This window comes from Gemmobacter lutimaris (assembly GCF_003570715.1).
Taxonomy (GTDB): domain Bacteria; phylum Pseudomonadota; class Alphaproteobacteria; order Rhodobacterales; family Rhodobacteraceae; genus Gemmobacter; species Gemmobacter lutimaris.
Genome location: NZ_QXXQ01000003.1, coordinates 169296 through 279332, shown reverse-complemented (window position 1 = coordinate 279332; position 110037 = coordinate 169296). Strand labels below are relative to the sequence as shown.

General features: G+C 64.4%; 117 protein-coding genes, 2 tRNA genes, 1 pseudogene and 1 riboswitch (2 of these 121 running past the window's edge). Of the genes and pseudogenes, 63 read left to right on the top strand and 57 right to left on the bottom strand.

Going from position 1 to position 110037, the window contains the following annotated elements; all coding sequences use genetic code 11:
* The 4 genes from D2N39_RS07905 to D2N39_RS07890 form a co-directional block, all read left to right on the top strand.
* Positions 1-467: the 3' end of an oxidoreductase gene (locus D2N39_RS07905; RefSeq protein ID WP_119134223.1), read on the top strand. It extends 1510 nt beyond the left edge of the window; the window shows 467 of its 1977 coding nt (coding positions 1511-1977); its start codon lies off the left edge, out of view; the stop codon is at positions 465-467.
* A gap of 75 nt (positions 468-542) precedes the next feature.
* On the top strand, positions 543-2492 hold the full coding sequence (locus tag D2N39_RS07900) for an AI-2E family transporter (protein ID WP_119134222.1): 1950 nt from the start codon (positions 543-545) through the stop codon (positions 2490-2492).
* Between the two features lie 25 nt (positions 2493-2517).
* Positions 2518-2910, top strand: a complete 393-nt coding sequence (locus tag D2N39_RS07895; protein WP_119134221.1) for a glycine zipper domain-containing protein — start codon at positions 2518-2520, stop codon at positions 2908-2910.
* Positions 2910-3326, top strand: coding sequence for a hypothetical protein (locus D2N39_RS07890; RefSeq protein WP_119134220.1), 417 nt, complete (start codon positions 2910-2912; stop codon positions 3324-3326). The genes D2N39_RS07895 and D2N39_RS07890 overlap by 1 nt, the downstream gene beginning before the upstream one ends.
* On the opposite strand, the gene D2N39_RS07885 is transcribed toward D2N39_RS07890, so the two are convergent.
* From D2N39_RS07885 to D2N39_RS07870, 4 genes are all read right to left on the bottom strand, one after another.
* On the bottom strand, positions 3323-3973 hold the full coding sequence (locus tag D2N39_RS07885) for an RluA family pseudouridine synthase (RefSeq protein WP_119134219.1): 651 nt from the start codon (positions 3971-3973) through the stop codon (positions 3323-3325). The two genes, D2N39_RS07890 and D2N39_RS07885, sit on opposite strands and share 4 nt — an antisense overlap.
* Positions 3973-4869 (bottom strand): homocysteine S-methyltransferase family protein, encoded by an 897-nt coding sequence (locus D2N39_RS07880; protein WP_119134218.1) that lies wholly within the window; start codon positions 4867-4869, stop codon positions 3973-3975. The genes D2N39_RS07885 and D2N39_RS07880 overlap by 1 nt, the downstream gene beginning before the upstream one ends.
* A gap of 3 nt (positions 4870-4872) precedes the next feature.
* Positions 4873-5496, bottom strand: coding sequence for a LysE family translocator (locus D2N39_RS07875; protein WP_119134217.1), 624 nt, complete (start codon positions 5494-5496; stop codon positions 4873-4875).
* 62 nt (positions 5497-5558) lie between these two features.
* Positions 5559-6269, bottom strand: coding sequence for a hypothetical protein (locus D2N39_RS07870; protein ID WP_119134216.1), 711 nt, complete (start codon positions 6267-6269; stop codon positions 5559-5561).
* A gap of 176 nt (positions 6270-6445) precedes the next feature.
* On the opposite strand from D2N39_RS07870, the gene D2N39_RS07865 reads away from it, so the two are divergent.
* Complete coding sequence (locus tag D2N39_RS07865; protein WP_119134215.1) at positions 6446-6883, top strand: glyoxalase; 438 nt, start codon at positions 6446-6448, stop codon at positions 6881-6883.
* Here D2N39_RS07865 and D2N39_RS07860 read toward each other — a convergent pair.
* From D2N39_RS07860 to D2N39_RS07845, 3 genes are read right to left on the bottom strand one after another with little or no spacing between them, the layout of a single operon-like run.
* Complete coding sequence (locus D2N39_RS07860; protein ID WP_119134348.1) at positions 6868-7641, bottom strand: DeoR/GlpR family DNA-binding transcription regulator; 774 nt, start codon at positions 7639-7641, stop codon at positions 6868-6870. The two genes, D2N39_RS07865 and D2N39_RS07860, sit on opposite strands and share 16 nt — an antisense overlap.
* A gap of 55 nt (positions 7642-7696) precedes the next feature.
* Positions 7697-8476 carry a GFA family protein gene (locus D2N39_RS23315; RefSeq protein WP_233557084.1) on the bottom strand — a complete coding sequence of 260 codons (780 nt, stop codon included), beginning with the start codon at positions 8474-8476 and terminating at the stop codon, positions 7697-7699.
* The gene (locus D2N39_RS07845) at positions 8466-8924 is read right to left on the bottom strand and encodes a GAF domain-containing protein (RefSeq protein ID WP_119134214.1); all 459 of its coding nucleotides are present in this window, start codon (positions 8922-8924) and stop codon (positions 8466-8468) included. The genes D2N39_RS23315 and D2N39_RS07845 overlap by 11 nt, the downstream gene beginning before the upstream one ends.
* Positions 8925-9010: 86 nt before the next feature.
* Between D2N39_RS07845 and D2N39_RS07840 the strand changes: the two genes are divergently transcribed.
* From D2N39_RS07840 to D2N39_RS07830, 3 genes are all read left to right on the top strand, one after another.
* Positions 9011-9346, top strand: coding sequence for an STAS domain-containing protein (locus D2N39_RS07840; protein WP_119134213.1), 336 nt, complete (start codon positions 9011-9013; stop codon positions 9344-9346).
* A 19-nt stretch (positions 9347-9365) separates the two neighbouring features.
* Positions 9366-9788 carry an ATP-binding protein gene (locus D2N39_RS07835; RefSeq protein WP_119134212.1) on the top strand — a complete coding sequence of 141 codons (423 nt, stop codon included), beginning with the start codon at positions 9366-9368 and terminating at the stop codon, positions 9786-9788.
* A 214-nt stretch (positions 9789-10002) separates the two neighbouring features.
* Entirely contained in the window at positions 10003-11580 is a 1578-nt protein-coding gene (locus D2N39_RS07830) for a gamma-glutamyltransferase family protein (RefSeq protein ID WP_119134211.1), read from the top strand.
* A 67-nt stretch (positions 11581-11647) separates the two neighbouring features.
* On the opposite strand, the gene hspQ is transcribed toward D2N39_RS07830, so the two are convergent.
* Positions 11648-11974, bottom strand: coding sequence for a heat shock protein HspQ (hspQ, locus tag D2N39_RS07825; protein ID WP_119134210.1), 327 nt, complete (start codon positions 11972-11974; stop codon positions 11648-11650).
* 211 nt (positions 11975-12185) lie between these two features.
* On the opposite strand from hspQ, the gene D2N39_RS07820 reads away from it, so the two are divergent.
* Positions 12186-12770, top strand: coding sequence for a transglycosylase SLT domain-containing protein (locus D2N39_RS07820; protein ID WP_119134209.1), 585 nt, complete (start codon positions 12186-12188; stop codon positions 12768-12770).
* Positions 12771-12779: 9 nt separating this feature from the next.
* Here D2N39_RS07820 and D2N39_RS07815 read toward each other — a convergent pair whose 3' ends face one another.
* The 5 genes from D2N39_RS07815 to D2N39_RS07795 form a co-directional block, all read right to left on the bottom strand.
* Entirely contained in the window at positions 12780-13379 is a 600-nt protein-coding gene (locus D2N39_RS07815; RefSeq protein WP_119134208.1) for a LolA family protein, read from the bottom strand.
* A gap of 197 nt (positions 13380-13576) precedes the next feature.
* Positions 13577-14212, bottom strand: coding sequence for a ParA family partition ATPase (parA, locus tag D2N39_RS07810; RefSeq protein ID WP_119134207.1), 636 nt, complete (start codon positions 14210-14212; stop codon positions 13577-13579).
* Positions 14213-14268: 56 nt separating this feature from the next.
* Positions 14269-14682 carry a universal stress protein gene (locus D2N39_RS07805; RefSeq protein WP_119134206.1) on the bottom strand — a complete coding sequence of 138 codons (414 nt, stop codon included), beginning with the start codon at positions 14680-14682 and terminating at the stop codon, positions 14269-14271.
* Positions 14683-14785: 103 nt separating this feature from the next.
* Positions 14786-14989 carry a YgaP family membrane protein gene (locus D2N39_RS07800; protein WP_119134346.1) on the bottom strand — a complete coding sequence of 68 codons (204 nt, stop codon included), beginning with the start codon at positions 14987-14989 and terminating at the stop codon, positions 14786-14788.
* A gap of 73 nt (positions 14990-15062) precedes the next feature.
* Positions 15063-16409: a 1-acyl-sn-glycerol-3-phosphate acyltransferase gene (locus tag D2N39_RS07795; protein WP_119134205.1), complete on the bottom strand. Its 1347-nt coding sequence runs from the start codon at positions 16407-16409 to the stop codon at positions 15063-15065.
* 134 nt (positions 16410-16543) lie between these two features.
* Here D2N39_RS07795 and D2N39_RS07790 point away from each other — a divergent pair, with 134 nt between their 5' ends.
* A complete protein-coding gene (locus D2N39_RS07790; RefSeq protein WP_119134204.1) occupies positions 16544-18511 on the top strand; it encodes a protein meaA in 1968 nt (655 codons plus the stop codon).
* Between the two features lie 123 nt (positions 18512-18634).
* Here D2N39_RS07790 and lpdA read toward each other — a convergent pair whose 3' ends face one another.
* The 10 genes from lpdA to D2N39_RS07740 form a co-directional block, all read right to left on the bottom strand.
* A complete protein-coding gene (lpdA, locus tag D2N39_RS07785) occupies positions 18635-20023 on the bottom strand; it encodes a dihydrolipoyl dehydrogenase (RefSeq protein ID WP_119134203.1) in 1389 nt (462 codons plus the stop codon).
* Between the two features lie 76 nt (positions 20024-20099).
* Entirely contained in the window at positions 20100-20495 is a 396-nt protein-coding gene (locus D2N39_RS07780) for an MAPEG family protein (RefSeq protein ID WP_119134202.1), read from the bottom strand.
* Positions 20492-20923 (bottom strand): hypothetical protein, encoded by a 432-nt coding sequence (locus D2N39_RS07775; RefSeq protein ID WP_119134201.1) that lies wholly within the window; start codon positions 20921-20923, stop codon positions 20492-20494. Before D2N39_RS07775 ends, D2N39_RS07780 begins: the two co-directional genes overlap by 4 nt.
* 113 nt (positions 20924-21036) lie before the next feature.
* Positions 21037-22257 (bottom strand): 2-oxoglutarate dehydrogenase complex dihydrolipoyllysine-residue succinyltransferase, encoded by a 1221-nt coding sequence (gene odhB, locus D2N39_RS07770; protein ID WP_233557083.1) that lies wholly within the window; start codon positions 22255-22257, stop codon positions 21037-21039.
* 4 nt (positions 22258-22261) lie between these two features.
* On the bottom strand, positions 22262-25225 hold the full coding sequence (locus D2N39_RS07765) for a 2-oxoglutarate dehydrogenase E1 component (RefSeq protein WP_119134200.1): 2964 nt from the start codon (positions 25223-25225) through the stop codon (positions 22262-22264).
* Between the two features lie 38 nt (positions 25226-25263).
* Positions 25264-25614, bottom strand: coding sequence for a hypothetical protein (locus D2N39_RS07760; protein ID WP_119134199.1), 351 nt, complete (start codon positions 25612-25614; stop codon positions 25264-25266).
* 52 nt (positions 25615-25666) lie between these two features.
* On the bottom strand, positions 25667-26551 hold the full coding sequence (sucD, locus tag D2N39_RS07755) for a succinate--CoA ligase subunit alpha (RefSeq protein ID WP_119134198.1): 885 nt from the start codon (positions 26549-26551) through the stop codon (positions 25667-25669).
* Positions 26552-26653: 102 nt separating this feature from the next.
* Positions 26654-27136: a hypothetical protein gene (locus D2N39_RS07750; RefSeq protein ID WP_119134197.1), complete on the bottom strand. Its 483-nt coding sequence runs from the start codon at positions 27134-27136 to the stop codon at positions 26654-26656.
* The gene (sucC, locus tag D2N39_RS07745) at positions 27133-28326 is read right to left on the bottom strand and encodes an ADP-forming succinate--CoA ligase subunit beta (RefSeq protein WP_119134196.1); all 1194 of its coding nucleotides are present in this window, start codon (positions 28324-28326) and stop codon (positions 27133-27135) included. The genes D2N39_RS07750 and sucC overlap by 4 nt, the downstream gene beginning before the upstream one ends.
* A gap of 178 nt (positions 28327-28504) precedes the next feature.
* Entirely contained in the window at positions 28505-29185 is a 681-nt protein-coding gene (locus D2N39_RS07740; RefSeq protein WP_119134195.1) for a class I SAM-dependent methyltransferase, read from the bottom strand.
* 142 nt (positions 29186-29327) lie between these two features.
* Between D2N39_RS07740 and D2N39_RS07735 the strand changes: the two genes are divergently transcribed.
* Positions 29328-29867 (top strand): phosphatase PAP2 family protein, encoded by a 540-nt coding sequence (locus tag D2N39_RS07735; RefSeq protein WP_233557082.1) that lies wholly within the window; start codon positions 29328-29330, stop codon positions 29865-29867.
* A gap of 72 nt (positions 29868-29939) precedes the next feature.
* On the opposite strand, the gene mdh is transcribed toward D2N39_RS07735, so the two are convergent.
* Positions 29940-30902 carry a malate dehydrogenase gene (gene mdh / locus D2N39_RS07730; RefSeq protein ID WP_108128446.1) on the bottom strand — a complete coding sequence of 321 codons (963 nt, stop codon included), beginning with the start codon at positions 30900-30902 and terminating at the stop codon, positions 29940-29942.
* 200 nt (positions 30903-31102) lie between these two features.
* On the opposite strand from mdh, the gene D2N39_RS07725 reads away from it, so the two are divergent.
* The 15 genes from D2N39_RS07725 to D2N39_RS07655 all read left to right on the top strand — a co-directional run bounded on the left by D2N39_RS07725 (position 31103) and on the right by D2N39_RS07655 (position 41718).
* Positions 31103-31849 (top strand): sulfite exporter TauE/SafE family protein, encoded by a 747-nt coding sequence (locus D2N39_RS07725; protein WP_119134194.1) that lies wholly within the window; start codon positions 31103-31105, stop codon positions 31847-31849.
* Positions 31850-31961: 112 nt separating this feature from the next.
* On the top strand, positions 31962-32825 hold the full coding sequence (locus tag D2N39_RS07720) for an HpcH/HpaI aldolase/citrate lyase family protein (protein WP_119134344.1): 864 nt from the start codon (positions 31962-31964) through the stop codon (positions 32823-32825).
* A 39-nt stretch (positions 32826-32864) separates the two neighbouring features.
* Complete coding sequence (locus D2N39_RS07715; protein ID WP_119134193.1) at positions 32865-33407, top strand: NnrU family protein; 543 nt, start codon at positions 32865-32867, stop codon at positions 33405-33407.
* A 4-nt stretch (positions 33408-33411) separates the two neighbouring features.
* Positions 33412-33615: a DUF1737 domain-containing protein gene (locus D2N39_RS07710; protein ID WP_054304065.1), complete on the top strand. Its 204-nt coding sequence runs from the start codon at positions 33412-33414 to the stop codon at positions 33613-33615.
* Positions 33616-33652: 37 nt separating this feature from the next.
* On the top strand, positions 33653-34684 hold the full coding sequence (locus tag D2N39_RS07705; protein WP_119134192.1) for a MaoC family dehydratase: 1032 nt from the start codon (positions 33653-33655) through the stop codon (positions 34682-34684).
* 284 nt (positions 34685-34968) lie between these two features.
* Positions 34969-35352, top strand: coding sequence for a succinate dehydrogenase, cytochrome b556 subunit (gene sdhC / locus D2N39_RS07700; protein ID WP_119134191.1), 384 nt, complete (start codon positions 34969-34971; stop codon positions 35350-35352).
* Positions 35353-35362: 10 nt separating this feature from the next.
* Complete coding sequence (gene sdhD, locus D2N39_RS07695; RefSeq protein WP_054304068.1) at positions 35363-35734, top strand: succinate dehydrogenase, hydrophobic membrane anchor protein; 372 nt, start codon at positions 35363-35365, stop codon at positions 35732-35734.
* A 10-nt stretch (positions 35735-35744) separates the two neighbouring features.
* The gene (sdhA, locus tag D2N39_RS07690) at positions 35745-37547 is read left to right on the top strand and encodes a succinate dehydrogenase flavoprotein subunit (protein WP_119134190.1); all 1803 of its coding nucleotides are present in this window, start codon (positions 35745-35747) and stop codon (positions 37545-37547) included.
* Between the two features lie 134 nt (positions 37548-37681).
* Entirely contained in the window at positions 37682-37996 is a 315-nt protein-coding gene (locus D2N39_RS07685; protein WP_119134189.1) for a hypothetical protein, read from the top strand.
* A gap of 5 nt (positions 37997-38001) precedes the next feature.
* Complete coding sequence (locus D2N39_RS07680) at positions 38002-38289, top strand: hypothetical protein (protein WP_119134343.1); 288 nt, start codon at positions 38002-38004, stop codon at positions 38287-38289.
* 3 nt (positions 38290-38292) lie between these two features.
* On the top strand, positions 38293-39069 hold the full coding sequence (locus D2N39_RS07675; protein ID WP_119134188.1) for a succinate dehydrogenase iron-sulfur subunit: 777 nt from the start codon (positions 38293-38295) through the stop codon (positions 39067-39069).
* Positions 39066-39380 (top strand): hypothetical protein, encoded by a 315-nt coding sequence (locus D2N39_RS07670; RefSeq protein WP_119134187.1) that lies wholly within the window; start codon positions 39066-39068, stop codon positions 39378-39380. Before D2N39_RS07675 ends, D2N39_RS07670 begins: the two co-directional genes overlap by 4 nt.
* A gap of 1 nt (position 39381) precedes the next feature.
* Positions 39382-40572, top strand: coding sequence for an APC family permease (locus D2N39_RS07665; RefSeq protein WP_119134186.1), 1191 nt, complete (start codon positions 39382-39384; stop codon positions 40570-40572).
* A 3-nt stretch (positions 40573-40575) separates the two neighbouring features.
* Positions 40576-40770, top strand: coding sequence for a hypothetical protein (locus D2N39_RS07660; RefSeq protein WP_119134185.1), 195 nt, complete (start codon positions 40576-40578; stop codon positions 40768-40770).
* 84 nt (positions 40771-40854) lie between these two features.
* The gene (locus D2N39_RS07655) at positions 40855-41718 is read left to right on the top strand and encodes an urea carboxylase-associated family protein (protein ID WP_119134184.1); all 864 of its coding nucleotides are present in this window, start codon (positions 40855-40857) and stop codon (positions 41716-41718) included.
* Positions 41719-41799: 81 nt separating this feature from the next.
* On the opposite strand, the gene D2N39_RS07650 is transcribed toward D2N39_RS07655, so the two are convergent.
* On the bottom strand, positions 41800-42774 hold the full coding sequence (locus D2N39_RS07650; RefSeq protein WP_119134183.1) for an aldo/keto reductase: 975 nt from the start codon (positions 42772-42774) through the stop codon (positions 41800-41802).
* A 53-nt stretch (positions 42775-42827) separates the two neighbouring features.
* Positions 42828-44147: a serine hydroxymethyltransferase gene (locus tag D2N39_RS07645; RefSeq protein WP_119134342.1), complete on the bottom strand. Its 1320-nt coding sequence runs from the start codon at positions 44145-44147 to the stop codon at positions 42828-42830.
* A 92-nt stretch (positions 44148-44239) separates the two neighbouring features.
* Here D2N39_RS07645 and D2N39_RS07640 point away from each other — a divergent pair, with 92 nt between their 5' ends.
* Positions 44240-45106 carry a LysR family transcriptional regulator gene (locus tag D2N39_RS07640; protein ID WP_119134182.1) on the top strand — a complete coding sequence of 289 codons (867 nt, stop codon included), beginning with the start codon at positions 44240-44242 and terminating at the stop codon, positions 45104-45106.
* A 71-nt stretch (positions 45107-45177) separates the two neighbouring features.
* Here the strand turns inward: D2N39_RS07640 and deoD are convergent, their stop codons facing one another.
* From deoD to D2N39_RS07620, 4 genes are all read right to left on the bottom strand, one after another.
* Positions 45178-45882: a purine-nucleoside phosphorylase gene (deoD, locus tag D2N39_RS07635; protein ID WP_119134181.1), complete on the bottom strand. Its 705-nt coding sequence runs from the start codon at positions 45880-45882 to the stop codon at positions 45178-45180.
* Between the two features lie 76 nt (positions 45883-45958).
* Entirely contained in the window at positions 45959-46330 is a 372-nt protein-coding gene (locus D2N39_RS07630; RefSeq protein WP_158589792.1) for a DUF1127 domain-containing protein, read from the bottom strand.
* 83 nt (positions 46331-46413) lie between these two features.
* Entirely contained in the window at positions 46414-47058 is a 645-nt protein-coding gene (locus tag D2N39_RS07625; protein WP_119134179.1) for a GntR family transcriptional regulator, read from the bottom strand.
* 47 nt (positions 47059-47105) lie between these two features.
* Positions 47106-47798 (bottom strand): M48 family metallopeptidase, encoded by a 693-nt coding sequence (locus D2N39_RS07620; protein ID WP_119134178.1) that lies wholly within the window; start codon positions 47796-47798, stop codon positions 47106-47108.
* A 151-nt stretch (positions 47799-47949) separates the two neighbouring features.
* Here D2N39_RS07620 and D2N39_RS07615 point away from each other — a divergent pair, with 151 nt between their 5' ends.
* Together D2N39_RS07615 and D2N39_RS07610 are read left to right on the top strand one after the other, a co-directional pair.
* On the top strand, positions 47950-48285 hold the full coding sequence (locus D2N39_RS07615; protein WP_119134341.1) for a TIGR02300 family protein: 336 nt from the start codon (positions 47950-47952) through the stop codon (positions 48283-48285).
* 117 nt (positions 48286-48402) lie between these two features.
* Positions 48403-48478, top strand: a tRNA-Ala gene (locus D2N39_RS07610).
* Between the two features lie 253 nt (positions 48479-48731).
* Here D2N39_RS07610 and D2N39_RS07605 read toward each other — a convergent pair.
* The 5 genes from D2N39_RS07605 to D2N39_RS07585 all read right to left on the bottom strand — a co-directional run bounded on the left by D2N39_RS07605 (position 48732) and on the right by D2N39_RS07585 (position 53982).
* Positions 48732-49718, bottom strand: coding sequence for an exonuclease/endonuclease/phosphatase family protein (locus tag D2N39_RS07605; protein WP_119134177.1), 987 nt, complete (start codon positions 49716-49718; stop codon positions 48732-48734).
* Complete coding sequence (locus D2N39_RS07600; RefSeq protein WP_119134176.1) at positions 49715-50800, bottom strand: sn-glycerol-3-phosphate import ATP-binding protein UgpC; 1086 nt, start codon at positions 50798-50800, stop codon at positions 49715-49717. Before D2N39_RS07600 ends, D2N39_RS07605 begins: the two co-directional genes overlap by 4 nt.
* Entirely contained in the window at positions 50800-51642 is an 843-nt protein-coding gene (locus D2N39_RS07595) for an ABC transporter permease subunit (protein ID WP_108129671.1), read from the bottom strand. The genes D2N39_RS07600 and D2N39_RS07595 overlap by 1 nt, the downstream gene beginning before the upstream one ends.
* Positions 51643-51646: 4 nt before the next feature.
* On the bottom strand, positions 51647-52609 hold the full coding sequence (locus D2N39_RS07590; protein WP_119134175.1) for a carbohydrate ABC transporter permease: 963 nt from the start codon (positions 52607-52609) through the stop codon (positions 51647-51649).
* A gap of 74 nt (positions 52610-52683) precedes the next feature.
* A complete protein-coding gene (locus D2N39_RS07585; protein ID WP_119134174.1) occupies positions 52684-53982 on the bottom strand; it encodes an extracellular solute-binding protein in 1299 nt (432 codons plus the stop codon).
* Positions 53983-54133: 151 nt separating this feature from the next.
* On the opposite strand from D2N39_RS07585, the gene D2N39_RS07580 reads away from it, so the two are divergent.
* A complete protein-coding gene (locus D2N39_RS07580; protein ID WP_119134173.1) occupies positions 54134-54886 on the top strand; it encodes an endonuclease/exonuclease/phosphatase family protein in 753 nt (250 codons plus the stop codon).
* Here D2N39_RS07580 and D2N39_RS07575 read toward each other — a convergent pair.
* Positions 54831-56363: a phospholipase D-like domain-containing protein gene (locus D2N39_RS07575; protein ID WP_158589791.1), complete on the bottom strand. Its 1533-nt coding sequence runs from the start codon at positions 56361-56363 to the stop codon at positions 54831-54833. The two genes, D2N39_RS07580 and D2N39_RS07575, sit on opposite strands and share 56 nt — an antisense overlap.
* A gap of 226 nt (positions 56364-56589) precedes the next feature.
* Here D2N39_RS07575 and D2N39_RS22840 point away from each other — a divergent pair, with 226 nt between their 5' ends.
* From D2N39_RS22840 to D2N39_RS07560, 3 genes are all read left to right on the top strand, one after another.
* Positions 56590-57054, top strand: a complete 465-nt coding sequence (locus tag D2N39_RS22840; RefSeq protein ID WP_233557081.1) for an oxidoreductase — start codon at positions 56590-56592, stop codon at positions 57052-57054.
* On the top strand, positions 57018-59633 hold the full coding sequence (locus D2N39_RS07565) for a hybrid sensor histidine kinase/response regulator (protein WP_119134170.1): 2616 nt from the start codon (positions 57018-57020) through the stop codon (positions 59631-59633). The genes D2N39_RS22840 and D2N39_RS07565 overlap by 37 nt, the downstream gene beginning before the upstream one ends.
* Before the next feature lie 61 nt (positions 59634-59694).
* Positions 59695-60315, top strand: coding sequence for a response regulator (locus tag D2N39_RS07560; protein WP_119134169.1), 621 nt, complete (start codon positions 59695-59697; stop codon positions 60313-60315).
* Here the strand turns inward: D2N39_RS07560 and modC are convergent.
* The 4 genes from modC to D2N39_RS07540 are packed head-to-tail and all read right to left on the bottom strand — an operon-like array spanning position 60284 to position 63313.
* A complete protein-coding gene (gene modC, locus D2N39_RS07555; RefSeq protein ID WP_119134168.1) occupies positions 60284-61417 on the bottom strand; it encodes a molybdenum ABC transporter ATP-binding protein in 1134 nt (377 codons plus the stop codon). The genes D2N39_RS07560 and modC overlap by 32 nt on opposite strands.
* A complete protein-coding gene (gene modB / locus D2N39_RS07550; RefSeq protein ID WP_119134167.1) occupies positions 61414-62112 on the bottom strand; it encodes a molybdate ABC transporter permease subunit in 699 nt (232 codons plus the stop codon). The genes modC and modB overlap by 4 nt, the downstream gene beginning before the upstream one ends.
* A gap of 19 nt (positions 62113-62131) precedes the next feature.
* A complete protein-coding gene (modA, locus tag D2N39_RS07545) occupies positions 62132-62887 on the bottom strand; it encodes a molybdate ABC transporter substrate-binding protein (RefSeq protein WP_119134166.1) in 756 nt (251 codons plus the stop codon).
* Between the two features lie 60 nt (positions 62888-62947).
* Positions 62948-63313, bottom strand: a complete 366-nt coding sequence (locus tag D2N39_RS07540; protein WP_325048510.1) for a winged helix-turn-helix domain-containing protein — start codon at positions 63311-63313, stop codon at positions 62948-62950.
* Between the two features lie 104 nt (positions 63314-63417).
* Positions 63418-63632: riboswitch (cobalamin riboswitch) on the top strand.
* 33 nt (positions 63633-63665) lie between these two features.
* Here D2N39_RS07540 and D2N39_RS07535 point away from each other — a divergent pair.
* From D2N39_RS07535 to D2N39_RS07520, 4 genes are read left to right on the top strand one after another with little or no spacing between them, the layout of a single operon-like run.
* On the top strand, positions 63666-64034 hold the full coding sequence (locus D2N39_RS07535) for a DUF1636 family protein (protein WP_119134164.1): 369 nt from the start codon (positions 63666-63668) through the stop codon (positions 64032-64034).
* Complete coding sequence (locus D2N39_RS07530; RefSeq protein ID WP_119134163.1) at positions 64031-64807, top strand: ABC transporter ATP-binding protein; 777 nt, start codon at positions 64031-64033, stop codon at positions 64805-64807. Before D2N39_RS07535 ends, D2N39_RS07530 begins: the two co-directional genes overlap by 4 nt.
* Positions 64808-64825: 18 nt before the next feature.
* Positions 64826-65758 carry an ABC transporter substrate-binding protein gene (locus D2N39_RS07525; protein WP_119134162.1) on the top strand — a complete coding sequence of 311 codons (933 nt, stop codon included), beginning with the start codon at positions 64826-64828 and terminating at the stop codon, positions 65756-65758.
* Positions 65759-65760: 2 nt separating this feature from the next.
* The gene (locus D2N39_RS07520; RefSeq protein ID WP_119134161.1) at positions 65761-66795 is read left to right on the top strand and encodes a FecCD family ABC transporter permease; all 1035 of its coding nucleotides are present in this window, start codon (positions 65761-65763) and stop codon (positions 66793-66795) included.
* Here D2N39_RS07520 and D2N39_RS07515 read toward each other — a convergent pair.
* The gene (locus tag D2N39_RS07515) at positions 66792-67559 is read right to left on the bottom strand and encodes an ABC transporter permease (protein WP_119134160.1); all 768 of its coding nucleotides are present in this window, start codon (positions 67557-67559) and stop codon (positions 66792-66794) included. The two genes, D2N39_RS07520 and D2N39_RS07515, sit on opposite strands and share 4 nt — an antisense overlap.
* 122 nt (positions 67560-67681) lie before the next feature.
* On the opposite strand from D2N39_RS07515, the gene D2N39_RS07510 reads away from it, so the two are divergent.
* A complete protein-coding gene (locus D2N39_RS07510; protein ID WP_233557080.1) occupies positions 67682-69724 on the top strand; it encodes a 4Fe-4S binding protein in 2043 nt (680 codons plus the stop codon).
* A gap of 13 nt (positions 69725-69737) precedes the next feature.
* On the top strand, positions 69738-70607 hold the full coding sequence (locus D2N39_RS07505; protein WP_119134158.1) for an FAD:protein FMN transferase: 870 nt from the start codon (positions 69738-69740) through the stop codon (positions 70605-70607).
* Positions 70608-70634: 27 nt separating this feature from the next.
* Here the strand turns inward: D2N39_RS07505 and D2N39_RS07500 are convergent, their stop codons facing one another.
* Both D2N39_RS07500 and D2N39_RS07495 read right to left on the bottom strand, forming a co-directional pair.
* Positions 70635-71411 (bottom strand): enoyl-CoA hydratase-related protein, encoded by a 777-nt coding sequence (locus D2N39_RS07500; RefSeq protein ID WP_119134157.1) that lies wholly within the window; start codon positions 71409-71411, stop codon positions 70635-70637.
* A gap of 7 nt (positions 71412-71418) precedes the next feature.
* Positions 71419-72441 (bottom strand): zinc-binding dehydrogenase, encoded by a 1023-nt coding sequence (locus D2N39_RS07495; RefSeq protein WP_119134156.1) that lies wholly within the window; start codon positions 72439-72441, stop codon positions 71419-71421.
* Between the two features lie 165 nt (positions 72442-72606).
* Between D2N39_RS07495 and D2N39_RS07490 the strand changes: the two genes are divergently transcribed.
* Positions 72607-73773, top strand: a complete 1167-nt coding sequence (locus tag D2N39_RS07490; RefSeq protein WP_119134155.1) for an acyl-CoA dehydrogenase family protein — start codon at positions 72607-72609, stop codon at positions 73771-73773.
* An 18-nt stretch (positions 73774-73791) separates the two neighbouring features.
* On the opposite strand, the gene D2N39_RS07485 is transcribed toward D2N39_RS07490, so the two are convergent.
* A complete protein-coding gene (locus tag D2N39_RS07485; RefSeq protein WP_119134154.1) occupies positions 73792-74301 on the bottom strand; it encodes a MarR family winged helix-turn-helix transcriptional regulator in 510 nt (169 codons plus the stop codon).
* Between the two features lie 210 nt (positions 74302-74511).
* Here D2N39_RS07485 and D2N39_RS07480 point away from each other — a divergent pair, with 210 nt between their 5' ends.
* The 13 genes and pseudogenes from D2N39_RS07480 (at position 74512) to pcaF (ending at position 87550) form a co-directional block, all read left to right on the top strand.
* Complete coding sequence (locus D2N39_RS07480) at positions 74512-75282, top strand: SDR family NAD(P)-dependent oxidoreductase (protein ID WP_199725221.1); 771 nt, start codon at positions 74512-74514, stop codon at positions 75280-75282.
* Between the two features lie 10 nt (positions 75283-75292).
* A complete protein-coding gene (gene badI, locus D2N39_RS07475; protein WP_119134153.1) occupies positions 75293-76069 on the top strand; it encodes a 2-ketocyclohexanecarboxyl-CoA hydrolase in 777 nt (258 codons plus the stop codon).
* A gap of 36 nt (positions 76070-76105) precedes the next feature.
* Positions 76106-77338: pseudogene (locus D2N39_RS07470) on the top strand (ABC transporter substrate-binding protein).
* A gap of 57 nt (positions 77339-77395) precedes the next feature.
* Positions 77396-77869 (top strand): branched-chain amino acid ABC transporter permease, encoded by a 474-nt coding sequence (locus D2N39_RS23550; RefSeq protein ID WP_119134150.1) that lies wholly within the window; start codon positions 77396-77398, stop codon positions 77867-77869.
* Positions 77866-78255 carry an ABC transporter permease subunit gene (locus D2N39_RS23545; protein WP_267899569.1) on the top strand — a complete coding sequence of 130 codons (390 nt, stop codon included), beginning with the start codon at positions 77866-77868 and terminating at the stop codon, positions 78253-78255. Before D2N39_RS23550 ends, D2N39_RS23545 begins: the two co-directional genes overlap by 4 nt.
* Positions 78252-79217, top strand: a complete 966-nt coding sequence (locus tag D2N39_RS07450; RefSeq protein ID WP_119134148.1) for a branched-chain amino acid ABC transporter permease — start codon at positions 78252-78254, stop codon at positions 79215-79217. The genes D2N39_RS23545 and D2N39_RS07450 overlap by 4 nt, the downstream gene beginning before the upstream one ends.
* Entirely contained in the window at positions 79217-79963 is a 747-nt protein-coding gene (locus tag D2N39_RS07445) for an ABC transporter ATP-binding protein (RefSeq protein WP_158589788.1), read from the top strand. Before D2N39_RS07450 ends, D2N39_RS07445 begins: the two co-directional genes overlap by 1 nt.
* The gene (locus D2N39_RS07440) at positions 79963-80670 is read left to right on the top strand and encodes an ABC transporter ATP-binding protein (RefSeq protein ID WP_119134147.1); all 708 of its coding nucleotides are present in this window, start codon (positions 79963-79965) and stop codon (positions 80668-80670) included. Before D2N39_RS07445 ends, D2N39_RS07440 begins: the two co-directional genes overlap by 1 nt.
* 7 nt (positions 80671-80677) lie before the next feature.
* A complete protein-coding gene (gene aliB, locus D2N39_RS07435) occupies positions 80678-81838 on the top strand; it encodes a cyclohexanecarboxyl-CoA dehydrogenase (RefSeq protein WP_119134146.1) in 1161 nt (386 codons plus the stop codon).
* A 22-nt stretch (positions 81839-81860) separates the two neighbouring features.
* On the top strand, positions 81861-83516 hold the full coding sequence (gene aliA / locus D2N39_RS07430) for a cyclohexanecarboxylate-CoA ligase (RefSeq protein WP_119134145.1): 1656 nt from the start codon (positions 81861-81863) through the stop codon (positions 83514-83516).
* Positions 83513-84283 (top strand): SDR family NAD(P)-dependent oxidoreductase, encoded by a 771-nt coding sequence (locus D2N39_RS07425; protein ID WP_119134144.1) that lies wholly within the window; start codon positions 83513-83515, stop codon positions 84281-84283. Before aliA ends, D2N39_RS07425 begins: the two co-directional genes overlap by 4 nt.
* A gap of 7 nt (positions 84284-84290) precedes the next feature.
* Positions 84291-86351, top strand: coding sequence for an FAD-dependent oxidoreductase (locus D2N39_RS07420; RefSeq protein ID WP_119134143.1), 2061 nt, complete (start codon positions 84291-84293; stop codon positions 86349-86351).
* On the top strand, positions 86348-87550 hold the full coding sequence (gene pcaF, locus D2N39_RS07415; protein WP_119134142.1) for a 3-oxoadipyl-CoA thiolase: 1203 nt from the start codon (positions 86348-86350) through the stop codon (positions 87548-87550). The genes D2N39_RS07420 and pcaF overlap by 4 nt, the downstream gene beginning before the upstream one ends.
* 110 nt (positions 87551-87660) lie before the next feature.
* Here pcaF and D2N39_RS07410 read toward each other — a convergent pair whose 3' ends face one another.
* A complete protein-coding gene (locus tag D2N39_RS07410; RefSeq protein WP_119134141.1) occupies positions 87661-89169 on the bottom strand; it encodes an aldehyde dehydrogenase (NADP(+)) in 1509 nt (502 codons plus the stop codon).
* 247 nt (positions 89170-89416) lie between these two features.
* On the opposite strand from D2N39_RS07410, the gene D2N39_RS07405 reads away from it, so the two are divergent.
* The 4 genes from D2N39_RS07405 to D2N39_RS07390 all read left to right on the top strand — a co-directional run bounded on the left by D2N39_RS07405 (position 89417) and on the right by D2N39_RS07390 (position 92344).
* Positions 89417-90223 carry an ABC transporter substrate-binding protein gene (locus D2N39_RS07405; protein WP_119134140.1) on the top strand — a complete coding sequence of 269 codons (807 nt, stop codon included), beginning with the start codon at positions 89417-89419 and terminating at the stop codon, positions 90221-90223.
* 75 nt (positions 90224-90298) lie between these two features.
* Entirely contained in the window at positions 90299-90964 is a 666-nt protein-coding gene (locus D2N39_RS07400) for an amino acid ABC transporter permease (protein ID WP_119134139.1), read from the top strand.
* Positions 90965-90975: 11 nt separating this feature from the next.
* Positions 90976-91629 carry an amino acid ABC transporter permease gene (locus tag D2N39_RS07395; protein WP_119134138.1) on the top strand — a complete coding sequence of 218 codons (654 nt, stop codon included), beginning with the start codon at positions 90976-90978 and terminating at the stop codon, positions 91627-91629.
* Entirely contained in the window at positions 91622-92344 is a 723-nt protein-coding gene (locus D2N39_RS07390; RefSeq protein WP_119134137.1) for an amino acid ABC transporter ATP-binding protein, read from the top strand. The genes D2N39_RS07395 and D2N39_RS07390 overlap by 8 nt, the downstream gene beginning before the upstream one ends.
* A gap of 70 nt (positions 92345-92414) precedes the next feature.
* Here D2N39_RS07390 and D2N39_RS07385 read toward each other — a convergent pair whose 3' ends face one another.
* Both D2N39_RS07385 and D2N39_RS07380 read right to left on the bottom strand, forming a co-directional pair.
* Positions 92415-93452, bottom strand: coding sequence for an Ldh family oxidoreductase (locus D2N39_RS07385; RefSeq protein ID WP_119134136.1), 1038 nt, complete (start codon positions 93450-93452; stop codon positions 92415-92417).
* Between the two features lie 55 nt (positions 93453-93507).
* A complete protein-coding gene (locus D2N39_RS07380; RefSeq protein WP_119134135.1) occupies positions 93508-94155 on the bottom strand; it encodes a helix-turn-helix domain-containing protein in 648 nt (215 codons plus the stop codon).
* Positions 94156-94319: 164 nt separating this feature from the next.
* Between D2N39_RS07380 and lhpI the strand changes: the two genes are divergently transcribed.
* From lhpI to D2N39_RS07360, 4 genes are read left to right on the top strand one after another with little or no spacing between them, the layout of a single operon-like run.
* Positions 94320-96008, top strand: coding sequence for a cis-3-hydroxy-L-proline dehydratase (gene lhpI / locus D2N39_RS07375; RefSeq protein ID WP_119134134.1), 1689 nt, complete (start codon positions 94320-94322; stop codon positions 96006-96008).
* A 45-nt stretch (positions 96009-96053) separates the two neighbouring features.
* Positions 96054-97013 carry a dihydrodipicolinate synthase family protein gene (locus D2N39_RS07370; protein WP_054302961.1) on the top strand — a complete coding sequence of 320 codons (960 nt, stop codon included), beginning with the start codon at positions 96054-96056 and terminating at the stop codon, positions 97011-97013.
* Positions 97004-97936, top strand: coding sequence for a 4-hydroxyproline epimerase (locus D2N39_RS07365; protein WP_119134133.1), 933 nt, complete (start codon positions 97004-97006; stop codon positions 97934-97936). Before D2N39_RS07370 ends, D2N39_RS07365 begins: the two co-directional genes overlap by 10 nt.
* 55 nt (positions 97937-97991) lie before the next feature.
* Complete coding sequence (locus tag D2N39_RS07360) at positions 97992-99242, top strand: NAD(P)/FAD-dependent oxidoreductase (protein ID WP_119134132.1); 1251 nt, start codon at positions 97992-97994, stop codon at positions 99240-99242.
* A gap of 14 nt (positions 99243-99256) precedes the next feature.
* On the opposite strand, the gene D2N39_RS07355 is transcribed toward D2N39_RS07360, so the two are convergent.
* On the bottom strand, positions 99257-100291 hold the full coding sequence (locus tag D2N39_RS07355) for a trans-3-hydroxy-L-proline dehydratase (RefSeq protein WP_119134131.1): 1035 nt from the start codon (positions 100289-100291) through the stop codon (positions 99257-99259).
* Positions 100292-100401: 110 nt separating this feature from the next.
* Here D2N39_RS07355 and D2N39_RS07350 point away from each other — a divergent pair, with 110 nt between their 5' ends.
* Positions 100402-101058, top strand: coding sequence for a GntR family transcriptional regulator (locus tag D2N39_RS07350; protein WP_119134130.1), 657 nt, complete (start codon positions 100402-100404; stop codon positions 101056-101058).
* 223 nt (positions 101059-101281) lie between these two features.
* On the opposite strand, the gene D2N39_RS07345 is transcribed toward D2N39_RS07350, so the two are convergent.
* The 9 genes from D2N39_RS07345 to D2N39_RS07305 form a co-directional block, all read right to left on the bottom strand.
* Positions 101282-101358 (bottom strand) — tRNA-Pro (locus tag D2N39_RS07345).
* Between the two features lie 66 nt (positions 101359-101424).
* Entirely contained in the window at positions 101425-102390 is a 966-nt protein-coding gene (locus tag D2N39_RS07340) for a DMT family transporter (RefSeq protein WP_119134129.1), read from the bottom strand.
* 162 nt (positions 102391-102552) lie between these two features.
* Positions 102553-103659 (bottom strand): 3-isopropylmalate dehydrogenase, encoded by a 1107-nt coding sequence (leuB, locus tag D2N39_RS07335; RefSeq protein WP_119134128.1) that lies wholly within the window; start codon positions 103657-103659, stop codon positions 102553-102555.
* Positions 103660-103761: 102 nt separating this feature from the next.
* A complete protein-coding gene (locus D2N39_RS07330) occupies positions 103762-104802 on the bottom strand; it encodes an endonuclease/exonuclease/phosphatase family protein (RefSeq protein WP_267899571.1) in 1041 nt (346 codons plus the stop codon).
* On the bottom strand, positions 104799-105635 hold the full coding sequence (locus D2N39_RS07325) for a hypothetical protein (protein ID WP_233557079.1): 837 nt from the start codon (positions 105633-105635) through the stop codon (positions 104799-104801). The genes D2N39_RS07330 and D2N39_RS07325 overlap by 4 nt, the downstream gene beginning before the upstream one ends.
* 265 nt (positions 105636-105900) lie before the next feature.
* Positions 105901-106506 (bottom strand): 3-isopropylmalate dehydratase small subunit, encoded by a 606-nt coding sequence (leuD, locus tag D2N39_RS07320; RefSeq protein ID WP_119134126.1) that lies wholly within the window; start codon positions 106504-106506, stop codon positions 105901-105903.
* Between the two features lie 124 nt (positions 106507-106630).
* Complete coding sequence (locus D2N39_RS07315) at positions 106631-107377, bottom strand: DUF3800 domain-containing protein (protein ID WP_119134125.1); 747 nt, start codon at positions 107375-107377, stop codon at positions 106631-106633.
* Complete coding sequence (gene leuC / locus D2N39_RS07310; protein ID WP_119134124.1) at positions 107377-108795, bottom strand: 3-isopropylmalate dehydratase large subunit; 1419 nt, start codon at positions 108793-108795, stop codon at positions 107377-107379. The genes D2N39_RS07315 and leuC overlap by 1 nt, the downstream gene beginning before the upstream one ends.
* 74 nt (positions 108796-108869) lie before the next feature.
* Entirely contained in the window at positions 108870-109070 is a 201-nt protein-coding gene (locus D2N39_RS07305) for a hypothetical protein (RefSeq protein ID WP_119134123.1), read from the bottom strand.
* A 47-nt stretch (positions 109071-109117) separates the two neighbouring features.
* Between D2N39_RS07305 and D2N39_RS07300 the strand changes: the two genes are divergently transcribed.
* On the top strand, positions 109118-110037 hold the 5' portion of the coding sequence (locus tag D2N39_RS07300; protein WP_119134122.1) for a mechanosensitive ion channel family protein. It continues 442 nt past the right edge of the window; the window shows 920 of its 1362 coding nt (coding positions 1-920); it begins with the start codon at positions 109118-109120; its stop codon lies off the right edge, out of view.

Genomic DNA, 110037 nt, shown 5'->3' with positions numbered 1-110037 from the left:
TCTGGTCGCCGGAAGAGGTGATGCGGCGCGAGGCGCGGCTGGGCGATACGGTGATGCTGTATGACGAGGGGGGCAACTGGCGCGGGGTCGGTACGGCGCTGGCGCTGGCGGAACAGGGGAAGAAGGTAATCCTTGTCACCCCCGATGCCTATGTCGGGAAAGAGGTCACCCGCACCTCCGCCGATGGTCCGGCGCGAGCCCGGCTGGCACGAGCGGGGGCAGAATTCCATACCGAACACGTCATTGCCCGCTGGCACGGCAATGGCGCGACGATCCGCAGCTTGCTGACCGGGGCCGAAGTCACTCTGCCCACCTCGGCGCTCGTGATGGCGACGACCAATATCGCCTTCGATCCCTTCCCCGAAACGCTGCCGGGGAAACGCCTGCACCGGATTGGCGATTGTGCCGCGCCACGACTGGCGGCCTATGCCTTCCACGAAGGGCGCAAGGTGGCGCTGACGCTCTGACAGAGCTTGACGAACGGGAACCGCAGCGCCAGCCTTGGCGTTGTATCCGGTAGTCCGCTACCCGTCAGGTGCCCCATGCCGAATTCCGCGCTGCGCCTTGCCGCAGCCACGCCCCGGACAGATGCGGAGGAGGTGCCGCAGGCACGGCGCATCACCCTGCCGGGCCTTGCCACGATCACCGCTGTCGCGGCAGTGCTTTATGTCGGGCAGGCGGTATTTCTGCCGCTGGCCATTGCCATGCTGTTAACCTTCGCGCTGTCGCCGCTGGTCAATCGCATCCGGCGGCGAGGGGTTCCGCTGACCGCCTCGGTTCTGGTGGTGGTGTTTCTGGCCTTCACCCTCATCGGGGCGTTTTCACTGGTGGTGGCGGGGCAGCTTTCGACACTGGCCCGCAACTTGCCGGAATTTCAGGCCAATATCATCACAAAACTGGAAGGATTGCAGGAACAGGGCGACCGGCACGGCATCATCGCACGGGTGACCGGCATGGTTACCGCGATCAATGACGAGATCAGCACCGCCCTGCCGGGTGACGAGGGCGCGGAAGCCGCCGACCCAACCCCTCTCAAGGTTCAGGTGGTTGAGCCGCAAAGCCCGGTCGCCATGTTGCAGGATCTGGTGCTGCCGTTGGTCAGCCCCATCGCCACCACCGGCCTTGTCATCGTGGTCGTGGTCTTCATGCTGCTGGAACGCGAGGAATTGCGCGACCGATTCATTCGGCTGATCGGCTCGAACGATCTGCACCGCACAACGCAGGTGCTGGAGGATGCCGGATCGCGCGTCGCCAGCTATCTGCTGATCCAGTTGCTTGTGAACATCATTTACGCCCTGCCCATCGGGATCGGGCTGTGGCTGATCGGGGTGCCCAATGCGCTGCTTTGGGGGTTGCTGACGCTGGTTCTGCGCTTCGTGCCCTATATCGGTTCGGTCCTGTCGGCGGCCTTCCCGCTGTTTCTGGCTTTCGCGGTCAGCCCCGAATGGTCTGCACTGCTGTGGACCGCGGCGCTGTTCATTGCAGTGGAACTGATTACCTCGAATGTGATCGAGCCATGGCTTTACGGCTCGCGGACAGGTGTTTCGCCACTGGCCATCATTGTCAGCGCGATCTTCTGGACATGGATCTGGGGGCCGCTTGGCCTTGTGCTGTCAACGCCGCTGACCGTGTGCCTTGTCGTGCTGGGTCGTCATATCCCACAGTTCGAGCTGTTCGACATCCTGTTCGGAGACGAGCCCGTTCTGGCCCCCCATGCCCGGCTTTACCAACGCTGGCTGGCGGGGGACGCGATCGAGGCTACCTTCCGCGCCGAAGAGGCGCTGGAGCATGACTGGCTCTCCGATTACTACCGTGATGTCGGGCTCCCTGCGCTGATGATGGCGCAGGCGGACTGGTCGCGCGGGGTGCTGTCGGGCGAACAGGAAGCACGACTGGCCCGCGTGGCGATGACCATGATCGGGGATCTTCAGGTGGTCATCGAAGAGGAGCTGGATGAGGCGCGCGCCGAGAGCGATGCCGAACCGCTTCTGGCCGAGGGGCGCCGTATCCTGTGCATTGGTGGCCGATCGGCACTTGATGACGTCTCTGCCGCGATGCTGGCGCAGGCTTTGGCCGCGGAGGGAGCCGAGGCCGCGCATCACCCGCATACCGATCTGTCGCCCTCGCGCCTGAAGGCGCTGGACCCCGGCGCGCAGGATTGCGTTGCACTGTGCTTTCTTGATCCGTCTCCCTCGCGCGCTTCGCTTCTGCATGTGCGCAGGCTGAAACGGGCGCATCCCGGCCTGCGGGTGGGGGTGGTGCTGTGGCAGATGCCCGAAGGCTTGCCGCCCGATGCCGGATGGCGCCTGATCGGCAAGGCCGACCCCGAGAAACTGGCCGAGGCCGAGGAAATCGGCGCCGATTTCGTGGCCACCGCGATGGAACCGGCGATGCTTGGAAGCGTTTCCAAGGTAGAAGCCCGCATCCTGCCAGAGACCGCACGGGCAAAACCGCGACCGCGCAGCCGCAAGGTTGCGGCATCGACGACATGAAATTTCAGGAGAAGAGGAAGATTCCATGGCCCGCAACACCGCTCAAGCCGCCGCCAATGCCGTGAACGAGGCCGCCAGCGCCGCCGAGGATGCGCTCGCCGGGTCCGAAGGTGCACGTCTGGAAGGCCAGATCGCAGATCTGCGCGCCGATCTGGCGCGTATCGCACAGACGCTCGCCGATTTCGGGGCCGCACAAGGGGCCGCTGTCGGCGAGACGGTGAAGGAAGAGGCCGAAAAACTGCGCGCCAAGGGCGAGGCTACGGCGGCGAAGCTCGCCGATCAGGGCCGCGCAGCCAAGGCGCAGGCCGAACAGGGCCTCGCCGATCTGGAAGATGAAATCCGCGCCCATCCCCTGAAGGCTGCGGGCATCGCAGCGCTGGCGGGGCTGTTCCTTGGCCTGCTGCTGGGCCGGCGCTGATGCTTGGCCTGTTGCGGCTGGCGGCCGGGGCTGCTTCTGCCAATGCGGCGGCGCAGGCAGGACAGGCCCTGCGCCGGGCGCTGCTGATGTTGGTGGCCGCATTGCTGGCGCTGATCGCGCTCGGGTTTCTGACCGCCGCCGCATGGGTCGCGCTGGATCGCTGGCAAGGGCCGGTCGTGGCCTCGCTGATAATGGCGGGAGGGTTCCTGATCCTTGCGCTGATTGCCGCACTTACGGTAACGCTGGGCGGTAAGCGGCATCGCCACCGCAAGGTTGAGGCTGAACTGGCCGCGCGCCAGGCCGAAATGGCCGCGCTGCTGGGCACCGGGGCCGAGGCCCTTGGCAAGGCCCCCATGGTCACCATGGGTGGCGCTTTCCTTGCCGGGTTGCTGTTGGCGCTGAGGATCAGGCGCTAGAACGGCACCGGGGCGCTGAAGGTCTGACTTTTGCCGGTTTCCGGGTGACGGAGACGCAGACTTTCGGCGTGCAGCATCATGCGCGGATAATCCAGCGCCTCGCCTGTGGCATAGATCGGGTCGCCCAGAATGGGGTGGCCAAGCTCCAGCATATGCACCCGCAACTGGTGGCTGCGCCCGGTCTGCGGCATCAGCCGCACGCGCGTCGTCTTGCCGTCATGGCGCTGCACCCGCCAGTCCGTGATTGCGGGCTTGCCCTGTTCGTGGTTCACATGCTGCCGCGGGCGGTTGGGCCAGTCCACACAGAGCGGCAGGTCCACCGTGCCCTCTTTCGGTTTCAGATGACCCCAGAGCCGCGCCATGTAGACTTTCTTCGTCTGCCGCTTTTCAAACTGCTGGCCCAGATTGCCCTGCGCCGCCTTGTTCAGCGCAAAGACCATCACCCCAGACGTATCGCAATCCAGCCGGTGCACCAGCAGCACCTCGGGGAAGGCCCCCCGCAGGCGTTCGATCAGGCAATCTTCCTTGCCGGGGTCTTTTCCCGGCACCGACAGCAGACCGGCAGGTTTGTCCACGATCAGAATGGCGCTGTCGTGATGCAGGATCGACAGCGGCACATCGGGCGGATTGTATTCATAGGGCGGCATCAGACGATCTCGTGACCCTCGGCCCGCAGGCGACGGGCCAGTTCCGCGATATGCGCCGGGCCGACATCGCAGCAGCCCCCGACGATGCTGGCGCCCTGCGCAACCCATCCCATTGCAAAATCCGCATATTTTTGCGGCGTCAAATCGTGGCGATGGGTCAGTTCGGCCACGGTCGGCGCGTCTTCCAGAAACCCGTCCGAAATGTGGGTGAACCCATTTGCATAGGCTCCGAACGGCGGGCCGAAGCTGCCCAGCACGGAAAGCGCATCGCCCATCGCCTCGGGGACGGAACAATTCGCCAGAACGGCGGCAGGGCGATACTGCGCCACCAACGGCGCCAGATCGGTCAGCGGCTCGCCCGAGCGCAGGCGATCGCCCTGCCGGTCATGGACCGAGACCGACAGCCACACCGGCTTGCCCGCCTGCACCGCCCCTTTCAGCGCGCCTTCGGCCTGCGCGACGGTGGAGAGTGTCTCCAGAAGGATGAAATCCACCTTCGGGGCCAGAAGGCGCGCGACCTCGGCCACTTTCGGCGCGGCCTCGTCCACCGGCAGGACCACATCGTCGCGGTAGGTGGCGACCAGCGGGCCGATGGACCCGGCGATGCGCCCCGATCCATGCGCGGCGCGGGCGGCCTCTGCCGCCTCCAGCGCCGCCATGTGCAGCGCGGCGAATTGCCCATCCAGCCCGAAGCGTTCCAGCCGGTCGTGATGAATGGCATAGGTATTGGTGGTGGCGATGGTGGCCCCTGCGGCGAAGTAATCGTCGTGGATGGCCCGCACCAGTCCCGGATGATCCAGCATCACCCGCGTCGCCCACAGCGGCGTCGGATCGTCGCCCGACCGCGCCACCAGTTCCTGCCCCATGCCGCCGTCAAGCAGCGCGATCTGTGCCATGGTTCACTCCCACACCAGCCGGGCGGCAAGTCCGCCGAACATCACGGCCGCCACCTTGTTCAAGACGCCCATCCGGCGGCCCAGCGCCTGACCGGCCCAGCCCGCCAGCGCGCCATAGCTGCATGTAATCAAGGTGCCGGTGAATGTGAACAGCACGCCCAGCACAAGGATTTGCTGCCAGACCGGGCCGCGCGCCGGATCGGTGAACTGTGGCAGGAAGGCGATGACGAACAGCGCCACCTTCGGGTTGAAGGCATTGGTCAGAAACCCGCGCCATAGTGCGCGCAGGGGGCTGGCGATGCCACGCCCCGCCTCGGTGGCTGGTCCGGCAGTCCAGCTTTTCCACGCCAGCCACAGAAGATAGGCCGCGCCCAGCCATTTCAGCGCCACCAGCGCGCCGGGATGCGCCGCGACCAAGGCGCTGACCCCGGCCGCCGCCAGGCCGACATGCCAAAGCCCGCCCAACCCGACGCCCAGCCCTGCCACTGCCCCCGCGCGCGGCCCGCCTGCCATGCCCGAGGCGGTGGCGAAGATCACATCCGCGCCGGGCGTCAGGTTCAGCACGATCCCGGCGGCCAGAAAAGCCGCAAGTTCGGGCGCGGGGATCAGGGCAAGCAGGTCGAACATCCGGGCCTCCTCTGGGCGCTGTTACCGCCACAGTCGGGCTGTGTCAGGCGGAAGGCAAGGCCCTACTGCTGTTGGCGAAGCTGGTCGATGACGTTCCTCCGCGCGACCCGGTTCGGGAAGGTGACCACGCCATCGGCTTCAAGAATGCGGATCATGTAGGAGGCGTTCAGCTGGATGGGGATTCGGTCCACCTGTGCAAGGCTGGCCTGCAGAAGAAACACCAGTTCGATACCTGCCACCGGGGACCGCAAGGCTTCGGCCGCCGGACTTGCCATGAACGTGCGGCAACTTTCGGTTTCCTGCTCGGTCAGGACTCCGAGATCCTCAAGGCATCCCTCCGGCAGTATCCTTGGTATGGTGATACCATCCGCACGAGCGGCGACGGCCTGCTGCCGTTCCACCACGACGGCGTGCAACATAGTGCCGGTATCGCTGCGCAGGAAGGCGGCAATGGCGGTCAAATGCTCATCCGGGACCGCCCGGCGATAGCCGACAGCAAGCGCCTTGTGCAGATGGCCGACCGCCGGATCGGACACGCTTTCGGGCAGCATCGCGGCAAGACGTTCCGGGTCAACCACCCGCCCGCCAAGTTTGGCCAGCGGCCGTTCCAATCGTGCGGCGAAACGCGTGGCGGCAGCGGCGCGCAAAGTCAGCACGAAAGCATCGGAAATCTGCTGGGCGGCTATATATTCCGCATCGTCGAGCCGCGAGGCATACGCCCCCTGCATGGGTAACAGAACAAGGAAAAGTGCAAGAACAGGAAGGCGTTTCATTCAGCCGACACTTCATACAACCAAAGAGGCTTCTCGCACGAAAATGCACGCGCATATGGCGACGATATGGCCAGAGTGTGCGGCAGAAAGCACTTTGCTGTCCCATCCTGTCGCATTTTGCATTCCCTGAAGCTTTTTCCGGCCCAGAATGAAGCCGTGTTCACGTTGAGGATGCCATGGATTACGAAACCGTTCCCGCCCCCGCCTTCGGCCACAGCCTGCGTGGCATGGGGCTGAACCTCTTGTGCCGCGACGTGCTGCGCGAGGCGGCGTTTCTGCAAGTGGTGTTCGGGATGGGTGTGCACCGGCTCAGCAAGGATTTCGCCATCATGGTCTATGCGGGCCAGCCATTCCAATTGCATTCCGACGGCACTTTCGCCGCGCATCCTCTGTTTGCCTTGCTGCCGGAAAGCGGGCCGCGCGGTGCGGGTGCAGAGATCCGGCTTTATGATACCGACCCGGATGTCGCAGCCGGAAGGGCCGCCGCCGAGGGGGAGGCGGTGATCCTGCAACCGCCGACCGACAAGCCGGGCCATGCGCTGCGTGAAACAGTGATCCTTTGCCCCGAAGGCTATGCCTGGGTGCCCAGCCGGCCCATTCACCCGGCGGGCTGAACCGCCACATGCACCTCGGTGCCCCAGTCGCGGCAGCGCTGCATCAGTGGCTCCGGCAGCGGGCGGTCGATGAAGATGGCGTCGATGTCGGCAAGGCTTGCCAGCCGCGCGGGGGCCGAGCGTTCCAGCTTTGACGCATCGGTGACCAGATAGACCCGGCGAGACTGGCGGATGATCGCCTTCGACACCCTTACCTCGTTCACGTCATAATCCAGAAGGTCACCATCCGGGTCCAGCGCGGAAATCCCGATGATGCCGTAATCGACCTTGAACTGCTCCATGAATTGCGAGGTCAGATCGCCCACCAGCCCACCATCGGACCGGCGCAGCGTGCCGCCCGCCACCATGATCTCGCAGGACGGGTTAGTGACAAGGATATTGGCTACGTTCATGTTGTTGGTGACCACGGTGATTTCGCGGTGGTGCAGCAACTCCCGCGCCACCGCCTCGGTCGTGGTGCCGAGGTTGAGGATCATCGAACAATTGTCGGGGATCGCCTGCGCGCAGGCGCGGCCGATGGCAGCCTTGGCATTGCCGTGCATGCCACGCCGTTCCTCGTAACCGATATTGCTGACGCCGGCCCGGATCACGGCGCCACCATGCACACGATCCAGATGCCCCGCTTCGGCCAGATCGGTCAGGTCGCGGCGGATGGTTTGCAGCGTCACGCCAAAGCGTTCCGCCAGGGTTTCGACCACCACGCGGCCCTCGCTGCGCGCGATGGCGAGGATTTCGGTCTGCCGGAAACTCAGCGCCACGGGCACCCTCTCGGTTGGCTGTTGTTCCGCACTGTCGGCGGTGGCGGACGTGGCGTCAAGGCTCGGCCCCGGCGAACTGCGGCAGACCGTCATCAAGGCTGTAATAGTCGCCACCATCTGCTGTGAAGATATGCGCGGCCAGATGCCCGCCCGTCGGGCCGTCGATCCCGCCGGCCTCGACTGAAAACGCACCATCGGCCGCGCGAAACCACAGGCTTGATCCGCAGTCCCGGCAGAACCCCCGTGTGCCGCCACCCGGAGTGGTAAATTCTGCCAGCGCCCCGCGGCTCTCCCAGACCAGTGCCGTCTCTGGCACATCGAAACTTGCGCTGAAATGGCCGGAAAGCTTGCGGCATTGTGTGCAATGGCAGGCGGTGATCGGCCCTGCCGGGGCGGGCAGATTGAAAGCACAGGCGCCGCACAGGCAAGAAGACCGCAAGCGTGCACCCGGTGCCGTTCGGGGCGCGGTGCTTTCCGGGTAATAGTCGCCACCATCTTCGGTGAAGATGTGTTCGGCCGTCTGCACCCCGGTCACCCCCTCCAGCGCACCGGGCGAAAAGGAAATCCGCGCCTCGCCCTCGGGCTGCCAGAACAGGGTGGCGCCGCAATGGCCACAATGACCGCGTTGCGCCGTCGGGGAAGACCGATACCACACCAGACCCGCATCGCGCACCAGCCGGAACCGTTCATGTGCCGCGGAAGTCGCCGCCCAGTAGTGGCCCGAGGTCTTGCGGCATTGCGTGCAATGACAGGCGATCACGTCGCGCAGCGGCCCCTCGACCTCGAACACGACTTCGCCACAGAGGCACGATCCGCGATGAATGTCATTCGGCATGCCGGAACACCTCGTCCAGAATTGCGGTCAGATGGCGCACGTCCTCTTCGGTGAAGGCGGCTTCGGAATTGCTGTCCAGATCCAGCACGCCCAGCAGTTTGCCTGCACCATTGCGGACGGGAATCACCAGTTCGGACCGGGTGGTCGAGGAACAGGCGATGTGACCCTCGAAAGCCTCCACATCGGGGACGAGCTGCACCTCGCCCGTGCGCGCCGCTGCACCACAGACCCCGCGCGCGAAGGGAATCACCAGACAGCCATGACCGCCCTGATAGGGACCGATCTTCAGCGTTTCAGGCGCGGTGACCCGATAGAACCCGGTCCAGTCTGACAGGGGGTGACCGTGATGCAGCTCGCACACCACCGTCGCCATCAGCGCCACAGTATCGGTTTCACCCTCGCAAAGGGCCGCAATACTGCGGCTGAGTTCAGCATAGTCGGGGGTCATCGGATCTCCTGCAATCGCATCTGGCGCTTACCGGATGCTAACGAACGCACCGTAACCTGCAAGCGGATGACGAGAAGGAGCGGCAGATGAACCTGCATGCAAAAACGCTGGCGGATACCCTGCTGGTGGAGGTGGAGGAAGACAGAATCGACGCCGCCTGTGCGATCCAGTTCAAGGACAGGATGCGTGAACTGGTGGCCAAGGCCGAAGGGCGTGTGCTGATCGACATGGCACGCGTCAGGTTTCTGGACAGCTCGGGCCTCGGCGCCGTGGTGGCGGTGATGAAGCTGCTGGGGCCAGAGCGGCGATTGGAACTGGCGGGACTGACGCCCGCCGTGGACAAGGTGTTCCGTCTGACCCGGATGGACAGCGTTTTTCGCATTCATCCTGATTTGCCCGCCGCGCTGCGGGAAGCCGGCTGACCGACGGCGTCCCCCAGACATGACCGACACGACGGAAATCTGCCTGCGGCTTGGGGGAACATCCGCAGAAGTGCGCGCCGCCCTGTCCCGGTTGATGGCACAGCCGCGCCTCGCCGGTGACGCCGATTTCCGGCAACGGCTGGAAATCGTTCTGGCCGAAGTGCTGAACAATATCGTCGAACATGCCTATCCGACCGTTCCGGGCCGGATCGACCTGCAGCTTGCCGCTTGCGCTGCCGGAATGACCTGCCGCATTGCAGATCAGGGCTTGCCGATGCCCGGACTTGAGGCGCCCTTGGGGCTTTCACCTTCCCTTGGCGGCGCAAATCTGCCCGAGGGTGGCTTTGGCTGGTTTCTGATTCGAAGCCTCTGCACCGAATTGCAGTATCGCCGCGACGCAGAAGGGAATGAACTGACATTGATCGTGCCTTGGCGTCAATGAGGCGCCGCACCCCGCATTGGCGCCAATCCGGACGCCATGACAGATTCATGCCACATTTCCCCCTCAATAGCGCCGCCCTGTTTTGCAACATTCTCCGGGTAGCTGCACAAGGCTTCCCTCGGTGCCGTGAGAAAGCCCCCACCCAGATCGCGGCGCCGAGGCTCTTCCCCTTCCCTTCCGCGCATCCTAACCTCACCGCAAGATGGAGGGGCATATGCGTGATTTCCAGAAACCCGGTCGGTCGGCAGTGCTTGCCAGCAATGGCCTGTGCGCCACCTCACACCCGCTTGCGGCCAAGGTCGCGCTGGATGTGTTGCAAGCCGGCGGCAATGCGGCGGATGCCGCGATTGCGGGCGCGGTGCTCTTGGGGATTTGCGAGCCGCAGATGACCGGGATCGGCGGCGATTGCTTCGTGCTTCTGAAACCCGCGGGCGAAGAAAGGGTCATCGCCCTGAACGGATCAGGCCCCGCCCCTGCGGGCCTGTCGGCAGATGCCCTGCGCGCCAGGGGTCTGACAGCCATGCCGATCCACGGCATTGATGCCGTCACGCTGCCTGGCGCCATGGACGCCTTCTGTCGGCTGAGCGCAGACTGGGGACGGATCGGGCTGGCCGAAACCCTCGCCCCTGCCATCCGCTACGCAGAGGAAGGCGTGCCCGTCGCCCCGCGTGTCGCCTTTGACTGGGGCACCGATGCGGCAGTCTTGCAGGGTGAGGCCCGACGGCATTTCCTGCTGAATGGCAAGGTGCCGGAAGTGGGGCAGATCTTCCGCGCACCGGGCCAGGCCGAGGTGTTGCGCCGCGTTGCATGCGAGGGGCGTGCAGGCTTTTACGAAGGCGAAGTGGCCGAGGACATGATCGCATCGCTGAACGCACTGGGTGGGCCGCATACGATGGACGATCTGGCCGGGGTGCGAAGCTTCTATACCGATCCGGTCGCCGCCCCCTACAAAGGCGCCGAGGTGATCGAACATCCGCCGAATGGTCAGGGCGCGACCGCACTTCTGTTGCTGAACATCCTGTCGCATTTCGATCTGCCCGCCATGGCCCCCTTCGGGGCTACCCGCGCCCATATCGAGGCTGAGGCCGCGAAACTGGCCTATGATGCCCGCAACCGCTTCCTTGCCGACCCCGACCATACGGCACGGCTGGCTCATATGCTCGCCCCCGAGACGGCTGCACGGCTCGCAGCACTGATCAACCCGCGCCGCGCCAGCGCCAATCCTGCCGCACTGACCGAAGCGGTGCACAAGGATACCGTCTATATCACTGTGGTAGATCGGGACCGCATGGCGGTCTCTCTGATTTATTCGATCTTCTGGGGCTTCGGCGCGGGGCTTGCCTCAACCAAATTCGGCATCAATTTCCAGAACCGAGGCGCGGGCTTCAGCCTGACACAGGGTCACCCGAACGAGGCCGCGGGCGGCAAGCGCCCGATGCACACAATCATCCCCGGCATGCTGGCCGAAGGCGGCCATGTCACCATGCCCTTCGGCGTCATGGGGGGTGCCTATCAGCCCTGCGGCCACGCCCGGTTGGTAACCAACCTGCGTGACTACGGGATGGAGCTACAGGAAGCCATCGACGCCCCGCGCGGCTTTACCACACCCGAAGGATTCACGCTGGAACGCGGCTATGCCCCGTCCGTTGCGGCCGAGCTCGCGGACATGGGTCATACCGTGCGCGAGGCGGAAGAACCGATTGGCGGCGCTCAGGCCATTGTCATCCATCCCTCTGGCGTTCTGGAAGGTGGGTCTGACCCGCGCAAGGACGGTTGCGCATTGGGCTACTAGCGCGATCCGGGTCAAACCCGCCTCTGAAACCGGCTGACGCAGCGACCGGGTTAATGGCCGAGCAGCCTCAATTCAGGTTGAAATGCAGCGGGTAACGCCCGTCTTCAAAATCGCCGAACAGGTCATGCAGGTCCGGGTGATCCACCGGCTCACCCGTTTCGTCCGGGATCAGGTTCTGTTCCGACACATAGGCGACGTAATAGCTTTGGTCGTTTTCGGCCAAGAGATGATAAAAGGGCTGGTCGCGCTCGGGGCGGCTGTCCTCCGGGATGGCGGCATACCATTCCTCGGTATTGGAAAACATCGCATCCACGTCGAAAACCACCCCGCGGAACGGGTGTTTCCGATGCCGCAGCACCTGGCCGAGATGATATTTCGCCTGCGCTTTGAGCATTCGTTACGGACCCCCTATTGGAAATTCCTAATCCTTTGAGGATCGCAGGTCCACAGTGCCGAGGTGATTCGGAAGGAAACAGTCTGTAAGGCATCGCCTCACAGTTTGGCGTATGGCTCGCGGAATACTGATGCGAAATGCTGTCGCGGGCCATTTCCCCTTCCTCCGAAATCGCATATCCTGCGACAAAACAACGACACGCGAGGGGCAGATGAGCAGACTTCTCCGTGCGTCGATCCTTCTTCTTCTCCTCGCCTCTTGCGGCGGGGGCAGCAGATTTGCGGCGCCGCGCAATCTCGAGGATGCCTGTGCGATCCTGAGGGAGCGCCCTGAGTATTATCGGGCCATGAAGGCCACCGAACGCCGCTGGGGCGTGCCTGTGCATGTGCAGATGGCAACCATCCATCAGGAAAGCAAATTCATCGGCAATGCCCGCACCCCGCATCGTTTTGCGCTGGGCATCATTCCGATGGGGCGGCAAAGCACGGCCTATGGCTACAGTCAGGCGCTGGATGGCACTTGGGAGGAATACCAGAAGGAAACGCGCAACGGTCGCGCAAAACGCGACCGGATCGACGACGCGACCGATTTCATGGGCTGGTATATGGATGGCACCGAGAAACGTCTGGGCGTTTCAAAATGGGATGCCCGCAGCCAATATCTTGCCTATCACGAAGGTCGCACCGGCTTTGCCAATGGCAGCTACAATGCGAAAACCTGGCTGGTGGATGTGGCGAACCGGGTGCAGCAGCGCGCCGACAATTATGCGGCGCAACTGTCAGGCTGTGGGCGGTAAGGCGGCGCCTCAGTTGCGCCGTTCCATTTCCAGCGGAATGTCGAAGAAGCCGGACTTGAAACTGCGGCCCTTGGCCATCTCGCCCAGAATAACCGTCGTCTTGCTGCCCGCGTCATCGGTGATGATCCACTGACGCAGCTCTACCGGATTGGCGGTAAACACCATTTCGATGCTGCCATATTCCGGGTGCTTTGGGTCTTGCGCCAAGACACGCGTGGTGTTGCCGTCCTCACGGTGCCCGATCACCATTTTCGCCTGCGCCAGATCGACGTTCTTGGCAAGGATCAGGTTCAGCGGTGTCTTTGCCAGCGGATATTGTTCCGGCGGCTGGTTCGACTTGCGATCAAAGATCGCCACATTGCCCGAGCTTGCCAGCACCAGCGATTTGTCGGGTGGAGCATATTCAAAGCGCACCCGGCCGGGACGCGAGATATAGATGGTGCCGGTGCCGATACTGCCATCGCTGTTTACTTGCGTGAACTGCGATTCAACGGTGGTCAGCCCGTTGAGGTATTTCGACAGGGCGGACAGCGAAATCTTCTCGGCCTGCGCGGGCAGGGCGAAAACAAGCGCGGCGAGCGGGGCCAGAAGGGCGGAACGAAGCATCATGGTCGCAATATAATCGCGCCCGCGTCGCCGAACATCCCCCTTGCGCGAAAGCGTGATACGGCGTGCGCATGGAACCGCCAGAGCCCGCCTGCGTTGCTTTTTCAGAAACTGACGGAGGAAGACATGAAGGGCATTCTGGCTTGGCTGATCGGAATACCGATCCCGCTCATCATCCTGCTTTACCTGTTCGACGTGTTCTAGGCGTCCGCCTCAAGATCGAGTTCGGCAAGAACTTCGGCCATAAGCGCGCGCGCCTCACTCGCCGCGGCGCCGCGCCCTTCTGCAACGCCCAAACCCTGCCCCAGCGTTTCGGCAAAAGCCACGCGGGCGGCAAGGCGCGATTTCGCAACGCGGGCCACACCTTCTGCTGCCTTGGCCACATCCTCGGCCAGACGGGTTCCGGTATTCATCCGGTTCAGCACGATCAATGCCCGCCCGCTTTCCCGCGCCACCAGATCCAGCACACCATCAGTGGCCCAAAGATCCACATGGCTGGCGGCAACCGGCACCAGCACAAGATCGGCCTCGCGCAGCGCGGGGCGCAGATCGCTATCCACCTTTGGCGGAGTATCCACGATCACGACGTCATGGTGGGCACGCAATTTCTTGCATTCATAGCCCACGCCCCATGCCGAGGCGGTGGAAAAATCCATATCCGGCTCGCCCAGACGGTCGAGCCGGGTCATGAACCAGCGTCCAAGGCTGCCCTGCGGATCGCTGTCCACCAACGCCACATCCAGCCCCTGCCGCACCAGACAGACAGCAAGGTTCGCGGCAAGCGTAGTCTTGCCCGCCCCGCCCTTCTGCTGTGCGACCGTGATGACCTTGCCCATCCGATTCCCCCATTTCTGCAATGCAGCATAGCGAAAACAAGACGGGGCAAACAGCGTCACCGTGCCACAGTCACCGTGCAATGCGCGCGCGCCATGACATCGGCGGCAACCGAACCCAACATCAGCCGCGAAATTCCGCGCTTGTCGCCGGTGCCAACCACGATGTGATCATAGCCGTTCTGTTCGGCATAATGCACAACACCAGCCGCCGCCTCGCGGCTGACAATATCGACGCGCTTCACTTCCTTTGCGCCACGCTCGCCGGCCAGAGCGACTGCCGCATCCAGGATCGCCACAACCTCGGCATCGGTCCAGTGATGAATCAGAGGGCCTTTCGCGCCACCGTGGGCCACGTTCACAACGCAGATCGACAGCGGTGCGCCAGTTTGCGCCGCGAGTTCGGCGGCATAGGCAACTGCGATATTCGAATGGTCGGTGCCATCGGTGGGGCACAGGATCTTGTGGGTCATTCAATCCTCCTCGTGTTGCTCGCGCATTATACTACAATGCAACAAATTTTCACACGAGGATTTTGCGCCCGCCATGATCTGCGTCAAGCGGGCGCGGATTTCCTTACTGGAAAGCGCAACCGGCTTTCACACCCAGCGCGCGGAACACCATGGCGGCCGGGCAGAAGCCGGTGAATGACGACTGGATCAGGTTCACACCGATGAAAACGGTGAACCAGACGAAATAGGGCGATACCCAGACAGTCAGCGCGACGCTGAGCAGCACCATAACACCAGCGAAAAGGAAGATCGTGCGATCGAGGGTCATGTGAAGCTCCATTTCCATGAGCGCGGAATACGCCCTTGCGACTCGGATAGCACATCGCATATACAAATTCAACTTATTGAATTTGTAATCCCTGCTCGGCGGGTGCCGCCTGAAAGGCCAGAAGCGGCATCTGCCCCTCTGGCACCTGCCCCGCCGCATCCATCAGGCCCCGCAGGCGCAGAACCTCGAAAGCAGCGGCCAAAGCCTCCTCCCGCCGCTCCCCCAGATCCGTCACCAGCCCCCGCGCCTCCAGTTCCTGCGCCAACCGCATGGCTCGCCCGACCAGTTCGGGCACCGGCGCCGCCCCCATGCGCAACGCGGCAGCAGCCAGCTGCACCGGCAGAACGGGCACAGCCTCAGCCACGCGCGCCATCAGGGTCGTTCCCAAGGCTCCGGCATCGGCCGGATGCGTGGCCAGCCAGTCGCGCAGGGACAGCGGTGCCCCGAAAGCAACTCCGGCATGGCCAAAGCCGGAATAGGTGCCCTTCCACTTGCGCCGCGCCATGCGCCAAAGGAACCCCAGAACTCCCAGCGGCCCGGCACGGAACTTGCGTTCGCCCTTCGCCGCCGCCTCGACCAGCAGCCGATCCTCCAGCACCCGATCATATCCGATGCCGACGGGCACAAACACCACATCGCGGTGATCTGGCCCGAAGTCCTGCAAGATGTAGGAAAGCAACCCCATCCGCGCTGCCCCGACCCGGCCATCGAGGCTCAGCCCCCCTTCGGGGAAGATCGCCTGCGTCACCCCTTCGGCGGTGATGATCTGCACATAGCGCGCCAGCACCCGGCGATAGAGCGGATCGCGCGAGCCGCGCCGGATGAAATAGGCACCCATTGCCCGGATCATCGCCGACAGCGGCCAGACCCGCGCCCATTCCCCCACCGCATAGCTTAGCGCCGAACGGTTGGCGACCAGCCATGTGACCAGCACATAATCCATATTGCTGCGGTGGTTCATCACGAAAACCACCGTCGCCTCACGGTCGATCCCGGCCAGCGCCGCATCCACCGGCCGCACCCGCACCGTGTAAAGCGCCCGGCTAAGCCAGCGCGCCAATCGCGTCGCCACACCAAAATAGACCAGCGCCGAAAAGCCCGGCACGATTTCGCGCGCGGCCTTGCGGGCGGCCTCGAAGGCGACCGGCTCCGGCATGCCAGTGTCCTGCGCATGGTCCATCGCGGCCTGCACCACTTTCGGATCATAGGTCAGTTGCACGATACGATCCGCCCGCGCCATCAGGCGGAACGGCCGGATCGGCCGCGCCAGATGGGTGTTCAGCCGCGCCACCAGCCGCTCTGCCCGTCGCCGCAAAAACCAACGCGCCGAAGGCATCAGCACCCGCTCCAGCGCACCAATCGCCGCCAGCGCAAGGGCCAGCACCACCAGCCAGAGGGGAAGCTCCACCGTTTCTGTCATTGTCCGAGCCTAGGCCATCGCCGCATCTGCGTAAATCCGGCCATGCTGCGACGCGGCGAATTGACATTGCCATAATCTTTCCCGCATATCATCTTCCAAGCAATAAAATTGCCAACCCGATTCACGAGGCCGCCATGACCGAAGCCAAGAAAGATGCCCCCTGGCTGTTCCGCACCTATGCGGGCCACTCCACGGCGAAGGCGTCGAATGCGCTTTACCGCACCAACCTCGCCAAGGGGCAGACCGGACTTTCCGTCGCCTTCGACCTGCCTACCCAGACCGGCTATGACAGCGATCACGAATTGTCCCGCGGTGAGGTGGGCAAGGTCGGCGTGCCGGTGAATCATCTGGGCGACATGCGGGCACTGTTCGACCAGATCCCGCTGGAACAGATGAACACCTCGATGACGATCAACGCCACCGCCCCCTGGCTGCTGGCGCTTTACATCGCGGTGGCAGAGGAACAGGGCGCCGATGTGTCGAAACTGCAAGGCACCGTGCAGAACGACATCATCAAGGAATATCTGTCGCGCGGCACCTATATCTGCCCACCGAAGCCCAGCCTGCGCATGATCACCGATGTCGCGGCCTATACGCAAAAGCACCTGCCGAAATGGAACCCGATGAACGTGTGTTCCTACCACCTGCAAGAGGCGGGCGCGACACCCGAGCAGGAGCTTGCCTTCGCCCTCGCCACCGCCTGTGCGGTGCTGGATGACCTCAAGGGCAAGGTCGCGCCCGAGGATTTCCCGAACATGGTCGGCCGCATCTCGTTCTTCGTGAACGCCGGCATCCGCTTCGTCACCGAAATGTGCAAGATGCGCGCCTTCGTGGACCTGTGGGATGAAATCCTGCTCGACCGCTATGGCATCACCGATGCGAAGTATCGCCGTTTCCGCTATGGTGTGCAGGTCAACTCGCTCGGCCTGACCGAACAGCAGCCGGAAAACAACGTCTACCGCATCCTGATCGAGATGCTGGCAGTGACGCTATCGAAAAAGGCCCGCGCCCGCGCGGTGCAACTGCCCGCCTGGAACGAGGCGCTCGGCCTGCCGCGCCCTTGGGATCAGCAATGGTCGCTGCGCATGCAGCAAATCCTCGCCTATGAAACCGACCTGCTGGAGTATGGCGATCTGTTCGACGGCAACCCGGCGGTGGACGCGAAGGTCGCGGCCCTGAAACAGGGCGCGCGCGAGGAACTGGCGCAGATCGACGCCATGGGCGGTGCCGTCGCCTCCATCGAATACATGAAGGGCCGGCTGGTCGAGGCCAATGCTGAACGCATCGCCCGGATCGAAGGCAATGAAACCGTGGTCGTCGGCGTGAACCGCTGGACCGAGGCCGCCCCCTCGCCGCTGACCGCCGGCGACGGCGCCATCATGGTGGTGGATGAAGCCGCCGAACGCGACCAGATCGAACGCCTGACCCAATGGCGCGCAACCCGGGACGAGGCCGCAGTGAAGGCCGCACTCACCACCCTGCGCGAAGCCTGCGCCGATGGCCGCAACGTCATGCCCGCTTCCATCGCAGCCGCGAAGGCCGGTGCCACCACCGGCGAATGGGGTGCCACCGTGCGCGCCGCCTTCGGCCAGTATCGCGGCCCGACCGGCGTGTCCAAGAACCGCTCCAACCGCACCGAGGGGCTGGACCCGATCCGCGAGGCGGTCTCGGCCGTGTCGTCGCGCCTTGGCCGGCAACTCAAGTTTCTCGTCGGCAAACCGGGGCTCGACGGCCATTCCAATGGCGCTGAACAGATCGCCGCCCGCGCCCGCGATTGTGGCATGGACATCCACTACGATGGTATCCGCCTGACGCCCGCCGAAATCGTCGCCGCCGCCGCGGAACAAGAGGCGCATGTCGTCGGCCTCTCGATCCTCTCGGGCAGCCACCTGCCGCTGATCGCAGAAACGATGGAGCGCATGAAGGCCGCAGGCCTCGGCGACATCCCGGTGGTCGTCGGCGGCATCATCCCCGAGGATGACGCCGCGAAACTGCGCGCCATGGGCGTCGCTGCCATCTATACGCCGAAGGATTTCGAACTGAACCGCATCATGCTCGACATCGTGGCGCTGGTCGACCCGACCCCGGTGGCGGCCGAATAACCCGAAGCGCCTTTGCTTCTTGCCCAAATACTCATCTTCCATGGCCCGCATCGCGGGCCATGATACGGAAAACAGCAACGCCCCGGCCATCAGGCCGGGGCGTTTCCGCTTGATAAGCGTCCCTCAGGCGTGGATCGCGCCGTCACCACAGGCCAGCGCCGCCTCTCGCACCGCTTCCGAATAGGTCGGGTGGGCATGGCAGGTCAGCGCGATGTCCTGGGCCGAGGCACCGAATTCCATCGCCACGCAGACTTCGTGGATCAGATCACCCGCGCCCGGCCCGATGATGTGGCAACCCAGAACCCGGTCGGTCTCCTTGTCGGCCAGCATCTTGACGAAGCCATCGGCCTGGAAGATCGCCTTGGCGCGCGCATTGCCCATGAAGGGGAACTTGCCCACCTTGTAGGCGCGGCCTTCGGCCTTCAGTTGCTCTTCCGTCTTGCCGACCGAAGCCACCTCGGGCGCGGTGTAGATCACGCCGGGGATGACATCGTAGTTCACATGACCATGCTTGCCGGCCAGAACCTCGGCCACCGCCATGCCCTCATCCTCGGCCTTGTGGGCCAGCATCGGGCCGACCACGGCGTCACCGATGGCATAGATGCCCTTCACGCTGGTCTGGAAATGGCTGTCGATGGTGACCTGCCCGCGCGGCTCCATCGCCACGCCCACGGCTTCCAGCCCCAGACCGGTGGTATAGGGTTTGCGGCCGGTGGCGACCAGCACGGCATCGGCCTCGATCTCATGCGCGCTTTCGTCCTTGCGCAGCTTGTAGGACACTTTCGCGCCCTTCTTGGTGCGCTCAGTGCCCTGCACCGCCGCGCCCAGCACGAATTTGATGCCCTGCTTGGCCAGCAGCTTCTGGAAGCTCTTGGCCACTTCGGCATCCATGCCGGGGGTGATGGCATCCAGATATTCGACCACAGTCACCTCGGCGCCCAGACGGGCATAGACCGAGCCCATCTCCAGCCCGATCACACCCGCACCGATCACCACCAGCGATTTCGGCACCGATTTCAGCGACAGCGCGCCGGTGGAGGTGACAACCACCTCTTCATCCACGGTCACGCCCGGCAGGCTCGCGGGTTCCGAGCCGGTGGCGATAACGATGCTCTTCGCGCTGTGAACCTCGTCGCCGACCTTGACCTGACCGGCGGCAGGGATCGAGCCCCAGCCCTTCAGCCAGGTCACCTTGTTCTTCTTGAACAGGAATTCAATGCCCTTGGTGTTGCCGTTCACCACATCCTGCTTGTAGGCCTGCATCTTGTCCCAATCGACTTTGACCTTGGCGCCCATCAGGCCCATCTTTTCAAAGTTTTCATGGACTTCATGCAGGTTATGCGTCGCGTGCAGCAGCGCCTTGGACGGGATGCAGCCGACGTTCAGGCAGGTGCCGCCCAGCGTCTCGCGCCCTTCGACCACGGCGGTCTTGAGGCCCAGTTGCGCGCAGCGGATGGCGCAGACATAGCCGCCGGGGCCGCCGCCGATCACGATCACATCGAATTCTGCCATTTCGGTCTCCTTTGGTGTCGAGCGCCGGGGGCTGTCTGCCCCCGGACCCCCGAGGATATTTATACCAAGATAAAGGTCAGGTCAGACTGGCCACGATCATGGTGAGGGTTGCGAGGAAGCCCAGCCCCCAGATGGCCGAGCGCCAGGGGCGCCAGCCAAGGGCATAGGCCGGAACGTAGAGGATGCGGGCACCGAGGTAGACCCAGCCGCAGGCCGCGGTCAGGCCCGATGCCTTGCCGCCCAGCGTGACCACCACAACCGCGAGGGTGAACAAGATCAGCCCTTCGAAATGGTTGTTCAATGCGCGTTGCAACCGGGCGGTGGTCTGCGAAAGCTGCCGCGACGGCGGCCGGTCCCGCGCCGAGGAAGTATACCCCGTCCCCAGCTCCCGGTTCGCCGGGATGGCAAAGAGCAGGTATTGGGCTGCTTGCAGCAGGCCCGCGAGGGCGAGGGCGGTGAGTTCGGGGGTCATGGCACAGTCACCGGCTTCAGTATCTTTTCAACTTCGGCTCCGATCGGCAGCATATCGACTTTGAAAGAGTGTTCGACCCAATCCTTCCGTCTGGAACAATAGGCGATCACTTTGGCAAAGGGCGTGTCCAGCGGCAGACGCATCGCGTCAGGTTCGGACCTGGACTGCCATCGCGCAAGATCATCTTTGGGCCAATTTGCACCAGCCATCGCCTCTAGCGCCCTTTTTCTTGTCTTGGACCAGGCGTTTCGGATGAACTCATCCGAGTCGGCATTGGTCGCACCGCAGGTGAAAAGCGGTCCCCAATCGTCAATCGCGATCAGCCAAAGTGCATTGACCTTGGCAGTTTGGCTCTGGCTCGGCTGCGCATTCAGGGGAAAAGCCACAGCCAAGGCGGCGAGCGTAAGGGCAGTGAGCTTGAGAGGCATGGGGGATGATGTCCCTTGCGGTGGGCGCTGACCCCGCCCTGAACAGGCGGGAACAGGCGCAAGGCAGACTAAAGACTGCCCTGCGCCATAAGTCGGGCTTCAGCCCGACGCCATCACAGATCCATCAACAACCGGCGCGGATCTTCCAGCGCTTCCTTCACGCGCACGAGGAAGGTCACGGCGCCCTTGCCGTCCACGATGCGGTGATCGTAGCTCAGCGCGAGATACATCATCGGGCGGATGACGATCTGGCCGTTCACCACCACCGGGCGATCCTGGATCTTGTGCATGCCAAGGATCCCCGATTGCGGCGGGTTCAGGATCGGCGACGACATCAGCGAGCCATAGACGCCGCCGTTCGAGATGGTGAAGCTGCCGCCCGCCATTTCGGCCATCGACAGCTTGCCGTCACGGGCGCGGACGCCCAGTTCGGCGATCTTCTTCTCGATCGCGGCAAAGCCCATCTGGTCGGCGTCGCGCACCACCGGCACCACAAGACCCGAAGGCGTGCCCACAGCCACGCCCATGTGGACGTAGTTCTTGTAGACGATGTCGGTGCCGTCGATCTCGGCATTGACTTCGGGGACTTCCTTCAGCGCGTGGCAGCAGGCTTTCACGAAGAAGGACATGAAGCCGAGCTTCACGCCGTGCTTCTTCTCGAACACGTCCTTGTATTCGTTGCGCAGGCCCATGATGCCGGACATGTCCACCTCGTTATAGGTGGTCAGCATGGCGGCAGTATTCTGGCTGTCCTTCAGGCGGCGCGCGATGGTCTGGCGCAGCTTGGTCATCTTGACGCGCTCTTCGCGGGCGGCATCATCGGCCGGGACGGGCGCGCGCGGCACCGAAACCGGGGCGGGCGCCGGGGCAGCGGCGGCAGAAGCGACGGCCTTGGCCACGTCTTCCTTCATCACACGGCCGTCACGGCCCGAGCCTTGCACCTGTGCGGCGGAAATCCCCGCCTCGGCCATGGCTTTCTTGGCCGAAGGCGCATCTTCCACGTCCTTGCGGGCAGCCGGGGTTTCCGGCCCTGCACCGGGCGAGTTCACCGCGGCGGCGGCTTCAGCTTTCGGCGCGGGCGCGGCAGCAGCGGCCGCGCCTTCGTTGATCGTGGCCAGCAGTGCAGCGGCGGCGACGGTTTCGCCTTCTGGTGCGACGATCTCGCCCAGCACACCCGCAGCGGGCGACGGCACGTCGAGGCTCACCTTGTCGGTTTCCAGCTCGCAGAGGATTTCATCCACGGCAACAGCATCGCCCGGCTTCTTGAACCAGGTGGCGATGGTCGCTTCGGTGACGCTTTCGCCAAGGGCGGGAACGCGAACTTCAACGGTCATTGGCTTATTTCCCTTCGAAAGACAGCGCATCGTTCACAAGCGCTTCCTGTTCAGCTTTGTGTTTGGAGGCGAGGCCCGTGGCGGGCGAGGCCGAGGCCGAGCGGCCCGCATAGCGCGCGCGTTTCGCCGCACCGCCGACCTGATCCAGCACCCATTCGATATTCGGCTCGATGAAGCTCCAGTAGCCCTGGTTCTTCGGTTCTTCCTGACACCAGACCACCTCGGCCTGCGGGAAGCGCCCCAGTTCGGCACGCAGCGATTGCGCCGGGAAGGGGTAAAGCTGTTCCACGCGCAGCAGGTAGACATCATCGGCGCCACGGGCATCCCGTTCGGCCAGCAGGTCATAGTAGACCTTGCCCGAGCACATCACCACGCGCCGGATTTCGGCGTCGGGCTTCAGTTGCAGCGTCGAATTGCCCTTCTGGGCGTCATCCCACAGCACGCGATGGAAATACGAGCCGGTGGTGAAATCTTCAGCCGTCGAGACACACATCGGATGCCGCAGCAGCGACTTCGGCGTCATCAGCACCAGCGGCTTGCGGAAATCGCGGTGGATCTGACGCCGCAGGATGTGGAAGTAGTTCGCCGGGGTCGAGCAGTTCGCCACGATCCAGTTTTCCTGCGCCGAAAGTTGCAGGAAGCGTTCGGGGCGTGCCGACGAATGTTCAGGCCCCTGCCCTTCAAACCCGTGCGGCAGCAGCATGACCAGACCGGACATCCGCAGCCATTTGCTTTCGCCCGAGTTGATGAACTGGTCGAACATGATCTGCGCGCCGTTGGCGAAATCGCCGAACTGGGCTTCCCACAGCACAAGCGCATTCGGCTCCGACAGCGAATAGCCGTATTCGAAGCCCAGCACCGCATATTCCGACAGCATCGAATCGATGACCTCATACCGCGCCTGACCGGCCCGGATGTGGTTCAGCGGATAGTAACGCTCTTCGGTGCCCTGCTCGACGAAGGCCGAATGCCGCTGCGAGAAGGTGCCGCGCGTGCAGTCCTGACCGGACAGGCGCACCGGATAGCCCTCGGTTTGCAGCGAGCCGAAGGCCAGCGCCTCGGCCGTGGCCCAGTCGAAACCGGCGCCGGCCTCGAACATCTTTTTCTTGGCTTCAAGCTGGCGCGCGACGGTCTTGTGGATCTCGAACCCGTCCGGCACACGGGTCAGCGCGGTGCCGACCTCGGCCAGAGTCTCGGGTTTGATCGCGGTATTGCCGGCGATATATTCCTCGCCTTCGCGCGACATGTTCTTCCAGCGGCCATCCAGCCAGTCGGCCTTGTTCGGCTTGAATTCCTTGCCAGCCTCGAACTCTTCGTTCAGGCGGGCCTGGAAAGCGGCCTTCATGTCCTCGATCTCGCCTTCCGGGATCAGGCCATCCTTCACCAGCCGGTCGGTATAAAGCTGAAGCGTCGTCTTGTGACGCTTGATGCGGTTATACATGATCGGGTTGGTGAACATGGGCTCGTCGCCCTCGTTGTGACCAAAGCGGCGGTAGCAGAAGATGTCCAGAACGACATCTTTGCCGAACTTCTGCCGGAACTCGGTCGCCACGCGGGCGGCATGCACCACGGCTTCGGGATCGTCGCCGTTCACATGGAAGATCGGCGCCTCGACCATCAGCGCGATGTCGGTCGGATAAGGTGAGGTGCGCGAGAAATGCGGCGCGGTGGTGAAGCCGATCTGGTTGTTCACGACGATATGGATGCAGCCGCCGGTGCGATGGCCCTTGATGCCCGAAAGCTGGAAGCATTCGGCCACGACGCCTTGACCCGCGAAAGCCGCGTCGCCATGCAGAAGGATCGGCAGAACCTGACGGCGTTCGGTATCGCCAAGCTGGTCCTGCTTGGCGCGAACCTTGCCCAGCACGACCGGGTTCACCGCCTCAAGGTGCGAGGGGTTGGCGGTCAGCGACAGGTGGACGGTATTCCCGTCGAAGGTCCGGTCCGACGAGGCGCCGAGGTGATATTTCACGTCGCCCGACCCGTCCACATCCTCGGGCTTGAAGCTGCCACCCTGAAATTCGTTGAAGATCGCGCGGTAGGGCTTGCCCAGAACATTGGCCAGAACCGACAGGCGGCCACGGTGCGGCATGCCGATGACGATTTCCTTCAGCCCCAGATTGCCGCCCCGCTTGATGATCTGTTCCATCGCGGGAATCAGCGCCTCACCACCGTCCAGACCGAAACGCTTGGTCCCCATGTATTTGACATGGAGGAACTTTTCGAACCCCTCGGCTTCGACCAGCTTGTTGAGGATGGCGCGGCGGCCTTCACGGGTAAAGGCGATTTCCTTGCCGTAGCCTTCGATCCGTTCCTTCAGCCAGGCGGCCTGTTCCGGGTCGGAAATGTGCATGTATTGCAGCGCGAAGGTGCCGCAATAGGTGCGCTTCACGATCTCCATGATCTGCCGCATCGAGGCATGGGTCAGGCCCAGCACATTGTCGATGAAGATCGGCCGGTCCATGTCAGCCTCGGTGAAGCCATAGGATTTCGGGTCCAGTTCCGGGTGGTTGGCGCTGTCGCGCATGCCCAGCGGGTCGATGTCGGCAGCCAGGTGGCCGCGAATCCGGTAGGCGCGGATGATCATGATGGCGCGGATCGAATCCAGCACGGCGCGCTGAATCTGCTCCTGCGTCAGGGCCACATTGGCCTCGGCCGCCTTTTCGGCGATTTTCTTGCCCGCGCCCTTGGCCTCTTTCGGCACCAGCGGCCATTCGCCGGTCAGCGCGGCAGTCAGTTCGTCCGCCGGTTGCTGCGGCCAGTCATTGCGCGCCCAGGACGGGCCCGCAGCGGCGCGCTTGGCTTCCAGCTCGCTGTCACCCAGCGCCTTGAAGAAAGCAGCCCAACCGGCATCGACCGAATTCGGATCGGCGGCATAGCGGGCCTGAAGCTGGTCGATGTAATCGGCATTGGCGCCGTCCATGAAGGATTGCGCGTTCAGCGTGGCGTTGGGGGATTGATCGGTCATGTCAGTGCCTCATTGAGACGTATGGACGAAGGGGTGCGTCACTTGCAGCTTACGACAAGCTTGCGCACACCCGGCATCTGTTCGGGATGTTCCAGCGCGCGATCCTCGGCCGATGCGACGCCACGGGCGCCGCAAATGCGCGCCGGGGCGGCCTTGAGCTGGGCCTTGTCGGTGCTGGCCGCCTTGTAGAACAGGACGTTCGGCACGCCCTGAATAACCAGCCCGCCTATACCCGCCCCGTTCGCGGAATAGGCGACGATATTCGCGGCAGAAACGCCGGTGGCGGCCTCGGCGGCCGCCATGCCATTGCGGGCACCCGTTGTGGGCCCGGAGGTGACACACCCTGCAAGTGCAACACTCGCCAGCGTGGCCATGGTCAGAAATCGCATGCTCGCCTCCCTTCGAGAGGTTCCCCGGAGGCATACCCCCGGGGAACGAGATTTACTTGCCCAGCGCCTTCATCACAGCTTCGCCCAGATGGGCGGGGCTGTCCGCAACCACGATCCCGGCGGATTTCATCGCTTCGATCTTGGATTCCGCATCACCCTTGCCACCGGCCACGATGGCACCGGCATGGCCCATGCGGCGGCCCTTCGGTGCGGTGCGGCCCGCGATGAAACCGGCGGTCGGCTTCCAGCGGCCGCGCTTCTTTTCGTCGGCAAGGAATTGCGCCGCTTCTTCTTCGGCCGAGCCACCGATTTCACCGATCATGATGATCGAATGGGTTTCCGGGTCCGCGAGGAACATTTCCAGTATGTCGATATGTTCGGTGCCCTTGATCGGGTCGCCGCCGATACCCACGGCCGAGGACTGCCCCAGACCGAGGTCGGAGGTCTGCTTCACCGCCTCATAGGTCAGCGTGCCCGAACGCGACACCACGCCGACGCTGCCGCGCTGGTGGATGTGGCCCGGCATGATGCCGATCTTGCAGGCGCCCGGTGTGATGACGCCGGGGCAGTTCGGCCCGATGAGCCGCGATTTCGACCCTTCCAGCGCCCGCTTCACCTTCATCATGTCGAGCACCGGAATGCCCTCGGTGATGCAGACGATCAGCTCCATCTCGGCGTCGATCGCTTCAAGGATCGAGTCGGCCGCGAAGGGCGGCGGAACGTAGATCACGGTCGCATTGGCCTCGGTCACGGCTTTCGCTTCGTGAACCGAGTTGAAGACCGGCAGGTCAAGGTGGCTGGTGCCGCCCTTGCCGGGCGTCACACCACCGACCATCTTGGTGCCATAGGCAATCGCCTGTTCGGTGTGGAAGGTGCCCTGCGAGCCGGTGATGCCCTGGCAGATAACCTTGGTATTTTCATTCACGAGAACAGCCATGTGTCTCTCCGTTTGGTGGGATTGACCACCCAGGTTTTGCGAATGTAAGGCGGGATCTCCCGCCTCGATTTTCGTTTTGGCCTGCGCAGGCAGGCAAGGACCTTAGCTTGCTGCCGATACACCGACAAAGGCCGCATTGATGCCGGCGCCGGGCCGTGTGATCCGCTGACCGTTCAGCCGCACCTTGGCACCGTTCTTCGACCAGAGACCCTGCTCTGCCGTTTCGACGTAGCCAAGTCGGCGCAACTCCGCGGCAGCCGCGTCAATGACCGCCTGTCCGAAATGGCCACCCGGCATCCACGCACAGGGATTGGTTCCAAGAGCGGTAAAGCGAGCAGCCGACATCCAGTTCACCCCTGGCTGGACACGTTCTAGATCTTTCGAAGTCGTGATCTCGAGCACTTTGTAGCCGCGGGTAAGCATCGCTGCCTTGACAGGCGCGGCAGCGAAGTTGTTCTGAACGCAAGTCCGGGTCGCGAAAGCAGCCTCTTGAGCCAGGAACCCAACAGAATCCTGCCCGTCAGGCGAGGAGACATTGCATCCGGCCAGCCCAATCAGGACGGCGATAGCGGCAGCAAGCCTCATCCTTTCACCGCTTTCACGATCTTCTGCGCCGCGTCGCTGAGGTTGTCACCCGCGATCACGTTCAGCCCGCTTTCGTTGATGATCTTCTTGCCCAGCTCGACGTTGGTGCCTTCCAGACGCACGACCAGCGGAACCTTCAGGCCCACTTCCTTCACCGCGGCGATCACGCCTTCGGCGATGACGTCGCAGCGCATGATGCCGCCGAAGATGTTGACCAGAATGCCTTTGACGTTCGGGTCCGAGGTGATGATCTTGAACGCCTCGGTCACCTTCTCTTTCGTCGCACCGCCGCCCACGTCGAGGAAGTTGGCGGGTTCCGCGCCATAGAGCTTGATGATGTCCATCGTCGCCATGGCAAGGCCCGCGCCGTTCACCATGCAGCCGATCTCACCGTCCAGCGCAATGTAGTTCAGGTCGAATTTCGACGCGGCGAGTTCCTTGGGGTCTTCCTCGGTCTCGTCTTTCAGCGCCTGAATGTCGGCGTGGCGATAGAGCGCGTTGCCGTCGAACGACACCTTGGCGTCCAGCACCTTGATCTGGCCTTCCGGGGTCACGATCAGCGGGTTGATCTCCAGCATCTCCATGTCCTTCTCGACGAAGGCCTTGTAGAGCGTCTTGGCCAGCGCAACCATCTGCTTCACCTGCGCCCCTTCGAGGCCCAGCGAGAAGGCCAGACGGCGGCCGTGGAAATCCGACAGGCCCGAAGCCGGGTCAACCGAGAAGGACAGGATCTTTTCGGGGGTCGAGGCGGCGACCTCTTCGATGTCCATGCCGCCTTCGGTCGAGCAGACGAAAGAGATGCGGCTGGTCTGGCGATCCACCAGCAGCGCGAGGTAGAGTTCGCGCGCGATGTCCGAACCGGCCTCGATGTAGATGCGGTTCACCTGCTTGCCGGCCGGGCCGGTCTGGTGGGTGACCAGCGTGCGGCCCAGCATCTGCTTGGCCAGCGTTTCGGCTTCTTCCACCGATTTCGCCAGACGGACACCGCCCTTTTCACCGGCTTCCGGTTCCTTGAACTTGCCCTTGCCGCGGCCACCGGCGTGGATCTGCGCCTTGACGACCCAGAGCGGCCCGTCCATCTCGCCCGCCGCGGTCTTGGCTTCCTCGGCTTTCAGGACGACACGGCCGTCCGAAACCGGGGCGCCATAGCTGCGGAGAAGCGCCTTGGCCTGATATTCATGGATGTTCATGGATCATGTCCCATCGCTGCTGATTTGGGGGCGTGATGCCATAATGGAAGGCGCTTTCAAAACAGCTTTTGCCGGATAGGCAGCTTTTGGCGCAGAAAAATCGCATTTGTGATCACACGTTGAAAAAGTGTGATCACAAGCACATCGCCGTTGCCGCAAACGCCGCAGCGCAGCGTGATCAGAGCCGACTCGCCACGCAGAGAACCTGCCCCCGTGGCAGCCGGTTTGCACGGATTTCAACGGCCAATCCGGCCTGCGCGCAGAAATGGTGGATGTCGGATTCCAGCAGGTGATAGGGCGGGCGGATGTCATGGGTCACCACGCCATCAGGCTGCCGCACCGGGCCGAGGCTCGATTGCGCATCGGGGGCAAGGAACACCGTGAACAGGAATTTCTCGAACCGGATGAAGTGGTCGGCCACCCGCAGGAGGCCCCGGCGCAGGTGGTTCACCGGCAGGTGGGTGAACACGGCGAAGCACAGCAGATAATCCAGATCGCGCGGGATGCCGGGGAAGCTGAAATCTGCATCCTCCACCAGTTGTGCGATGGGCAGACGGGTGCGGTCCCCCTCGGTCAGTTCGGCACGATAGCCCTTGAGGATCAGGTCGCGCGACAGGTCGCTGCCCCAGTAATGGCCAGGGTTCAGATAGGGCACCACGCGACACCCCGTGCGCAGCGGCCCACACCCGATGTCCAGCATGCGGTGGCGCGGGCGCAGCCCCTCGGCCAGCAGCATCTCCATCTGGATGATACCGGTTTCCTCCCATCGCCCCCCGATGATGGCACGATGCTGCCCCTTCGCCAGCGCGTCGGGAATGAAGGCAGGCGCGTGATACGGCGAGATGTGGCCCTTGCTCATGCCCCGGCGCTAGCACGGCATTGCGCCGTGCGGAAGGGGGTGCGCGCTCTGGTCCCCAAGGTGGTCTGCAACCCCGGTTGCATGGCGCTACGCGGCTTTGGTGACAAGCGTGCGGCACCCTTCCCCTTTCAGGAAATCAGCCATGTTCCCGATCCCGGTCCGGCCGCGCCAGATGATGCGTGCCGCGAGCCTTGCCGCCAGCTTCGCCCTTGCTGCACCCGCCGTGGCGCAGGACAAGACCGGCCTGACCCGGACGGGCGATGCGCTTCAGGTCATCCTGCCGGTCATGGCGGGGGTCTGTGCGATCCAGCAGCACCGGACGGCAGATTTCGTCGCAGGCGCGGTGACGACCGAACTCGTGACCCATGGCCTGAAGGCTGCAACTCGCAGCAGCAGTATCGGGCGCAGGCCCAACGGGCACGACCGGGGCTTTCCGTCCGGGCATACCTCGATGGCCTTTTTCGGCGCCACCAGCCTTGCGCGCGACTGCTGGCGCGACCGGCCAGTGGCGGGGGCGCTGGCTTTCGGTGCCGCGACTCTGGTCGGCGTGTCGCGCGTGAAGGCGGATCAGCACACAGTGGGTCAGGTTCTGGCAGGCGCGCTGGTGGGCTATCTCGCCAATGGCGTGAGCCTCGATCTGTCGGGCAATCACGTCGCCCTTGGCTATCAGATGCAGTTCTGAACCGCCAAACAGCCGCCTGATAAAAAAGCCCGGCGCGCAGCCGGGCTTTTTCCGTTCGTCAGGATTGGCAGATCAGGCCAGCGAAGGGTCGATGCCTTTGCACGCCTCGACAAGGCCCTTCACCGCATCGACCGACTTGTTGAACATCGCCTGCTCGTCGGCGTTCATCTTGATGTCCACGATCCGCTCGATGCCCTTGGCGCCGATGATCGTCGGCACGCCGACATACATGCCGTCCAGACCGAAGGCGCCCTTGACGTAAGCCGCGCAGGGCAGCAGGCGCTTCTGGTCTTTCAGATAGGCTTCGGCCATTTCGATGGCCGAGGTGGCGGGCGCATAGAAGGCCGAGCCGGTTTTCAGCAGGCCAACGATCTCGGCGCCGCCGTCACGGGTGCGCTGCACGATGGCGTCCAGCTTCTCCTGCGTGGTCCAGCCCATCGCAACCAGATCCGGCAGCGGAATGCCGGCGACGGTGGAATAGCGGGTCAGCGGGACCATGGTGTCGCCATGGCCGCCCAGAACGAAGGCGGTCACATCGCGCATCGAGACATTGAACTCGACCGACAGGAAGTGGCGGAAGCGGGCCGAATCGAGCACGCCGGCCATGCCCACGACTTTCTCATGCGGCAGGCCCGAAAATTCGCGCAGCGCCCAGACCATCGCGTCCAGCGGATTGGTGATGCAGATGACGAAGGCGTTCGGCGCATGGGCCTTGATGCCCTCGCCCACCGATTTCATGACCTTCAGGTTGATGCCCAGCAGGTCGTCGCGGCTCATGCCCGGTTTGCGCGGCACGCCGGCGGTCACGATGCAGACATCGGCACCCGCGATGTCCTCATAGCTGTTGGCGCCCTTCAGGACGGCATCGAAGCCCTCGACCGGGCCGCACTGCGCCAGATCCAGCGCCTTGCCCTGGGGGGTGCCTTCCGCGATGTCGAACAGGACGATATCGCCGAGTTCCTTGATGGCTGCGAGATGGGCGAGCGTTCCGCCGATCTGGCCAGCGCCAATCAGTGCGATCTTGGGTCGTGCCATGATTCCGTCTCCGGCTGGGATTGTATGCAACGGTATGCTTTAGGCGTCTCGCGGGATTCACGCAAGACTGCCGCGATGCGGCATGACAGGCCAAGTTGCCCTGCGCAAGTTGTTTGCGCTAAAGGCTGCCGAAAGTTGCGCGACAATTGGCCCGAGTCGGCCGGAACAGGGTCGCCTACCGGGCGGCGGAGGCAGGGCAAGTGGAAGATCTGGCGTTTTGGGCGGCGGCCATTCCGGCCGCGATGCTGGTCGGCATGGGCAAGGGTGGTGTGCCGGTGGTCGCCATGCTGTCCGTGCCACTGATGAGTCTGGTGATGTCGCCGGTCATGGCGGCGGGGCTCCTGCTGCCGATTTATGTCGTCTCTGACATGTTCGGGCTCTACGCATATCGTCATGCTTTCGACAAACGGGTGCTGGCGATCATGGTGCCCGCAACAACGCTGGGCGTGGCGTTGGGGTGGGCCACGGCGCATCTGGTGCCGGAACGGATTGTCGGCGGCATCGTTGGTCTGGTCGGCGCGGTCTTTGCCGCCAACCTGCTGCTGCGCCGCCCGCGCGCGACCAATCCACAGCCCGCGAAAGTGGCCCCCGGCCTGTTCTGGGGCGCCGCTACAGGTTTCACCAGCTTCGTCAGCCATGCGGGCGCCCCGCCCTATCAGGTCTATGTCATGCCGCTGGGCCTGTCGAAAGCCGTGTTCGCGGGCACATCGACCATCCTTTTCGCCTATGTGAATGCCATCAAGCTGATCCCCTATTGGGCTTTGGGGCAAATCAACCTTGGCAACCTCAGGGTCACGCTGCTGATGGCGATTCCGGCTTCGGTGGCGGTGTTTGGCGGGGTCTGGCTGGTCCGGAGGCTGCCGGAGGCGCTGTTCTTCAGGCTGGTAACCTGGGCCTTGCTGGCACTGTCGCTGAAGCTGGTCTGGGGCGCTTTCCCGCTGAACTGAGCGCATGGCGCGGCTTTGCAGCAAGATTTTCTGCAATGCGGCAAATCGGGTCTTGCCGAATGTGCCGCAGATGTGGTCTTTGGCGAAAGAATCTTTCACGGGAGACTCGCCCATGACCGCCCGCCCCTGCCGCTCTGTCCTTTACATCCCCGGCTCGAAAGAGCGCGCACTGGAAAAGGCGCGCGGCCTTGCCACCGATGCGATCATCTTCGACCTGGAAGATGCCGTCGCGCCCGAGGAAAAGCCCGCCGCCCGCAAACTGCTGGCGCAGGTGCTGACCGATTGGGATTTTGGCCGCCGTATGCGGATCGTGCGGATCAACGGCTTTGATACCGAATGGGGCCGCGCTGATGCCGATGCGATGGATGAGGCCATCGCACGCGGGGCAAAGATCGACGCCATTCTGGTGCCCAAGGTGAACCGCGCCGCCGATCTGGATGCCGTGGCCGATGCCGTGCCGGGCGCCGATCTCTGGGCGATGATGGAAACCTGCGCCGGGATGCTGAACGCCGCCGAGATTGCCGCCCATCCGCGCCTCAAGGGCATGGTGATGGGCACCAATGACCTTGCCAAAGAGCTGAACAGCCGCTTCCGCCCCGACCGCCTGCCGATGCAGACCGGGCTGGGCCTTTGCCTGCTGGCGGGCCGCGCCCATGGCGTGACGCTGATCGACGGCGTTTACAACGCCTTCAAGGACGACGACGGGCTGCGCTTTGAATGCGAACAGGGTCGCGATCTGGGCTTTGACGGCAAAACGCTGATCCATCCGGCGCAGCTTGAGATCGCCAACGCCGCCTTTGCGCCGTCCGAGGCCGAACTGACCCTCGCCCGCCGCCAGATCGCCGCCTTTGACGAGGTGATGGCCCAGGGTGGTGGCGTCGCCGTGGTCGATGGCAAGATCGTGGAAAATCTCCATATCGTGACGGCGCGGGCCACCCTCGCCAAGGCCGATGCGATTGCGGCCATGGCAGAGTGATGCGAGTGTGAACCCGGTTCACATTCAACGGAGTCCCCCATGACCCTGCTCGCCCTTGGCCTGATCCTCTGGATCGCCGGCCATCTGTTCAAACGCCTTGCCCCTGATGCCCGTGCGGCGCTGGGGGACCGCGGGCGCGGCCTAGTCACGCTGGCTCTGCTGGCGGGTGTGGTGCTGATGGTGATCGGCTATCGCAGCACCGAAGGCGCCTTCTACTGGAGTCGCAGCCCGGCGCTGGTCGGCATCAACAACCTGCTGATGCTGATTTCGGTCTATCTGTTCGCCGCCGCAGGCATGAAAACGGCCATCGCCCGCCGCCTCCGGCACCCGATGCTGACCGGCGTGCTGCTGTGGTCCGCCGCGCATTTGCTGGTCAACGGCGACACCCCTTCCTTCCTTCTGTTCGGTGGCCTCGGCCTCTGGGCGCTGGCGGAGATAGTGGTGATCAACCGCGCCGGCCCATGGGTTCCACCCGCCGCCAAACCCGCGAAGTTCGAGGCCATGGCTGTCGTCGGCACGCTGATCGTCTATGGTGCCATCGCGGGCCTGCACTATGCGCTCGGCTATCCAGCTTTCGGGTGACCCCATGAAACTTTACCGCTTTCTCAGCGATGACGACACATCGGCCTTCTGCCACAAGGTGACCGCCGCCCTGAACAAGGGGTGGGAACTGCACGGCGCCCCCACCTATGCCTTCGACGCTGCACGCGGCGTGATGCGCTGCGGTCAGGCCGTGGTGAAAGAGGCCCCCGGCATCTACACGCCCGAAACCAAGCTCGGCGAGCATTGACCCGGCGGGACACCCCGCCGCAGCAGGAGAGCAGCGCATGAAAACCAATCCCGGCCGGTTCTTCGAGGATTACCGCATCGGCGAAACCATCACCCATGCCGTGCCCCGCACGGTTTCGGGTGGGGAGCGCGCGCTGTATCATGCGCTCTACCCCGCCCGGCATGCGCTGTATTCCTCCGATGAATTCGCCCGCGCCAGTGGCCTGAGCGCCAGCCCGATCGACGATCTGGTCGCCTTCCATGTGGTCTTCGGCAAAACCGTCCCCGACATCAGCCTGAACGCGGTGGCAAACCTCGGCTATGCCGAAGGCCGCTGGCTCGCCCCGGTTTACCCCGGCGATACGCTGCGGTCGGAATCCACGGTCATCGGGCTGAAAGAAAACTCCAACGGCAAGTCGGGTGTGGTCTATGTCCGCACCCGCGGGCTGAACCAGAACGGCGATTGTGTGCTGGAATATGTGCGCTGGGTCATGGTGCGGAAGAACCGGCTCGACGCGCCCGCGCCCGAAGCCGTGGTGCCCGAGCTGAAGAAAGCCCTCGCCCCCGCCGATCTGGTGATCCCGGCAGGCCTTGATTTCACCCGCTATGATTTCGCGCTGGCGGGCGAACCGCATCGCTGGGGCGACTATCAGGTCGGTGAACAGATCGACCATGTGGATGGGGTGACGATCGAGGAAGCCGAACACATGATTGCCACCCGCCTGTGGCAGAACACCGCCAAGGTGCATTTCGACGCCACCTTCCGCGACGATGGCAAACGCCTGATCTACGGCGGCCATATCATCAGCATGGCACGGGCGCTGTCCTTCAACGGCCTCGCCAATGCCCAGATGATCGTCGCGCTGAACGGCGGTGCGCATGCCAACCCCTGCTTCTCGGGCGATACGGTCAAGGCCTGGTCCGAGGTGCTGGACAAGGCCGATACCGATGCGCCGGGCGTCGGCGCGATCCGGCTGCGGTTGGTTGCGGTGAAACAGGGCGCGGCGCCCTTCGCGCTGAAGGGCGAGGACGGCAAATACGCGCCCGAAGTTCTGCTGGACCTCGATTACTGGGCGGTGATGCCGAAGTAAGCTGCGGCTTTATCTTGGCGAAATATCCCGGCGGACGTTGGGGAAGCGCCCCCTCCCGCGTCGGGATCAGAGGCACCGCCGAGTCGCCCTTGCCTGTGCGATTGCGTGATCACAGCTGAAAAAAACGTGATCACAAAGCGCAAATATTCGGGGTTGATAGCGGAAACGGCCCCCTAAACAGCCGATTGCCCGCGTGACTTGCGCGAAAAACGCGCTATTGAACAACAGGAAATCCTGCCAGTGCGCGACGCTCGGGCCGCGCCAAGCGACAGAGGGACAATACCATGGCCGAAGCAAAGCGGGTCGAGCGCCCCCTTTCCCCCCATCTGCAAATCTACCGTCCGCAACTGACCTCGATCACCTCAATCCTGACGCGGATCACCGGCAACGGGCTGATCGTCGGCACGCTGCTGGCGGTCTGGTGGCTGCTCGCCGCCGCCGTCAGCCCCGAATATTTCGCCTATGCCAATGCGGTGGCGACCTCGTGGTTCGGCGATCTGGTGTTCTTCCTGTCTGCCTGGGCGCTTTGGTATCACTACCTCGCCGGACTGCGGCACCTTTACTACGATGCGGGCAAGGGGCTCGACATCCCGACCGCCGAAAAGCTGGGCTGGGCCTGCGTCATCGGCTCGGTCGTCCTGACCGTCATTACCGTCATTCTGGTCTGAGGAGGCAGCCATGCGTTACCTGACCGCCCGCAAGCGCGCCGAAGGCAAGGGCGCCGCCCATACCGGCACCGAACACCACTGGTATATGCAGGTCTCGGCCGTGGGTCTGGCCTTCATGATCCCGGTCTGGATGTATATTTTCGGCTCGACGCTGGGCAAACCCTATGAAGAGGTGCTGGAAACCTTCTCGCATCCCTTCCCGGCCATCCTGACAGGCCTCGTTCTGTTCGTCGGCATGCGCCACTTCGCCAAGGGCGCGCAGATGATGATCGAGGACTATGCGCGCGGCAGCATGAAGAAGGGCCTGATCATGCTGGCGATTTCGATTTCCTACGCGGTGATCGCGGTGGGCTTCTACGCCCTCGCCAAGATCGCGCTCTGAGAGGCTGAAGATGACTGCTTATCCTTACGAAGTTCACGACTATGACGTCGTGGTGGTCGGTGCCGGTGGCGCCGGTCTGCGCGCCACGCTGGGGATGGCCGAACAAGGCCTGCGCACCGCCTGCGTGACCAAGGTGTTCCCGACCCGCAGCCACACCGTCGCGGCGCAGGGCGGCATCGCCGCCTCGCTGTCCAACATGGGCCCCGACAACTGGCAGTGGCACATGTATGACACCGTCAAGGGGTCGGACTGGCTGGGCGATACCGACGCGATGGAATACCTCGCCCGCGAAGCTCCGGCTGCGGTCTATGAACTGGAACATTACGGCGTTCCGTTCAGCCGCACCGAAGAAGGCAAGATCTACCAGCGCCCCTTCGGCGGCCATACGACCGAATTCGGCGAAGGCCCGCCGGTGCAGCGCACCTGCGCCGCAGCCGACCGCACCGGCCACGCCATCCTGCATACGCTCTATGGCCAGTCGCTGAAGAACAACGCGGAATTCTACATCGAATATTTCGCACTGGACCTGATCATCACTGACGGCCGTTGCACCGGCGTGGTGTGCTGGAAGCTGGATGACGGCACGATCCACGTCTTCAACGCCAAGATGACCGTGCTGGCGACCGGCGGTTACGGCCGCGCCTATTTCAGCGCGACCTCGGCCCATACCTGCACCGGCGACGGCGGCGGCATGGTGGCCCGCGCCGGTCTGCCGCTGCAAGACATGGAATTCGTGCAGTTCCACCCGACCGGGATTTACGGCTCGGGCTGCCTCATCACCGAAGGCGCGCGCGGCGAGGGTGGTTATCTCACCAACTCCAAGGGCGAACGCTTCATGGAGCGTTATGCCCCGCACTACAAGGATCTGGCGCCGCGCGATTACGTCTCGCGCTGCATGACGCTGGAAATCCGCGAAGGGCGCGGCGTGGGCGCCGAAGGCGACCATATCCACCTGCACCTGAACCACCTGCCGCCCGCCACCCTGGCGGAACGTCTGCCTGGCATCTCGGAATCGGCCAAGATCTTTGCCGGTGTGAACGTCAACAAGGAGCCGATCCCGGTTCTGCCGACCGTTCACTACAACATGGGCGGTATCCCGACGAACTACTGGGGCGAGGTGCTGAACCCGACCGCCGAGAACCCGGACGCCATCTTCCCCGGCCTGATGGCGGTGGGCGAGGCGGGCTGTGCTTCGGTGCATGGCGCGAACCGTCTGGGCTCGAACTCGCTGATCGACCTCGTGGTCTTCGGCCGCGCCGCCGCGATCCGCGCCGGTCAGATCGTCGATCCGAAAGAACGCATCGCCCCGGTGAACAAGGCCGAGGTGGACAAGGCCCTGACCCGCTTTGACAGCCTGCGCAACGCCAATGGCGGCACGCCGACGGCCGAGCTGCGGCTTGAGATGCAAAAGACCATGCAGGCCGACGCTGCGGTGTTCCGCACCGAAAAGACGCTGGCCGAGGGCGAGGCCAAGATGACCGCGATCGCTGCCAAGCTGGGCGATCTGAAGGTCACCGACCGCAGCCTTGTTTGGAACAGCGACCTGATGGAAACGCTGGAACTGACCAACCTGATGCCCAACGCGCTGGCCACGATCTACGGCGCGAATGCCCGCAAGGAAAGCCGCGGGGCGCATGCCCATGAGGACTATCCGAACCGCGACGACGCGAACTGGCGCAAGCACACGCTGGCCCATGTCGATGGCAATCAGGTGACGCTCAGCTACCGCGCGGTGCATGTCGATCCGCTGACGACCGAGGCGGAAGGCGGCATCAGCCTGAAGAAGATCGCCCCGGCGGAGCGCAAGTTCTGATGGCACGGGCGCGCGACCTCCCTCCCTGCCCGGACGGGCAGAGCGGCGGATTCCCGCGCGCCTCGCGGGCATGTGTCTCCCAACCGGCAGGCGGCGGGCTTAGGCTCGGCGCACCGACGGAACGGAGAAACACCATGCCCCGCCTTGCCCTCGCCTGCCTTCTGCTTGCCGCCGCCTGCTCGCCGCAGGCCATGGCCGATAACGTCTCCGCCCGTGCGGCGCGGTCGGTCGTGGTGCCGGTGATGCAGAACTACATGGCCGCCCCGCAGGCCGAAGCCGCCGCAGATTGCGTGATGGCCAATGCCAGCCCCGGCGAAATCCGGGCACTGGCGCGCGATGTCGGCACCCGCGCCGGCACGCTGACCGTGCAGAACGTGGCGACGATCCTGCGCCGCCCGGCCACTGCCGAATGCCTGCGCATGCGCGGCATCGGCCCGGTTGCGGGATGATGGCGATGCGGACCGCGCTGATCCTTCTCGCGTTTCTGGCCGCCTGCGGCCCGGTTTCGCGCGAAGCGGCAGAGCAGTCCTGCTTCCGGCAGGCGCAGCTTGCCGCCAAACCGCGCGGCGAAATTGCCATGGGCGCCACCAGCGATGGCCCCGTGGCACGCATGGAGCTTGAGGTCTCGTCCGACTATCTGGCCGGGCGTGACCCCGCGCAGCTTTATGAAAGCTGCGTCTACAGACAATCCGGGCAGTTGCCGTCGCAACCGCTCTACTCCCGTCCCGATTGGAGAAACTAGCCAATGGTTCAGTTCACCCTGCCAAAGAACTCCAAGGTCCGCACCGGCAAGACCTGGCCGAAGCCGGAAGGCAAGAACATCCGCAAGTTCCAGATCTACCGCTGGAACCCCGATGACGGGGAAAACCCGCGCGTCGATACCTATTTCCTTGATATGGACAAGTGCGGCCCGATGGTTCTGGACGCGCTGATCAAGATCAAGAACGAGGTCGATCCGACCCTGACCTTCCGCCGCTCCTGCCGCGAAGGGATCTGCGGTTCCTGCGCGATGAACATCGACGGGATCAACACGCTGGCCTGTATCTATGGTCTCGACGAGATCAAGGGCGACGTGAAGATCTACCCGCTGCCGCATATGCCGGTGGTGAAAGACCTGATCCCGGACCTGACGCATTTCTACGCCCAGCATGCCTCGATCATGCCATGGCTGGAAACCAAGACCAACACGCCGCAAAAGGAATGGCGGCAGTCGATCGAGGATCGCAAGAAGCTCGACGGTCTTTATGAATGCGTGATGTGCGCCTCCTGCTCCACCTCCTGCCCGAGCTACTGGTGGAACGGCGACAAATACCTCGGCCCGGCCGCGCTGCTGCACGCCTACCGCTGGATCATCGACTCGCGCGATGAAAACACCGGCGAGCGGCTGGACAATCTTGAAGACCCCTTCAAGCTGTATCGCTGCCACACCATCATGAACTGCGCCAAGACCTGCCCCAAGGGGCTGAATCCGGCGAAGGCGATTGCCGAGATCAAGAAGATGATGGTGGAACGCGCCGTATGACGGCGCCGGGCGACCACCAGCCCCTGCCACGCTTTGCATCGCCGGAGGAATTCGGCGATCTTTGCGCGGGTCTGGCAGACGCCCTGCATGCCAAGAACCGGATTGCGATGGGAGAATCGCAATTCGTCTGGCAGGTGGCCGATGCGTTGCGACGCCTTGGTCACTGTTTCGAGACGCATTACGCCAATCCGGCCGTCAAGGCCGCTTTCGGTGACGGCTGGACCTCAGGCACCCTCCCGCGCGAGGAACGCGCTGCGGCGCTGTTCGCGCTGATGTATCCGCCGCAGCCGGAAGGCCCCCCGAACAGATGACATGCGTGACGACCTGCTGATCCTTGCCGCTGCGGTGGCTGGTCTGGGGTTGCTGCTGTCCCCTGCCCTGCGCCGTGCGCCCCTGTGGCGGGCAACGGTCACGCCGCTGGCCTCGATCATCGGTTCAGGTTTTCTGGTGCTTGGCCCGATCCTGAATGCCAGCTACGGCATGTGGGCGCCGCTGGTCATGCTGGCGCTCTGCGCCGGGGCCTGGGGCTTCGGCGCCACGATCCGCAGCAATATCGCCCGGCTGGACAGGTCTGGCCCCTTCAACGGCCCCGCCGCGATGCTGGAACGCGCGGGCGGCTGGGCGCTGGCGTTTTCCTACATCGTCTCGGTCGCCTACTATCTCAACCTCTTCGGCGCCTTCGCACTCGGGCTGACGCCGTGGACCGATCCGGTCTTCGCCCGCAGCGTGACCACCGCTGTCTTCGCGCTGATCCTTGTCATCGGCTGGACCCGTGGCTTCACCGCACTGGAACGGGTGGAGCAATATTCGGTCAGCCTGAAGCTTGCCATTATCCTTGGCCTGCTGGTCGGATTGGCACTGTTCTTCGGCAGCAAGGCGCAGGCGGGCGACCTGATCCTGACACTGCCAAGCCTGTCGGGCTGGCAGGCGCTGACGCTTGGCTTCGGGCTGATCGTCACGGTGCAGGGGTTCGAGACCTCGCGCTATCTGGGCCGCGAGTATGACGCCGGCACCCGCATCCGCTCGATGAAACTCGCGCAACTGGCGGCAACGGCAATCTACATGGTCTATGTCCTGCTGCTGGTCTTCTCGCTGGCGCCGCCCGAAGGGGATCTTACAGAAACTGCGATCATCGACCTGATGGCGCAGGTTTCGCCCGTCCTGCCTGCCCTGCTGGTCGCGGCAGCACTGGCGGCCCAGTTCAGTGCGGCAGTGGCCGATACCGCCGGTGCGGGCGGTCTGGTGGTAGAGCAATCGGGACGCCGCATCCCGACCCGCGCCGCCTATGCGGTGCTGGTGCTGACCGGGATCGCGCTGACATGGGCAGCGGATGTGTTCCAGATCATCGCATGGGCCTCACGCGCCTTCGCGCTTTACTACGCCATCGAGGCAGCCATTGCCGCAATCAGCCTTTGGCCGCCCCGTCGGCCCGCCGCCATAGGCGCTGCCGCGCTGGCGGCACTTGGCCTTGCCATTGCCGTTTTCGGCCGTGCCGTGGAGTAGATCATGCCGCTTCTCCTGCTTCTCCTCGCCGTCGGGGTATTCGGCTATATGTGGCTCTCGCGCCGGAACAGCACGCTGACCCGGCAATGCCGCTGGCGCGAACACCGGGCCGAGGGGCTGTGGCGCTGCGCCGCCTGCGGGGCCACCTGCCAGCCCGCGAAGGGCGCCCCCCGCGATTGCCTGCGGCCGAAGGGCTGAGCCTTCGGATTCCCACATCCCATGCGCCCCTTGACCCGTCACGCTGGGCAAAGCAACCTGCCGCCACCGCGCAGGAGACCCCGAATGAAGCCCGCCCAGCCAGACCACGCCGCCCCCGCCGATGCCCAGACCCGCCGTGCCATCACGCCGGTGATTTGCTATCCGCCGGAAACCCTGCCGCGCCCCGATCTGGCCGCCTGTCGCGCCGCCCGCGACGGATGGGAGCGTGTGACCGAAGTTCTGATACCCGCCCGCGAGGCGCGCTGTTTCGAGGTGCCCGCCGGGCATTTCTTCCGCATCCGCAGCGTCGAGGGGCCGCAGGTCGGTGACCTGAACCTGTGGAACGCCGCCAATCTGGCCGAGCGGTTCTATTCCGGCAAGACCCGCGCGCTGCATGGCACGCATCTTTCCACCGGCGACCGGATGTGGACCAGCCATCCCTACCTGCGCCCGATGGCCACGATTACCGATGACACGCTGGACTGGTATGGGTTCGACGCTTTCGGCGGCTCGGTCCATGACGTGATTGGCACGCGCTGCGACCCCTACACCCACAACCTGCTGAGCCACGGCGGACAGTATCACCATTGCTGCCATTCCAACCTGACCCGCGCGCTGGCCGATGCCCGCGGCCTGACGCTTGCCGAGGCCGAGGGTCATGTGCATGACGTGCTGAACGTCTTCATGTGCACCGGCTTCACCCGCGACAGCGGGCAGTATTTCATGAAAGCCTCGCCGGTGCGGCCGGGTGATTATCTGGAGTTCTTTGCTGAAATCGACCTGCTGGGCGGCCTGTCGGCCTGTCCGGGGGGCGATTGTTCGTCCGAACATTCGTCAGACACCGCCACCTGCCATCCGCTGCTGGTGGAGGTCTTCCGGCCCAAGGCCCCACCCGCAGGGTGGAGCAGCCCGCCGGTCAACGGCTACGACCGCAGTCACGGGCAGTAAGGGTGGCGGGGGGCTGTCTGCCCCCCAACCGCCTTCGGCGGTTCCCCCCGAGGATATTTTCGGACAGAAAATGTCTGCGTTTCAGCAATAGCGTTCGATGGCCAGAAGCTGATGATCGCCGTAGCGGTCGCCGGCGGCGAAGCCTGCGGGCAGCAGGGTGTCTATCTCGGCGCGGTCGACGGTTGTCAGCGCGGGCAGCGGCAGCCATTCGCGCAGCCGGTCCGCCCGGCGGGTGCCGGGGATCGGCAGCACATGGTCGCCCGCGCCCATGGCCCAGGCCAACGCCGCGGCTGGCACCGACCAGCCGCGCGCCTTGCACCAGTCACGGAAAGGCGCGATCCGGGCGAGGTTACGGCTGAAGTTCGGATCCATGAAGCGCGGGTTCTGCACCCGGAACCCGTCCTGCACCTGATCGAGCCCCAGCGGGGTCGCACCCAGCATGCCGCGCGCCAGCGGCGAGAAGGCGACGAACGCCGTTCCCAGCCGCGCGCATTCCTGGATCAGGCCAAGCTCCGGCTGGCGGCTCCACAGGGAATATTCGTTCTGGACAGCGGTGCAGGGATGGATCGCATGCGCCGCGCGCAGCGTCTCGGGCGCGACCTCCGACAGGCCATAGCCGCCGATCTTGCCTTCGGCTTCCAAGGATTGCAGCGTGCCGATCACCTCGTCCAGCGGGCGGGCCTGTTCGCGGCGGTGGATATAGAACAGGTCCACCCGTTCCACGCCCAGTCGCTTCAGCGAAGCCTCAAGTTCCGTGCGCAGGTGACCCGCGGAATTGTCGATGCTACGCGGCGGGCCGTTCACGATACTGGCCTTAGTGGCGATTACCACATCGGGCCGGCGGGAGGCGAGCCATTTGCCGATGACCGTCTCGCTGACACCCATGCCGTATATATTGGCGGTGTCGATGAAATTGATGCCAGCCTCAACCATGGCGTCGAGACAGGCGAGGCTTTCCGTCTCGGTTGTCGGGCCGAAAATGCCGCCGAAGGACATGGCGCCGAGGCCGATGGCCGAAACCATCGGCCCCCGCGATCCGAGTTTGCGCATTTGCATGAGGAGGTCCTTTCTCAAAGGGGACCGCAGTCAACACGCGCGAATCGGATCGTTCAAGGGTGGATGTAGTGAACCCCGGTGAATTTTTTCCGCAATTCGGCCGTGCGGGGGGCCAGCGCAGCCGGGTCATTGCCGCGCAGCGCCCCTGCGATCAGCGCGGCCAGCGCGGGGGCATCGGCGGGGGTGACACCCCGGCGCACCAGTTCGGGCGTGCCAATGCGCAGACCGTTCAGATCGCCCGGCACCTCCGGCAGTGGCAGGCCGATACCGCAGGCGAGGAAGCCCGCCTCGCGCAGCACTTTCGACGCCGCCTGACCGCCGCCGAAAACTGCCGCCTCCATGGCGAACTGGTGGCTTTGGGTGACACCCCGCGCTGCACCGAAAACCGGCAGGCCCTGCGCCGCCAGTTCGCCCGCCAACGCGCGGCTGAGGTCAACCATCGCCTGCGCATAGGCCGCACCGAAATCGCGCCAGTCCAGCAGGCTGATGGCCAGCGCCGCCGATTTGGCGGCATCAAAATTCGCGGTCATGCCGGGGAAGGCGATATGGTCCAGCCGCTCGGCGATTTCGGCGTCATTGGTCACGATCAAGCCGCCCGCCGGGCCACCGAGGCTTTTGTAAGTGCTCATGGTCATCAGATGCGCGCCTTCGGCCAAGGGGTTGGCCCAGACACCGCCTGCGATGATGCCGCATTGATGCGCCGCGTCGAACAGCACCTTCGCCCCCACCCGGTCGGCAATCGCGCGGATTTCGCGCACCGGATGCGGGAACAGGTTCAGGCTGCCACCGATGGTAATGATCTTCGGCTTCACGCGCAGCGCCAGCGCCTCCAGTGCGTCCAGATCAACGGTGTAGCCATCGGCATTCACCGGCGCAGCATGGGTGTGAAGGCCATAAAGCCCGGCGCAACCCGCCTTGTGATGGGTCACATGCCCCCCCACCGAAGACGGCGGTGCGATGATCGCATCGCCGGGCTGCGCCAGCGCCATGAAGCCATAGAGATTGGCCAGTGCGCCCGAGGCCACGCGGATTTCGGCATGGGTCGCGCCAAAGACCTGCGCCGCGAGTTCGGCGGCGATGACCTCGATTTCCTCAATCGCTTCCAACCCCATTTCGTATTTGTCGCCCGGATAGCCCAGCGAGGGACGCGAGCCGAGGCCCCGCGCCAGCGCCGCCTCGGCCTTCGGGTTCATCACATTGGTTGCGGGGTTCAGGTTGAAGCATTCCGCGTCATGGATGGCGCTGTTGCGGGCAATCAGCGCCTCGATCCGGTCGGCCACCACATCCGAAGGTGCACTGACGGCCGTGGCGAGGCGTTGCACATGGTCCTCGCAGGCGGCGGGAACCCAGGGGCGGCGGGCAAGGTGGGGCATGGCGATCTCCTTTTGACGCAGCAAAGCGCAGGAGTTCCTTGCGGGCAAACCAGTTTTGCGAAAATCTAGGGTGAGAAAATCTGAGCCTCTTCATGCCCGTCGCCCCACCCCGCCCCACCGACCTGCCGCTGACCGCCCTGCGCGCCTTCGAGGCCGCCGCGCGGCTGGGCGGTTTTTCGGCGGCGGCACAGGAACTCGGCGTGACCCCCGGCGCGGTAACAGCGCATGTCAAGGCGCTGGAGGCGCGACTGGCTGCGAGGTTGTTCATACGCGGGCCGAAAGGCGTGGAACTGACCGCGCTTGGTGCGCGTGTGCTGCCCGAATTCACCACCGCTTTCGATGCGCTTGGGCTGGCCGTGCACCACCTGCGGGCCGAGTCAGCACCGAAGATCGTGCATATCGCCACCCTGCCCGCGCTGGCCCAACTGTGGCTGTCGCCCCGGCTGCCGGGGCTTCGGGCGCAGATGCCGGGTGTCGAAATCTCGATCACCGCGATGGAGGCGCCGCCCAACCTGAAACGCGCACCCTATGACCTGAGCCTGTTTCCGGGACGGGAAGGCCGGTTGGTGGCAGAGGAAGACATCTTCCCGGTTTGCGCGCCGCAACTTGCGGCACGGCTGACACGACCCGAGGATCTGGCGGTCCTACCCTGTCTGATCGACAGCGCCTGGGCGGAAGACTGGCAGGACTGGGCCGCCGTCGCGATGCCTCGAGCCGCCTTTCGCCCGCGTGGCCCGGTGTTTTCGCTGTATGCGCTGGCGGTGGAAGAGGCGGCAAATGGCGCCGGTGTGCTGATGGCGCATGGATCGCTGGTCGCCGGGCATCTGGCGCGCGGTCAACTGGTGGCCCCGCTGCCGCAGCGGGTGCGCCTGCCCATGGCGCTGCGCCTGTGGTCTGCGCGGCCGCTGAAGGCCGGCCACCCGGCAGAGCGGGTCGCGCGGGCCCTGTTGGCGCCCTGAGGCACCAGCCCCGCGCAAATTCCTTCCTCAAGGAATTTGCAAGAGTTTTAAGGAAAACTCTTGCGTCGCGCTCAGGCGAAGGCGGCGGTCAGGGCGATGTCAACCATATCGCCGAAGCTCTGCTCACGCTGGTCGGAGGGCAGCGCCTCATGCGTCAGCAGGTGGTCCGAGATGGTCAGCACTGCCAGCGCGCGGCGGCCATAGCGGGCGGCAAGGGTGTAAAGCTCCGCCGCTTCCATCTCGACAGCCAGCACACCATGGCGCTGCATCTGTTCGTTCAGGTCTGGCCGTTCGTCATAGAAGGTATCCGAGGAATAGATCTGCCCGGCATGCAGACCGATCCCCTTGCCCTGCCCGGCGTCCCACGCCGCCTTCAGCAGGCTGAAATCGGCGGTCGGCGCGTAGTTCAGCTCGCGGAACATGGTGCTGGAAGGCGTAGCGGTGGTGCAGGCCGACATCGCCAGCACCACGTCGCGCACCTTCACCTGTGGCTGCATCCCCCCGGCCGAGCCGATGCGGATCAGCGTCTGCGCCCCGTAATCGCGGATCAGCTCGTTAACGTAGATTGACAGCGACGGCATGCCCATGCCGGTGCCGTGGATCGTCACGCGATGCCCGTTCCAGGTGCCGGTATAGGCCAGCATCCCGCGCACTTCGTTCACCAGAACGGCATCCTTCAGAAAGGTCTGCGCGGCCCAGCGGGCGCGATAGGGATCGCCCGGAAGCAGAACGGTTTCGGCGATGTCGCCGGGTTTGGCACCGATATGGATGGTCATGCACGTTTCTCCTGTCGTCCCCGGACTATAGCCCAGGACGCGACAAGGGAAAGACCCCGCACACCGTGCCGCTGGCTCAGGCGGCGCGGGCGGCCTTCATCGCGGCACGGTCCGCATAGTCACGGGCATTGGGACAGAAACCGCAATTCTCCGGGCGGCTTTCATCGGCATGGGTCAGGGTATCTGCGCATTGGCGCCGCGCCCCGCAATGGCCACAGGTCTGCACCATATCGAGGTAGGTGGCATATTCCCGGCGGACCTCATCCAGACTAAGCCCGAAGATACCGGCCATGGTGGCCATGCGCTGTTCGGTGTCGGCGGGAGCGCTGGCGAAATCGAGGATCTGGTCACGGGTCATGCCCAGATCAGCCAGATCGCGTTCAGACATCGCGCCGATTTCCTGCAAGGCACGCCAGCGGGCAAAAAGGGTAAGCAGACGTTCACGCATCGAGGCCTCCATTCCGGGTTTGTCCCATCATACGCCCAAGCCCCGGAAAGCGACTTGATCAGGGTCAAGTCTGCCTGTGCCCGTCAGCTGGCAAGGTGGCGCAGGCCCTGCGTCACATCGGTGCGCACCGCCAGCCGCAGCGCCGGTTCATCACCCGCACGCAGGGCGGCAAGGATCATGCGGTGGTGTTGCGGCGGCTCGTTCCTGCGCAGGCGCGAATACAGCGCCCGCATGGTCGGCCCCAGTTGCAGCCACACCGTCTCCAGCATGGCCAGCATGGCGGGCGCCTGTGCCCGCAGGTAAAGTGTGCGATGAAATTCCAGATTCGTGCGGATATAGGCGACCGAATCCTGCCGGGCCACCGCCTCGGCATTGGCGGCGTTGATCGTCGCAAGCCGGTCAATCAGCGCGAAATGGGCACGCGGCAGGGCGCGGGCGGCCAGCTCCGGTTCCAGCAGCGCGCGAATGGCCGCCAGTTCCTCGATCCTTTCCGGGCCAAGCTCGGGGGTTGCCACGCGACCCGACGACGACAGCGTCAACGCCCCTTCCGCCACCAGACGCCGCACCGCCTCACGCGCGGGCGTCATCGACACGCCGTATTGCTTGCCAAGGCCCCGCAGCGTCAGCGCCTGACCGGGGGCAAGTTCGCCGTGCATCACTTGCGTGCGCAGGCTGCGGTAAAGCCGCTCATGGGCGGCGGCGGCGTCGCTGGGTCGGGGCGTCTGCATGGTGATGCCAGCGAAACACCGGCGCGGGGCCGGGGTCAAGACCCCGCTCAGAAGCGATAGGCGTGCAGGGCCTGCCCTTCGGTCTTCAACCAGCGTCGCGGGGCCTGATAGGCCGGACAAAGCCGCGCCACATGCGCCCAGAACGCGGCGGAGTGGTTCATCTCGGCCAGGTGAGCCACCTCATGTGCCGCAACGTAATCCAGCACCACCGGCGGCGCGAGGATCAGCCGCCATGAATACATCAGCCGCCCGTCATGGGTGCAGCTGCCCCAGCGCGATCTGGTATCGCGCAGGGTGAGGCTGCGATACGGCCGTCCCAGCCGCCCGGCATGCAGGTCAGAGGCGGCCGCCAGCCGGTCGCGTGCCTGATGCTTCAGCCAGGCGGCCAGCCGCTGCGGCAGTTGCGCCTCGTCTCCGGGCACAAGCAGCGAATCACCTTCTAGGCGCAAGATGCGCCCCGAACCGGGCCGCAGCACCCGCATCTGCCCCTCGACCGGCACCAGAGTGCCGAATCGGATCTCCTGCCCCTCGGGAACAGTACTCAGCGCGCGGCGGATCCAGCCTTCCTGCGCGCGGGCGAAGGCCAGCGCATCCGCCTCGCGCGCGCGCGGCGGCAACGACAGCGTGACCCGACCGTCAAGCCGCGACACGCGCAATGAAAACCGCCGCGCGCGGGGTGAACGGCGCAATGTTATCTCCACCGGAGGCAGGGCGGGGTCAGAGCTGGGCAGAAGTGGCATGGATGCCTCTTGATTTTCCGGGGAAGGATAGCCAGATGGCCGCAGGGCGCAACCTTGGCAAAAGGTTTTGACAGCGCCGCCTCGCTATGGCATGGGCCAGCATTCGCTGGTTCCGCCAGCCGCCCTTATGGCCAGTTTCAAGGGAAATACCATGCCCAATGAAGAATGGGGGACGAAGCGCCTCTGCCCGACCACCGGGAAGCGCTTTTACGACCTGAACCGGACGCCGATCGTCAGCCCCTACACGGGCGAGATCGTGGATATTGAAAGCGCACGCCGCAAGCTTGCCGCCTCGACCGTCTCGCGCGGCACGCCCGAGAAGGATGACGATACGCTGGTGGACGATCTGGACACCGATGACGATCTGCTGGAAGCCGGCGTCGGCAATGACGACGATCTGGACGATGATCTGCTGGAAGACGACGCCGACGACAATGTGTCGCTGGACGAGCTGGCCGATGTGGCCGGAGACGAGGAAGACGTCTGAAAAATCGGTGCGGAGGGATGAATTTTCCACTTGCAGCCCTCCGCGCCATCCCATAGATAGCCCGCATCGACGCGGTTCGGTCGCCCAGATCGAAAGCAAAACGCGAAGATACCCGGTGGGGTCATAGCTCAGATGGGAGAGCGCTTGAATGGCATTCAAGAGGTCGGGAGTTCGATCCTCCCTGGCTCCACCAAATACTTATTAGACTTAGCACAGCAAGAACCCTGCCATTTGGCGGGGTTTGCCGTTTCAAGGCAACGCGTTTGGGGGCCGGGATGATACCGCCCTTGCGGGATACCTGTGATCCGGCGACTATGGTACCCAACGTAACGGACAGCCCGGCAAGCAAGCGTAGATCTGGCCCGGTGTAGATTCGGCGTTACATCAGATCACATCCGTTTCGAACATCCGATACGCCTCACAAAGCGCGCACTGCCCTTCCGCGTTCAGGCGAGGCCCTTGATCTGCAAGACGATCAGGTCATGGTCGGACAGGGGTTTGCCTTCGCCGTCCAGCGATGTCTCGATCCGCATGGCGCCCGCATGCAGCCCGCGGGTCAGAAACCAGTCCAGCTTCATGGCACGGTCGGGCCAGCGGGTGATCAGGCTGGGGCGCGTGGTCACCGCCTCCTCCGGCCCGCCATGAATGGTATAGCCACGGCCTTCGGCATTAGCGAACAGGGTCTCTTGGCGCCAGCTTCCGCCCGGAAAGTTACCCGTGTTCAGGTCGCCACCGATCACAACGGGAAGCCCCGGAAACCGGCTGTCCAGCAGATCGAGGATTGCCGTCATCTGGGTTGCGCGACCAGCAGGTTGCGCCACGCTTTCCAGATGGGTGGAAACCGCAACCAGCGGGCCGGTAACGGTTTCGATGATCGCACCGATTGCCATGCGCTCTCCCATGCGGGGCTGATCGCCACCGTTCAGGAACCAGTGTCCGTTGCCCGGCAAGCGCAGCATGAACGGCTGCAACAGGACACTGCGCGCCATCAGCGCGTTGCCGTGCAATCCCAGTTCGTTGAAACTGTCGCTGCAAAAGGCGCGCTCGGTATCTGAACCCAGCCCCAGTTCGATGAACTCCACCCCATAGGCGTAGGACATGCCAAGCCGGGCGGCGATCTCGGCCGTGGGGTGGCGCTGCCCGGTTCGGGCCATGCCCTTGTCCATCTCGGACAGCAGGACAAGGCTTGCGCCGGAGGAAGCAAGTTTGATGGCACTCGCCTCGGGAAACAGGCAGCGCTCCAGATTCCACGCAGCCACCGTCAGCGGCAAAGACAGGGGATTGCCACCGGAGCCGCCGGTTTCGATCTGCGTCATGGTTGCCAGCCCTGACATATATGCGTCATGCGCCGACAGATCGCAGGGCAAGGCTGCGATTGCCGCGCGGTCCTTCTGTGACAGAGGCGCCAGTTCGGCAACGGCCGCGGTGATCATGCCAGCACCCGCGAGGCGAAGACGCCGCTTTCGGGCTGCGGCAGGCGTCTGCCGCTGCGGGTATCGAACAGATGCAGCGCGCCGGGCCGGATGCTCAGATGAAACGCATCATGCAGGGCTGCATCCGGTGTCAGAGCCAAAGTCAGCGGCTGTCCCTCGACATGACCATGCACCAGCCGTTGCGCGCCCAGCTCCTCGACGAAATCGACCCGGAAGGGCAGACCATGGCCCGTAACCTGCAAATCTTCGGCCCGTATACCCGCCGTCACCGGCCCCTGCGCGGCCTGCATGGACCCCAGCGGCACTTCGGTCGCCCCGATATGCAGGCTGCTGCCCCGGATTTCGGCGTCGATCAGGTTCATCGCGGGCGAACCGATGAAGCTCGCCACGAAGGTGGATGCGGGGTTGTGATAGATGTCCAGCGGGGCACCGACCTGCTCGATCCGGCCCGCGTTCAGCACGACCAGCCGGTCGGCAAGGGTCATCGCCTCAAGCTGATCATGGGTCACATAAAGCGAGGTGGTTCCCAGACGCTTTTGCAGCCGCCGGATTTCGCCGCGCATCGAGACGCGCAGCTTGGCGTCCAGGTTCGACAGCGGCTCGTCGAACAGGAAGGCGGCGGGCTGGCGCACCACGGCACGGCCCATCGCCACCCGCTGCCGCTGCCCACCCGACAGGGCGCGCGGCTTACGGTCGAGATAGGGGCCAAGCTCCAGCATGCGGGCGGCCTCGGCGACACGGCTCTCGATTTCCGTCGCAGGGGTGCGGCGGTTCTTCAACCCGTAGGCCATGTTTTCGCGCACCGTCATGTGCGGATAAAGCGCGTAGTTCTGGAACACCATGGCGATGTCGCGGTCGGCCGGGTCCACCCTGTTGACCAGCCTGTCACCGATGTGCACCTCGCCCCCGGTAATATCCTCCAGCCCGGCCACCATGCGCAGCAGCGTCGATTTCCCGCAGCCGGACGGGCCGACCAGCACGATGAACTCGCCATCGCGGATCGACAGGTTGATGTCGGACACCGAAGGCGCCGAAGCGCCGGGATAAGTCTTGGACACGTTGCTGATGTCGATGGAGGCCATCACTTGTCACTTTCCGTCAGGCCCTTGATGAACCAGCGCTGGAACACCACCACCACCAGAACGGGTGGGGCGAGGGCCAGAATGGCAAGGGCGAAGGCTTCGTTGTAATCAGGGATCTGGCTGCCGACCCAGACTTGCAGGATCTGCTTGATGCCGCGCATCAGCGTGAAGAACCGCTCTTCCGTAGTCATCAGCATCGGCCAGAGATACTGGTTCCAGCCATAGACGAACATGATGATGAAAATGGCCGCCATCATCGTGCGCGACAGCGGGATCAGCACGTCGATCAGAAACTTGAAAGGCCCGGCGCCGTCGATCCGCGCCGCCTCCAGCAATTCGTCGGGCACGGATTTGAAGAACTGCCGGAAATAGAAGGTGCCGGTAGCAGAGGCCAAAAGCGGCACGATCAGCCCGGTATAGCTGTTCAGCAGGCCCAGATCGGACATCACCTGATAGGAGGGCATGATCCGCACTTCCAGCGGCAGCAGCAGGGTGGTGAAGATGATCCAGAACAGGAAGCTGGCGAAGCGGAACCGGAAATAGACCAGCGCATAGGCCGCCGCCATCGACAGCACGATCTTGCCGACCGCGAAGCCGATGCCAAGGATCAGCGAGTTCATCATCATGCGTGTTCCGGTCACCTGCCCGGTAAAGCCGCCCTGCCGGGTCAGGACGGTCGCATAGGTCTCGGCCCCGTGGCCGCCGGGGGTCAGGAACAGGCCGTGGCTGTGGATCTCGACCGCCGTATGGGTCGAGGTCATCACCGCCACGGCGACCGGCAACACCATGAACAGCGTGCCGAGGATCAGGACGAAATGGTCGAAGGGGCGAACGCGGTTCATGGGATCATCCGTAATGCACGCGGCGTTCCAGCCAGCGGAACTGCACCAGAGTCAGCACCAGCACGACCACCATCAGGATCACCGACTGCGCGGCCGAACCGCCGATGTCATTGCCGCGGAACCCGTCGTTATAGACCTTGTAGACAAGGGTGATCGGGTTGTTGGCGGGCTTGTCCTTCACCATCACGTCGATCACGGCGAAGGTGTCGAACAGCGCATAGGTGATGTTGATGATCAGCAGGAAGAAGGCGGTCGGCGCCAGCAGCGGCAGGATAGCGGTGCGGAACCGGGTGAAGCCATTCTTGCAATCGATCACCGCCGCCTCGCGCACCGAGGCCGGGATGCCCTGAAGCCCCGACAGGAAAAAGATGAAGTTGTAGGGCACCTGCTTCCAGACCGAGACGAGGATCATGGCAAAGGCGGTATCCCAGTAGTTGATGCCGACCTGCATGGTCCAGCCGAACTTTGCAGCCAGCGTCACGAAAGGGCCGATATGCTGGTCGAACAGCATCATCCCCATCAGCCCGGCGACCGGCGGCGCCACCGCATAAACGGAAATCAGCGCGGTGCGGTAGGTGGACCGGCCCCGGATCACCTTGTCGGCCTTGACAGCGAACAACAGGCCCAGCCCCAGCGACAGCGCTGTGACAAGGGCGGTGAACAGTGCGGTGAAGCCTGCGATACGGCGATATTCGGCGGACCCCAGCGCATCGCGGTAATTGTCCAGCCCGACAAAGCTGGCGCCAAAGCCGAAGGGGTCCTCCAGATAGAAGGACGAGGTGATGGCCTGAACCGAAGGCCAGTAGAAGAACACGAAGATCACCGCCAGTTGCGGCATAAGGAACAGCCAAGGCAGCAGCGGCCGGTCGAATTGCACGCGCTTTGCAGCTTCGGCCGGACGGCTGGTCCGCTGCCACCAGCGCCGCAGCGTGGCGGCCGCTCCGGGCGGTTGAGTTACGTCGGTCATCGGCGCTTTCGCAAAATCATCAATGGGAAAGCCGGGCCCATCACGATGGACCCGGCAAAGTGGCTCAACAGGTGTCAGCCCGAGGTCTTGGCGAAGCGGGCCAGCAGCTCGTTGCCTTCAGTCTCAATTGCCTTGAACGCGTCCTCGACAGTGGTTTCACCCGAGAACAGCTTGTTGAACTCGCGTTCCTCGATCACGCGGATCTGCGGATAGAAGCCCAGACGATAGCCTTTCGACCATTCGCCCTGCGGCAGCATCAGCTGCTTGATGCCCACTTCAGCCTGCGGATGCTGGTCATACCAGCCGTCGGCCTTCGACTTCTCGTAGGCGGCGGTGGTGATGGCGACATAGCCGGTGGCCTGATGGTAGAAGGCCTGAATCTCGGTCGAGGTCAGGAAGCTGAAGAAATCAGCGGTGCACTTGTTCTCAGCCTCGGGCTTGCCCGAGAAGGCGAACAGGGCGGCCCCCCCGATGAAGGAGGATTTGTTGCCGTCGGCGACGGTTTCGTCATAGGGCATGAAATCGGCCGAGAAGGGCATGGTGGCGGTTTTCGACAGCCCGCCGAACGACCCGGACGAGCCGATCCAGAACGCGACCTTGCCTTCCTCGAACGGCTTCTGGTTGTCCGACCAGCCCGCGCCGTAGAAGCCCAGCCAGCCCTTGTCGTGCCAGTCTTTCACGCGGGCCCAGAAGGCGATCATTTCCGGCGCGGTGGCGCGCAGCTCGGTGCCGTCAAAGCTGTCATAGCCGTTGGTATTGGTCGCCATCTGGACATTGTTGCGCGAGAAGAAGTTCTCGAAGAACATCCAGGTCAGCTGGCTGGCGGTCAGCGGGATATAGCCCGCCTCTTTCAGCTTCGGCGCAACTTCCTCGAACTCGGCCCAGGTTTTCGGCGCGGTCACACCGGCCTTCGCCAGCGCCTCGTCGTTCACATACATGATCGGCGCGGAGGAATTGAACGGCATGCCAATGAACTTGCCGGAGGCATCGGCATAGAACCAGCGCACGCCCGGAATGAAGGCGTCGCGGTCGAAGCTGTGGCCGTTCTGGGTCAGGATGTCCTCGGCCGCGATGGTCGCGCCCTTGGCATTGATGATCGTCGCGGCACCCGCGTCAAAGATCTGGATGACGTTCGGCTGCTCGCCCGAGCGGAAGGCCGCGATACCCGAGGCCAGCGCCTCTTCATAGGTGCCCTTGGAGACGGGGGTGATCGCGCAGCTTTGCTGGGCCGCGTTGAATTTCTCGGCGATCTGGTTGATCACCTGCTCGTTCGCGCCGCCCATGCCGTGCCACCAGGTGATCGGGGTCGCATCGGCCAGTGCCGCCTGTGCGGCAAGGCTAAGCGCCGCCGCCATCGCAAAAGTCGTTTTCATCGGGTGTCCCCTGTCTTTTCGGTTCCACCGCGTCCTACGGTCTTTATGTAATGGGAAATTGACGGGCATATTTTGGAATTGTGACAGCCCCATGCCGCCACATCAAAGACTTGCCCTTGTGTCCGGGCCACGGGCGGGGCAAGCATTTGCGATGCACCCCCCTGTCCTGACCATTGCAACCTACAATGTGCAAAAGGGAATCGGCACCGATTTCCGGCGCGACCCGCATCGCACGGCGCGGGTGATCGCCACACTGGGGGCGGATCTTGTGGCCCTGCAAGAGGCGGATCGCCGTTTCGGCCGGCGGCGCGGTGTGCTGGATACCGCCGCACTGGCAGCCGAAACCGGGTTGCTGCCGGTGGAGGTTCCACATCGGCTGGGTGCGGCGGCGCATGGATGGCACGGCAATATCCTGCTGGTGCGGGCCGCGCGGATCGAAGGCGTGAAAGTTCTGCATCTGCCCGGCCCCGACCCGCGCGGAGCGTTGATTGCAGATCTGGACATGCAGGGGCTGGGGCCTGTGCGAGTGATCGCGGCGCATCTGTCGCTGCTGGCCTCGGCCCGGCAGAAGCAGGCCGCCTTGCTGGCCGATCTCGCCACCGATGCGGGTCGGCCCGTCATCGCTTTGGGTGACATGAATGAATGGCGGCGCTGGCCCAGCCGGTCTCTATCCGCACTGGACGACCGGCTGGGTCCGCCCGGCATGGCCGCGAGCTTCCCCGCGCCCTTCCCCCGGCTTGCCCTCGACCGCATCTATGCCGGCAACGGGCTGGAGCTTCTGGGGGCAGAGGTGCATGACACGCCGCTGGCCCGCCGCAGTTCCGATCATCTTCCGGTTGTCGCGCGGGTCAGAGCAGCCACTCGATCGGCAGACGCCCCGCCAGACGCAGCAACAGGCGGCTGAGCGCACTGGTCCCCGGATCGCGGTCATGTTCGACCGTGCCACCCCCGGGCAGATCCTCACGCCAGATCAGCCGCCGTCCGCGCGGCGTTTCCCGCAGGTCCAGCCGATAGACGCTTTGCCGCATCTCGGCCTCCAGCAGGCGGGTGAACTCGGCCGCCAGATCCGGGGCGTCGATGATCAGCCCGATCTCCGTATTCAGATACATGGACCGCTGGTCGAGATTGAACGATCCGACGAACAGGCGCTTTTCATCCACCACGAAGGTCTTGGCATGCAGACTGTTGTGGCTGGGTGTTCCGCGCATCCGGTCCCGCAGGCGGCGGCGGGTCTGTTCCACCCCCTCCCCTCCTTTCAACTCGGATATCCGCACCCCGGCCATCAGCAGACGGCGGCGATAACGGGCATAGCCGCAATGCACCAAGGTCACATCCGTCGATTGCTGGCCATTGGTCAGGATACGCACCCGCACCCCGCGCCGCGCCAGTGCCTGAAGCCTGCGAAGCCCCGCACCCCCCGGCACGAAATAGGCGGAAACGATGTCGAGACTGGTTTCCGGCTGGATCAGAAGTTCGCTGATCCGGTGGATCGCCAACCGCCGCAACCCGGCACGGCCCAGCACCTTTTCAGGATCGTCGCTGACCACCTCTACCTCTGCCACGGCCGGATCAAGCGTTCCGGCCAGCAGGTCATCCACTGGTGTCCGGCCTCCGGCCGGCAGATCGTTTCGCGGCGGTTCCGGCATGGCGGGCCGGGCTGTCAACAGATGTCGCACGGGAATCGCGGCCCCGGCCGTCCAGTAGCGCTCGAAATCCCGAATCACCATCTGGCCAACCGGGCCCACTCCAAACACGTCAAAGTCGATGAAATGGTATTGCCCGCTGCCCGCGAAATATTCGTCGGCGATATTGCGGCCGCCAAGGATGCAGCACTGCCCGTCAGCAACCAGCGCCTTGTTGTGCATGCGCCGGTTCAGTCGGCCGAAATCCAGTGCGAGGTTCACATTGCGCCAGCGCCGCAGCAGGGCCGGGTTGAACAGTCGCACCGCGACACCCGGCTGCGCGGCAAGCCGCACCAATGCGGCATCCAGACCCTGCGCCCCGAAATCGTCAATCAGCAGGCGGATGCGCACACCGCGCTCTGCCGCCGCCTGCAACGCGTGCAAAAGCCTGTGCCCCGCATCATCGGACGCCCAGTGATAATATTGCAGGTCAAGACTGCGCCGTGCCGCCCGGATAAGCGCCAGCCGAGCCGCGAACGCCTCGACCCCGTCATGCAGAAGGGTGAAGCCGGACCTGTCCTGTGGCAGTGCCAGAGCCGCAACCTGCGCCACCAGTGGCGAGACGACCTCCGCGACGGGCGGATCGCTCTCTTGCCCCATGCCGGTCAGCCGCGCAAAGGAGAACCGCAGCCAGAGGGCGGTCAGGATCAGGGCAAGCGCGCCCCCTCCCCCGATGCTGGCCAGAACCAGACCCATCATGCTGCCTTTCCTTGCGGCACGCGCGCCAACCCTGCCGCCCGCAAATTTCACCGGCATCATGGCGGGAAACCGCAGCGCCTGTCGAGCCTCCGATGCAGCGGGTATAACCTTAAGTATGGGTTGGGCTTTTGGGGCTGACGAGCCTTCCGGCCGGTTGATATACTTCTTCTGATTTGACTGTCGGATTGGACTTATGAACCGGATGCACTTGCTTTCGCGGAACCTGATGCTGGGAGCTGGCCTTTCGGCCTGGGCATTTGCGGCCCTGGCGGAAGAACCGGCCAACATCCTTCTGACTGTAACCGCTGCCGACGGGTCGCAGCATGAGTTCGACCGCGCCGCGCTGGATGCGCTGCCGCAGATCAGTTTCACCACAACGACGATCTGGACAGAAGGGGCCACCACTTTCGCCGGGCCCGCACTCCGCACCGTGCTGGAAAAAAGCGGCATCCACGGCGGCGAAGTGTATCTGCTGGCACTGAATGACTACGCCATTGATGTGGACTGGTCCAAGATTGACGATCAGGCCCCGATCATCGCCACCCGGATCAATGGCGCCACTTTCGGTGTGCGCGAGAACGGCCCGCTCTGGGTCATCTATCCCTTCGACAGCAACATCCGCTTTCAGGATGAGATGATCTATGCGTCAAGCGTATGGCAGTTGATTGCGATCAACGCCGTGGCACCGTGACAGAAGACAGCTCTCCGCCTGAAGGCAAGGCGCCGCGCTGGTTGCTCGGGGTTGTTTTGCTGCCGCTGGTGCTGCTGGGTCTGGGGCTGCTGTCGGTCAATGCCTACCAGATCAGCCTGCGGCTGGACGATGCCCGTGTTTCGCAATCGGATAATACAAGCTGGCTTTTCGCACAGCTTGAGGTCGAGGAACTGAAAGCGCGCGTGGCGCTGAACCGGGCGATCCGCTTTCCCGACGACCCGGCGAGCGTTCCGAATTTGCGGCAGGCTTTCGACATCTACCTCAGCCGCCTGAAAGTCATCGACGGCTATCTGCGACAATCCGAGGCGCTGGCCCCGATGCGGCAGGATGACAAATGGCGCAAGATCGTGCGCGACAGCGCCGATCTGACGCGCCAGATCGACGTGCCGGATCCCTTGCTGCGCGCCTCGCTGACGCGGATCGAGCCGATGGCCGACCGGCTGGCGCAATCCATGCGCCCCTTCGTGGTCGAGGCGCTGTCACAGATCGTGACCGCCAATACCCAGCGCCGCTCGGAACTGGGCGCATTGATGATCCGCAGCGCCGTTCTGGCGATGGTGCTGATCGTGATTCTTCTGGGCGTGAGCGCGATAATGATGCTGCTGTCGCAGCAACTTTACAATCAGCGCCGCGCCGAATGGAGGACACGCTCGACGCTGGAAAAGACGCTGGCCGCCTCGCTGGACGGGGTGATCGTGGCCCGGCCCGACGGAAATGTGCTGCGCGCCAATCCGGCGGCGGAATCGCTGTTCGGCCTGCCCCGCCACCAGATTGTCGGCACCGATCTGAAAAGCCTGTTGCCGATGGCGCGCAGTATCCGCGACGATGGCGGCGAGGATGCAGAGTTGCCAGATCCGGTGGGGCAGATGCTGCGCGGCGAACTGCCACCGGGGCGGATCGCGCTGGAAACCCGGCGCCCGGACGGCACCCCCGTCATGCTGGAACTGTCGGTTGCACAGGACAGGGAAAGCGATGGCGCGCCGGTGCTGTTCGCTTTTCTGCGCGACATCTCGGATCTGGTGCGCGCCGAACGGGACCTGCGCGGCGCACATGATGCGGCGGTGGATGCGGCAGAGGCAAAATCGCGTTTCCTTGCTGTGATGAGCCACGAGATGCGCACGCCGCTGAACGGTGTGATTGCGGCGCTTGATCTGCTGCACCAGACCACCAGCCTGACACCAGTGCAGGGCCGATACCTTGGCATCGCGGAATCGGGCGCGCAATCGGCTCTGGACCAGATCAACAATGTTCTGGAACTGACCCGCCTTGATGCCGAGGCCCTGCGATCAGAGGAAATGACCTTCGATCTGAATTCGGTGATCGAAGATCTTGCCGAACAGATGGGCCCGCTGGCCCTGCGGTCAGGCAACCGGATCGAGTTGGACCTGCCCCCCGAGGCACTGGCACAGGTTCTGGGCCCGCGCCGCATCTTCGTGCAGACCCTGCGCAACCTTCTGGGCAATGCCACCAAGTTCACCCGGGACGGCACGATCCGCATTGTCCTGCGGGTTCAGGTTACCGACACTGCGCGCCTGCTGCGCGTCGAGGTGCATGACACCGGCATAGGCATCGCCGCCGACAAGCTGGGCCGCATCTTCGATCTGTTCGAAACGCTGGATGGCGGCTATGACCGGCGGGTCGAGGGCACGGGGCTTGGCCTTGGCATCGCGCGCCGCTCGGTCGAGTTGATGCAGGGCGAGATCGGCGTCACCAGCCGCGAGGGGACGGGCAGCACCTTCTGGTTCACCGCCCGCATGAAGGCACCCCGCCGCACGGTCATCACACCCGCCGCAGCCGCAGGGCCCGACGCGACGGACCTGCCGGCTCTGCATGTTCTGCTGGTCGAGGATCACCCGACCAATCGCGCAGTGGCCCGCGCCATGCTGGAGCATCTGGGGCAGCGCGTGACCGAGGCCGACAGCGGCGAAGCCGCGTTGCAGGCGGTCCGCGAGGACGAGTTCGATCTTGTGCTGACCGATGTAAGCATGCCCGGCATGGATGGTCTCAGCATGGTCAAACAGATGCGGGCGAAAGGGGTGACGTCGCGTATCGTCGCCGTCACGGCCCATGCCCTGCCGGAGGATCTGCGCCGTATCCGCAGCGCGGGGCTGACCGATATTCTGGTCAAGCCGATCACCATCGCCCGCCTGACCGAGATCCTGCGCGCCGGGCCGGGCCGCGACGACACGGGAACGGGGTCACGGTCGTTCGATCCCCGGATCGCAATGGAATTGCGCAGCCTGCTGACACCCGAAGCCTGCCGGGCCGCGCTTGCCCAGCTTGATGCCGAAGCTGAACAACTGTTCTCGGCACTGGAAACCCCTCCTGCCAGCCGCACACCTCTGGCCGAGGCGGCGCACCGTTTCAGCGGGGCTTGCGCCCTGCTGGGCGCACAACGCATCTGCACCCATTTGACCGAGGCCGAAGCCGCCATCCGTGCCGACGCCCGCCTCGGGGTGCATCTTGCCCGCCTGACGACAGAATGGTCACGGCTGAGGCCGCAACTTGTTAGCGCCTTGCTTGCGGAAACCGATCAGAAGACAGATAATCCATCTTGAATGGCGCCATCCGGCTACCGCGCGGGAAGCGTCGGGTGACCAGTAATCAGGAGGGCCTGTCTTGGCCGGGACGCTGGGCGCGAGCCTGCTTATTGCCGATGATCACCAATTGATCCGGGATCTGGTGGCAACCCATCTGCGGGCACAGGGATTTGACGAGATCAAGACAGTCGAGAGTTTTGAGACCGCGCGCGCGGCCATCGCAAGCCACGGCAGTTTCTCGCTGGTCCTGCTGGATCTGTCGATGCCCGGCATTCACGGCATGGAATCCGTCGCCACCATGATTGCCGAGAATGCGGGCGGGCGTCTGGCGATCTTTTCAGGCCAGGCCCAGCCGGAAACGGTGGCTACCGCTTTGGCGCGCGGGGCCAGCGGTTTCATCCCCAAAAGCACGCCGGCACATGAACTGGCCGAGGCGATCCGCCGTATTTTGCAAGGCGAGATCTATCTGCCGGAAGGCTTTGATCCGGTCACACCACGGCCATGGCAGCCGGAGCTTACCCCCCGCGAGCGAGAGACGCTGGGCTATCTGCGCGACGGGCTGATGAACAAGGAAATCGCGCTGCGCATGGGACTGAGCGAGGTGACGGTCAAGATGCACGTCAAGTCGATCTGCGCCAAGCTGAATGCCCGCAACCGCACCCATGCGGTCATCCTTGCCTCGGCCATGATGCTGGACTAGGCGGCATCGCCTCCGGGGGGCCGTGACCCACGTTTTCCTGCGCGACGGAAACCGCCTTCAGAACGGCATGGACCTTCTGGCCGGCATGCAGGCCCAGCGCCCCAGCCGAACGACGGGTGATCCGGGCCAGCAGCACCTCGCCCCCCGCCTCCAACTGCACCAGCGCACCGGGGCCGTCTCCCAGCCGGATGTCGCGCACCGTTGCAGAAAGGATGTTCAACGCCGAAACCCCTTCGGGCCTTGCCGTGGCCAGCATGACATCCTGCGCGAGGATACGCAGGCGAAAACTGTCACCGATCTTGCCACGCACTCTTGGCAGCCAAAGCGTGCCCGCGGGGCTTTCCAGCCGGCTCAGCCCGTCTTCGTCCTGTGCGGCCAGCCGTGCGGTCAGGATGGCCCCGGCCTCGCGCAAACCCAGAACCGGCGCGGCCCCCGGATCGGCCAGCAATTCGGCCGTCGGGCCTGCGGCGGCCACGCGACCCGCCTCGATCAGCACCAGCGTTGTAGCCAGTCGCGCGACCTCGGGCATGGAATGGCTGACATAGAGGATGGGCAGATGCAACTCATCCCGCAGCAGCTCCAGATAGGGCAGGATTTCGGCCTTGCGCGCCTCGTCCAGCGCGGCAAGCGGTTCGTCCATCAGCAGAAGGCGCGGTTCCGACAGGATGGCACGGCCCAGTGCCACACGGCTTTTCTCGCCCCCCGACAACGCAGCGGGACGGCGGGACAGCAGAGGGCCAATCCCCAGCATATCGACCACGCGGGCGAAACTGTCCGGCCCCCGGTGGCGCGCGAACCAGCGACCATACAGCAGGTTCTGCCGCACGGTCAGATGCGGGAACAGCCGGGCGTCCTGAAACACATAGCCCACCCTGCGCCGATGTGGCGGCAGGAAGGTGCGGGTTTCGGTATCCAGCAAGACCTCACCCCCGGCGACGATACGGCCCCGGTCAGGGCGCAAGAGGCCCGCAACAGCATTCACCACCGTCGTCTTGCCGGAGCCGGAGCGGCCGAACAGCACCGTCACACCCGGCGGTGCCTCGAACGCCACATCCAGCGCAAAATCGCCAAAGCGATGGGACAGGTTCACCGACAGCGTCATCTCCCTGCAATCCTGCGCGCGACGGCCCGGCTGATCCATTCCGACAACATCAGCGCGGCCATGGCGATGCCCACCGCCACCAGCACCAGACGCGCGGCCTGTCTCTCTCCACCCGGCACTTGCAGAAAGGCATAGATGGCGGAAGGCAGTGTCTGCGTCTGGCCGGGGATGTTTGACACGAAGGTGATGGTGGCGCCGAATTCGCCCATCGCCTTGGCGAAGGCGAGGATCGTGCCCGCCAGCACGCCGGGCAGGATCAGCGGCAGCGTCACGGTCAGGAACACCCAAGGGCGCGAGGCGCCCAGCGTGCCCGCTGCCTGTTCCAGCCTTGGGTCCACCGCCTCCACCGCCAGCCGGATGGCCCGCACCATCAGCGGGAAAGCCATCACGGCGGCCGCCAGCGCCGCGCCGGTCCAGCGGAAGGCCAGCACGATGCCGAACCACTGGTCGAGGATCTGGCCCACCCCGCCCTTGCGCCCGAAGGTCAGCAACAGCAGATAGCCGGTCACGACCGGCGGCAGGATCAGCGGCAGATGGACGATGCCGTTCAGCAGTTGCTTGCCGCGAAACTCCCACCGCGCCAGCGCATAGGCGGTCAGGATGCCGAAGGGCAGGCTGGCCGCCACCGCCCAAAGCGAGACGCGCAGCGACAGCGCCACGGCGCGCCATTCGTCGGGGGAAAGCCAGTCTGTCATGCGCCCTGCGGTCAGGCCCTTACTTCAGGATGGTGAAGCCCTGCGCGGTGAAGGCGGCCCGCGCCGCCTCGCCCGAAAGTGCTTCGTAAAAGGCTTTGTCCGCCGCATCTGCCGCCCCGGTCAAGAGGGCAGCGGGATAGACGATGGCCGGATAGCTGTCGGCGGGGAAGGTGCCGACCACGGTCACATTGTCATCGGCGGCGGCATCGGTGGCATAAACGATGCCATAGGGCGCCTCGCCGGTGGACACCAGTGCCAGTGCCGCGCGCACGTTGTCGGATTGCGCGACGGCGGGTTCCACCTTGTCCCACTGACCCAGCGCCGTCAGCGCCGCCTTGCCATATTGACCGGCAGGCACGGAATCGACCATGGCCATCGCCAGTTTCCCGTCGCCCAGCAGCGCGGACAGATCAAAGCCCGCCCCGATCTCGACCGGCGCCGCATCCTTGCCATGTGCGATCAGCACCAGCGTATTACCCAGCAGATCCTCGCGCATGCCCGCCACGACCAGCCCGGCCTTCTGCACCTCGTCCATCCAGTTCGGGGCGGCAGATACGAAGATGTCGGCGGGTGCCCCTGCGACAATCTGCTGGGCAAGCTTGCCCGAACCCGCATAGCTGATCACCACCTGATTGCCGGTTTCCGCCTGCCATTGCGCAGCCAGGTCATCCAGCGCGTTCTTCATCGACGCGGCAGCGAAGACCACGACCTCCTCGGCGGCGACCGGGCTGGCAGCGAGGGCGAAAGCAAGCGTAAGGGCAAGACGGCGGGACATGGGAGACTCCGATATGTTTATGAAAACATATCTGGCAGGCACCTCCCGGTCACGCAAGCGTTATTTTTCTTCAGACATATCCACCTTGATCACAGGGGCAAGCAAGGCCTCCAGCGCGGTCACCTCTGCCGCCCCCGCCTGTTCGGCGGCCTCCAATACCGCAAGGTAGCGGCGCAGCACCTCTTGCCCGGTCTCTGTCACCTGCGCCCCGCCGCCGCCAGCCCCGCCCCGCGCACTGCTGACCAGCGGTTCACGGAAAGCCGCGTTCATTTCCTCCACCAGCGACCAGGCCCGCTTGTAGCTCATCTGCATCTGCCGCCCGGCTGCGGCGATGGAGCCCGTTTCGCCAATGCGCTGCAACAACTCGGCCTTGCCGGGGCCAAGCATGGCGGTGTCGAACAGGATGCGCAGCTTCAGCTTGGTCATCGGCGGGCCTTTCCGGGTGTCTCGTCCGATCATCGCCCCCGGCGCGCCGACAGGCAAGGGTGCGCCGCTTGTCGAGCCCGGGCTTGACGGCGGCGCCGAGTCATGCGCTTCTGGCCACCGATGGTTCCCGGCAAATGCGACGCCGGGTGAAAAGGGAACACGGTGCGGTGTAGCCATCAGGCGCCAATTCCGTGACTGCCCCCGCAACTGTAAGCGGCGAGCGACCCCCGATGCCACTGGACCCCGAACAACGGGGCCGGGAAGGCGGGGCAAGCTGCGACCCGCGAGTCAGGAGACCTGCCATCGAGAACCGTAACAACCACCGGGCGGGGTGCCCCGGGAAGGAGATCGTATGGACAGATCCCCGCGCAGGCTTTCGGCCGCGCTTTCCACCGAAACCGGCGCGCGCCCCGCGCCGCATCAGATGCTTGTCTGCCAGTCCTGCCCACATGTCGGGCGCGAGTGCAGGCCCGGCCTGAACCTGTTGATCCAGCTGCGCGGCGCGATTGCGCTGGCGGGCGTGGGCGAGGAGTTCGAGCTTTCGGGAACACTGTGTGTCGAGGGTTGCCAGAGGCCCTGCACACTGGCCTGGCGCGTCGCGGCAGGCGAGACCTGGCTGTTCGGCGATGTCGAGGACGGTCAGGACATCGACGCGCTGGTCGAGGGCACGGCACCCGCGCCTGCCGCGATCATCCGCACCGCAAAGGGGCCGATCCAATGACCCCGGCGCTGGAGTTCCGCTCGGTCTGCTGGGGCCCGAAGGATCGGCCCGACATCCTGACCGACATCAGCTTTTCCGTTCCGCAGGGGCAGATCATGGCGATCTGCGGCGCGAACGGGGCAGGCAAGACCTCGCTTCTGCGGCTGATCTATCGCCACCAGCCGCCCCGGCGCGGCGCGGTATCGGTTACGGGCCGCGACCTGTGGCTGATGTCGGCGCCCGAGGCCGCGCGCATCGTGGCTGCCGTGGTGCAGGAACAACCCACCGATTTCGCGCTGAGCGTGCGGCAGATCGTGGCTTTGGGCCGCCTGCCACATCGCAAGGGCTGGGGCAGCGGGCTCGCCCTGCCCGGTGAGGCCGATTGCGCCATCATCGAGGCCGCCATGGCCCGGCTGGATCTGACCGCCTTCGCAGACCGCAGTTTCGGCACCCTGTCCGGGGGCGAAAGGCAGCGGGCCATGGTTGCCCGTGCCCTTGCGCAAGAGCCGCGCATTCTGGTGCTGGACGAGCCGACCAACCATCTGGACATCCGCCACCAGCTTGATCTGTTGCGGCTGCTGCGCGATCTCGGCCTGACGGTGGTGACCACGCTGCACGACCTGCCGCTGGCGGCGGAATTTGCCGAACGCATGCTGATCCTGCATGGCGGCCGGATGCTGGCGGATGGTCCGCCCGATCAGGTGCTGCACGAGGATCTGCTGCACACCGCTTTTCAGGTGCGGGGCCGGATCGACCACAGCGGCACCGGCCCGCGCCTGTCCTTTCACCTCTGACCCGATCAGGAGTTTCCGATGATCCGTCTCGCCTTTGCGGCGCTGCTGCTGTCTGTCAGCGCGGCGGCTGCCTTCCCTGTCACCGTCAAAAGCTGCGACCGTGACGTGACCTTCGATGCCGCACCCGCGCGCGCAATTTCCAACGATGTGAACCTGACCGAAATGATGCTGGTGCTTGGCCTGCGCGACCGCATGGTCGGCTATACCGGCATTTCCGGCTGGAAGACGCTGGACCCCGAAATGCGCGAGGGCATCGCCGAACTGCCGGAGCTTTCGGCCAAATACCCCAGCAAGGAAGTTCTGGCCGCGGCGGAGGCCGATTTCTTCTTCGCGGGCTGGAATTATGGCATGAAGGTCGGCGGCGAGGTTACGCCCGAAACGCTGGAACCTTTCGGGATCAAGACCTACGAACTGACCGAAAGCTGCATCCATATCGGGCCGAAAGCGCGCAGCACGATGCAGGACATGTATCAGGACATGCTGAACCTTGGCCGCATCTTCGGCGTCGAGGATCGGGCAGAGGCGCTTGTCGCAAGCTACAAGGCGCGGCTGGCCGAGGCCACGAAAGGCGTGGACCGTGACAATCCTCTGCGGGTATTCGTCTACGACTCGGGCGAAGAGGCGCCGTTTACCGCCGGCAGATACGCCATGCCGACCGCGCTGATCGAGGAGGCGGGCGGCGTCAACATCATGGATGATCTGGACAAAAGCTGGGCCGAAGTGGCGTGGGAGCCGGTGGTGGCGCGCAATCCGCAGGTCGTGGTGATCGTGAACTACGGCGATGTGACAGCTGAACAGAAGATCGCCTTCATGAAGGGCAATCCGGCCTTCGCGGGTATCGATGCGGTGAAGAACGACCGCTTCGTCGTGCTGGAATATGTCGAAGCGACGCCGGGGCCGCGCAATATCCGCGCGGTCGAAAAGCTGGTCGCCGGGTTCGCGGGCCAGTGACGATGCGCCTCGCCCAGCGTCGCGCCCTGCCGCGCCGGGCGGGCCTTGCCCTTGCCGTGCTGCTGGGGCTGGCGCTTTCGGTCAGCCTTGCGGTTTCGGTCGGATCGGTCGCCATCGCGCCCGGCACCGTCTGGGGTGTGCTGCTGGACCGGCTGCTGCCCGGTCTGGTGACGCCCGACTGGGGCGTGGGTCAGGCGAATATCGTCTGGCAGATCCGGCTGCCGCGTGTGCTGCTGGCGGCGCTGGTCGGCGGCGGGCTGGGTCTGGTGGGCGCGGCGCTTCAGGCCGTCACCCGCAACCCGCTCGCCGATCCGCATCTGCTGGGCATTTCCTCGGGCGCCGCATTCGGCGCGATTGCGGCTCTGTTACACACCGGGATGTTTCTTGGCCTGCTGACCGTGCCGTTGATGGCCTTCGGCGGGGCGCTGGTGGCCACGGCGCTGGTGCTGGGCGTCGTGGCGCTGACCGGCGCGGGGGCGGCGGACCGGCTGGTGCTGGCCGGGGTCGCCGTCAGCTTCATCATCATGGCCGGGGCCAATATCCTGATCTTCCTCGGTGATCCGCGCGCCACGCATACCGTGGTGTTCTGGATGCTGGGCGGGCTGGGCCTTGCGCAATGGTCGCATCTTCTCTGGCCGCTGGCGGTATTGCTGCCGGTGGGCCTGTGGCTCTGGTCGCGGGCGCCGGTGCTGAATGCCATGAGCCTTGGCGACGAAACCGCCGTGAGCCTTGGGGTCGAGGTCACGCGATTCCGGCTGGCGGTCTTTGTCGCCGCCGCGCTGATCACCGGGGTGATGGTGGCCTTCTCCGGGCTTATCGGCTTTGTCGGGCTGATGATGCCGCATCTGGTGCGGATGCTTGTCGGGGGCGACAATGCCTGCGTGCTGCCCGGATCGGCACTGGCAGGCGCGGTGTTCCTGATCGGGGCTGACGCTGCGGCGCGGGTGGTGCTGGCGCCCGAAGATCTGCCCATTGGCGTCGTGACCGGCCTGTGCGGCGGGCTGTTCTTCATCTGGCTGATGGCGCGACGGCGCTAACCACGCCGCCAGCGCGCCGCGCGGCGTTCGGCGGGCTGGATCAGCGCAAGGTCGATCACCAGCATCACCGCAACGAAAGCCAGCGCATAGGCCAGAACGCCCGCAATCTCGAAAAGCTGGAATTTCAGGTGGATCTGAAAGCCGACCCCGCTGGATCGGCCCAGAAACTCCACCACCAGCACGATCTTCCAGATGATCGCCAGTCCCGCCCGCGCGCTGGCCACCAGAAAGGGCGCAAGCTGCGGCAGCAGCACATGCCGCGCCCATGTCAGGCGCGACAGGCGAAAGACGCGGGCCATGTCGTTCAGCTCGGGTGACAGCGTGCGCGCGCCTTCCCGCATGGTCACCAGCACCATGGCGGTCTTGTTGATGGTAACGGCGGCAATGGCGGCCACCTCGTTCAGCCCGATCCACAGATAGCACAGCACAATGACGACCAGCGCGGGCAGGTTGAGAAAGATCAGCACCCAGGGGTCAAGCCAGCGGTTCAGCCGGGGCATCCGGCCCAGTGCCACACCCAGCACCGTGCCCAGCGCCATCGACAGGACGAAAGCAAGTGCCACCCGCACCAGCGTCGCCGTCATGTGATGCCACAGCCGCCCCGATCTGGCCTCCTCCCACAGGACCACTGCCACTTCGGGGGGGGCTGGCAGGATGCGCGGCTCGCCCCGCAACAGCGACAGCCCCCACCAGAAGGCCACAAAGCCGGTGAGCGACAGCAGGAAGATCAGCCGGTCGGCCGGGGTGCGGGCGGAAGGCTCCATTCCCCGACCATAGCGCCGCCCCCGGCCGCCCGCGCTGCGACCTTCGTCCAATTTTCGGGCAGGTGCGCGCGTGCCTAGTCTGGCGCATGCGCATCCTGCATCTTGTCCTTTGCTGGGTTCTGATGACCGGCGCCGCCCTTGCCGCGCCGCTGGACCGCGACCAGATCGCGGCTTTTGTCGTGCCGCCTTACGCACTGGGCGAGCCGGTGAATGACAAGGGGGTCTGGAGCCTTCTGAACTCTGGTGGGGCCGAGGCGGGCTATGTGTTTGAAACCGCGATCATGGCGCCGCTGCCCGGCTTTTCCGGCGGGCCGATCAACATGCTGGTCATGCTGGATCTGGACGGGCGCTTCATCGACGTACGGCTGATCGCGCATAATGAGCCGATCTTCGTCTCCGGTCTGGGCGAGGCGCCGTTCCGCAAGTTTCTGGAACAATATCGCGGCCATTCGATCAATACCCCAATGGTGGTGGGCGTGCCCTATGGCGACGCCGGGGCGGGCAGCGGGCTGGTCTATCTGGACGGGGTGCTGAAGGCCACGGCCTCGGTCCGCATCGCGCACGAATCGATCCTCGCGGCCACGCTGGAGGTCGCGCGGGAAAAGATGCAGGGCATCAAGTCCGTGCCCCCCGCCACCCCCGACCCCGTACATGACGAGGCGCTGGACTGGCAGGCACTGGTGGATCAGGGCATCGCGCGGCACTTGCGGGTGACGAATGCCGAACTGGACGCGGCCTTCGCTGGAACGATCTGGGCAGATGACGACCCGGAAGCGCAGGCCGATCCGCAGGGAATGTTCCTTGACCTCTGGCTGGTGGACATCGGGCCGCCCAGCATTGCGCGGGCCGTGCTGGCGCCGGATGCGCTGGCCGATCTGAACCGTTTCCTCAGCCTTTCCCCGACCGAAGAGCCGTTGTTGCTGATCGACAGCGGGCGGCACGGGCTGGTCAGCGCGGATTTCGTGCGCAACACCGCGCCCGATTTGCTGGGCGCCGAACAGGACGGGCTGCCGGTGGCGCTACGCGATGCCGACATGATCTTCGACACCCTGCCCGGCGTGCCCGAAGGCACCGCGATGATCCTGCGCAGCGACCGGCGGCTGGGCTTCGATCCGGCGCGCGACTGGACGTTGCAGGTGAAGGCGGTGCGCGAACACGGCATGTTCCAGCCCGAGATCGGATCGACCACCTTCACCCTTGCTGCGGGGACGCCCGAACGGTTCTTCCTGCGCGCCAAACCTGTCGAGGCACTGCCGCAATGGCTTGAGGCCGCGCGCAACCGGGCACCTGATCTGATCGCGCTGACGCTGCTGCTGCCGGTTCTGCTGCTGGCGCTGGGGCCGGGGATGAACCGGCTGGCGGGGCATCGCCATTTTACCGCGATCCGGCTGGCGGTTCTGGCCGGAATGGCCGGTTTCGTGGGGTTCTGGGGACAGGGGCAACTGTCCGTCGTCACGCCGCTGGCGGCGCTGCGCACCGCCATCGACGGCGGCAGTTTTGCCTATCTGCTATATGATCCCTTCTCGTTGGTAGTCTGGGCCGCGGCGGTGCTGGGGTTCGTGCTCTGGGGGCGCGGGCTGTTCTGTGGCTGGCTTTGCCCCTTCGGCGCCTTGCAGGAATTCGCCCATCACCTTGGCCGCCTGCTGCGCCTGCCGAGGGTGGAGCTTTCGGCGCTGTGGGATGGCCGGTTGAAGCGGGTGAAATATGTTCTGCTGGCGGGGCTGGTGCTGACCGTCTTCATCGCGCCCGACCGGGTGGATACCGTGGCCGAGGTGGAGCCGTTCAAGACCGCCATCACCACGCATTTCATGCGGGAATGGATCTTTGTCGCCTATGCAGGGTTCTGGCTGGTTCTGGGCCTGTTCACCTTCAAGGGCTTCTGCCGCTATGTCTGCCCGCTAGGGGCGCTGATGGCGATTGGCGGGCTGCTGCGCGGGCGCGACTGGATCGCGCGGCGCAAAGAATGCGGCTCACCCTGCCAGTTGTGCAAGGTGCGCTGCAATTACGGGGCAATCGCGGCGGATGGGAAGATTGGCTATTCCGAATGTTTCCAGTGCCTTGATTGTGTGACGATCCATAATGACGCGAAACAATGCGTGCCTTTGGTGCTGGCCGCGCGCGGTCGCGCGATGCGGGAACGGGCGACGCCGGTGGCCGCGAAATGATGGGGGCATTGCGATGATCGGCCGACGGCGTTTCCTTCAGATCGCGGCAGCTACGGCGATTCTGCCGGGCCGGGCAAGGGCCGAGGCGCGCTGGCAGGGGCAGGCTCTGGGGGCTGACTGTGACGTGCTGCTGGCCGGACCGGGCGCCGAGGCCGCGCTGGCGGGCATTCCTGCCTTGATGGAGCGGGTGGAGGCCGCCTTCAGCCTCTATCGCGATTCGGAACTGACCCGACTGAACAGCACAGGCCAGCTTGCGCCCTCCGCCATCTTTGCCGGAATGCTGGCGTTGAGCGACCGGCTGCACCGGCTGACCGGCGGCGCCTTTGACCCCAGTGTGCAGCCGTTGTGGCAGGCTTTACGGGACGGTCGCGATCCGGGCACGGTGCGCGGGGCAGTCGGCTGGCAGCGGATTGCGCGGCGCGACGGTGGCGTGCAGCTCGCGCCCGGTCAGGCGCTGACCTTCAACGGCGTTGCGCAAGGCTATGCCAGCGATCTGGTCCGCGATTATCTGGCGCGGCGCGGGTTTGAAAGGGCGCTGGTCAACATGGGCGAGTATGCGGCCTTGGGCGGGCCATTCCGGCTGGGCATTGCCGATCCGATGGCGGGCGAACTTGCCGAATGGCATCTGCGCGGCACCGCATTGGCGCTCAGTGCGCCGGGTGCCACGCTGATCGGCGGCGCGCCACATATCCAGCATCCGCAAGGGCTTGCGCCACTTTGGTCCAGTGTCGCGGTCGAGGCTGACAGCGCCGCCTTGGCCGATGGCCTGTCCACCGCTCTGGTATTTCTTGACCAGACGGCGGTGAATGCCTTGCGGAAACGGCTGCCCGGAGTGCACAGGGTGGCCTTTGTCGATGCCCAAGGTGGGTTGACCAGCCTGTAGGCGCCACCTGCCACAGATGTCTGCGGCTTAGCGATGGCGGAACCGAGGTGCACGTTTTTCGGAAAACGCGGTCATGCCCTCGCGGCGGTCCTCTAGGGCGAAGGTCGCGTAAAGCAGCCGCCTTTCGACATAAAGCCCCTCTTGCAGATGGGTTTCATAGGCTTTCAGCACCGCCTCTTTGGCCAGTTGAAGCACCGGGCGCGACCGTGACGCGACCTGCGCGGCGATCTCGGTCGCCACGACAAGTTGCTGACCTGCCGGCACCACCCGGCTGACCAATCCCATGGCCAGCGCCTCCGTCGCATCCAGCGCCCGCCCGGTCAGGATCATGTCCATCGCCACTGCCTTGCCGACGATCCGGGTCAGCCGCTGGGTGCCACCCGCGCCGGGAATGACACCAATCGCGGTTTCCGGCAGCGCGAAACGCGCGGTTTCCGAGGCAATGAGGATGTCGCACATCAGCGCGATTTCGCAACCGCCACCGATGGCATGGCCCGAGACTGCCGCGATGGTGGGCTTGCGCACCCGCATCAGCCCCTCCCATGTCGCGGTAATCAGCTGTTCCTCATAAACCTCGGCAAAGGTCTTGTCCTTCAACTCCTTGATGTCGGCACCCGCGGCAAAGGCGCGTTCCGACCCTGTGATCACGATGGCGCCGATCTCAGGGTCGGCATCCAGCGCCAGCGCCGCCTCCGACAACTCGGCGGTCAGTTGTCGGTTCAGCGCATTCAGCGCCTCGGGGCGGTTCAGTGTGATGATGCCGACAGCGCCTTCGGTGGTGACAAGAATAGTCTTGAAGCTCATTGCAACCTCAGGCGATGCGGATGAGAAGTTTGCCCATACGGGCGGGATCATCGAGACGATCATAAGCGGCGGGCACCTCGGCCAGAGGAAAGGCACGATCAATCAGAGGAGTAAAGCCCCCCGCCTCCCACGCGCGGATCAGGCGGCGAAATTCGTCCATCGACCCCATGGTGGAGCCATGGATCGACAGTTGCCGCACGAACAGCCGCTGGATGTCGGCCGAAGGATGCGCCCCGGTCGTCGCGCCGCAGGTCACCAGATGGCCTCCGCGCGCGAGGCTTCGCAGCGAGGCACCCCAAGTCTGCTCGCCAACATTGTCGATGACCAGATCGGCCCCCTCGCCGTAAGTCAGCCGCAACACGGCCTTCGGCACATCCTCGGCGCGGTAATCGATGACCTCGACCCCGAGCGCGCGGAAATGTCCGATCTTCGTCGCGCCCGACGTGGTGACGATTACCCGAGCGCCAGCCATGCGCGCCAGTTGCATCGCGGCATAAGCGACGCCACCGCCCACGCCCTGCACCAGAACCACCGATCCGGGTCCGGCAGGCGATTTGCCAAAGACCATGCGCCAAGCCGTCAGATAGGCCACCCCCAACACCGCCGCCTGATCCATGTCCGCATCCGGTGCCAACCGGATCAGGCTGCGCGCGGGCAGGACAACTTCTTCTGCGAAAGTGCCATGGCGATGTTCACCAAGGATGCGGGCCGAATGGCACAATGGCTGGTCCCCGGCCAGACAGGAACGGCATCTGCCACAGAATTCATAGGGATACAGGATCACCCGGTCCCCCGGCACGAGACCGGGGCAGCCCGGCGCCTCGATCACCTCGCCGACACCATCGACCCCCATGATCAGCGGCAGATCATGGGTGATGCCGGCACCGCTGTCACGCATATACAGATCGACGCGGTTGACAGAGGCGGCGATCATGCGCAGGCGAACCCACCCCGGCTGACATTCCGGGCACGGCATATCGCACAGGCTGACGCCCGCCCGGCCGCGTTCATGTAGAACGATAGCTTTCATGATGAACCCTCCGCGCAAACAATAGTAAATATATTGTCATAAGATAGCAAGCGCACGTTCTGAATTTCTTTATATATCTAGAATATTCTGATAAATCACGACAGTTGTGTTGCAACGCCTCCCGCATTATGAGTAAATATATTGTCATAAATTTGGGAGGATCTGATGGCGCTGGATTCCGATACACTGGCACAGCTTTGCGCAACCCTGCGCCGTTTCGTCGATGAACAGTTGATCCCGGCCGAGGCCGAAGTCGCGGAAACCGATGCGATCCCCGCGCGGATCGTGGCACAGATGCGCGAGCTTGGCCTCTTCGGCCTGACAGCCCCGGAAGAATTCGGCGGATTGGGCCTGACGATGGAAGAGGAGGTGCTGGCGATCTTCGAGCTTGGCCGCGCCGCTCCTGCCTTCCGGTCGATGTTTGCCACCAATGTCGGCATCGGCATGCAGGGTATCGCCATCGACGGCACGGCCGAACAGAAGGCGAAATATCTGCCGGATCTTGCCAGCGGCGCCCTGATCGGCTCTTTCGCACTGACCGAGCCCGATGTGGGGTCCGACGCTGGATCGGTGCGCACAACGGCACGGCGCGAGGGCGATTACTACATCCTGAATGGCACCAAGAGGTTCATCACCAATGCGCCACATGCGGGTCTGTTCACAGTCATGGCCCGCACCGACCCCGAAAAGAAGGGCGCCGCAGGTGTTTCGGCCTTCGCGGTCGAACGCGATACGCCCGGCCTGTCACTTGGCAAGCCGGAAAAGAAGCTGGGCCAGCAAGGCGCCCATGTCTGCGACGTGATCTTCGACAATTGCCGGGTGCCGATAGGGCAACTTATCGGCGGGATCGAAGGTCAGGGCTTCAAGACTGCGATGAAGGTGCTGGACAAAGGGCGGCTTCACATCGCAGCGGCCTGCGTCGGCCTTTCGGAAAGGATCATCGACGACATGGTTGGTTACGCCGTGCAGCGTCGCCAGTTCGGCAAGCCGCTGGCTGATTTTCAACTTTTGCAAGCCATGTTTGCCGACAGCAAGGCCGATGCCTATGCCGCGCGCTGCATGGTACTGGATGCCGCGCGCAAACGCGATTCCGGCCAAGATGTCAGCCTTGAAGCCTCCTGCGCCAAGATGTTTGCGTCGGAGGCCGTGGGGCGCATTGCCGATCGCAACGTGCAGGTGCATGGCGGCAACGGCTACATCAGGGAATACCGCGCCGAGCAGCTGTTCCGCGATGCGCGGCTGTTCCGCATCTATGAGGGAACCACCCAGATCCAGCAGATCATTATCGCCAAGGCGCTGACCACCGAAGCGCGTGAGCGCGCGGGGCTGTAAAACCGGGATGGCGGCGGGTTATTCCGCCGCCCGTCTTTCGACAGGAACCTCCGGGTCCAGTTCCTTGAAATTGCGCAGCATCTTGTCGAGGTAGTGGATCATGTGAATCCGGTCCTCGGTGGAAAAGCCGCGCAGCGCCTCGTCATAGAAATCGGAAATCACAGGACGCATGTTTTCGTCCCAAAGACTGTGCCCTTTTGCCGTCAGCCGAATCAGCCGCGAGCGGTTGTCATTCGCATCCACCGCGCGCTCGATATAATCCATCGCCTCCAGCCGGGTCAGCACGCCGGTCAGGTTTTGTCGGCTGACCAGCAGGAAGGCGGCAAGGTCACCCACTGCCACGCCACCTTCGAAGGCTGGCCGGGTCAGCGCACCCAGAACAGCCCATTGCTGCGTGGTGACGTGGTAGCCGTCCAAAGCCCGTGTGCCGGTTTTGTGCAACATGTTGGCACATTGGTAGAGCCGAAAAAACAGCCGGTTCGCCAGCCGCGGCGCCAATTCCCTGGAATGATCAGTCTTATCGCTCATGCCGCCAGTCTGGCGCCAGTTCGCGCCACGGTCAAGCGATGCCGCAATCGCAAAATAAAGTAAATATATTGACATAATTTCCCCTATACCGCAGGCTGCACGGAGGGAGGCCGTCCAGAGCATTGGATAAGGTGATTCGACACGAAAATTGGAAAAACCCAATTTTCGCGGCCGGGAATCTACGGCCTGAAGTAAAGAAAGGAGAGCGCGTTGCGTGGCCTGAATGGGAAAGTAGTTGTCGTAACAGGCGGGGGCGGCGGGATCGGATCGGCCACTTGTCTGCGGTTTGCCGGGGAAGGCGCCCGCGTCATCGTTGCGGACATCAGTGCCGAAGCTGCCGCGAAGGTGGTGGAGGCGATCCGGTCGCAAGGTGGCACGGCCATGGCCATGGTCGCCGACCTGACCAACCATGACACGACGGCCACTGCCGTGGCACAGGTCGAGGCAGACTTCGGCGCCATCGACATTCTGGTCAACAATGCAGGCTGGGATCTGTTCGTGCCCTTCCTGAAGTCGGAGCCGGACTACTGGTCGAAGATCATCGACATCAACCTGCGCGCGGTGCTGAACGTCACCAAGCCGGTGCTGGCCTCGATGGTGGCGCGCGGCGCGGGCGGGCGTGTGGTCTCGATCGGGTCGGATGCGGGGCGCGGCGGTTCGTCAGGGGAAAGTGTCTATTCCGCCTGCAAGGCTGGCGTCATCGCCTTCATGAAGACGCTGGCACGCGAACATTCGCGCCACGGCATCACCTTCAACACCGTCTGCCCCGGCGTGACCGAAACCGGCATGCTGGAGAATTTCATGGAAGCCGCGGGCGACAAGGAAAAGCTGCGCGTGGCTTTCGCCAAGGCGGTGCCGATGGGGCGCCTTGGTCGCCCCGACGACCTGCCCGGCGCGATCCTGTTCCTGGCGAGCGACGACGCCGCCTTCATCACCGGCCAGACGATTTCCGTCTCGGGCGGCCTGACCATGCACGGCTGAAGGAAACCCGATGGACTATACCGACATCCTTTACGAGGTGAAGGCCGGCGTCGCCACCATCACCATCAACCGCCCGGACAAGATGAACGCTTTCCGGGGCCGCACCTGCGAAGAACTGATCCATGCCTTCAACAGGGCGGGCTGGGACAAGAAGATCGGCGTCATCGTGCTGACTGGGGCGGGGTCGAAGGCCTTCTGCACCGGCGGCGACCAATCCGCGCATGAAGGGCAGTATGACGGGCGCGGCACCATCGGCCTGCCGATGGAGGATCTGCATTCCATCATCCGCGATGTGCCGAAGCCGGTGATTGCCAAGGTGCGCGGCTATGCCGTAGGCGGCGGCAATGTGCTGTGCACGATCTGCGATTTCACCATCGCCAGCGAAACCGCGCAATTCGGTCAGGTCGGCCCCAAGGTCGGCTCGGTCGATCCGGGCTTCGGCACCGCCCTCCTTGCCCGCGTGGTGGGCGAGAAGAAGGCGCGCGAGATCTGGTATCTCTGCCGCCGCTACAAGGCGCCCGAGGCGCTGGCCATGGGTCTGGTGAACACCGTGGTGCCCGACGACCAGCTGGATGCCGAGGTGGATCGCTGGTGCGCCGAGATCATGGAGAAATCGCCCACCGCCATCGCCATCGCCAAGCGCAGCTTCAATGTCGATACCGAGCATCAGCGCGGGATCGCCGGTTTGGGCATGTATGCGCTCAGCCTCTACTACGACACCGATGAATCCAGGGAAGGCGGCATCGCCTTCAAGGAGAAGCGCAAGCCGGATTTTCGGAAATTCTAGAATAATCAAAGCCTAAGCATACTCAGGGAGGAGTTCATGCTTGCATCGACGAAAGGCCGCGCCGCGGTCGTGACACTCGCGCTTTCGGCGGCTCTTGCGGGGCAGGCGGTGGCCGAAGGCGGCCCGGTGAAGGTCGGCTTTGCTGCCGACCTGACCGGCGCCTGCGCGGCGCTGGCCGAGGACGGGCTGAACGGCGCCAAAATCGCGGCGGCCGAGATCAACGCCGCCGGCGGCATCCTCGGCCGCCCGGTGGAGCTGATCGTGCGCGACACCCAGACCAAGCCCGACGAAGGCGCCAAGGTCGCGCGTGAGCTGATCTCGGATGAAAAGATCGACGTGCTGACCGGCGTCTGTTCCTCGGCGGTGATGCTGGCGGAAAGCGCGGTCTCGGGCGAGCTGAAGGTGCCGTTCTACGCCGCCATCGGATCGACCCAACGCGCCAATATCGAGCTTTACCAGCCCTATTTCTGGCAGGTGCAGGCCAATGCCACGATGGAGGCCTATGCCGCCGCCGAATATGTCGCGAAAAAGCCGGAGTGGAAGAAGATCTCGGCGCTCGGGTCGGATCACGAATGGGGGCATACCTCGGTCGCGGCCTTCACCGAACGGCTGAAGGCGCTGCGCCCCGATGTGGTCTTTGCCGACCCGATCTATGCCAAGGTCGGCGAAACCGCGATGGCGCCTTACATCACCGCCACGCTGGCGCAGGAACCTGACGCGGTGTTCGCGCCGCTGTTCGGGCCGTCGCTGGGGGCGGTGCTTAAACAGGGGCCGGGCTTCGGCTTCTTCCAGCGCACCAACCTCGTGACGCTGATGACGGTGGATACGCTGCAATCGCAGGGCGCCGCCATGCCGGCGGACCATGTTTACGGCATCTCGCGCGCGCCGTTCTTCGCGCTGTAACAAACCCCGGCGGTGACCGGCTTCATCGAGGCCTATCGCGCCGAATTCAAGGAATACCCGACCGACTGGGCCATCAACGCCTATGACGGGCTGAAGTTCTATGCGGCGGCGGCCGAAAAGGCCGGCTCGGTCGCGCCCGATGCGCTGATGGCGGCGGTGGGCGAGGTCACCTTTGACGGGCTGCGCGAAGCCGGGCTGAAGGTCCGCGCGATGGACGGGCAGATGAATGCGCCGGTCTATGTGGGCAAGGCCGGCAAGGTCGATGGCTATGACTTCCCGATCCTGACCGAGGTCGAGAAATTCGAGGGCGCGCCGCTGATGCCGTCCGAAGATTTCATCCTCAAGGCGCGCGAAGCCGCGAAGTGACCCAGCCGGCGCTGGCCCCTCCGGGCCGGCGCCGCGTTCCCCCCCCCGGAGTTTGCAATGTTCTGGATCCAGCTCGTCAACGGGCTCATGGAAGGCATGACGCTTTTCCTGATCGCCTCGGGCCTGACGCTGATTTTCGGCGTGACCCGCATCATCAACTTCGCGCATGGCTCGCTTTACATGCTGGGCGCGATCCTGACTTACGAGCTGGTGCCGCTGATCGCGCCGGGCACATTGTGGGGGTTTTTCGCCGCTGTCGTGCTGGCGGGTGTGGTCGTCTCGATCCTGGGTGTGGTGTTCGAGATGCTGGCCCTGCGCCGCATCTATGGCGCCGACGGGCTGATGCAGCTGATCGTGACTGTCGCGCTGGTGCTGATCCTGCGCGATACCGTGCGGCTGATCTGGGGGCCGAACAGCCTGAGCGTGCCGATGCCCGACATGCTGATGGGCGCGCTTCAGATCGGCGGCAATTATTCCCGCTGTTCCCGGTTGTCGTGTTCCTTGCGGGGCTGGTGGTGGTCGGCGCGATGATCTGGACCATCTATTTCACCCGCGCCGGGATCCTGTTGCGCGCGGGCACCGATGATCGCGGCATGGTCGCGCTGTGCGGCGTGAATGAAATGCTGATCTTCACCGCGGTCTTTGCCGCCGGCGCCTTTCTGGCCGGGCTGGCCGCGCCCTACGGCGAGGTCAATCACCTGCTGGATACCACGGTCATCGTTTCTGCCTTCATCGTCTGCGTGATCGGGGGGCTTGGCAATCTTTACGGCGCGCTGGCCGGCGCGCTGGTCGTCGGCATCACCAAGGCCATCGGGGTGATGTATTTCCCGCGCCTGTCGATGGTGCTGATCTTCCTCATCATGGCGCTGGTGCTGATCGCGCGTTCGATGGGCCGTCAGGGAGGGTCTGCCCGATGACCGATCCGCGTGCGCTCTGGGCCGCTGTCGCCCGTGCTTCGGTGAACTGGAAGCTGCTTCTGCCGTTGCTGGCGGGGATCGAGGCGGTGAACCGCTTCGCCCCGGCCTCCACCTCGACGCTGCTGACCGAGGTGGCCATCCTCGCGCTGTTTGCTGCCTCGCTGAACCTGCTGATGAGCTTTGGCCACATGGTCAGCTTTGGCCATGCCGCCTATTTCGGCCTTGGCGCCTACGGCTTCACGCTGGCGGTGGTGCGGGCGGGCCTGCCGCCCGAGGCGGCGCTGGTGGTGGGGCCGCTGGTCGCGGCGCTTGGCGGGCTGATCTTCGGGGCGCTTTGCGTGCGGCTGACCGAGATCTATTTTGCCATGCTGACGCTCGCCTGCGCGCAGATCACCTATACCGTGCTGTTCCAGTGGTATGACGTGACCGGCGGCGATACCGGCATCACCGGCTTCATGACCCCGCGTCTGGGCCTGTCCGAGGCGGGCTATGCCAGTGTCGCGCTCTGGACCGTGGCGCTGGCGCTGCTGGCGCTCTGGGCCATCGTGAAATCGCCGCTGGGGTTGATGATCCGCGCCGTCGGGCAGGACCGTGCGCGGGCCGAGGCGCTGGGGCTGGGCGCGCGCAAGGTGCAACTGACCGCCTTTGTCATCGCCTCTTTCTTCGCGGGCATCGCCGGCACGCTTTACGCGGTGCTGCATGGCGCGGTCTTTCCCGATTACGCGGGGCTGGGGCTGACGCTGGATGCGCTCATCATGGTGGTTCTGGGCGGGCTGAACAGCTTTGCCGGCGGGGTCTGGGGCGCGGTGATCTATCAACTGCTGTCCTCCGTCGTGCCGAAGTTCATTCACGAATGGGAACTGGTGCTGGGCTTCGTGCTGCTGGCGATCTGCCTGATGATGCCGCGCGGCTTTGTCGGGCTGCTGCACCGCCTTGGCCTGAACCGGAAAGGGGACAAGTGATGCAAGCCATCCTTTCCGCCCGCCACATCCGCAAAAGCTATGGCGCCTTCGTCGCGCTGCGCGACATCTCGCTGGATATTCCGCGCGGCGAGCGGCACGCGCTGATCGGCCCGAACGGCGCCGGAAAATCCACCTTCATCGCCTGCGTGGCAGGGCAGCTTTCCGGCGTCGAGGGGCAGATGCTGTTCAAGGACGAAAACGTCACCGCCCTCCCCCCCGCCGCCCTCGCCCGACGTGGCATCGGCCGCACCTTCCAGATCAGCCGCGCCTTCCTGCAAATGACCGTTCTGGAAAACATGATGGCGGCACATGTCATCGCCTCGGGGCAATGGGCCAGCCTGTCGCGCCGCATCTATGCCGAACGGTCCGGGCAGGCCTGCGCCATGCTGGAAACCGTGGGTCTGGCGGATCGCGCCCGCGACCGGGTGGCCGACCTTTCGCTGGGCGACCGCAAGCGCCTCGAATTCGGCATGGCGCTGGTGGGCGAGCCGGACCTGCTGCTGCTGGATGAACCCACCGCCGGCATGTCGATCAAGGAACGCCACGCCCTGATGGAGATGGTCGCCGCCCGTGTCGATGCCGAAGGGCGCACGCTGATCTTCGTCGAACATGACATCGACGTGGTGATGAAGATCGCCCAGCGCGTCACCGTCATGGTGCGCGGCGCCGTGCTGGCCGCCGGCACGCCATCCGAGATCAAGGCCAATGACGAGGTTCAGGCCGTCTATCTGGGAGGGGGCCACTGATGCTTGAAATCCGCAACCTGCACGCCGCCTATGGCAAGGCCGAGGTGCTGAACGGCGTGGACATCTCGGCCGCGCCGGGCGAGGTGGTCTGCCTGATCGGCCGCAATGGCGTCGGAAAATCCTCCACCATGAAATCCATCGTGCGCGACCAGATCGCGGTCACCGGCGGCGAGATCCTGTTCGAGGGCAGCCCACTGACCGGCTTGCGCCCGCATGAGGTGATCCGCCGCGGCGTGGGCTATGTGCCCGAGGATCGTCGGGTGTTTGCCTCCCTCAGCGTGCTGGAAAACCTGCGTGTGCCGCGCCCCGTTGCGGCGCAGGACCGCCGCCGCTGGTCGGTGGACGAGGTCTTCGCGCTGTTCCCGCAACTGCACGACTACCGCCACCGCAAGGCCGGCGTGATGAGCGGGGGTGAGCAACAGATGCTGTCCATCGCCCGCGCACTGCTGACCTGCCCGAAGCTCCTGCTGCTGGACGAGCCGCATGAAGGGCTGGCCCCAAAGATCGCCGAGGAGGTGGTGGACGCCATCCTTGCCCTGAAACGCGAGGGCGTGTCGATGATCGTCTCGGAACAGGCGCTGAACACGATCCGCCGCTGCGCCGACCGGGTTCACGTCATCGACCGGGGCGCGACGGTCTGGGCCGGTACCGTGGACGGCTTCTATGCCGACCCGGAGATCACCCGCAAATATCTGATGGTTCAATGAGGACGCCATGTATCCCACGATCTTCGACACCGAGGAATTGAACGCGCTGCGCGATCTGGCGCGCAAATTCGCCACCGAGAAGCTGGCCCCCGGCTATCAGGCGCGCGAACGCGCCGGCGGTTTCGGCGCCGATCTGGTGCGCGAGATGGGCAGCCTCGGCCTGATCGCCCCCGAGTTGCCCGAGGAATTCGGCGGGCTTGGTGCCGGCTCCATCTATTCCGGCGTGATTATCGAGGAAATCGCGCGCGGCGATTTCAACTTCGGCTATATCAATATCCTCGCCTCGCTGAACGGTCAGATCCTCGCCAATTTCGCCAATGATGAAATCAAGCGCGAATGGCTGCCGAAGTTGATCGCGGGCGAGTTGATGATCGCCATCGCCCTGACCGAACCGCGCGGCGGATCAGACGCGGGGAACCTTGGCCTGCGGATGGAGCGGGTGGGCGACCATTACGTCATCAACGGCGAGAAGACCTCGATTTCCGCCGCCGATCAAGCCAAGGGTGCCGTGGTCTTTGCCCGCACCGGTCGCCCCGAGGACAAGGCCAAGGGCATCACCGCCGTCTTCGTGCCGATGGACACGCCCGGCATTTCGACCACGCGCTTCACCGATCTGGGCCAGCACGCCATCGGGCGCGGGTCGATCTTCTTCGACAATGTGCGCGTGCCGGTTGACAACCGCCTGGGTGAAGAGGGCAAGGGCTTTGTCCAGGTGATGCAGGGCTTCGATTTCTCGCGCCCGCTGATCGGGTTGCAATGCCTTGGCACCGCGCGGCAGTCGCTTGACGAGGCCTGGGCCTATATCGGCGAACGCAAGGCTTTCGGCAAACCGCTGGCGGCGTTTCAGGGCATCACCCATCAGCTTGCCGATTTCGACACGCGGGTCGAAGGGGCGCGGCTTCTCAGCCTCAATGCGCTCTGGCTCAAGGATCAGGGCCTGCCACATGTGGCCGAGGCCGCAATGGCGAAATGGTGGCCGCCGCTTCTGTCCTACGAGGCGATCCACGCCTGCCTGTTGATCCATGGTCATGCCGCCTATTCGAACGAACTGCCGTTCGAACAGCGCCTGCGCGATGTGCTCGGGCTCCAGATCGGCGACGGCACCGCGCACATCATGAAGAACATCATCGCCCGCGAGCGGGCCGGCCGGGCCGCCGTGGCGGGCTGAGGCGAACAGGGGAGGAGAGACCATGGAATTCGATGCCGTTCTGATGGAGCCGCGCCGCAAGGCGATGGAGGAAGCGGGCTTCTGGCCGGGCAAGACGCTGCTCGATTACTTCGAGGATTGTCTGGCCCGCCAGCCCGAGGCGCAGGCGCTGACCTCGATTACCGTGGCCGAGGGCGGGCGGCGCGATCTGACCTGGGCGGAAATCGACGCGCTGTCGTGGCGCGCGGCGGCGGGTCTGCATCGGTTGGGTCTGGTGAAGGACGACGTGCTGGCCTGCCAGCTTTCGAATTCGTGGGAGTTCGTCGTGCTTTACATCGCCTGCCGCAAGCTCGGCATCGTGTTCAACCCGGTCATGCCGATCTTCCGCGAGCATGAGCTGCGCTTCATGCTGAAACACGGCGAGGCGCGCGCCTTTGTGGTGCCGAAACTGTTTCGCGGCTTCGACCACGAGACCATGGCCGAGGGCATGCGCCCCGATCTGCCGGACCTGCAACATATCATCGTTGCCGGTGGCAGCGGCGCGAACAGCTTTGACGCGCTGCTGCTTGACCCCGCGCTTGAGGCGAGCGCCGATCTGCACGCGCTGTCCGCGACGGCGCGGGGTGACGCGAACGATGTTTGCCAGCTCATCTACACTTCCGGCACCACGGGCGAGCCGAAGGGGGTGATGCATACCGCGAACACGATGTATTCGAACCTCGTGGCCTATGCCGGGCGGCTGGGTCTCGGGGCCGGGGACATCGTGCTGATGGCCTCGCCCATGGCCCACCAGACCGGCTTCATGTATGGTTTCCTTCTGCCTGTCATGCTTGGCGCCCGCATGGTCCTGATGGATAGCTGGGACAAGGATCTGGCCGCGCGGGTGATCGCCGAGGACCGGGTGACCTTCACCATGGCCTCCACCCCGTTCCTCATGGACCTGTCGAACGCGGTGGCAGAAGGCGGCACCGACAGCCGCTCGCTCCGCATCTTCCTGTGTGCGGGCACCGCGATCCCGGGGCCGCTGGTGGAACGGGCGCAGGCGGTGCTGGGCGCCAAGGTGCTTTCGGCCTGGGGCATGACCGAGAACGGTGCGGTGACCGTGGTCGCGCCTTCCGATCCCGACAGCCGTTCGGTCCAGACCGACGGGTTCGTGCTGCCGGGAATGGAGTTGCAGATCCGCGGCACCGATGGCGCCCCCGTCCCGCCCGGCCACGAGGGTGAGCTTTACGTCCGGGGCTGTTCCAACTTCGTGGGCTATCTGAAACGCCCTCAGTGGAATAACACCGACGCCGAGGGCTGGTTCGACACCGGCGACATCGCCCGGATGGACGAAGCAGGCTATATCCGCATCTGTGGTCGTTCCAAGGATGTCATCATCCGGGGGGCCGAGAATATCCCGGTGGTCGAGGTCGAGGCGCTGCTTTACAAGCACCCCGCCGTGCATCAGGTCGCCATTGTCGCCTATCCCGACGACCGGCTGGGCGAACGTGCCTGCGCCTTCATCGTGCCGAAGCCAGGTCAGACCATCGACTTTGCCGAAATGGCGGCCTTCCTTGGTGCGCAGCGGCTGGCAAAGCAGTATTTCCCCGAACGGCTGGAACTGCGCGACCGGCTGCCCGCCACTGCCTCGGGCAAGATCCAGAAATTCGCGCTGCGCAACGAGCTGAAGGCCGAATACGAGGCGCGGCGGACATGACTGCCGCGCTGCTGACCACCCCGCGCGTCGCCGTGACAGGGGCGGGCGGGCCGATGGGGCTGGCCATCGCGCGGCGTCTGGCGCAAGCGGGCGCACGGGCCATGGCGCTGACCGATATTTCGGGCACGCGGCTTGACGCCAATGCCGCCCTTTTGCGCACCGAATTTCCCGCGCTGGAAATCGTCGCCATGCGCGGTGACGTGACCGGCCAGGTCGAGGCGGGCGCCTTTGCCGAAGCCGCGCTGGCGGCGTTTGGCGGGATCGACGTGCTGGTGAACACGGTGGGCGGGTTACGCTCTGCGCAGCTTTACACGCCGCTGCTGGACATGACCGAGGTGCAATGGCGTGCCACCTTCGACCTTAACCTGATGGGCTGTTTCCACCTGATCCGCGCCTTTGCACCCGGGATGCTGGATCGTGGCGCCGGGCGCATCGTCAATTTCGCCACAATCGTCTTCGGCGGCGAGAAAGGGCAGGCCGATTACGCGGCGGCCAAGGCGGGGGTGGCCTCGCTGACCCGCTCGCTCGCGGCCGAACTCGCGCCCGCGATCACCGTCAACGCGGTGGCGCCGGGGCTGACCCGCACCTCCGTCACCCGCAACATGCCCGAGACCGAGGCCACGCGCCTGACCGCAGGCGCGTGCATCCCGCGCATGGCCGAACCCGAGGAAATCGCAGAGGCGGTCGCCTTCTTCGCCTCGGAACCCGCCCGGTTCGTCACGGGCGAGATCATGGCCGTCTCGGGTGGCCTTCATCCGCATCTCTGAGGTCTGAATGTCCGATCCGGTCTTTTGTGTCATCGAGGGCGACATCGCCCGTATCACCATCGACAACCCGCCGGTGAATGTGACGTCACAAGCTGTGCGTGCAGGGCTGATGGCGGCGCTGGACACCGCCGAAACGGCCGGGGTGGCGCGGGTCGCGCTGACAGGCGCGGGGCGCGCCTTCGTCGCCGGGGCCGATGCGAAGGAATTCGACCGGCCGCCGATGCCGCCGCATCTGCCCGATGTGGTCGCGCGGATCGAGGGCTTTCCGGTGCCGGTGGTGGCCGCGATCAACGGCGCGGCGCTGGGGGGCGGGCTGGAGCTGGCGCTGGCCTGTGCCGCCCGCATCGCAGCGCCCACCGCCACACTGGGCCTGCCCGAAGTTACCTTGGGTGTGGTGCCCGGCGCCGGGGGCACACAACGCCTGCCCCGGCTGATCGGGCTTGCCCCCGCGCTGGCGCTGATCGCCGAGGGCCGGGTGATCAGCGCGGCCGAGGCGCTGCGGCTGGGCCTTGTCGATGGGATAGTCGACGACCCGGTTGTCGTCGCCGCGACCTGCGCGCTGCCGGATCGCCCCGCAACAGGATCACGGCCCATGCCCGTCGATGATCCGGCCGCACTCGACAAGGCGCGCAAGCTTGCCGCGCGACGCCTGCCGGGGCAAACTGCCCCTGTTGCAGCCATCGACCTTGTCGCCGCTGCCGCCCGCCTGCCGCTGGCCGAAGGGTTGGCGCAGGAACGCGCAACCTTCCTTGCGCTGAAGACATCGGATCAGGCGGCGGCGCTGCGCCATCTGTTCTTCGCCGAACGCGCGGCCGCCGCGCTGGGGCGCAAAGGCGGCGATCTGCTCGACAGCGCCGTGGTGGTCGGTGGCGGCACCATGGGCGCCGCTATCGCCTATGCGCTGGCGGGTGTCGGTGTTTCGGTCGCGCTGGTCGAAACCGATGCCGCCGGGGCGGACCGCGCGCGCTCGAACGTCGCGCGGCTTTATGCCGAGGCGGTGGTGCGCGGCAAAACGACCGCCATACAGGCCGAGGCCACGCAGGCCGCGCGCCATACCTTTCATGTTGGCTATGACGCGCTGCCGCCCGCGCAGATCGCTATCGAGGCGGTGTTCGAGGATCTGGCCGTCAAGCGGCAGGTCTTTGCCGCGCTGGATGCGGCCCTGCCGGAAACCACAATCCTTGCCACCAACACATCCTATCTGGACCCTGACCGTATCGCCGAAGGGCTGCGCGCGCCGGGCCGGTTTCTGGGGCTGCATTTCTTCAGCCCTGCGCATCTGATGAAGCTGGTCGAGGTGATCCGCGCCCGCGATACATCCGCCGAAACGCTGTCCACCGTGCTGCACCTTGCCGCGCGGCTTGGCAAGATCCCGGTGCGGGCCGGAGTCTGCGACGGTTTTATCGGCAACCGCATCCTGACCCGCTATCGCCAGACCTGCGACGTCATGCTGATCGAGGGTGCGTTGCCCGCGCAGATCGACGCGGCGATGCGCGGCTTCGGCATGGCGATGGGGCCATACGAGGTGCAGGATCTGTCGGGTCTCGACATCGCCTACGCCAATCGCAAGCGGCTGGGCTGGGCTCGGAAACCCGGCTTCCGCTACATCCCCATCGCCGACAGGATCGTCGAGGAAACCGGCCGCCTTGGTCGCAAGACCGGCGCGGGTTGGTATGATTACGAGGATGGAAAACCCGTCTCTTCCAGCCGGATCAACCAGCTTGTCGCCGCCGAAAGCGCGCGGGCCGGGCTGTTGCGGCGGCTGTTTTCCGACGAGGAAATCATCACCCGCGCCACAACTTCGATGATCGAGGAAGGCGCGCGACTGCTGGAAGAAGGCATTGCCGATACCCCGGCAGATATCGACCTTGTGATGGTGCATGGCTACGGCTTTCCGCGCTGGCGCGGCGGTCCGATGCATTATGCCGAAAGGCTGGGGCTGGCCGGTATCCTTGGTCGCATCGACAGTTTCGCCGCCGCTGATCCGCTGTCATGGGGCGTGCCCGCACTTCTGCGCAAGGCAACCACAACCGGCCGCAGCCTGACCGACCTCACGAGGAAACCATGACCGACGCTTTCATCTGCGACTACATCCGCACCCCTATCGGCCGCTATGGCGGTGCCCTTGCAACGGTGCGGACCGATGATCTGGCGGCAATCCCGCTGGCGGCGCTGCTGGCGCGCAATCCTGCCCTTGATCCGTCGGCCGTCGAAGAGGTCTGGATGGGCTGCGCCAATCAGGCAGGCGAGGATAACCGCAATGTCGCGCGCATGGCGCTGCTGCTGGCGGGCCTGCCGCAGACCGTGCCGGGTGTCACCGTGAACCGGCTTTGCGGTTCGGGGCTGGAGGCGGTGGCCGCCGCCGCGCGGGCCGTGCGGGCGGGCGATGTGCAGCTGGCCATCGCAGCAGGGGTTGAAAGCATGACCCGCGCGCCTTTCGTGATGCCGAAATCCGCAACCGCATGGGGCCGCGCGGCCGAAGTGTATGACACGACGATCGGCTGGCGCTTCGTGAACCCAAAGATGAAGGCGCAGTACGGCACCGAGTCCATGCCAGAGACCGCGCAGAACCTTGCCGACGATTATGCCATTTCCCGCGCCGATCAGGATGCCTTTGCGCTGCGTTCGCAACAACTGGCGGCGGCGGCACAGGCCAAAGGGCGCTTTGCGGCGGAGATCCTGCCCGTTACGGTTTCCCTCGGGCGAGGAAGGACCATCGCGGTGGCACAGGACGAACATCCGCGCGCAACAACACTGGAGGACCTGGCAAAACTGCGCCCGATCACCCGGCCGGATGGTTCGGTCACCGCAGGAAATGCCAGCGGTGTGAACGACGGGGCGGCGGCGCTGATCATTGCCTCGGCCGAGTCAGCCCGCCGTTACGGGCTGACCCCGGTCGCCCGGATTGTCGGAGCGGCCTCAGCCGGGGTTGCCCCGCGTGTCATGGGCTATGGGCCGGTGCCCGCGGTGCAAAAGCTGCTTGGGCTTGCCGGGATCACGATTGATGCGCTCGGCCCCATTGAACTGAACGAGGCTTTCGCCGCACAGGCCCTTGCGGTGCTGCAAGGGCTTGGGCTTTCTGCTGACGACCCGCGCGTCAATCCCAACGGCGGCGCCATTGCGCTTGGCCACCCGCTCGGCATGTCAGGCACACGGATTGCAGGATCCGCCGCGCTGGATCTTGCAAAAGGCGATGCACGTTATGCACTGGCAACCATGTGCATCGGCGTCGGTCAAGGCGCGGCCCTGCTGCTGGAAAAGGTCTGACCGACGGAACCCGGCCCCCAAACTTCATGGCCCCTCAAAGCCAGAAGTTGACAGGACAGGCGAGGGCGGCGGCGTGAACGCAGCTCGACTTATATAAAGTGATCCGCCGATCAGGCGACCGGGAGCAGGCTTTCAGGGATGTTTTGATAGCAGACCGGCCGCAGGAAACGGCGGATCGACAGCGTCCCGACCGAGGTTGCCCCGAAATTCGTTGACGCGGGATAAGGGCCGCCGTGAACCATGCTGTCGCAGACCTCGACCCCGGTGGGGAACCCGTTGGCGAGGACGCGTCCGGCCTTGCGTTCCAGGACCGGCAACAGATCGCGGGCCAAGGGCACGTCGTCGTCATCCATGTGCAGCGTCGCCGTCAACTGACCCTGGAAGCTTTCAGCCACCTGCACCATCTCTGCCGCATCGCGCACCGTGACCACCAGACCCAGCGGTCCGAACACCTCGTCCGACAGTGCATGGTTGCCCAGCCAGTCAGACGCGGCGACGCGGTACAGGAAGGGTTTCACCGCCCGGCGGTCACACATGGAGGTCAGCAGTTCCTGCACCCCGGCCTGACGCGCCATCGTCGCAGCGCCACTTTCATAGGCGGCGGCAATGCCTTCGGTCAGCATCACCTGCGCGCCGGTTTCGGCCAGCGCGGCGCGGGCCGCCTCGACCAAAGCATCCGCTTCCGTCCCGTCGATGACGACGGCAATACCCGGATTGGTGCAGAACTGTCCGGCCCCCATGGTCAGCGAGGCCGCCCAACCCCGGCCAATCTCGCCCCCGCGACGGGCCACCGCCTCGGGTAGCAGGAACATCGGGTTCACCGAACCCAGTTCCCCAAAGAACGGAATTGGTTCAGGGCGTTGCGCGCAGAGGTCGAACAGCGCCCGCCCCCCGGCCAGCGAGCCGGTGAAGCCCACCGCCTTGATCAGCGGATGCTGCACAAGCGCCTGCCCCACATCGCGCCGCCCTCCCTGCACCAGCGAGAAGACGCCCGCAGGCATGCCGCAGCGGAGGATGGCGGCGTGGATCGCTTGTGCGACGATCTCGCCGGTGCCGGGATGGGCACCATGCCCCTTGACCACCACCGGACAGCCCGCCGCCAGCGCCGCCGCCGTATCCCCCCCCGCGGTCGAGAAGGCCAGCGGGAAGTTCGAGGCGCCGAACACCGCGACCGGGCCGATGGGACGCTGCATCATGCGCAGATCGGGGCGCGGCAGCGGCTGGCGGTCTGGCAGGTCGGGATCGTGGCGCAGGTCCAGATATTCGCCCGCGCGGATATGCTGCGCGAAAAGGCGCAGCTGGCCCGTGGTGCGGCCGCGCTCGCCGTTCAGGCGCGCCTCGGGCAGGCCGGTTTCCTGCGCACCGATAACGGTGATCGCCTCGGCGCGGGCCTCGATCTCCTCGGCGATGGAATCCAGAAAATCAGCCCGTGCCGCGCGCGACACCTGCGCATAGATGCGAAACGCCTGTTCCGCGGCCTGCACGGCCTGATCCACCAGCGCCGGTGTGCCGACGGAAAATTCATGCGCCGGACCATGGGCAGGCTCCGTCAGGAAGGTGTGTTCGCTCCCGATCCATGCGCCTGCGATCAGGTGTTTGCCACTGGGTGCGAAAGTCATGGGAGGCCCCTTCTGCATGTGTCGACAGCCGGTTTTTCCAGCCGCACGGCGTTTCATTGACGCAACCCGCCCGAGCCGGGCGCTTCCGGCGGCTGCATATAACGGCGCAAAACCAGCGCGTTAGATCGTGGATGCGGCATAGCAGGAATTTTCCATCTGCACCACAGTTTTTCATAAAAGAAAAATTCTTGCTATAAAAAATAAATCCAGTCATGTTCGCGCAAGAATCAACAGAGAGGAACAACAAATGAAAAAGCTGACCCTGACCGCCGTCCTGCTGGCGGCGACCGGCCTTGCGGGCATGGCCCATGCCGACAAGCTGGACGACATCATCGCTTCAGGCACGCTGCGCTGTGCGGTCGTGCTGGACTTCCCGCCGATGGGGATGCGCGATGCCAACAACGCGCCGGAGGGCTTTGACGTCGATTACTGCAACGATCTGGCAAAGGCGCTTGGCGTCACCGCAGAGATCGTCGAAACCCCCTTCCCCGAGCGCATTCCGGCGCTGATGTCGGGGCGCGTGGATGTCGGCGTCGCCTCGACCTCGGACACGCTGGAACGGGCCAAGACCGTCGGCTTTTCCATCCCCTATTTCGCCTTTGAAATGGCCGTGACCTCGAACGACGCGGCGGGCATCAAATCCTATGACGACATGAAGGGCCACACGGTCGGCGCCGTCGCTGGCACCTACGAGGCCATCGCGCTGGAGCAGCAGGTCACCGCCTGGGGCGAAGGCGAGTTCCGCCCCTACCAGACGCAGGCCGATGTGTTCCTCGCGCTCAGCCAGGGACAACTGGATGCCACCGTTTCCACCTCGACCGTGGCCATGGCCAATGTCAAAACCGGCAACTTTCCGGGTATTTCGGTGGTCGGCAAGGCGCCCTTCGACACCGATTATGTCGCGCTGTTCACCAACCGCGATGAATACGGCCTGATCAACTATCTGAACCTGTTCGTGAACCAGCAGATCCGCACCGGCCGGTATGCGGAACTGTATGAAAAATGGGTTGGTGGCGCGCTGCCCGCGCTGACCGTGCCGAACGCCTATCGCTGACCGGATGCCGGAACGGCAGGCGGCGCGGGTCGTCCGCACCGCCTGTCCTTCCGCGTCCCCAGGCCGGAGACAGCAATGTTCGGTTACACCTTCCAATGGAACCAGGCGCTGGCCCGGCTTCCGAAGATGCTGGACGGTGCGGTGGTGACGATGGAGGTGGCGGTGCTATCGATGCTGATCGGCATTGCGCTTGCCATCCTGTTGACCCTGCTGCGCCTGTCCGGCGCGCGCGCCCTGCGCGGCATCGCAACCGGCTGGGTCGAGATTGCGCGCAACACCCCTGCCCTGTTCCAGATCTACATGGCGCATTTCGGGGTTGCCAGCTTCGGCATCCACTTCAGCCCCTTCGTCTCGCTGCTCATCGGCATCACCTTCAACAATGCAGGCTATCTGGCCGAGAATTTCCGCGGCGCGCTGAAGGCCATCCCCGAGACACAGACGCGGGCCGGGCGGTCGCTGGGCATGTCGCAGCTGCAAGCCTTCCGCTACATCATCCTGCCACAGATGCTGCGCATTTCCTTCCTGCCGATGACCAACCAGATGGTCTGGGCGGTTCTGATGACCTCTCTGGGCGTGACGGTGGGCATGAATGCCGATCTTTACGGCATCACGCAGGATCTGAACGCGCTGACCTTCCGCACCTTCGAGTTGTTCGCCATCGCCGGGGTGCTGTTCTACGTCATCACCAAGATCATCACACTGGGCGCGCGCCTGATCGCCGCACGCCTGTTCCGGTATTGAGAGGGTCCACCATGTTCAATACCGCTCTTTCCGCCGCCGATCTGGTTTTTCTGGCCAAGGGCGCGGGCATGACGATCCTCGTCACCGCGATTTCCGTGGCCATCGGCACTCTGCTCGGCATCCTGTTTGGCGTGATCCGGGTGCAGCTTGGTGCGAAGCTGTCGCTGCCGCTGACCTTCTTTCTGGATATCTTCCGCTCGGTCCCGCTGCTGATCCAGCTTGTCCTTGCCAATGCCTTCATGGGCATGGTGCTGCGCCTTCAGGTTTCGGGCTTCACCGTGGCCTGCGGTGTGCTGTCGCTCTACACTGCCGCCTATTGCGCCGAGATCGTGCGCGGCGGCATCGACGCGGTGCCTGCCACCACCCGCCGCGCGGCGCGGTCGCTGGGCATGAGCTGGATGCAGGACATGCGCTATATCGTGGCCCCGCTGGCGACGCGGATCGCGCTCCCGTCGTGGATCGGGCTTGCGCTTGGCGTGATGAAGGATTCCGCGCTGGTCTATGTGGTGCAGGTGACCGAATTGCTGAAATCCACCCAGATCCTGATCACCCGCCTGCAAGAGCCGCTTTTTCTGCTGCTGATCTGCGGTGCCTTCTACTTCCTCATCAGCTTCCCGCTGGCCCGTTTCGGCGGGTATCTTGAAAAAAGGTGGTCCCATGATTGAGATCCAGAACGTCCACAAATCCTTTGGTCCGCTCAAGGTTCTCAAGGGCATCGACCTGACGGTGGAAAAGGGCGAGGTTGTCACCGTAATCGGGGGCTCGGGGTCGGGGAAATCGACGCTGCTGACCTGCATCAACGGGTTGGAGCCCATTGATTCCGGCCGTATCCTTGTGGATGGCACCGAGGTTCACGCCCGCACGACCGACCTGAACAGGCTGCGCCAGAAGATCGGGATCGTGTTCCAGCAATGGAACGCCTTTCCGCATCTGACCGTCTTGGAAAACGTGACGCTGGCACCGCGCAAGGTGCTGGGGATCGACAAGGCGGAAGCCGAGGCGATTGCGGAAAAGCAGTTGCGCCACGTCGGGCTGGGCGACAAGCTGTCCACCTTCCCCTCGCGCCTGTCAGGCGGGCAGCAGCAGCGCATGGCGATTGCCCGCGCGCTGGCCATGTCGCCGGATTACATGCTGTTCGACGAGGTCACCTCGGCGCTGGACCCGCAGCTTGTGGGTGAGGTGCTGGAGACGCTGAAGATGCTGGCCGAGGAAGGTATGACCATGATCTGTGTGACGCATGAAATGGCCTTTGCCCGCGACGTGTCAGACCGCGTGGCCTATTTCCACAAGGGGATCATGGCCGAAATCGGGGCGCCGGAACAGATTTTCGGCGATCCGCAGCACCTGGAAACGCGAGCCTTTCTGGCCAGCGTGCGCTGAACCCCTTCTTCAAAACAGGAAAAAGGCGCGTGGGCTACCCTCGCGCCTTTCGCAATTCCGGCCTGATCGCTCAGGCGGCGACAGCCGCAAGGCCCATGGCCTCGAAACGGTCAAGCTGCGCCAGTTCGGTGTCGCTGAGCGTAATGCCGTCGCGCAGGGCCCTGTCGCGTGCGGCAAATCGGCGTTCGGACGGCAGGCGCGCGCCCTGCGCCCCGATGGCGGTCAGCAGCTTCTCGCCCTCGGCAATCGGGTCACGGCCACTGCGGGCGGCGAAGACCTGCGGGTCCAGTGCGATCACTAGCGCGCCATGACGCGGCAGTAGGTCGGTGCCGCCCATGAAATCCAGTGCTTCCTTGCTCATGAACTCTCCCAGCATCGCACCCGACAGCAGTTCGACCATGGTCGATATGGCAGACCCCTTATGGCCTCCGAAAGTCAGCATCGCACCGTCCAGCGCCGCCTCCGGGTCGGTGGTCGGCTTACCGTCGCGGTCAACGGCCCAGCCTTCAGGGATCGGCTTGCCCGCGCGGCGGTGCAATTCGATCTCGCCCCGCGCGGCAACGCTGGTCGCAAAGTCGAAGACATAGGGATGCGCGCCCTTGCGCGGCCAGCCAAAGGCCAGCGGATTGGTGCCCAGAAGCGGCTCCTTCCCGCCAGCGGGTGCCACGAAAGAATAGCTCGGGCACATCGACAGCGAGGCAAGCCCGTCCTCGGCCAGCGCCTCGACATCATGCCACAGCGCCGAGAAATGCAGACAGTCGCGGATCACCAGCGCCGCAAGGCCGGTTTCGCGGGCACGGGCCGCCAGCGCTGCGCGGGCGGTATAAAACGCGGGGTTGGAAAATCCACCCTTTGCATCCACCTCGATCACGGATTTCCCGGCATCATGCAGCTCCGGCACCGCATCAGGCACGACCTTGCCCGCAGCCAGAACCCGCAGGCAGCCCTCGATCCGGTAAATGCCGTGCGATTTGCAATTGTCCCGTTCGCCCGCAACGATCACGCGGGCCACGGCCTCGGCGCTTTCGCGGCGCACACCGGCACGGGTGAAGATGGTTTCGACGCGCGTCAGCAGCGCATCGCAGGACAGGATGTTTGGCTCGGCCATGCTTGGGCAGTCTCCTTCAGAAAGGCAGGGGGTGGGCAGACCGGGCGTCCTGCGCCTACCTGTCCACGTCGATATAGGTGCAGGCCCAGAATACGCGGGCCTCGTCATCGTCGAGGGCGCGCAAGCCGTGCTTCAACGTGCTGTCGAAATAGGCGCAGTCGCCCGGTTCCAGCACGACGGGCTGGTAATGCTCCACCACCAGTTCGATCCGGCCGGACAGCACATACAGCGTTTCCTCGCCATCATGCGCCTCAAGCTCGGACGGTCTCAGCGGCGCGCGTTTCTCGACACGGGTCACAAGGGGGATGATCTTTTTCTCGGCCAGCGCGTTGCAAAGCACCTCGTATTCGAAGTTCTTCGAACGCACCTTGCGCCCCTGCCCCGCCTTGGTCACCGTCATGCGGGTCGTCTGATGCGCCTCGTGATCCGACGAGAACAGCCGCTCCATCCCGATGTCATAGGCCCGCGCGATGCGGACAAGGTTTTCGTAGCTTGGCGAGACGCGGCCGTTTTCGATCTTGTGGATCGTCGATACGGCAAGACCTGTCCGCTGCGCCGCCGCCTCAAGGGTCAGGCCACAGGCCTGCCGCACGGATTTCATCCGGTTCCCCAGATCGGACCGCAGTTGCAGGCGCTCGGCCTCCCAGGCGTCTCCTGCCGGATCGGCTTCGGCACCGTCCAAGGATTTTTCCGTTTGCGTCATATTTTTCTTTTCTTACCAGTTGTGATCGTTTAAGCATATTTTCGTGGCGACTGCAAGATTAGCAATCTGCCAACAGAAAAGAGAATCCCAAAGTCGGCCCTTTCGATACCGTTCCGCGTGAAATGACCGAAACGGCGGCTCTTCGACGGACAACGAGGTAAACCATGGCAACCATGATCGTTTCCGCATCGGTTCAGGGGCCGCTCCTCGTCTGCGACGAGGGGCTGAGCGTCTGGGGCGGCGTGAACCCGTCCACGGGCGAGATCATCGACGCGCTGCACCCCCAACGCGGGCACTCGCTGGCCGGTCAGATCGTGATGATGCCGACCAGTCGGGGGTCGTGCACCGGCAGCGGCGTGCTGCTGGGTCTGGCCTTCGCGGGCAATGCCCCGCGCGCCCTGATCTTCCGCGAGGGCGAAGACATCCTGACGCTGGGCGCGCTGGTGGCCGGGCGGCTGTTCGGGCATGACATCGCGGTGCTGCGCCTGACGGCCGCCGAATATGATGCGCTGGCCCACGAAACCGCCGCCAGAATCACCCCCGACGCGTTGACTGCCGGGGCGCTGACCCTGCCGCTTGTCCCCGCCGGAGACCGGGACCTGGAGCTGACGGCAGCCGACCGGTCCTTCCTTGACGGCCAGCAAGGCGCGGCGGCGCAGCTTGCGATGGAGATCATCGTCACCATGGCCCGCGCGCAGGGCGCTCCGCGCCTGACCGATGTCAGCCGCGTGCATATCGACGGCTGCATCTATGCCAGCCCGGCCTTCCTGACCTTTGCCCGCAGCATGGCCGACAAGGGCGCAAGGGTGCGCGTGCCGACCACGATGAACGCCATTTCGGTGGATCACGCCAACTGGCGCGCGCAGGGCGTCGCCCCTGCCTTCGGCACTCCGGCTGCGGGGCTGGCCGATGCCTATGTCGAGATGGGCGCGAAGCCCAGCTTCACCTGCGCGCCCTATCTGCTGAAGGATTGCCCCGGCACGGGCGAAGACATCGCATGGGCCGAAAGCAATGCGGTGATCTATGCCAACAGCGTGCTGGGCGCGCGCACGGTGAAACACGCCGATTTCATGGATCTCTGCATCGCTTTGACCGGGCGCACCGCGCTTGCCGGGGTTTACCTGCCGGAAAACCGCGCGCCGCGCCGGATCATTGATGTGGCCCTGCCGGACGGGGCCGACGATGCCTTCTGGCCCATTTTGGGCTGGCTGGTGGGTCAGGCGGCACCAGACCGTATTCCGCTGATCCGGGGACTGGAGCACGCGCACCCGTCACAGGATGATCTGAAGGCGCTTTGCGCCGCCTTCGGGACGACCTCAGCCGCGCCGATGCTGCATGTCGCAGGCCTCACGCCCGAGGCAGGCCTGCCCCCCGCGCCCGAGGCCGACACCGTGACGCTTGGCCCTGCCGATTTCGCCCGGCTCTGGCAGGACTTCAATCGCGGTCCGGCGCAGGTCGATCTGGTCGCGCTTGGCAGCCCGCATTTCTCGGCGGACGAATGTGCGCTTTTCGCCGATCTGATGGCGGGAAGCCGCGTGCATCCCGAAGTCACCACGATCATCACGCTTGGCCGCGACACACTTGCGGCGATCGGGCGGAACGGCGTCCAGGCCCGGCTGGAAGCCGCAGGCGTCAGGATCATTCCCGATCTGTGCTGGTGCTCGATCTCGGAGCCGGTCTTTCCGCCACAGGCAAAGGTGCTGATGACCAATTCCGGCAAATACGCCCATTACGCACCGGGGCTGAGCAATCGCAGCATCCGCTTTGGTGCGCTTGCCCAATGCGCCGAAACGGCACGCAGCGGGCTGGCCCCTGCCCTGCCCCCCGGCTGGATGACGCAAGCCACAATCTGACGCGGGGGTTCCCCCTGCCCTTCCCACGAACCAACGGAGCCTCCGATGAAGAAAGATGTATTTCTTGGCACGATCCCCGCATTGCTGACGCCCTGCACCGCAGACCGTCAGCCCGATTTCGACGCACTTGTGCGCAAGGGACAAGAGATGATGGCGGCCGGCATGTCCGGCGTGGTCTATTGCGGGTCATGCGGCGACTGGCCACTGCTGACCGACGAACAGCGCATGGAAGGCGTGGAACGTCTGACGAAGGCCGGGGTGCCGGTCGTCGTCGGCACCGGCGCCATCAACACCAGATCCGCCGTGGCCCATGCCGCCCATGCCCAGAAGATCGGCGCCGCCGGTCTGATGGTCATTCCGCGGGTGCTGTCGCGCGGGCTTTCAGTCGCCGCACAGCGTAACCATTTCAAGGCGATCCTCGACGCGGCGCCGGATGTGCCCGCCATCATCTACAACAGCCCCTACTACGGCTATTCAACCAAGGCAGACCTGTTCTTCGCCCTGCGTGCCGAGCACAGGAACCTGATCGGTTTCAAGGAATTCGGCGGCAAGGCGGATCTGAGCTATGCGGCGGAACATATCACCTCGCAGGATGACGAGGTGATCCTGATGGTGGGCGTGGATACCGAGGTCTACCACGGTTTCGTCAAATGCGGCGCGGTGGGCGCGATCACCGGCATCGGCACGATCTTCCCGAAGGAATCGCTGCTTCAGGTCGCGCTGTCACGTCGCGCCGCCGAGGGCTGCCCCGAAGCCGACCTGCGCGCGCGCGAACTGGCCGAAGCATTTTCGGTGCTGGCCAAGTTCGACGAGGGCGTCGATCTCGTGCTTTACTTCAAGCATCTCATGGTGCTGAAGGGCGAAAGCGAATATGCGCTCAATATCAATGAAACCGATGCGCTGTCGCCCTCGCAGGCCAAATTCTGCGAAGCGCAGTTCCACCAGTTCAACAAGTGGTTCGCCGCATGGTCGCGTCAGGGCGGGGTGATCGCTGAATGCATGTGATCGACAGCCATACCGGCGGAGAGCCGACACGGGTGATCCTTGATGGCGGTCCCGATCTCGGAACCGGGCCTCTGGCCGAACGGGCGGCGCGGCTTGCAACGGAATACCGGGATTTCTACCGCTCGGTCATTCTTGAACCGCGCGGGCAGCCCGCCATGGTCTGTGCCCTGCTGGTTCCGCCGGTCGATCCGACCTGCGTGACCGGGGTGATCTACTTCGACGCCGAGGCGGTTCTGGGCATGTGCGGCCATGGCACCATCGGGCTGGCAGTGACGCTGGCCCATCTGGGCCGCATCGGCATCGGCCAGCACCGGATCGAAACGCCGGTCGGGGTTGTGACAGTCGATCTGCTGGACCCGAACACGGTTCGGGTGACGAATGTCGAAAGCCGCCGCACCCGCAGCGGCGTTTCGGTCGAGGTCGCGGGCGTCGGCACCGTCACCGGCGATCTGGCCTATGGCGGCAACGGCTTCTTCATTGTCGATCCCAGCCCGATCCCGGTCACCGCCTCGAACATCCGTCAGTTGAGCGAGGTCACCATAGCGGTGCGCGAGGCGCTTCAGGCGGCGGGGATCACCTGCGCGCCCGGTATGCCGGTCGATCATGTGATCTTCTACGGCCCCGCCGAAACGCCGGAAGGCCACAGCCGCAACTTCGTGCTGTGCCCCGATGACGCCTATGACCGCTCGCCCTGCGGCACCGGCAGTTCGGCCCGGCTGGCCTGTCTTGCCGCCGCCGGACGGCTGGCCGAAGGCACTGAGATCGTGCAGGAAAGCATCATCGGCAGCACCTACCGGCTGTCCTGGCGCAAGGGGCCGAATGGCGGAATCATCCCCTCGATCACCGGCAGCGCCTATGTGATGGCGGAAAGCCGGCTGATCTTTCAGGTGGACGACCCGTTCCGACTGGGCATCGTGCTCTGACCCCAGCCCCGGCCGTCAGGGCCGGGGTTTCCCCTTGCTTTCATGGCTGACCGGAATGCCACATCCCACCCAAACGGAAATCATCGTCATCGGCGCCGGGATCATCGGCGTGACCACCGCGCTGGCGCTTCAGGCCGAGGGGCACCGCGTGCGCTTGCTGGATCGCAAGGGCGTGGCCGCCGAAACCTCGCGCGGAAACGCCGGGGCCTTCGCCTTTGCCGAGCTGGAGCCGCTGGCCACCCCCGGCATCATGCGCAAGGCGCCGAAATGGCTGCTGGACCCGCTGGGGCCGCTGTCGCTGCGGCCGGCCTATGCGGCGCAGATCCTGCCATGGATGTGGCATTTCTGGCGGGCGACGGCACCTTCACGCTACGAGGCGGCGGTGCAGGCGCAATCGGGGCTGATGCGGCTGTCACAACAGGCGCTGGAGCGGCTGATCACGCGCGTTGACGGGGCGCCGCTGATGCGCCGGGAAGGCCAGCTTCAGGTCTATGAGGGGCAGGCGCAATTCGCCGCCTCGCTGCCCGCGTGGGATCTGCGCCGCCGCCATGGCATCGCCTTCGACCTGCTGGAAAGTCCGGCGGTGATTGCGGAAATCCAGCCGGGGCTGAACCCGCGCTTCACCCATGCAGGCTTTACCCCCGGTTGGATGAACACCGTCGATCCCGCCCGTTGGACGGAACACCTTGCCGCCGCTTTCGTCACCGCAGGCGGCGTGATCGAGGTGGCAGATGTCCGCGCGATCCAACCGCGCGAGGCGGGCGTGGATATCATCACCGCCACCGGAACCCGCACCGCCGCGCAGGTTATCGTTTCCGCCGGGGCGTGGTCGCATCATCTTGCCCGGACGCTGGGCGACCGCATCCCGCTGGAAACCGAACGCGGCTACAACACCACCTTCCCCACGGCCAGTTTCGATCTGCGCACCCATCTGACCTTCAGCAATCACGGCTTCGTCGTCAGCCGCATCGGCGAGGGCTTGCGCGTCGGCGGCGCGGTAGAGCTGGGCGGCCTGAACCTTCCGCCGAACTACAGGCGCGCCGAAATCCTCGTGCGCAAGACAGCCGAGTTCCTGCCCGGCTTCGATCCGAATGGCGGCACGCAATGGATGGGCTTCCGCCCTTCGCTGCCCGACAGCCTGCCGGTCATCGCCCGCGCACCGGGGGCCGACCGGGTGATCTATGCTTTCGGCCACGGCCATCTGGGGCTGACGCAATCCGCCGGAACTGCCGAACTGGTCGCCGCCCTTGTGGCGGGTCGGGAGCCTGCGGTGTCGCTCATCCCCTTCGATCCGCGTCGGTTCTGACCCGACCCCTGGCCTCAGCCGAACAGCCGGGGCCAGGTATCGGAAATGCGATAGCCCTCGGGCCAGGGATCTGCCGGGTCCAGCATGTGCTGATGCGTGCCCGTGATCCATGCCCGGCCACTGATTTCGGGCCGGATGGCCGGAATATCCCCGACGCGGGTTTCCCCAAGAATACGGCCATGAAACTCTGACCCGATGATCGACACGCCGGTAAAGCGGTCCTCCGGCCCCATCTGGTTGCGCGCGTGCAGAATGGCCATGCGGGCGGAAACGGCGGTTCCGGTCGGCGACCTATCCAGCTTGCCGGGCTGAATTGCAACCACCGATTGTGCCCGCAACTGGTTGCCCTGCCGCGACACCGGACCGGCGAACAGACAGAAGGAATGATGCGTCCAGTCGGGCTGCCCCGGATGCTCGAACCGATATCGCGCATTGGCGGCATTGGTAATGCGGATGCCGGTTTCCGCGATCTCGCGCGCATTCCCGGCCACGAGGTCGATGCCCAGAGCGACCGGATCGACCACGACGAAACTGTCCCCGCCGAAGGCCGTATCGACCGTCAGACAGCCCAGCCCCGGCACATCCAGCGGCACATCCAGCCGCGTGGCGAAAGACGGCAGGTTTTCGACATGGATACGTTGGGCCTTGCCTTGCGCGCATTCCGCCCGCACCCGCACCAGACCGCCCGGTGCTTCCAGCACCATTTCGGTGACCGGCTCCTGCATCGGGATGATGCCGCTGTCCAGCAACACCGTCGAAACGCAGATCGAGTTCGATCCCGACATCGGCGGTGTGTCTTCCGGCTCCATGATGATCCATGCGGCCTGCGCCTCGGGATGTCTGGGCGGCACCAGAAGGTTCACATGACGGAACACCCCGCCACGCGGTTCATTCAGCATGAAGTTGCGCAGCACCTGATTGCGGGCAATCCAGTTGCGCTGTTCCCAGACCGTGCTGCCGGGTGGCGGGGAAACACCACCGACAATCACATCGCCCACCTCGCCCTCTGCATGGCAGGACACGACATGGATGACCTTCGTGCTGCGCATTTCTTTCCTCCGCTTGCGTGACGCCCGATAATGAATATTGTATCCAATATACATTGCAGAGTCCAAGCTCTTCGCTGGCAAACTTTGTCGATGCGAGGCATATCCGGCACATGAAGTTCGAACCCACCGATCTGTCACAAACCCGATCCGCCGCGGATGTCGTCTTCGCGGCCTTGCGCGCGGCCATCGTGAATGGTGATCTGGAAAACGGCACACAGCTTCGACAGGAGGAAATTGCCGCGGCTTTCAAGGTCAGCCGCATTCCCGTGCGCGAGGCGATCGCCCGGCTTGAACAGCTCGGCCTTGTCGAGACGCGGCGCTACAAGGGGGCCTTCGTTACCGATCTTCCACCACAGGAGATCGAGGAAATTTTCCGCCTGCGCGCCCTTGTCGAAGGCGATGCCATCCGTCACGCGGCAGCCCGGATGACCGGCACCGCCCTGGCCGAGGCCGAAAGCGCGCATCTGGCCTTTGCCGATGCGGCCACCCCGGCCGAATGGATGGAACAGAACCGCCGCTTCCACTGCGCGCTTTATGCGGTTGGTGGGCAAAGGCACTATCTTGGCGTGATCGAAAACCTGCTGAACCTCAGCGACCGCTATCTGCGCGCCCAGCTTTCGCTGACCGACGGCCACCGGAAAGCGGTCGAGGAGCATGCACTGATCCTTGATGCCTGCAAGGCCGGCGATGCCACACTTGCCGCCCGGCTGACCACACAGCACATCAAGGACGCCAAACTCGCCCTACTGAAATGTCTTGGCCACTGATCTGGCCGCCGTCACAAAGCTTCGGCTTTCTGAAGACTCTCATATGCCTGCATTATTTGCGCGCATAGCCACTGCGCAGTGCGAGGCTCCCACCATGACACCGTGCTGCCGTGGCAATGTCAGGGACTTTCGTCCTGAAAAGGGATCAGGCTCGCTTTGGTTCTGCCCCGCGCCATGCAGGGCGCCCAAAGGGCACTATACTCTTTATTTTCAGGGGGATAACTGGTCGGAGCGAGAGGATTCGAACCTCCGACCCCCTGCTCCCGAAGCAGGTGCGCTACCAGGCTGCGCTACGCTCCGACCGTGGCGTGGGGTTAAACCGGATTGCGCGGCATTGCAAGGGGGCCGAATGCGATTCTTGTGCAATCAGCCTTCGTTCCGCTCTGCCAGTTCGCGGCGGCGCAGCAGAAGCGAGATCCGCGGCGTCGTGCCTGTCTCGGGCCGCGAGCGCGATTCCAGCACCGGGCGGTTTTCCGACACTTTCGCCCGCCCCTCGCGCAGCACGATATAGATGCCGGAGGCGATGATGACTGCCGCGCCCAGCAGGGTGTAGCTGTCCGGCGTTTCGTCGAAGATCAGATAGCCGAAGATCGCGGCCCAGATCATCTGCGAATACTGCATCGGCGCCACGATCACCGCCTCGGCGCGGCGATAGGCCATGATGATCAGAAGCATGGCCACAAAGCTGAACAGCGCGATGATGCCCAGCATGCCCAGATGCACCACTGGCATCGGTTTGTAGACGAAGGGCAGCGCCAGCCCCAGCACCACGAAATTGGCCATCATCGGATAAAGCAGCAGAACGACCGAGCGTTCCTCGGTGCCGATCTTGCGCACGATGACCGAGGCAAGCGAGGAAAATATAGCCGCCGCAAGCGCAGCCGCATGGCCGAGGCTCAGCGGTTCCGCCCCCGGTCGCAGCACAATCATCACGCCAGCCAATCCAACCAGCACCGCAAGGCCCCGCCGCAGACCGACCTTTTCGCCCAGAAGCGGAATGGCCAACAAAGTGATCAGCAGGGGCGCGGCGAACAGAATCGCATAGGTCTGCGCCAGCGGCAGCACCGAGAAGGCATAGAAGGCAGAGACGCCGGTGATGACCGTAGACACCATACGCAGAGCCATCCACCACGGGTGGCGCGGGCGCAGGTGGCCATCGGTGCGGTCGCTCATCAGCATGGTGGTGGCGAGCGGGAAGCTCAGCAGACCCGCGAAGAAGATGATCTGGATTGCGTGATAATCGGCGCCCAGAAACTTCACCACCACGTCATGTGTGGCATAGATGGCAAAGGCGAGAAGCGCGAGAAGCGCGCCCTGGGCATTGGGGGTCATGGGTCTGGCCTGCGGAAAGCGACGCCTGCGCCGCGGTGTTTGCGCTATCGCCCGTTTTACAGAACGGGGGGCATGGCCTCAAGCCATACAGGCGCAACAAAAACGGCCGCCAACGAGTGGCGGCCGGAAATCGCGCGGATCAACCGATCAGATGCCAGCCAATCAGAGGCTGGCGTCGAGCGCCGCAACGATGGCGTCGCCCATGGCGGAGGTCGAGACGGGGGTGCCACCTTCGGGGCCCATCAGATCAGCGGTGCGTACGCCATCGGCGAGGACTTTCTCGACCGCCTGCTCCAGCCGGGCCGCCTCGTCACCAAGGTCAAAGCTGTAGCGCAGCGCCATGGCGAAGCTCAGGATGCAGGCGATCGGGTTGGCCTTGCCCTGCCCCGCGATGTCGGGGGCGGAACCGTGGACGGGCTCATACAGCGCCTTCGGGCGGCCATTGGCCATCGGCGCACCCAGAGATGCCGAGGGCAGCATGCCCAGCGAGCCGGTCAGCATGGCGGCGGCATCCGACAGCAGGTCACCGAACAGGTTGTCGGTCACGATGACGTCGAACTGCTTGGGCCAGCGGCAGAGCTGCATCGCACCGGCGTCGGCATACATGTGCGACAGCGCGACATCCGGGTATTCCTTGTCGTGGATTTCCTGCACGACCTGACGCCACAGGATGCCCGATTCCATGACATTGGCCTTCTCCATCGAGCAGACCTTGTTGCCGCGGCGGCGGGCCAGTTCAAAGGCCGAGCGCGCGACGCGGGCGATTTCGGATTCGGTATAGCGCTGGGTATTGATGCCCACACGCTCGTTCCCTTCGGTGAAGATACCGCGCGGTTCGCCGAAATAGATGCCCGAGGTCAGCTCGCGCACGATCACGATGTCGAGGCCCCCGACGACCTCTTTCTTCAGCGACGAGAAATCGGCCAGCGCATCGAAGCACTGGGCCGGCCGCAGGTTGGAATAGAGGTCCATTTCCTTGCGCAGGCGCAGCAGGCCCCGCTCGGGCTTCACGCTGAAATCGAGGTTGTCGTATTTCGGACCACCCACGGCACCCAGCAGTACGCAATCCACCTCTTGCGCCTTGGCCATGGTGTCATCATGCAGCGGCGTGCCGTGCTTGTCATAGGCGCAGCCGCCGACAAGGTCTTCGCTCACGTCGAAGGCGATGCCGCGCTTGGCATCATACCAGCCGATGATCTTTTTCACCTCGGCCATGACTTCGGGGCCGATGCCGTCGCCGGCAAGGATGAGGATGGAGGGGTTTGCCACGTCAAGGGCTCCTTGATCTGCACGCAGGTTTTGATCTGCAAGAAAGGTTGGCCGTGGCGTAGCCTTTGGGGGCAGTCGGGTCAAGCAGGCTTGGGGTTTCGCCTATGGCAGATCGAGCGTGACCCAGACCGGGAAGTGCCGCGAGGCGGCCGCCAGCGCCTCGGCCAGCGGGCCGGTTTGCGGGCGCATCACGCCCGCGCCGGTGACGCGCAGACCGGCAGAGGGCAGGATGTAATCCACCCGCAACCCGCCCGGCCCTTTGGCGTAGAATGCGGTATCCAGCGCAGGGTCGCCCTTGTGGTCGGGTTCGGGTGAAACCTCGGCCGCGCGGGGGGCCGGGTCTTGCAGACGGGGGTCGGACAGCAGGGCGCGCAGCGCCTCGGGGCGGCCATCGCCGTCCTGTGTGTCAAGATTGGCGTCGCCCAGCAGCACGAAGGGCGCCTGTGGCGGATCAAGTGGCAAGGCGCCGTCCAGAAGGCGAAGCCAGAAGGCAGCCTCGTCGTGATTGCGGCGGCCGTTGCGATCCTCCGGCCCATCGAACACCGGCGGCGTCGCGGCCCAGGCCAGAAGCTCCAGCTTGGTCCCATCGGGCAGATCCAGCCCAACCTGCCAGTGATTGACAGACGACAACCTTTGAAGCGCCCGCTCCTCCGCACCCATCCCCGGCGGCAACAGCGCGCCCGGCAGATCGGCCCACAGGAAGCCCGTGTAATCCACAGCAGCCTCGGCCCGGATCGGCAGGCGCGACAGCAGCGCCATGCCGCCCTGCCCCCGGAATGCGCCATAGCCCATAGCGTCTCGCGGGCCGTTCAACCGGCCATCCCGGTCAATATCCAGTTCCGTGGGCAGACCAGCGTTGGGTCCAAGGGCAAATTGCCAGCCGTAGGACAGGCCCGCTTCGGCCAGCCGCCCCCGCAATGCCGTCAGCGCCGCCTGTTCGGCATCAAAATCCACCCCGGTCAGCAGCAGCACATCGGCATCCAGCGCCACGATCACTGCCACGGCACCAGAAATCGCCGGGCTCTTGCCGCGCTCGATTTCCTCCAGCAGAAGACCGGGGCCTTTGCGGGTCAGCCCCGCATTCCATGTGGCAATGCGCAGTTCGTCCGCCCCGGCCGGTGCCGCGAGACTGAGCGCAATCAGGCAGGCATATAGCCTTCCGCGCCCATCACACTGGAAATACGGCGCTTTTCGCGGATCATCTCGGCGATCTTGCCCATGGCGATACCGCGCATGAACAGGCTGAACGGCAGGAAAGCCCATGCGGTCATCGTCCAGATCAGGGTTTGCGGATTGGTCAAAGTCAGAGGCTCGAACCCGGCCGATCCGATGCGCACGACCGCCGGGATCAGGAAGGGCAGCAGAAAACCGAAGGCGATGTTGATCCGCGCATCGCGCTCCAGCCGCACAACGACATCGCCGCCGGTCGTCGGGTCGAAGGTGGGCAGGTTGACCCAGACGTTGAAGCCATTGCCACGGTCTGGCCAGCCCTTCAGCTTCAGCAGGATAACAAAAACGGCCAACCCCACCAGCGAGATCAGATAGGCCATCGCCGCAGCCGTGCGCACCGAGATGACCTGAAGCTCCGACGCGCCCTCGGTCATCATCAGGGTCGCCAGACGGACCGGCGAATAGGGGAAATCCATCGCCTGCCCGATCAGCAGGCCAATGGCCCCGATCAGGGTGTTGAGAGTTGAAGGCTCCACCAGGCTTTTCTGTATGACGGTCAGAATGAAGACGGTGCAGAACAGGATCAGAAAGCGGATGCGGTTGAAGGGCGGCGCATCACGGAACTCCACCAACCCCGGATAGGTGGTCTTGTATTCCGCAAAGGTCAGCGCGCCAGCGAACAGGGCCACCAGCGCCACCATCTGCTTTTCGTCAGAGCCGGTTCCGGGCATGAGAACCGAAGGGGTTGCAACAAGCACCACCACGAAAAACGCCCGAAACGCGGCCCCTATCAGCCGTGTGAACACTGCCTTGCCTTCCTCAACCCGGCGCCGCCCGATACGTTGCCGGACGGCTTTTCCCAGTTTTTCCCGTGCTTTGCGACGGGCTGCCTCAATCTTGCCCAAGTTTTGCCTTCTTTCTTTCAAAGTCGCAACGGTTCAGGGCATTTAACGCGATCAATGCGGCAATTACGGGGAAAAACTGTCGCCACTTTGCATCAAAGCAGGGCAAGAAAAAGGCCGCCTTGGGGTTTCAACCCAAGGCGGCACAAGATGTAGTGGGTCCTGAAGGTCAGACCCAGGGACGCAGCAGACCTGCCTTGGCCTCGAATGTGTCGATGCTTGCCACTTTCTCCAGCGTCAGGCCGATGTCATCCAGCCCGTTCAGCAGGCAATGCTTGCGGAACGGATCGACCTCGAAGCCGAAGCTCTGCCCATCCGAGGTGGTGACGGTCTGCGCTTCCAGATCGACGGTCATCCGGGCATTTTCGCCTTTCTTCGCGTCCTCCATCAGCACATTCACAACCTCCTGCGGCATCACGATCGGCAGGATGCCGTTCTTGAAGCAGTTGTTGAAGAAGATGTCGGCAAAGCTGGTCGAGATCACGCAGCGGATGCCGAAATCCAGAAGCGCCCAGGGCGCATGCTCGCGCGAGGAACCGCAGCCGAAGTTGTCACCGGCAACGATGATCTCGGCCTTGCGGTAAGCCGGCTGGTTCAGCACGAAATCGGCAATCTCGGCGCCGTCCTGCGTGTAACGCATCTCGTCAAACAGGTTCTTGCCAAGACCCGAACGCTGGATCGTTTTCAGGAACTGCTTCGGGATGATCATATCGGTGTCGATATTGACCAGCGGCATCGGCGCGGCAACGCCGGTGAGGGTGGTGAACTTGTCCATGGTGCTATGAGCCCTTGTTAAGTTGACTTTTGGTCGCCAGTCCATTACATATACTAATGAAATGGGCTGGAGTTTTTCGGTCGGCGTGGGGCTTCTGGGCTTGCTCGGAGGCCCTTCGGCTTTTTCACGGGAAGCATTTCGGGTGTGGGAAGACCATCTTATGTTGAAGAACTTTGGCAGCCCGATTTTCCTGATCTGGACGCAGATAAGCCAACCCAAGTGGTCTTGCTGCCAGATCTGCAATTTGAAGACCTGTCGAGTTTGATCTTTTGTCGACGAACATGGGCTGCCAGTTGAAGCTCTGTATCACAGGCAATGCTCTCCCGATTTTTGGCTGACCAGCCGCGATGCGCCGGAATTCAAGTTCGAGGTGCCTATCCTCTTTCTGACCCCGCGCCTCAAACAAGACATGGACGGCATGCCCGTTCTCACCTTCGGATTGAAGAAATTTTGCTGCTTTCTCAATGCAGAAGGTGAGAGCAAGGTCATACGGGCTCCAGGGGTCAGAATAGCGCTCCGCGAGTTTCTCCTTGTCGATGATCGCACAGCAAAGGTGAATATCCGCCTCTTCGATCATCTTTGTCAGTCGTCCGATAAAGGCTGCTCTGGTTTGTACGGAGACTTGTAGAAAAGCAAACGCACCAGACTGTCGCCGGATATCCCGCTCATGAAGAATCAACTGATCATGCCCGACAGTTTCAAATTTGAGAGCTTGAAACTGAGGCACGAGTGAACCGGCATAGTAGGACTTTCGGACAATCAGGAAGACCAACACGAAGATCGGAAAATCACTCGCATCAGCCCCCAGAACTGGCGAGCCACTTTCATCAGCATAAATGATATACTCACTAAAAGCGGCCGCCTCGTGCATCACGCGTTTTCTGCCATCATCTCGCGCACATCCGTCAGGTGGCCGGTCACCGCCGCCGCCGCCGCCATGGCAGGGGACAAGAGGTGCGTGCGGCCGCCGCGGCCCTGACGGCCCTCGAAATTGCGGTTCGAGGTCGCAGCGCAGCGTTCGCCCGGCGACAGTTGGTCGGGGTTCATGGCGAGGCACATGGAACACCCGGCCAGACGCCATTCAAAGCCCGCGTCGATGAAGATTTGCGCCAGACCCTCTTCCTCGGCCTGCGCGCGCACGAGGCCCGAGCCCGGCACGACCATCGCGCGCATCCCCGGCTTGATCTTCTTGCCCTTCAGGATGGCGGCGGCGGCGCGCAGATCCTCGATCCGGCCATTGGTGCACGACCCGATGAACACGGTGTCGATCTTGATGTCCGACAGTTTCATGCCGGGGGTCAGACCCATATATTCCAGCGAACGGCGCGCGGCCTCGACCTTGCCGCCGGTGAAATCTTCGGGCGCGGGCACGGTGCCGGTGATCGGCAGCACATCCTCGGGGCTGGTGCCCCAGGTCACGACGGGGGCGATGTCCTCGCCCTTGAGCGTGACCACCTTGTCGAAATGCGCACCTTCATCGGTGAACAGCGATTTCCAGTAGGTCATCGCGGCTTCCCAGGCGGCGCCTTTCGGCGCATGCGGACGGCCCTTGATGTATTCAAAGGTCTTTTCGTCGGGCGCGATCAGGCCAGCACGCGCGCCGCCCTCGATCGCCATGTTGCAGACAGTCATGCGGCCTTCCATCGACAGGTCGCGGATCGCCTCGCCGCAATATTCGATGACATAGCCGGTGCCGCCCGCCGTGCCGGTCGCGCCGATGACCGACAGCGTGATGTCCTTGGCGGTGACGCCCGGACGCAGTTTGCCGGTGATCTCCACCTTCATGTTCTTCGACTTCTTCTGGATCAGCGTCTGGGTGGCCAGAACGTGTTCCACTTCCGAAGTGCCGATGCCATGCGCCAGCGAGCCGAAGGCGCCATGGGTGGCGGTGTGGCTGTCACCGCAGACCACGGTCATGCCCGGCAGCGTCCAGCCCTGTTCCGGGCCGACGATATGCACGATGCCCTGACGGATGTCGGAAACCGGGTAATAGTTGATGCCGAAATCCTTGGCGTTCTTGTCCAGCGCCTCGACCTGAATCCGCGATTCCTCATTGTCGATATGGGTGTCGCGGCCCGCCGTCGTGGGGACGTTGTGGTCCGGCACGGCGATGGTCTTTTCCGGCGCACGGACCTTGCGACCCGTCATGCGCAGACCTTCAAAGGCCTGCGGGCTGGTGACTTCATGCACCAGATGGCGGTCGATATACAGCAGGCAGGTGCCGTCTTCGGCCTGATGGACGACGTGGTCGTCCCAGATCTTGTCGTAGAGTGTGCGCGGAGCGGTCATGGCTCTCACCTTCATCAATGGGATAGCTGTGGGGATGCGAAACGGGGCCTTCAGATCTTGAGGCCGGCACGGCGTCAAAGCCGGGCGAGAATCGTGCGGGTCATGCCGAAAAAGCGGGCCGGAAGCCGCGCATGATCGGTGATGTTGAAGTAGATGAACCCGTCCATGGCAAAGGAAATACGCCTGATCGGGCTGAAATGCAATCGGCCAGCCAACAGAAGCCATATGCCCCGCCATGTGCCTGCATTGCCGAAATCGCTATCGTTTCCGGGCATTTCTGTCTTAGCCTTGCAGGATAACGCAGCAGAAAAACGGACGAGTAATGGAGTTTGGTGCGAATGCGATCTGGCAGAAGGCCGTTGCCCTAGCGGTCCAGGCCGCAGAATTCATCGAGTCGCTGACCGAACCGCCACGGGTCTGGCAGGTGGCGATTCTGGTGCTGATCGCGGGTCTGGCGCAGGCTCTGGCATGGATGACAGGCCCGCGGCTGGACAGCTGGATGCGCGAGCGCGAGGGGCTGAAGCTTTGGCAGATGAGGACGCTGATCACCCTGCGCCAACGGTTGCGCGGAGTTTTCTTCGTGATGCTGGCCTGGGCGGCGGTGGGCCTGTTGATGCTGTGGAGCCCCTTCCCCTCGCGCCGGTTTCTGGTGGAACTGGTGGCCACCATCGCCTCGGCCTGGGTGTTCATCGGGCTCGGGTCGCAATTGATCCGCAACCGGCTGATCCGGCGCATCGTGCGATGGGCGGCGTGGATCTATGTGACGCTGCTGTTCCTCGGCCTTGTCGCTCCGGCCTCGGCTTTTCTCGATTCGCTGGCGGTTGAGTTCGGCAGTTTCCGGCTGTCAGTCCTTACGGTTCTGAAGGCGCTGGCAGTGACCGGCGTGCTGCTGACGCTGGCACGGCTGATCTCGCAGGGCGCCGCGCGTCGCATCGGCAGCAATCAGGACATGAGCCCGACAATGCGGGTTCTGACCGTGAAGATGCTGCAAATCATGCTGTATGGCGCGGCCTTCTTCATCGGGTTGAAGGCCGTGGGCTTCGATCTGTCGGGGCTTGCCGTGCTGTCCGGTGCCATCGGGGTCGGCCTTGGCTTCGGCTTGCAGAAGGTGGTGTCGAACCTCGTTTCCGGTGTCATCATCCTGCTGGATAAATCGGTGAAACCCGGTGACGTCATCTCGATCGGCAATACCTTCGGCTGGATCGAGGCACTGGGCGCGCGCTATGTCTCGGTCGTCACCCG

What these genes read in the sequence shown, in the direction of transcription:
- modA (WP_119134166.1), bottom strand. Translation starts at nt 62,887, where the DNA reads ATGTCCCGCCGTCTTGCCCTTACGCTTGCTTTCGCCCTCGCTGCCAGC.
- D2N39_RS07520 (WP_119134161.1), top strand. Translation starts at nt 65,761, where the DNA reads ATGCGCCTCGCCCAGCGTCGCGCCCTGCCGCGCCGGGCGGGCCTTGCC.
- D2N39_RS07715 (WP_119134193.1), top strand. Translation starts at nt 32,865, where the DNA reads ATGACCCTGCTCGCCCTTGGCCTGATCCTCTGGATCGCCGGCCATCTG.
- D2N39_RS07670 (WP_119134187.1), top strand. Translation starts at nt 39,066, where the DNA reads ATGACGGCGCCGGGCGACCACCAGCCCCTGCCACGCTTTGCATCGCCG.
- D2N39_RS07750 (WP_119134197.1), bottom strand. Translation starts at nt 27,136, where the DNA reads ATGAGGCTTGCTGCCGCTATCGCCGTCCTGATTGGGCTGGCCGGATGC.
- D2N39_RS07830 (WP_119134211.1), top strand. Translation starts at nt 10,003, where the DNA reads ATGCGTGATTTCCAGAAACCCGGTCGGTCGGCAGTGCTTGCCAGCAAT.
- D2N39_RS07800 (WP_119134346.1), bottom strand. Translation starts at nt 14,989, where the DNA reads ATGACCCTCGATCGCACGATCTTCCTTTTCGCTGGTGTTATGGTGCTG.
- D2N39_RS07775 (WP_119134201.1), bottom strand. Translation starts at nt 20,923, where the DNA reads ATGCCTCTCAAGCTCACTGCCCTTACGCTCGCCGCCTTGGCTGTGGCT.
- D2N39_RS07900 (WP_119134222.1), top strand. Translation starts at nt 543, where the DNA reads ATGCCGAATTCCGCGCTGCGCCTTGCCGCAGCCACGCCCCGGACAGAT.
- D2N39_RS07630 (WP_158589792.1), bottom strand. Translation starts at nt 46,330, where the DNA reads ATGCGTGAACGTCTGCTTACCCTTTTTGCCCGCTGGCGTGCCTTGCAG.
- D2N39_RS07820 (WP_119134209.1), top strand. Translation starts at nt 12,186, where the DNA reads ATGAGCAGACTTCTCCGTGCGTCGATCCTTCTTCTTCTCCTCGCCTCT.
- D2N39_RS07360 (WP_119134132.1), top strand. Translation starts at nt 97,992, where the DNA reads ATGCCACATCCCACCCAAACGGAAATCATCGTCATCGGCGCCGGGATC.
- hspQ (WP_119134210.1), bottom strand. Translation starts at nt 11,974, where the DNA reads ATGCTCAAAGCGCAGGCGAAATATCATCTCGGCCAGGTGCTGCGGCAT.
- D2N39_RS07790 (WP_119134204.1), top strand. Translation starts at nt 16,544, where the DNA reads ATGACCGAAGCCAAGAAAGATGCCCCCTGGCTGTTCCGCACCTATGCG.
- sdhC (WP_119134191.1), top strand. Translation starts at nt 34,969, where the DNA reads ATGGCCGAAGCAAAGCGGGTCGAGCGCCCCCTTTCCCCCCATCTGCAA.
- D2N39_RS07875 (WP_119134217.1), bottom strand. Translation starts at nt 5,496, where the DNA reads ATGTTCGACCTGCTTGCCCTGATCCCCGCGCCCGAACTTGCGGCTTTT.
- D2N39_RS07580 (WP_119134173.1), top strand. Translation starts at nt 54,134, where the DNA reads ATGCACCCCCCTGTCCTGACCATTGCAACCTACAATGTGCAAAAGGGA.
- D2N39_RS07805 (WP_119134206.1), bottom strand. Translation starts at nt 14,682, where the DNA reads ATGACCCACAAGATCCTGTGCCCCACCGATGGCACCGACCATTCGAAT.
- leuD (WP_119134126.1), bottom strand. Translation starts at nt 106,506, where the DNA reads ATGGACAAGTTCACCACCCTCACCGGCGTTGCCGCGCCGATGCCGCTG.
- D2N39_RS07565 (WP_119134170.1), top strand. Translation starts at nt 57,018, where the DNA reads ATGGCAGTTGATTGCGATCAACGCCGTGGCACCGTGACAGAAGACAGC.
- D2N39_RS07540 (WP_325048510.1), bottom strand. Translation starts at nt 63,313, where the DNA reads ATGACCAAGCTGAAGCTGCGCATCCTGTTCGACACCGCCATGCTTGGC.
- D2N39_RS07505 (WP_119134158.1), top strand. Translation starts at nt 69,738, where the DNA reads ATGATCGGCCGACGGCGTTTCCTTCAGATCGCGGCAGCTACGGCGATT.
- D2N39_RS07760 (WP_119134199.1), bottom strand. Translation starts at nt 25,614, where the DNA reads ATGCGATTTCTGACCATGGCCACGCTGGCGAGTGTTGCACTTGCAGGG.
- D2N39_RS07315 (WP_119134125.1), bottom strand. Translation starts at nt 107,377, where the DNA reads ATGCACGAGGCGGCCGCTTTTAGTGAGTATATCATTTATGCTGATGAA.
- D2N39_RS07870 (WP_119134216.1), bottom strand. Translation starts at nt 6,269, where the DNA reads ATGAAACGCCTTCCTGTTCTTGCACTTTTCCTTGTTCTGTTACCCATG.
- D2N39_RS23550 (WP_119134150.1), top strand. Translation starts at nt 77,396, where the DNA reads ATGTTCTGGATCCAGCTCGTCAACGGGCTCATGGAAGGCATGACGCTT.
- D2N39_RS07710 (WP_054304065.1), top strand. Translation starts at nt 33,412, where the DNA reads ATGAAACTTTACCGCTTTCTCAGCGATGACGACACATCGGCCTTCTGC.
- D2N39_RS23315 (WP_233557084.1), bottom strand. Translation starts at nt 8,476, where the DNA reads ATGCCGAATGACATTCATCGCGGATCGTGCCTCTGTGGCGAAGTCGTG.
- D2N39_RS07395 (WP_119134138.1), top strand. Translation starts at nt 90,976, where the DNA reads ATGTTCAATACCGCTCTTTCCGCCGCCGATCTGGTTTTTCTGGCCAAG.
- D2N39_RS07410 (WP_119134141.1), bottom strand. Translation starts at nt 89,169, where the DNA reads ATGACTTTCGCACCCAGTGGCAAACACCTGATCGCAGGCGCATGGATC.
- D2N39_RS07485 (WP_119134154.1), bottom strand. Translation starts at nt 74,301, where the DNA reads ATGAGCGATAAGACTGATCATTCCAGGGAATTGGCGCCGCGGCTGGCG.
- D2N39_RS07780 (WP_119134202.1), bottom strand. Translation starts at nt 20,495, where the DNA reads ATGACCCCCGAACTCACCGCCCTCGCCCTCGCGGGCCTGCTGCAAGCA.
- D2N39_RS07605 (WP_119134177.1), bottom strand. Translation starts at nt 49,718, where the DNA reads ATGATCACCGCGGCCGTTGCCGAACTGGCGCCTCTGTCACAGAAGGAC.
- D2N39_RS07530 (WP_119134163.1), top strand. Translation starts at nt 64,031, where the DNA reads ATGACCCCGGCGCTGGAGTTCCGCTCGGTCTGCTGGGGCCCGAAGGAT.
- D2N39_RS07365 (WP_119134133.1), top strand. Translation starts at nt 97,004, where the DNA reads ATGCATGTGATCGACAGCCATACCGGCGGAGAGCCGACACGGGTGATC.
- D2N39_RS07845 (WP_119134214.1), bottom strand. Translation starts at nt 8,924, where the DNA reads ATGACCCCCGACTATGCTGAACTCAGCCGCAGTATTGCGGCCCTTTGC.
- D2N39_RS07685 (WP_119134189.1), top strand. Translation starts at nt 37,682, where the DNA reads ATGCCCCGCCTTGCCCTCGCCTGCCTTCTGCTTGCCGCCGCCTGCTCG.
- D2N39_RS07765 (WP_119134200.1), bottom strand. Translation starts at nt 25,225, where the DNA reads ATGACCGATCAATCCCCCAACGCCACGCTGAACGCGCAATCCTTCATG.
- D2N39_RS07660 (WP_119134185.1), top strand. Translation starts at nt 40,576, where the DNA reads ATGCCGCTTCTCCTGCTTCTCCTCGCCGTCGGGGTATTCGGCTATATG.
- D2N39_RS07865 (WP_119134215.1), top strand. Translation starts at nt 6,446, where the DNA reads ATGGATTACGAAACCGTTCCCGCCCCCGCCTTCGGCCACAGCCTGCGT.
- D2N39_RS07595 (WP_108129671.1), bottom strand. Translation starts at nt 51,642, where the DNA reads ATGAACCGCGTTCGCCCCTTCGACCATTTCGTCCTGATCCTCGGCACG.
- lpdA (WP_119134203.1), bottom strand. Translation starts at nt 20,023, where the DNA reads ATGGCAGAATTCGATGTGATCGTGATCGGCGGCGGCCCCGGCGGCTAT.
- D2N39_RS07535 (WP_119134164.1), top strand. Translation starts at nt 63,666, where the DNA reads ATGGACAGATCCCCGCGCAGGCTTTCGGCCGCGCTTTCCACCGAAACC.
- D2N39_RS07525 (WP_119134162.1), top strand. Translation starts at nt 64,826, where the DNA reads ATGATCCGTCTCGCCTTTGCGGCGCTGCTGCTGTCTGTCAGCGCGGCG.
- D2N39_RS07450 (WP_119134148.1), top strand. Translation starts at nt 78,252, where the DNA reads ATGACCGATCCGCGTGCGCTCTGGGCCGCTGTCGCCCGTGCTTCGGTG.
- D2N39_RS07590 (WP_119134175.1), bottom strand. Translation starts at nt 52,609, where the DNA reads ATGACCGACGTAACTCAACCGCCCGGAGCGGCCGCCACGCTGCGGCGC.
- D2N39_RS07305 (WP_119134123.1), bottom strand. Translation starts at nt 109,070, where the DNA reads ATGCCCGGAAACGATAGCGATTTCGGCAATGCAGGCACATGGCGGGGC.
- D2N39_RS07880 (WP_119134218.1), bottom strand. Translation starts at nt 4,869, where the DNA reads ATGGCACAGATCGCGCTGCTTGACGGCGGCATGGGGCAGGAACTGGTG.
- D2N39_RS07620 (WP_119134178.1), bottom strand. Translation starts at nt 47,798, where the DNA reads ATGCCACTTCTGCCCAGCTCTGACCCCGCCCTGCCTCCGGTGGAGATA.
- D2N39_RS07440 (WP_119134147.1), top strand. Translation starts at nt 79,963, where the DNA reads ATGCTTGAAATCCGCAACCTGCACGCCGCCTATGGCAAGGCCGAGGTG.
- parA (WP_119134207.1), bottom strand. Translation starts at nt 14,212, where the DNA reads ATGGGCAAGGTCATCACGGTCGCACAGCAGAAGGGCGGGGCGGGCAAG.
- D2N39_RS07385 (WP_119134136.1), bottom strand. Translation starts at nt 93,452, where the DNA reads ATGGCCGAGCCAAACATCCTGTCCTGCGATGCGCTGCTGACGCGCGTC.
- leuC (WP_119134124.1), bottom strand. Translation starts at nt 108,795, where the DNA reads ATGACCGCTCCGCGCACACTCTACGACAAGATCTGGGACGACCACGTC.
- sdhD (WP_054304068.1), top strand. Translation starts at nt 35,363, where the DNA reads ATGCGTTACCTGACCGCCCGCAAGCGCGCCGAAGGCAAGGGCGCCGCC.
- aliA (WP_119134145.1), top strand. Translation starts at nt 81,861, where the DNA reads ATGGAATTCGATGCCGTTCTGATGGAGCCGCGCCGCAAGGCGATGGAG.
- sucD (WP_119134198.1), bottom strand. Translation starts at nt 26,551, where the DNA reads ATGGCTGTTCTCGTGAATGAAAATACCAAGGTTATCTGCCAGGGCATC.
- D2N39_RS07585 (WP_119134174.1), bottom strand. Translation starts at nt 53,982, where the DNA reads ATGAAAACGACTTTTGCGATGGCGGCGGCGCTTAGCCTTGCCGCACAG.
- modB (WP_119134167.1), bottom strand. Translation starts at nt 62,112, where the DNA reads ATGACAGACTGGCTTTCCCCCGACGAATGGCGCGCCGTGGCGCTGTCG.
- mdh (WP_108128446.1), bottom strand. Translation starts at nt 30,902, where the DNA reads ATGGCACGACCCAAGATCGCACTGATTGGCGCTGGCCAGATCGGCGGA.
- D2N39_RS07510 (WP_233557080.1), top strand. Translation starts at nt 67,682, where the DNA reads ATGACCGGCGCCGCCCTTGCCGCGCCGCTGGACCGCGACCAGATCGCG.
- D2N39_RS07675 (WP_119134188.1), top strand. Translation starts at nt 38,293, where the DNA reads ATGGTTCAGTTCACCCTGCCAAAGAACTCCAAGGTCCGCACCGGCAAG.
- D2N39_RS07405 (WP_119134140.1), top strand. Translation starts at nt 89,417, where the DNA reads ATGAAAAAGCTGACCCTGACCGCCGTCCTGCTGGCGGCGACCGGCCTT.
- D2N39_RS22840 (WP_233557081.1), top strand. Translation starts at nt 56,590, where the DNA reads ATGCTGGGAGCTGGCCTTTCGGCCTGGGCATTTGCGGCCCTGGCGGAA.
- D2N39_RS07815 (WP_119134208.1), bottom strand. Translation starts at nt 13,379, where the DNA reads ATGATGCTTCGTTCCGCCCTTCTGGCCCCGCTCGCCGCGCTTGTTTTC.
- D2N39_RS07740 (WP_119134195.1), bottom strand. Translation starts at nt 29,185, where the DNA reads ATGAGCAAGGGCCACATCTCGCCGTATCACGCGCCTGCCTTCATTCCC.
- D2N39_RS07400 (WP_119134139.1), top strand. Translation starts at nt 90,299, where the DNA reads ATGTTCGGTTACACCTTCCAATGGAACCAGGCGCTGGCCCGGCTTCCG.
- sdhA (WP_119134190.1), top strand. Translation starts at nt 35,745, where the DNA reads ATGACTGCTTATCCTTACGAAGTTCACGACTATGACGTCGTGGTGGTC.
- lhpI (WP_119134134.1), top strand. Translation starts at nt 94,320, where the DNA reads ATGGCAACCATGATCGTTTCCGCATCGGTTCAGGGGCCGCTCCTCGTC.
- D2N39_RS07600 (WP_119134176.1), bottom strand. Translation starts at nt 50,800, where the DNA reads ATGGCCTCCATCGACATCAGCAACGTGTCCAAGACTTATCCCGGCGCT.
- D2N39_RS07645 (WP_119134342.1), bottom strand. Translation starts at nt 44,147, where the DNA reads ATGCCCCACCTTGCCCGCCGCCCCTGGGTTCCCGCCGCCTGCGAGGAC.
- D2N39_RS07495 (WP_119134156.1), bottom strand. Translation starts at nt 72,441, where the DNA reads ATGAAAGCTATCGTTCTACATGAACGCGGCCGGGCGGGCGTCAGCCTG.
- aliB (WP_119134146.1), top strand. Translation starts at nt 80,678, where the DNA reads ATGTATCCCACGATCTTCGACACCGAGGAATTGAACGCGCTGCGCGAT.
- D2N39_RS07490 (WP_119134155.1), top strand. Translation starts at nt 72,607, where the DNA reads ATGGCGCTGGATTCCGATACACTGGCACAGCTTTGCGCAACCCTGCGC.
- D2N39_RS07355 (WP_119134131.1), bottom strand. Translation starts at nt 100,291, where the DNA reads ATGCGCAGCACGAAGGTCATCCATGTCGTGTCCTGCCATGCAGAGGGC.
- D2N39_RS07895 (WP_119134221.1), top strand. Translation starts at nt 2,518, where the DNA reads ATGGCCCGCAACACCGCTCAAGCCGCCGCCAATGCCGTGAACGAGGCC.
- badI (WP_119134153.1), top strand. Translation starts at nt 75,293, where the DNA reads ATGGACTATACCGACATCCTTTACGAGGTGAAGGCCGGCGTCGCCACC.
- D2N39_RS07885 (WP_119134219.1), bottom strand. Translation starts at nt 3,973, where the DNA reads ATGCCGCCCTATGAATACAATCCGCCCGATGTGCCGCTGTCGATCCTG.
- D2N39_RS07640 (WP_119134182.1), top strand. Translation starts at nt 44,240, where the DNA reads ATGCCCGTCGCCCCACCCCGCCCCACCGACCTGCCGCTGACCGCCCTG.
- D2N39_RS07840 (WP_119134213.1), top strand. Translation starts at nt 9,011, where the DNA reads ATGAACCTGCATGCAAAAACGCTGGCGGATACCCTGCTGGTGGAGGTG.
- D2N39_RS07615 (WP_119134341.1), top strand. Translation starts at nt 47,950, where the DNA reads ATGCCCAATGAAGAATGGGGGACGAAGCGCCTCTGCCCGACCACCGGG.
- D2N39_RS07370 (WP_054302961.1), top strand. Translation starts at nt 96,054, where the DNA reads ATGAAGAAAGATGTATTTCTTGGCACGATCCCCGCATTGCTGACGCCC.
- D2N39_RS07380 (WP_119134135.1), bottom strand. Translation starts at nt 94,155, where the DNA reads ATGACGCAAACGGAAAAATCCTTGGACGGTGCCGAAGCCGATCCGGCA.
- deoD (WP_119134181.1), bottom strand. Translation starts at nt 45,882, where the DNA reads ATGACCATCCATATCGGTGCCAAACCCGGCGACATCGCCGAAACCGTT.
- sucC (WP_119134196.1), bottom strand. Translation starts at nt 28,326, where the DNA reads ATGAACATCCATGAATATCAGGCCAAGGCGCTTCTCCGCAGCTATGGC.
- D2N39_RS07735 (WP_233557082.1), top strand. Translation starts at nt 29,328, where the DNA reads ATGTTCCCGATCCCGGTCCGGCCGCGCCAGATGATGCGTGCCGCGAGC.
- D2N39_RS07680 (WP_119134343.1), top strand. Translation starts at nt 38,002, where the DNA reads ATGCGGACCGCGCTGATCCTTCTCGCGTTTCTGGCCGCCTGCGGCCCG.
- D2N39_RS23545 (WP_267899569.1), top strand. Translation starts at nt 77,866, where the DNA reads ATGATCTGGACCATCTATTTCACCCGCGCCGGGATCCTGTTGCGCGCG.
- D2N39_RS07350 (WP_119134130.1), top strand. Translation starts at nt 100,402, where the DNA reads ATGAAGTTCGAACCCACCGATCTGTCACAAACCCGATCCGCCGCGGAT.
- D2N39_RS07625 (WP_119134179.1), bottom strand. Translation starts at nt 47,058, where the DNA reads ATGCAGACGCCCCGACCCAGCGACGCCGCCGCCGCCCATGAGCGGCTT.
- D2N39_RS07890 (WP_119134220.1), top strand. Translation starts at nt 2,910, where the DNA reads ATGCTTGGCCTGTTGCGGCTGGCGGCCGGGGCTGCTTCTGCCAATGCG.
- D2N39_RS07655 (WP_119134184.1), top strand. Translation starts at nt 40,855, where the DNA reads ATGAAGCCCGCCCAGCCAGACCACGCCGCCCCCGCCGATGCCCAGACC.
- D2N39_RS07795 (WP_119134205.1), bottom strand. Translation starts at nt 16,409, where the DNA reads ATGACAGAAACGGTGGAGCTTCCCCTCTGGCTGGTGGTGCTGGCCCTT.
- D2N39_RS07575 (WP_158589791.1), bottom strand. Translation starts at nt 56,363, where the DNA reads ATGATGGGTCTGGTTCTGGCCAGCATCGGGGGAGGGGGCGCGCTTGCC.
- D2N39_RS07515 (WP_119134160.1), bottom strand. Translation starts at nt 67,559, where the DNA reads ATGGAGCCTTCCGCCCGCACCCCGGCCGACCGGCTGATCTTCCTGCTG.
- D2N39_RS07665 (WP_119134186.1), top strand. Translation starts at nt 39,382, where the DNA reads ATGCGTGACGACCTGCTGATCCTTGCCGCTGCGGTGGCTGGTCTGGGG.
- D2N39_RS07420 (WP_119134143.1), top strand. Translation starts at nt 84,291, where the DNA reads ATGTCCGATCCGGTCTTTTGTGTCATCGAGGGCGACATCGCCCGTATC.
- D2N39_RS07500 (WP_119134157.1), bottom strand. Translation starts at nt 71,411, where the DNA reads ATGAGCTTCAAGACTATTCTTGTCACCACCGAAGGCGCTGTCGGCATC.
- D2N39_RS07835 (WP_119134212.1), top strand. Translation starts at nt 9,366, where the DNA reads ATGACCGACACGACGGAAATCTGCCTGCGGCTTGGGGGAACATCCGCA.
- D2N39_RS07340 (WP_119134129.1), bottom strand. Translation starts at nt 102,390, where the DNA reads ATGACCCCCAATGCCCAGGGCGCGCTTCTCGCGCTTCTCGCCTTTGCC.
- odhB (WP_233557083.1), bottom strand. Translation starts at nt 22,257, where the DNA reads ATGACCGTTGAAGTTCGCGTTCCCGCCCTTGGCGAAAGCGTCACCGAA.
- D2N39_RS07390 (WP_119134137.1), top strand. Translation starts at nt 91,622, where the DNA reads ATGATTGAGATCCAGAACGTCCACAAATCCTTTGGTCCGCTCAAGGTT.
- D2N39_RS07720 (WP_119134344.1), top strand. Translation starts at nt 31,962, where the DNA reads ATGACCGCCCGCCCCTGCCGCTCTGTCCTTTACATCCCCGGCTCGAAA.
- pcaF (WP_119134142.1), top strand. Translation starts at nt 86,348, where the DNA reads ATGACCGACGCTTTCATCTGCGACTACATCCGCACCCCTATCGGCCGC.
- D2N39_RS07425 (WP_119134144.1), top strand. Translation starts at nt 83,513, where the DNA reads ATGACTGCCGCGCTGCTGACCACCCCGCGCGTCGCCGTGACAGGGGCG.
- D2N39_RS07650 (WP_119134183.1), bottom strand. Translation starts at nt 42,774, where the DNA reads ATGCAAATGCGCAAACTCGGATCGCGGGGGCCGATGGTTTCGGCCATC.
- D2N39_RS07705 (WP_119134192.1), top strand. Translation starts at nt 33,653, where the DNA reads ATGAAAACCAATCCCGGCCGGTTCTTCGAGGATTACCGCATCGGCGAA.
- modC (WP_119134168.1), bottom strand. Translation starts at nt 61,417, where the DNA reads ATGACGCTGTCGGTGAACCTGTCCCATCGCTTTGGCGATTTTGCGCTG.
- D2N39_RS07445 (WP_158589788.1), top strand. Translation starts at nt 79,217, where the DNA reads ATGCAAGCCATCCTTTCCGCCCGCCACATCCGCAAAAGCTATGGCGCC.